This is a genomic window from Microbacterium sp. Z6_144 (genome assembly GCF_057197625.1).
Genome location: NZ_JBXVPT010000001.1, coordinates 2,192,315 through 2,305,672, shown reverse-complemented (window position 1 = coordinate 2,305,672; position 113,358 = coordinate 2,192,315). Strand labels below are relative to the sequence as shown.

General features: G+C 70.7%; 105 protein-coding genes (2 of these 105 only partly in view). 67 read left to right on the top strand and 38 right to left on the bottom strand.

Annotation, left to right across the window (positions count from 1 at the left end; translation table 11 throughout):
- On the bottom strand, positions 1-86 hold the 5' end (the start) of the coding sequence (locus AC2DGY_RS11245) for an SGNH/GDSL hydrolase family protein (protein ID WP_484509772.1). 748 nt of this gene lie to the left of the window's left edge; only the first 86 of its 834 coding nucleotides appear in the window; the start codon lies at positions 84-86; its stop codon lies beyond the left edge, outside the window.
- Positions 87-232: 146 nt separating this feature from the next.
- On the opposite strand from AC2DGY_RS11245, the gene AC2DGY_RS11240 reads away from it, so the two are divergent.
- The 9 genes from AC2DGY_RS11240 to prfA all read left to right on the top strand — a co-directional run bounded on the left by AC2DGY_RS11240 (position 233) and on the right by prfA (position 12,236).
- Entirely contained in the window at positions 233-1,045 is an 813-nt protein-coding gene (locus AC2DGY_RS11240; protein WP_484509771.1) for a transglutaminase-like domain-containing protein, read from the top strand.
- Between the two features lie 242 nt (positions 1,046-1,287).
- The gene (locus AC2DGY_RS11235; RefSeq protein WP_484509770.1) at positions 1,288-2,970 is read left to right on the top strand and encodes an arginine--tRNA ligase; all 1,683 of its coding nucleotides are present in this window, start codon (positions 1,288-1,290) and stop codon (positions 2,968-2,970) included.
- A 2-nt stretch (positions 2,971-2,972) separates the two neighbouring features.
- Complete coding sequence (locus AC2DGY_RS11230) at positions 2,973-3,785, top strand: LmeA family phospholipid-binding protein (protein WP_484509769.1); 813 nt, start codon at positions 2,973-2,975, stop codon at positions 3,783-3,785.
- 187 nt (positions 3,786-3,972) lie between these two features.
- Positions 3,973-5,418, top strand: a complete 1,446-nt coding sequence (gene lysA / locus AC2DGY_RS11225; protein WP_484510011.1) for a diaminopimelate decarboxylase — start codon at positions 3,973-3,975, stop codon at positions 5,416-5,418.
- Complete coding sequence (locus tag AC2DGY_RS11220) at positions 5,415-6,770, top strand: homoserine dehydrogenase (RefSeq protein ID WP_484509768.1); 1,356 nt, start codon at positions 5,415-5,417, stop codon at positions 6,768-6,770. Before lysA ends, AC2DGY_RS11220 begins: the two co-directional genes overlap by 4 nt.
- 1 nt (position 6,771) lies before the next feature.
- Positions 6,772-7,854 (top strand): threonine synthase, encoded by a 1,083-nt coding sequence (gene thrC / locus AC2DGY_RS11215; protein WP_484509767.1) that lies wholly within the window; start codon positions 6,772-6,774, stop codon positions 7,852-7,854.
- A complete protein-coding gene (gene thrB, locus AC2DGY_RS11210) occupies positions 7,851-8,762 on the top strand; it encodes a homoserine kinase (RefSeq protein ID WP_484509766.1) in 912 nt (303 codons plus the stop codon). The genes thrC and thrB overlap by 4 nt, the downstream gene beginning before the upstream one ends.
- A gap of 192 nt (positions 8,763-8,954) precedes the next feature.
- The gene (rho, locus tag AC2DGY_RS11205; RefSeq protein ID WP_484509765.1) at positions 8,955-11,126 is read left to right on the top strand and encodes a transcription termination factor Rho; all 2,172 of its coding nucleotides are present in this window, start codon (positions 8,955-8,957) and stop codon (positions 11,124-11,126) included.
- A gap of 33 nt (positions 11,127-11,159) precedes the next feature.
- Entirely contained in the window at positions 11,160-12,236 is a 1,077-nt protein-coding gene (gene prfA, locus AC2DGY_RS11200) for a peptide chain release factor 1 (protein ID WP_484510010.1), read from the top strand.
- A gap of 105 nt (positions 12,237-12,341) precedes the next feature.
- Here prfA and AC2DGY_RS11195 read toward each other — a convergent pair whose 3' ends face one another.
- From AC2DGY_RS11195 to cysK, 3 genes are all read right to left on the bottom strand, one after another.
- Complete coding sequence (locus AC2DGY_RS11195; protein ID WP_484509764.1) at positions 12,342-13,739, bottom strand: amidase; 1,398 nt, start codon at positions 13,737-13,739, stop codon at positions 12,342-12,344.
- A gap of 63 nt (positions 13,740-13,802) precedes the next feature.
- Positions 13,803-14,372 carry a serine O-acetyltransferase EpsC gene (gene epsC / locus AC2DGY_RS11190; RefSeq protein WP_484509763.1) on the bottom strand — a complete coding sequence of 190 codons (570 nt, stop codon included), beginning with the start codon at positions 14,370-14,372 and terminating at the stop codon, positions 13,803-13,805.
- Positions 14,373-15,311, bottom strand: coding sequence for a cysteine synthase A (cysK, locus tag AC2DGY_RS11185; RefSeq protein ID WP_484509762.1), 939 nt, complete (start codon positions 15,309-15,311; stop codon positions 14,373-14,375).
- Between the two features lie 91 nt (positions 15,312-15,402).
- Between cysK and prmC the strand changes: the two genes are divergently transcribed.
- From prmC to AC2DGY_RS11165, 4 genes are all read left to right on the top strand, one after another.
- Positions 15,403-16,296 (top strand): peptide chain release factor N(5)-glutamine methyltransferase, encoded by an 894-nt coding sequence (gene prmC, locus AC2DGY_RS11180; RefSeq protein ID WP_484509761.1) that lies wholly within the window; start codon positions 15,403-15,405, stop codon positions 16,294-16,296.
- Between the two features lie 116 nt (positions 16,297-16,412).
- Positions 16,413-17,132 carry an L-threonylcarbamoyladenylate synthase gene (locus AC2DGY_RS11175; protein ID WP_484509760.1) on the top strand — a complete coding sequence of 240 codons (720 nt, stop codon included), beginning with the start codon at positions 16,413-16,415 and terminating at the stop codon, positions 17,130-17,132.
- Positions 17,129-18,283 carry an MraY family glycosyltransferase gene (locus AC2DGY_RS11170; protein ID WP_484509759.1) on the top strand — a complete coding sequence of 385 codons (1,155 nt, stop codon included), beginning with the start codon at positions 17,129-17,131 and terminating at the stop codon, positions 18,281-18,283. The genes AC2DGY_RS11175 and AC2DGY_RS11170 overlap by 4 nt, the downstream gene beginning before the upstream one ends.
- Positions 18,280-18,750 (top strand): Cg1360 family ATP-synthase-associated protein, encoded by a 471-nt coding sequence (locus AC2DGY_RS11165; protein WP_484509758.1) that lies wholly within the window; start codon positions 18,280-18,282, stop codon positions 18,748-18,750. The genes AC2DGY_RS11170 and AC2DGY_RS11165 overlap by 4 nt, the downstream gene beginning before the upstream one ends.
- 138 nt (positions 18,751-18,888) lie before the next feature.
- Here the strand turns inward: AC2DGY_RS11165 and AC2DGY_RS11160 are convergent, their stop codons facing one another.
- Positions 18,889-19,020, bottom strand: coding sequence for a hypothetical protein (locus AC2DGY_RS11160; RefSeq protein ID WP_484509757.1), 132 nt, complete (start codon positions 19,018-19,020; stop codon positions 18,889-18,891).
- Here AC2DGY_RS11160 and atpB point away from each other — a divergent pair.
- The 12 genes from atpB (at position 18,992) to AC2DGY_RS11100 (ending at position 31,287) form a co-directional block, all read left to right on the top strand.
- On the top strand, positions 18,992-19,693 hold the full coding sequence (gene atpB / locus AC2DGY_RS11155) for a F0F1 ATP synthase subunit A (protein ID WP_484510009.1): 702 nt from the start codon (positions 18,992-18,994) through the stop codon (positions 19,691-19,693). The genes AC2DGY_RS11160 and atpB overlap by 29 nt on opposite strands.
- Positions 19,694-19,739: 46 nt before the next feature.
- Positions 19,740-19,973, top strand: coding sequence for a F0F1 ATP synthase subunit C (atpE, locus tag AC2DGY_RS11150; protein WP_043360904.1), 234 nt, complete (start codon positions 19,740-19,742; stop codon positions 19,971-19,973).
- 34 nt (positions 19,974-20,007) lie between these two features.
- Positions 20,008-20,616, top strand: a complete 609-nt coding sequence (locus tag AC2DGY_RS11145; RefSeq protein ID WP_484509756.1) for a F0F1 ATP synthase subunit B — start codon at positions 20,008-20,010, stop codon at positions 20,614-20,616.
- Positions 20,616-21,407 (top strand): F0F1 ATP synthase subunit delta, encoded by a 792-nt coding sequence (locus AC2DGY_RS11140; protein ID WP_484509755.1) that lies wholly within the window; start codon positions 20,616-20,618, stop codon positions 21,405-21,407. The genes AC2DGY_RS11145 and AC2DGY_RS11140 overlap by 1 nt, the downstream gene beginning before the upstream one ends.
- Positions 21,408-21,479: 72 nt before the next feature.
- Positions 21,480-23,117 carry a F0F1 ATP synthase subunit alpha gene (gene atpA, locus AC2DGY_RS11135; RefSeq protein WP_484509754.1) on the top strand — a complete coding sequence of 546 codons (1,638 nt, stop codon included), beginning with the start codon at positions 21,480-21,482 and terminating at the stop codon, positions 23,115-23,117.
- Between the two features lie 21 nt (positions 23,118-23,138).
- Complete coding sequence (locus tag AC2DGY_RS11130) at positions 23,139-24,035, top strand: F0F1 ATP synthase subunit gamma (RefSeq protein WP_484509753.1); 897 nt, start codon at positions 23,139-23,141, stop codon at positions 24,033-24,035.
- A gap of 22 nt (positions 24,036-24,057) precedes the next feature.
- Positions 24,058-25,500: a F0F1 ATP synthase subunit beta gene (gene atpD, locus AC2DGY_RS11125; protein WP_484509752.1), complete on the top strand. Its 1,443-nt coding sequence runs from the start codon at positions 24,058-24,060 to the stop codon at positions 25,498-25,500.
- A gap of 1 nt (position 25,501) precedes the next feature.
- Positions 25,502-25,762 carry a F0F1 ATP synthase subunit epsilon gene (locus AC2DGY_RS11120; RefSeq protein ID WP_484509751.1) on the top strand — a complete coding sequence of 87 codons (261 nt, stop codon included), beginning with the start codon at positions 25,502-25,504 and terminating at the stop codon, positions 25,760-25,762.
- 97 nt (positions 25,763-25,859) lie between these two features.
- On the top strand, positions 25,860-26,609 hold the full coding sequence (locus AC2DGY_RS11115; protein WP_484509750.1) for a YaaA family protein: 750 nt from the start codon (positions 25,860-25,862) through the stop codon (positions 26,607-26,609).
- Positions 26,610-26,726: 117 nt separating this feature from the next.
- The gene (locus tag AC2DGY_RS11110; protein ID WP_484509749.1) at positions 26,727-27,461 is read left to right on the top strand and encodes a large exoprotein; all 735 of its coding nucleotides are present in this window, start codon (positions 26,727-26,729) and stop codon (positions 27,459-27,461) included.
- Positions 27,462-27,633: 172 nt separating this feature from the next.
- On the top strand, positions 27,634-28,407 hold the full coding sequence (locus AC2DGY_RS11105) for a PP2C family protein-serine/threonine phosphatase (RefSeq protein ID WP_484509748.1): 774 nt from the start codon (positions 27,634-27,636) through the stop codon (positions 28,405-28,407).
- 93 nt (positions 28,408-28,500) lie between these two features.
- Positions 28,501-31,287 (top strand): FtsK/SpoIIIE domain-containing protein, encoded by a 2,787-nt coding sequence (locus AC2DGY_RS11100; protein ID WP_484509747.1) that lies wholly within the window; start codon positions 28,501-28,503, stop codon positions 31,285-31,287.
- A gap of 113 nt (positions 31,288-31,400) precedes the next feature.
- Here the strand turns inward: AC2DGY_RS11100 and ald are convergent, their stop codons facing one another.
- Positions 31,401-32,516, bottom strand: coding sequence for an alanine dehydrogenase (ald, locus tag AC2DGY_RS11095; RefSeq protein WP_484509746.1), 1,116 nt, complete (start codon positions 32,514-32,516; stop codon positions 31,401-31,403).
- A 37-nt stretch (positions 32,517-32,553) separates the two neighbouring features.
- A complete protein-coding gene (locus AC2DGY_RS11090) occupies positions 32,554-33,537 on the bottom strand; it encodes an asparaginase (RefSeq protein WP_484509745.1) in 984 nt (327 codons plus the stop codon).
- A 61-nt stretch (positions 33,538-33,598) separates the two neighbouring features.
- On the opposite strand from AC2DGY_RS11090, the gene AC2DGY_RS11085 reads away from it, so the two are divergent.
- A complete protein-coding gene (locus tag AC2DGY_RS11085; RefSeq protein WP_484509744.1) occupies positions 33,599-34,066 on the top strand; it encodes an OsmC family protein in 468 nt (155 codons plus the stop codon).
- Positions 34,067-34,186: 120 nt separating this feature from the next.
- Here the strand turns inward: AC2DGY_RS11085 and glpK are convergent, their stop codons facing one another.
- From glpK to AC2DGY_RS11070, 3 genes are all read right to left on the bottom strand, one after another.
- Positions 34,187-35,701: a glycerol kinase GlpK gene (gene glpK, locus AC2DGY_RS11080; protein WP_484509743.1), complete on the bottom strand. Its 1,515-nt coding sequence runs from the start codon at positions 35,699-35,701 to the stop codon at positions 34,187-34,189.
- A gap of 70 nt (positions 35,702-35,771) precedes the next feature.
- Positions 35,772-36,524 (bottom strand): MIP/aquaporin family protein, encoded by a 753-nt coding sequence (locus AC2DGY_RS11075; RefSeq protein WP_484509742.1) that lies wholly within the window; start codon positions 36,522-36,524, stop codon positions 35,772-35,774.
- Between the two features lie 106 nt (positions 36,525-36,630).
- Positions 36,631-38,343, bottom strand: coding sequence for a glycerol-3-phosphate dehydrogenase/oxidase (locus tag AC2DGY_RS11070; protein WP_484509741.1), 1,713 nt, complete (start codon positions 38,341-38,343; stop codon positions 36,631-36,633).
- A 118-nt stretch (positions 38,344-38,461) separates the two neighbouring features.
- On the opposite strand from AC2DGY_RS11070, the gene AC2DGY_RS11065 reads away from it, so the two are divergent.
- On the top strand, positions 38,462-39,430 hold the full coding sequence (locus tag AC2DGY_RS11065) for a sugar-binding transcriptional regulator (protein ID WP_484509740.1): 969 nt from the start codon (positions 38,462-38,464) through the stop codon (positions 39,428-39,430).
- A gap of 8 nt (positions 39,431-39,438) precedes the next feature.
- Here the strand turns inward: AC2DGY_RS11065 and dhaM are convergent, their stop codons facing one another.
- From dhaM to AC2DGY_RS11045, 4 genes are all read right to left on the bottom strand, one after another.
- On the bottom strand, positions 39,439-40,167 hold the full coding sequence (gene dhaM, locus AC2DGY_RS11060; protein ID WP_484509739.1) for a dihydroxyacetone kinase phosphoryl donor subunit DhaM: 729 nt from the start codon (positions 40,165-40,167) through the stop codon (positions 39,439-39,441).
- The gene (dhaL, locus tag AC2DGY_RS11055) at positions 40,164-40,802 is read right to left on the bottom strand and encodes a dihydroxyacetone kinase subunit DhaL (RefSeq protein ID WP_484509738.1); all 639 of its coding nucleotides are present in this window, start codon (positions 40,800-40,802) and stop codon (positions 40,164-40,166) included. The genes dhaM and dhaL overlap by 4 nt, the downstream gene beginning before the upstream one ends.
- Positions 40,803-40,807: 5 nt before the next feature.
- Positions 40,808-41,800 carry a dihydroxyacetone kinase subunit DhaK gene (dhaK, locus tag AC2DGY_RS11050; protein ID WP_484509737.1) on the bottom strand — a complete coding sequence of 331 codons (993 nt, stop codon included), beginning with the start codon at positions 41,798-41,800 and terminating at the stop codon, positions 40,808-40,810.
- Positions 41,801-41,879: 79 nt separating this feature from the next.
- Positions 41,880-42,641 carry a lysophospholipid acyltransferase family protein gene (locus AC2DGY_RS11045; protein ID WP_484509736.1) on the bottom strand — a complete coding sequence of 254 codons (762 nt, stop codon included), beginning with the start codon at positions 42,639-42,641 and terminating at the stop codon, positions 41,880-41,882.
- A 113-nt stretch (positions 42,642-42,754) separates the two neighbouring features.
- On the opposite strand from AC2DGY_RS11045, the gene AC2DGY_RS11040 reads away from it, so the two are divergent.
- On the top strand, positions 42,755-43,696 hold the full coding sequence (locus AC2DGY_RS11040; RefSeq protein ID WP_484509735.1) for an FKBP-type peptidyl-prolyl cis-trans isomerase: 942 nt from the start codon (positions 42,755-42,757) through the stop codon (positions 43,694-43,696).
- Positions 43,697-43,725: 29 nt separating this feature from the next.
- A complete protein-coding gene (dxr, locus tag AC2DGY_RS11035; protein ID WP_484509734.1) occupies positions 43,726-44,811 on the top strand; it encodes a 1-deoxy-D-xylulose-5-phosphate reductoisomerase in 1,086 nt (361 codons plus the stop codon).
- 76 nt (positions 44,812-44,887) lie between these two features.
- On the opposite strand, the gene AC2DGY_RS11030 is transcribed toward dxr, so the two are convergent.
- The 3 genes from AC2DGY_RS11030 to AC2DGY_RS11020 all read right to left on the bottom strand — a co-directional run bounded on the left by AC2DGY_RS11030 (position 44,888) and on the right by AC2DGY_RS11020 (position 48,104).
- Positions 44,888-46,549, bottom strand: a complete 1,662-nt coding sequence (locus tag AC2DGY_RS11030) for a Mur ligase family protein (RefSeq protein WP_484509733.1) — start codon at positions 46,547-46,549, stop codon at positions 44,888-44,890.
- A 144-nt stretch (positions 46,550-46,693) separates the two neighbouring features.
- Positions 46,694-47,398 carry a DUF1775 domain-containing protein gene (locus AC2DGY_RS11025; RefSeq protein ID WP_484509732.1) on the bottom strand — a complete coding sequence of 235 codons (705 nt, stop codon included), beginning with the start codon at positions 47,396-47,398 and terminating at the stop codon, positions 46,694-46,696.
- A 97-nt stretch (positions 47,399-47,495) separates the two neighbouring features.
- Positions 47,496-48,104, bottom strand: coding sequence for a hypothetical protein (locus AC2DGY_RS11020; protein ID WP_484509731.1), 609 nt, complete (start codon positions 48,102-48,104; stop codon positions 47,496-47,498).
- Between the two features lie 73 nt (positions 48,105-48,177).
- Here AC2DGY_RS11020 and AC2DGY_RS11015 point away from each other — a divergent pair, with 73 nt between their 5' ends.
- On the top strand, positions 48,178-49,521 hold the full coding sequence (locus AC2DGY_RS11015; protein ID WP_484509730.1) for a M50 family metallopeptidase: 1,344 nt from the start codon (positions 48,178-48,180) through the stop codon (positions 49,519-49,521).
- 10 nt (positions 49,522-49,531) lie between these two features.
- Here AC2DGY_RS11015 and AC2DGY_RS11010 read toward each other — a convergent pair whose 3' ends face one another.
- Complete coding sequence (locus AC2DGY_RS11010; protein WP_484509729.1) at positions 49,532-51,436, bottom strand: anthranilate synthase family protein; 1,905 nt, start codon at positions 51,434-51,436, stop codon at positions 49,532-49,534.
- 200 nt (positions 51,437-51,636) lie between these two features.
- On the opposite strand from AC2DGY_RS11010, the gene ispG reads away from it, so the two are divergent.
- Positions 51,637-52,767 carry a flavodoxin-dependent (E)-4-hydroxy-3-methylbut-2-enyl-diphosphate synthase gene (gene ispG / locus AC2DGY_RS11005; RefSeq protein ID WP_484510008.1) on the top strand — a complete coding sequence of 377 codons (1,131 nt, stop codon included), beginning with the start codon at positions 51,637-51,639 and terminating at the stop codon, positions 52,765-52,767.
- A gap of 230 nt (positions 52,768-52,997) precedes the next feature.
- Positions 52,998-54,191: a benzoate/H(+) symporter BenE family transporter gene (locus AC2DGY_RS11000; RefSeq protein WP_484509728.1), complete on the top strand. Its 1,194-nt coding sequence runs from the start codon at positions 52,998-53,000 to the stop codon at positions 54,189-54,191.
- A 140-nt stretch (positions 54,192-54,331) separates the two neighbouring features.
- Here AC2DGY_RS11000 and pcp read toward each other — a convergent pair whose 3' ends face one another.
- A complete protein-coding gene (pcp, locus tag AC2DGY_RS10995) occupies positions 54,332-54,967 on the bottom strand; it encodes a pyroglutamyl-peptidase I (RefSeq protein ID WP_484509727.1) in 636 nt (211 codons plus the stop codon).
- A gap of 238 nt (positions 54,968-55,205) precedes the next feature.
- On the opposite strand from pcp, the gene AC2DGY_RS10990 reads away from it, so the two are divergent.
- Complete coding sequence (locus tag AC2DGY_RS10990; RefSeq protein ID WP_484509726.1) at positions 55,206-56,087, top strand: hypothetical protein; 882 nt, start codon at positions 55,206-55,208, stop codon at positions 56,085-56,087.
- A 36-nt stretch (positions 56,088-56,123) separates the two neighbouring features.
- On the top strand, positions 56,124-57,893 hold the full coding sequence (locus AC2DGY_RS10985; RefSeq protein ID WP_484509725.1) for a proline--tRNA ligase: 1,770 nt from the start codon (positions 56,124-56,126) through the stop codon (positions 57,891-57,893).
- Positions 57,894-57,954: 61 nt separating this feature from the next.
- Here the strand turns inward: AC2DGY_RS10985 and AC2DGY_RS10980 are convergent, their stop codons facing one another.
- The gene (locus tag AC2DGY_RS10980) at positions 57,955-60,498 is read right to left on the bottom strand and encodes a hypothetical protein (RefSeq protein WP_484509724.1); all 2,544 of its coding nucleotides are present in this window, start codon (positions 60,496-60,498) and stop codon (positions 57,955-57,957) included.
- Between the two features lie 242 nt (positions 60,499-60,740).
- On the opposite strand from AC2DGY_RS10980, the gene AC2DGY_RS10975 reads away from it, so the two are divergent.
- The 5 genes from AC2DGY_RS10975 (at position 60,741) to rbfA (ending at position 67,585) form a co-directional block, all read left to right on the top strand.
- Positions 60,741-62,582, top strand: coding sequence for a lipase family protein (locus AC2DGY_RS10975; protein WP_484509723.1), 1,842 nt, complete (start codon positions 60,741-60,743; stop codon positions 62,580-62,582).
- 105 nt (positions 62,583-62,687) lie between these two features.
- Positions 62,688-63,674 (top strand): transcription termination factor NusA, encoded by a 987-nt coding sequence (gene nusA, locus AC2DGY_RS10970; protein ID WP_484509722.1) that lies wholly within the window; start codon positions 62,688-62,690, stop codon positions 63,672-63,674.
- A 30-nt stretch (positions 63,675-63,704) separates the two neighbouring features.
- Positions 63,705-63,956 carry a YlxR family protein gene (locus tag AC2DGY_RS10965; protein ID WP_484509721.1) on the top strand — a complete coding sequence of 84 codons (252 nt, stop codon included), beginning with the start codon at positions 63,705-63,707 and terminating at the stop codon, positions 63,954-63,956.
- A 92-nt stretch (positions 63,957-64,048) separates the two neighbouring features.
- Complete coding sequence (infB, locus tag AC2DGY_RS10960) at positions 64,049-66,835, top strand: translation initiation factor IF-2 (RefSeq protein ID WP_484509720.1); 2,787 nt, start codon at positions 64,049-64,051, stop codon at positions 66,833-66,835.
- A 222-nt stretch (positions 66,836-67,057) separates the two neighbouring features.
- On the top strand, positions 67,058-67,585 hold the full coding sequence (rbfA, locus tag AC2DGY_RS10955; RefSeq protein WP_484509719.1) for a 30S ribosome-binding factor RbfA: 528 nt from the start codon (positions 67,058-67,060) through the stop codon (positions 67,583-67,585).
- A gap of 25 nt (positions 67,586-67,610) precedes the next feature.
- Here the strand turns inward: rbfA and AC2DGY_RS10950 are convergent, their stop codons facing one another.
- Entirely contained in the window at positions 67,611-68,477 is an 867-nt protein-coding gene (locus tag AC2DGY_RS10950) for an HhH-GPD family protein (RefSeq protein ID WP_484509718.1), read from the bottom strand.
- A 95-nt stretch (positions 68,478-68,572) separates the two neighbouring features.
- Here AC2DGY_RS10950 and AC2DGY_RS10945 point away from each other — a divergent pair, with 95 nt between their 5' ends.
- From AC2DGY_RS10945 to AC2DGY_RS10925, 5 genes are read left to right on the top strand one after another with little or no spacing between them, the layout of a single operon-like run.
- The gene (locus tag AC2DGY_RS10945) at positions 68,573-69,247 is read left to right on the top strand and encodes a nucleoside/nucleotide kinase family protein (protein WP_484509717.1); all 675 of its coding nucleotides are present in this window, start codon (positions 68,573-68,575) and stop codon (positions 69,245-69,247) included.
- Positions 69,247-70,143 (top strand): tRNA pseudouridine(55) synthase TruB, encoded by an 897-nt coding sequence (truB, locus tag AC2DGY_RS10940; RefSeq protein ID WP_484509716.1) that lies wholly within the window; start codon positions 69,247-69,249, stop codon positions 70,141-70,143. Before AC2DGY_RS10945 ends, truB begins: the two co-directional genes overlap by 1 nt.
- Positions 70,140-70,508 carry a hypothetical protein gene (locus AC2DGY_RS10935; RefSeq protein ID WP_484509715.1) on the top strand — a complete coding sequence of 123 codons (369 nt, stop codon included), beginning with the start codon at positions 70,140-70,142 and terminating at the stop codon, positions 70,506-70,508. Before truB ends, AC2DGY_RS10935 begins: the two co-directional genes overlap by 4 nt.
- Before the next feature lie 44 nt (positions 70,509-70,552).
- Entirely contained in the window at positions 70,553-70,984 is a 432-nt protein-coding gene (locus tag AC2DGY_RS10930) for a hypothetical protein (protein ID WP_484509714.1), read from the top strand.
- Positions 70,981-71,961: a bifunctional riboflavin kinase/FAD synthetase gene (locus AC2DGY_RS10925; RefSeq protein ID WP_484509713.1), complete on the top strand. Its 981-nt coding sequence runs from the start codon at positions 70,981-70,983 to the stop codon at positions 71,959-71,961. Before AC2DGY_RS10930 ends, AC2DGY_RS10925 begins: the two co-directional genes overlap by 4 nt.
- Here AC2DGY_RS10925 and deoC read toward each other — a convergent pair.
- Together deoC and AC2DGY_RS10915 are read right to left on the bottom strand one after the other, a co-directional pair.
- Complete coding sequence (deoC, locus tag AC2DGY_RS10920) at positions 71,955-72,671, bottom strand: deoxyribose-phosphate aldolase (protein ID WP_484509712.1); 717 nt, start codon at positions 72,669-72,671, stop codon at positions 71,955-71,957. The genes AC2DGY_RS10925 and deoC overlap by 7 nt on opposite strands.
- A 9-nt stretch (positions 72,672-72,680) precedes the next feature.
- Positions 72,681-74,042, bottom strand: a complete 1,362-nt coding sequence (locus AC2DGY_RS10915; RefSeq protein ID WP_484509711.1) for an MFS transporter — start codon at positions 74,040-74,042, stop codon at positions 72,681-72,683.
- A 77-nt stretch (positions 74,043-74,119) separates the two neighbouring features.
- Here AC2DGY_RS10915 and AC2DGY_RS10910 point away from each other — a divergent pair, with 77 nt between their 5' ends.
- From AC2DGY_RS10910 to AC2DGY_RS10900, 3 genes are all read left to right on the top strand, one after another.
- On the top strand, positions 74,120-76,516 hold the full coding sequence (locus AC2DGY_RS10910) for a heavy metal translocating P-type ATPase (RefSeq protein ID WP_484509710.1): 2,397 nt from the start codon (positions 74,120-74,122) through the stop codon (positions 76,514-76,516).
- 230 nt (positions 76,517-76,746) lie between these two features.
- Positions 76,747-78,906, top strand: a complete 2,160-nt coding sequence (locus AC2DGY_RS10905; protein ID WP_484509709.1) for a DEAD/DEAH box helicase — start codon at positions 76,747-76,749, stop codon at positions 78,904-78,906.
- Between the two features lie 98 nt (positions 78,907-79,004).
- Complete coding sequence (locus AC2DGY_RS10900; RefSeq protein ID WP_484509708.1) at positions 79,005-80,033, top strand: 6-phosphofructokinase; 1,029 nt, start codon at positions 79,005-79,007, stop codon at positions 80,031-80,033.
- Positions 80,034-80,544: 511 nt separating this feature from the next.
- Here AC2DGY_RS10900 and AC2DGY_RS10895 read toward each other — a convergent pair.
- The 3 genes from AC2DGY_RS10895 to AC2DGY_RS10885 form a co-directional block, all read right to left on the bottom strand.
- Complete coding sequence (locus AC2DGY_RS10895) at positions 80,545-81,057, bottom strand: hypothetical protein (RefSeq protein ID WP_484509707.1); 513 nt, start codon at positions 81,055-81,057, stop codon at positions 80,545-80,547.
- Entirely contained in the window at positions 81,023-81,457 is a 435-nt protein-coding gene (locus AC2DGY_RS10890) for a hypothetical protein (protein ID WP_484509706.1), read from the bottom strand. Before AC2DGY_RS10890 ends, AC2DGY_RS10895 begins: the two co-directional genes overlap by 35 nt.
- A gap of 354 nt (positions 81,458-81,811) precedes the next feature.
- Complete coding sequence (locus AC2DGY_RS10885; RefSeq protein WP_484509705.1) at positions 81,812-83,929, bottom strand: S9 family peptidase; 2,118 nt, start codon at positions 83,927-83,929, stop codon at positions 81,812-81,814.
- A gap of 175 nt (positions 83,930-84,104) precedes the next feature.
- Here AC2DGY_RS10885 and AC2DGY_RS10880 point away from each other — a divergent pair, with 175 nt between their 5' ends.
- From AC2DGY_RS10880 to AC2DGY_RS10865, 4 genes are all read left to right on the top strand, one after another.
- Entirely contained in the window at positions 84,105-85,358 is a 1,254-nt protein-coding gene (locus tag AC2DGY_RS10880) for an anion permease (RefSeq protein WP_484509704.1), read from the top strand.
- Entirely contained in the window at positions 85,355-85,687 is a 333-nt protein-coding gene (locus tag AC2DGY_RS10875; RefSeq protein ID WP_484509703.1) for a peptidase, read from the top strand. Before AC2DGY_RS10880 ends, AC2DGY_RS10875 begins: the two co-directional genes overlap by 4 nt.
- A 29-nt stretch (positions 85,688-85,716) precedes the next feature.
- A complete protein-coding gene (locus AC2DGY_RS10870; RefSeq protein WP_484509702.1) occupies positions 85,717-86,628 on the top strand; it encodes a phosphodiesterase in 912 nt (303 codons plus the stop codon).
- Positions 86,629-86,741: 113 nt separating this feature from the next.
- The gene (locus AC2DGY_RS10865) at positions 86,742-88,214 is read left to right on the top strand and encodes an aspartate ammonia-lyase (protein ID WP_484509701.1); all 1,473 of its coding nucleotides are present in this window, start codon (positions 86,742-86,744) and stop codon (positions 88,212-88,214) included.
- 3 nt (positions 88,215-88,217) lie between these two features.
- On the opposite strand, the gene AC2DGY_RS10860 is transcribed toward AC2DGY_RS10865, so the two are convergent.
- A complete protein-coding gene (locus tag AC2DGY_RS10860; protein WP_484509700.1) occupies positions 88,218-89,081 on the bottom strand; it encodes a fumarylacetoacetate hydrolase family protein in 864 nt (287 codons plus the stop codon).
- A 76-nt stretch (positions 89,082-89,157) separates the two neighbouring features.
- On the opposite strand from AC2DGY_RS10860, the gene AC2DGY_RS10855 reads away from it, so the two are divergent.
- From AC2DGY_RS10855 to AC2DGY_RS10845, 3 genes are all read left to right on the top strand, one after another.
- The gene (locus tag AC2DGY_RS10855) at positions 89,158-90,321 is read left to right on the top strand and encodes a PrsW family intramembrane metalloprotease (RefSeq protein WP_484509699.1); all 1,164 of its coding nucleotides are present in this window, start codon (positions 89,158-89,160) and stop codon (positions 90,319-90,321) included.
- A gap of 165 nt (positions 90,322-90,486) precedes the next feature.
- The gene (locus AC2DGY_RS10850; RefSeq protein ID WP_484509698.1) at positions 90,487-90,852 is read left to right on the top strand and encodes an FKBP-type peptidyl-prolyl cis-trans isomerase; all 366 of its coding nucleotides are present in this window, start codon (positions 90,487-90,489) and stop codon (positions 90,850-90,852) included.
- A 128-nt stretch (positions 90,853-90,980) separates the two neighbouring features.
- On the top strand, positions 90,981-91,547 hold the full coding sequence (locus AC2DGY_RS10845; protein WP_484509697.1) for a YceI family protein: 567 nt from the start codon (positions 90,981-90,983) through the stop codon (positions 91,545-91,547).
- 45 nt (positions 91,548-91,592) lie between these two features.
- Here AC2DGY_RS10845 and AC2DGY_RS10840 read toward each other — a convergent pair whose 3' ends face one another.
- Positions 91,593-92,519: a DMT family transporter gene (locus AC2DGY_RS10840; protein ID WP_484509696.1), complete on the bottom strand. Its 927-nt coding sequence runs from the start codon at positions 92,517-92,519 to the stop codon at positions 91,593-91,595.
- An 88-nt stretch (positions 92,520-92,607) separates the two neighbouring features.
- A complete protein-coding gene (locus AC2DGY_RS10835) occupies positions 92,608-93,939 on the bottom strand; it encodes an MFS transporter (protein WP_484509695.1) in 1,332 nt (443 codons plus the stop codon).
- 191 nt (positions 93,940-94,130) lie between these two features.
- Between AC2DGY_RS10835 and rpsO the strand changes: the two genes are divergently transcribed.
- Both rpsO and AC2DGY_RS10825 read left to right on the top strand, forming a co-directional pair.
- Complete coding sequence (gene rpsO, locus AC2DGY_RS10830) at positions 94,131-94,400, top strand: 30S ribosomal protein S15 (RefSeq protein WP_484509694.1); 270 nt, start codon at positions 94,131-94,133, stop codon at positions 94,398-94,400.
- A gap of 168 nt (positions 94,401-94,568) precedes the next feature.
- Positions 94,569-95,621 carry a DUF2776 family protein gene (locus tag AC2DGY_RS10825; RefSeq protein WP_484509693.1) on the top strand — a complete coding sequence of 351 codons (1,053 nt, stop codon included), beginning with the start codon at positions 94,569-94,571 and terminating at the stop codon, positions 95,619-95,621.
- 120 nt (positions 95,622-95,741) lie between these two features.
- Here AC2DGY_RS10825 and AC2DGY_RS10820 read toward each other — a convergent pair whose 3' ends face one another.
- Complete coding sequence (locus AC2DGY_RS10820; RefSeq protein WP_484509692.1) at positions 95,742-96,770, bottom strand: isopenicillin N synthase family dioxygenase; 1,029 nt, start codon at positions 96,768-96,770, stop codon at positions 95,742-95,744.
- A 50-nt stretch (positions 96,771-96,820) separates the two neighbouring features.
- A complete protein-coding gene (locus tag AC2DGY_RS10815; protein ID WP_484509691.1) occupies positions 96,821-98,005 on the bottom strand; it encodes an acyltransferase family protein in 1,185 nt (394 codons plus the stop codon).
- A gap of 77 nt (positions 98,006-98,082) precedes the next feature.
- On the opposite strand from AC2DGY_RS10815, the gene AC2DGY_RS10810 reads away from it, so the two are divergent.
- The 4 genes from AC2DGY_RS10810 (at position 98,083) to AC2DGY_RS10795 (ending at position 101,720) form a co-directional block, all read left to right on the top strand.
- Positions 98,083-98,967 carry an alpha/beta fold hydrolase gene (locus AC2DGY_RS10810; protein WP_484509690.1) on the top strand — a complete coding sequence of 295 codons (885 nt, stop codon included), beginning with the start codon at positions 98,083-98,085 and terminating at the stop codon, positions 98,965-98,967.
- 107 nt (positions 98,968-99,074) lie between these two features.
- Positions 99,075-100,280: an LLM class flavin-dependent oxidoreductase gene (locus AC2DGY_RS10805; RefSeq protein WP_484510007.1), complete on the top strand. Its 1,206-nt coding sequence runs from the start codon at positions 99,075-99,077 to the stop codon at positions 100,278-100,280.
- A 1-nt stretch (position 100,281) separates the two neighbouring features.
- On the top strand, positions 100,282-100,947 hold the full coding sequence (locus AC2DGY_RS10800; protein WP_484509689.1) for a CE1759 family FMN reductase: 666 nt from the start codon (positions 100,282-100,284) through the stop codon (positions 100,945-100,947).
- A 17-nt stretch (positions 100,948-100,964) separates the two neighbouring features.
- The gene (locus AC2DGY_RS10795; protein ID WP_484510006.1) at positions 100,965-101,720 is read left to right on the top strand and encodes a fructosamine kinase family protein; all 756 of its coding nucleotides are present in this window, start codon (positions 100,965-100,967) and stop codon (positions 101,718-101,720) included.
- Positions 101,721-102,061: 341 nt separating this feature from the next.
- On the opposite strand, the gene AC2DGY_RS10790 is transcribed toward AC2DGY_RS10795, so the two are convergent.
- Complete coding sequence (locus AC2DGY_RS10790) at positions 102,062-102,247, bottom strand: DUF5302 domain-containing protein (RefSeq protein WP_484509688.1); 186 nt, start codon at positions 102,245-102,247, stop codon at positions 102,062-102,064.
- A gap of 27 nt (positions 102,248-102,274) precedes the next feature.
- Positions 102,275-103,495 carry an aggregation-promoting factor C-terminal-like domain-containing protein gene (locus AC2DGY_RS10785; protein ID WP_484509687.1) on the bottom strand — a complete coding sequence of 407 codons (1,221 nt, stop codon included), beginning with the start codon at positions 103,493-103,495 and terminating at the stop codon, positions 102,275-102,277.
- Positions 103,496-103,822: 327 nt separating this feature from the next.
- Between AC2DGY_RS10785 and AC2DGY_RS10780 the strand changes: the two genes are divergently transcribed.
- The 4 genes from AC2DGY_RS10780 to AC2DGY_RS10765 all read left to right on the top strand — a co-directional run bounded on the left by AC2DGY_RS10780 (position 103,823) and on the right by AC2DGY_RS10765 (position 108,925).
- A complete protein-coding gene (locus AC2DGY_RS10780) occupies positions 103,823-106,120 on the top strand; it encodes a polyribonucleotide nucleotidyltransferase (protein WP_484509686.1) in 2,298 nt (765 codons plus the stop codon).
- Between the two features lie 196 nt (positions 106,121-106,316).
- Positions 106,317-107,342: an aldo/keto reductase gene (locus tag AC2DGY_RS10775; protein ID WP_484509685.1), complete on the top strand. Its 1,026-nt coding sequence runs from the start codon at positions 106,317-106,319 to the stop codon at positions 107,340-107,342.
- A gap of 101 nt (positions 107,343-107,443) precedes the next feature.
- Positions 107,444-108,046 (top strand): histidine phosphatase family protein, encoded by a 603-nt coding sequence (locus AC2DGY_RS10770; protein WP_484509684.1) that lies wholly within the window; start codon positions 107,444-107,446, stop codon positions 108,044-108,046.
- Positions 108,047-108,280: 234 nt separating this feature from the next.
- Positions 108,281-108,925, top strand: a complete 645-nt coding sequence (locus tag AC2DGY_RS10765; protein WP_484509683.1) for a GrpB family protein — start codon at positions 108,281-108,283, stop codon at positions 108,923-108,925.
- Here the strand turns inward: AC2DGY_RS10765 and AC2DGY_RS10760 are convergent.
- Positions 108,905-109,372, bottom strand: a complete 468-nt coding sequence (locus AC2DGY_RS10760; protein ID WP_484509682.1) for a GNAT family N-acetyltransferase — start codon at positions 109,370-109,372, stop codon at positions 108,905-108,907. The genes AC2DGY_RS10765 and AC2DGY_RS10760 overlap by 21 nt on opposite strands.
- 31 nt (positions 109,373-109,403) lie before the next feature.
- Between AC2DGY_RS10760 and dapB the strand changes: the two genes are divergently transcribed.
- Together dapB and AC2DGY_RS10750 are read left to right on the top strand one after the other, a co-directional pair.
- Positions 109,404-110,216 carry a 4-hydroxy-tetrahydrodipicolinate reductase gene (gene dapB, locus AC2DGY_RS10755; protein WP_484509681.1) on the top strand — a complete coding sequence of 271 codons (813 nt, stop codon included), beginning with the start codon at positions 109,404-109,406 and terminating at the stop codon, positions 110,214-110,216.
- Positions 110,213-110,668 carry a hypothetical protein gene (locus AC2DGY_RS10750; RefSeq protein ID WP_484509680.1) on the top strand — a complete coding sequence of 152 codons (456 nt, stop codon included), beginning with the start codon at positions 110,213-110,215 and terminating at the stop codon, positions 110,666-110,668. Before dapB ends, AC2DGY_RS10750 begins: the two co-directional genes overlap by 4 nt.
- A 19-nt stretch (positions 110,669-110,687) precedes the next feature.
- Here the strand turns inward: AC2DGY_RS10750 and AC2DGY_RS10745 are convergent, their stop codons facing one another.
- From AC2DGY_RS10745 to AC2DGY_RS10730, 4 genes are all read right to left on the bottom strand, one after another.
- Positions 110,688-111,593 carry a TIGR01777 family oxidoreductase gene (locus AC2DGY_RS10745; protein WP_484509679.1) on the bottom strand — a complete coding sequence of 302 codons (906 nt, stop codon included), beginning with the start codon at positions 111,591-111,593 and terminating at the stop codon, positions 110,688-110,690.
- Positions 111,586-112,011, bottom strand: coding sequence for an OsmC family peroxiredoxin (locus AC2DGY_RS10740; protein WP_484509678.1), 426 nt, complete (start codon positions 112,009-112,011; stop codon positions 111,586-111,588). Before AC2DGY_RS10740 ends, AC2DGY_RS10745 begins: the two co-directional genes overlap by 8 nt.
- 120 nt (positions 112,012-112,131) lie before the next feature.
- Positions 112,132-112,695 carry a DUF4395 domain-containing protein gene (locus AC2DGY_RS10735; RefSeq protein WP_484509677.1) on the bottom strand — a complete coding sequence of 188 codons (564 nt, stop codon included), beginning with the start codon at positions 112,693-112,695 and terminating at the stop codon, positions 112,132-112,134.
- Positions 112,688-113,125 (bottom strand): thioredoxin family protein, encoded by a 438-nt coding sequence (locus AC2DGY_RS10730; protein WP_484509676.1) that lies wholly within the window; start codon positions 113,123-113,125, stop codon positions 112,688-112,690. Before AC2DGY_RS10730 ends, AC2DGY_RS10735 begins: the two co-directional genes overlap by 8 nt.
- Before the next feature lie 105 nt (positions 113,126-113,230).
- On the opposite strand from AC2DGY_RS10730, the gene thyX reads away from it, so the two are divergent.
- Positions 113,231-113,358, top strand: the 5' end (the start) of a protein-coding gene (thyX, locus tag AC2DGY_RS10725) for an FAD-dependent thymidylate synthase (RefSeq protein WP_484509675.1). It continues 616 nt past the right edge of the window; only the first 128 of its 744 coding nucleotides appear in the window; the start codon lies at positions 113,231-113,233; its stop codon lies beyond the right edge, outside the window.

Sequence of the window (113,358 nt, the reverse complement as noted above, 5' to 3'; positions counted from 1 at the left end):
GCGCACACGATGATGACCATCAGCGCGAGGACGACGAAGGGCCATCGGGGCCGCCGGCGTGGTCGGCTCAGCGCGGGCGAGGTCACGCGCAGAGTGTAGATGATCGTGCGCGCTGCCGACACGCCGGATTCGGAACCCGGGGGAATCGTCGAACCTCCGCAGCCTGCAGCCGGGATCGCGGCGGCTCGATCCGCACGATCGGGGGCGGCCGACGGCATGCGAGGATTGCCCGGTGAAGCGCCTCGTCACCGCCGAGCTGGACCTCGAACTCGGCGGCTCCGTCGACCTCGTCCTGCAGATCACGGCCGCTCAGGGCGCACCCGTCGTCACCGAATCACTGACGTTCACGCAGGGTGACCGGCGCCATACGGCGACCGAGATCATCGATGCCGCCGGCAGCCGCCTGCACCGTTTCACGGCGGATGCCGGTCCGCTCGAGGTGCGCTACTCCGCGACGATCGAGGGGTCGTTCCCGGCCGAACTGCCAGGGGAGTTGGACGCGATCACCTATCTGCGCCCGAGTCGGTACTGCCAGTCCGACGAGGTGTTCGGCCAGGCGCGCCGGCAGTTCCGCGGCCTCCACGGGGTCGACCTCGTCGACGCGGTGTCCTCATTCGTCGCATCCGGCGTGACGTACACCCCGGGCGTCAGTCTCGGCACCGACAGTGCCGTCGCGACGCTCGCGAGTGGCCAGGGGGTGTGCCGCGACTACGCCCACGTCGTGATCGCTCTTCTGCGGGCGATGGATGTGCCCGCCCGCTACGCGGCGTGCTACGCCCCGGGCCTCGAGCCCATGGACTTCCATGCAGTGGCCGAGGCGTACCTCGATGGCGCCTGGTACGTCATCGACGCGACGCGCTTGGCCGACCGGCGTTCCCTCGTGCGGATCGCGACCGGACGGGACGCCGCGGACTGCGCATTCCTGAGCTATCACGGCGGGAACGTCGGTCTCGAGCGGATGTACGTCGATGCCCGGCTCGCCGCGGACGGCTCCACCGCGGAGAGGGGCGCCGACGACCACTTGTCGCTCGTCCGGATGGCCTGACCCGTGGCGAAACGGGAGCTCTCCGCGGCGGGGAAGATCTTGTGCTCGTCTTGCGCTTGTCTTGCGCTTTCGTTGCGGGTGCTCTGCCAGCCTGTCGTCATCGGTCGTCACTGACCGAGGGGGAATGGGCGGTCCGCCGTGGGGGACCGGCGGACCGCTCGCCCCACCCGTGTCCGGACTCGCCGCAGGCATCCGATCACGCGCAGGTTCGCCCACCGGCGCGAACGTAGGATGAAGAGGCTATGGATCCCGACGCCCTCTCCTCCGCTCTGCTCGCCGTTGTGACACCGGTCGCGGAGGCTCGACGAGAGGGTTCGACAGCGGGTCTCAGCGCCGCCGACCTTCCTCTGGAGCGTCCGAAGAACCGTGACCACGGAGACTGGGCCTCCAACGCAGCGCTCAAACTCGCCAAGGCGGTCGGGGCCAACCCGCGTGAGCTCGCCGCCGAGATCGCCGAGGCACTCGCCGGGGTCGACGGCATTGCGAGCGTCGAGGTCGCCGGCCCGGGGTTCATCAACATCCGCCTGGATGCGGCGGCGGCGGGAGCCCTCGCGCGCACGATCGTCGAAGCCGGCGCGGCCTTCGGTGCGAACGAGTCCCAGCGCGGGAACACGATCAACCTCGAATTCGTCTCGGCGAACCCCACGGGACCGCTGCACATCGGCCACACGCGGTGGGCGGCGCTGGGGGACTCGATCGCACGCCTCCTCCTCGCTAGCGGCGCGACCCTCGTGCGCGAGTTCTACATCAACGACGCGGGGGCGCAGATGGAGCGGTTCGGTCGCTCCGTCCTGGCTGCGGTGCTCGGGGAGCCCGCGCCCGAGGACGGCTATGCGGGGGAATACATCCAGGTCCTCGCCGACCGCGTGCGTGACACCCCCTTCGCCGGGAAGCCCGGCGGGGTGCTCGAGGCGTCGCCGGAGGAACAACTGGCCTTCGTGACCGAGCGCGCCTACCAGCTGCAGCTGGGCGAGATCCAGGCCTCGCTGGAGGCATTCAACGTGCACTTCGACGTCTGGTTCTCCGAGCGCGTCCTGCACGCAGCACCGGAGAGCGGCGGTCCGAGCCTCGTCGACGAGGCGGTGGAGCGGTTGCGGGCCCAGGGGCACGTCTTCGACGAGGACGGCGCCGTCTGGGTGCGCACGACCGACTTCGGCGACGACAAAGACCGCGTCATCCGCCGCGCCAACGGCGTGTACACGTATTTCGCCGCCGACGCCGCGTACTACCTCAATAAGGGCGACCGCGGATTCGCGCACAAGATCTATCTCCTCGGCGCCGATCACCACGGCTACGTGCACCGCCTGAAGGCGCTCGCCGGTGCCGCCGGCGACGACCCGGACAAGGATGTCGAGGTGCTCATCGGGCAGCTCGTGTCGATCAACGGCGCGCGACTGAGCAAGCGCGCCGGCAACATCATCGAACTCGACGACCTCCGGCAATGGCTCGGCACCGACGCGCTGCGATACTCCCTCGGGCGCTATCCGGCCGACTCACCGCTGACGCTCGACCCCGAGATCCTGCAGAAGCGCACCAACGACAACCCGGTCTTCTACGTCCAGTACGCGCACGCCCGCACTCACAACGTGGCCCGCAACGCCGAGGCGTCGGGCGTGGACCGGTCGGAGTTCGCACCCGAGCTGCTCTCGCACGAGACCGAGTCGGCGCTGCTGGGCGCGCTGCAGGAGTTCCCGCGCACGGTCGCGTTCGCCGCGGAGGTGCGGGAACCGCATCGGGTGGCCCGCTACCTCGAGGAGCTCGCCGGCCTCTACCACCGCTGGTACGACAACTGCCGCGTGATCCCGCTGGGTGACGAGCCCGTCGAGACCCTGCACCGCACCCGCCGGTGGCTCAACGATGCCACCGGCCAGGTGCTGCGCAACGGTCTGGATCTGCTCGGGGTCAGTGCGCCCGAACGGATGTAGCGATGACCGACGACCGCGCCACGCTGCCGTTCGACCTCCAGCCCTCCGAACCGTCTCCGCGTCGGCGGCGCCGCGCGTGGCCGTGGATCGCGACGCTCGCTGTCGTGGTGGCGCTCATCGTCGGCGCGGCGGTGGGGGCCGAGATGCTGGCCCGCGGTGCGGTGCAGGGCGGTGTCCGTCAACTCGTCGTGACGCAGCTCGATCTTCCCGCCGACCAGCCGGTCGACGTGGAGGTGGACGGACTGGTGCTGCCTCAGCTCCTCTCCGGACGACTCAGGGAGATCACCGTCGGGTCACCGGACGTGGCTCTCGGACCGGTCGCGGGTGACGTGGCCGTGACCCTCACCGACGTGCCGGTCTCCGCGGATGCGGCGGCCGGGCCGGGTTCGGCCACGGTGCGCCTGGATGAGCAGCAGCTCCGAGCCCTGCTGAGCACCATCGAGGGATTCCCGGGGGACACGGTGGCCATCTCCGGCCCGACCGTGACCGTCTCCACCGAGCTGTCGCTGTTCGGGGCGGCGATTCCGCTGGGCGTGGCCCTGCAGCCGGGAGCAGCCGACGGCGACCTCACCATGACCCCCGTGGCGTTCCAACTGGGCGGCACCGACGTCACCGCCGACGCCCTCCGCACCCAGTTCGGAGGTCTGGCCGACGCCGTGCTGCGCCAGTGGAGCGTGTGCATCGCCGAGCACCTGCCCGCCGCCCTCACTCTCACCTCGGCCGCCGTGGACAACAGCGCGGTCGTGGCGACGTTCGACATCGACGGCGCCGTGATCATCGACCCCGCGCTCCGCCAGCCCGGCGCATGCCCGTGATCGCGCGGCGTGGATCGGCGGCCGTGCCCGCCCGGGGTGGCCCCTCATCCCCGTGCGTGGCGGGGTACGGGAGCGGCGCGGGTGTCCCGCTAGACTGCAAGCACTGCCCGGCGTGAGCCGTTCCGCCGCGGCTGACGCTGCTCCCGCGGCCGCCCGCATTGCCGCATCCACCCGATTGGTCCTGTCCGTGTCCGCCTCGCCCTCCACGCCACTGGTGCCGGAGTGGCTGCGCGTGCCGGACGACGCGAACGCCGCGGACCCCGCCATCTGGCCTTCCTCCACCCGGCGCGACGACGCCGGAGCCCTGCACATCGGCGGCGTCTCCACTCGGCAGCTGGCTGCCGAGTACGGCACGCCCCTGTACGTCATGGACGAGGACGACGTCCGCGCCCACGCGCGGCGCGCGCTCGCCGCATTCCGCGACGCGGCGGCGCGCCACGGCGCCACCGCCCGCGTCTACTACGCCGGCAAGGCCCTGCTGACCACCGACGTCGCCCGCTGGGTCGCCGAGGAGGGGCTGCGCGTGGATGTGTGCAGCCACGGCGAGCTCGAAGTGGCGCTGGCCTCGGGGATCGAGCCGGGCCTCCTCGGCTTCCACGGCAACAACAAGTCCCCTGCTGCGCTCGAGCGCGCCGTGGACGTGGGCGTCGGAACGGTCATCGTCGACAGCGACATCGAGATCGAACGGCTCTCCGCCGTCGCCGAACGTCGCGGAGCGATCCAGCCGGTCCTCGTGCGGGTGCGGACGGGCGTGCACGCCGAGACCCACGCGTTCCTGGCCACCGCGCACGAAGACCAGAAGTTCGGATTCGCCGTCGAGGACGTGCCCCGCGCCGTCGCGCGCATCCGCGAGCTTCCTGGTCTGAGATTCACCGGCCTGCACGCGCACATCGGGTCGCAGATCTTCGACGCGGACGGCTTCCGCGCCTCGGCCGGACGGCTGGTCGACCTCCACGCCGACCTCCTCGGCGGAGGCGACATTCCGCTCCTCAACCTCGGCGGGGGCTTCGGGATCGCCTACACGTCGGCCGACTCGCCGCGTCCTCTCGAAGAGATCGCGGCGGGGATCGTGGATGCGGTGGCCGACGAGTGCGCCGTGCGCGGCATCCCGCTCCCCGAACTCGCCTTCGAACCAGGGCGGGCGATCGTCGGCCAGGCCGGGATCACCCTGTACGAGGTCGGCACCGTCAAGCCCGTCGCCGTGACCGAGGACCTCCGGCGTCTCTATGTGAGCGTCGACGGCGGGATGAGCGACAACGTGCGTACCGCGCTGTACGGCGCGCAGTACAGCGCACGTCTGGCTTCCCGCACGAGCGACGCCGACCCCGCCCTCGTGCGGGTCGTGGGGCATCACTGCGAGTCGGGCGACATCGTGGTGGACGCCGAATACCTGCCCGGCGACGTCACTCCCGGCGACCTGCTGGCCGTCCCCGCCACCGGCGCGTACTGCTTCTCGCTCGCGAGCACCTACAACTACACCCCGCGTCCCCCGGTCATCGCCGTGCGCGAAGGCCGGGCGCGCGTCCTCGTGCGGCGGGAGACCGTCGCCGACCTCCTCGCCCGCGACACGGGCGCTGGGCACAACGAAGGGAAGAGCATGCCGGTACCGAGCGAGCGGAGCGAGTCGAAGTGACCGAGTACCGCCGTCTGCGTGTGGCTCTCCTGGGCGCCGGCGCCGTGGGATCACAGGTCGCCGCACTGCTGCTCAAGCACAGTGCGGAGCTGGCCGACCGCGCCGGAGCAACCCTGGAGCTCGTCGGCATCGCCGTGCGCGACCTGGACGCGGCCCGCGAGGTCGACCTGCCGCGCGAACTCTTCACCACCGACCCCGAGCCGCTGCTGGTCGGAGCCGACATCGTCATCGAGCTCATGGGCGGCATCGAGCCCGCGCGCACCTACCTCCTGCAGGCGATCAACGCCGGCGCCGACGTGGTCACCGCCAACAAGGCGCTGCTGGCCACGCACGGCCCCGAGATCTTCGAGGCGGCCGACCAGGTGGGCGCCCAGGTGTACTACGAAGCCGCCGCCGCCGGCGCGATCCCGATCATCCGCCCGCTGCGCGACTCGCTCGCCGGCGACCGCGTGCAGCGGATCATGGGCATCGTCAACGGCACGACGAACTACATCCTCGACCGTATGGACGTCGAGGGCGCAGAGTTCGCCGACGTGCTCGCCCAGGCGCAGGCGCTGGGGTACGCGGAGGCCGACCCCACCGCCGATGTCGAAGGCCACGACGCCGCGCAGAAGGCGGCGATCCTGGCCAGCCTCGCCTTCCACACGACCGTCCCGCTGGACACGGTGCACCGTGAGGGCATCACGGGCATCGACAAGAACATCATCGATGCCGCCCGCCACGCCGGTTACGTCGTCAAGCTGCTCGCAGTCTGCGAGCGGCTGCTCGCCGACGACGGCTCGGAGTCGATCTCGGTGCGCGTGTACCCGGCCCTCGTCGACCGTGCCCACCCGCTGGCGAGCGTGCACGGCGCCCACAACGCGGTGTTCGTTCAGGCTGAGGCCGCCGGCAACCTCATGTTCTACGGCGCCGGTGCCGGTGGCGTGCAGACGGCCTCGGCCGTTCTCGGTGACGTCGTCTCTGCCGCACGCCGTCACATCGCCGGCGGAGTGGGGGTCGCCGAGTCCACGCGCGCGAATCTGCCCATCGTCTCGATCGGTCATGTCACGACGCGGTACCAGATCACCCTCGAAGTCGACGACGAGCCGGGCGTGCTCGCCACCATCGCCGGCATCCTCAGTGAGGGACGCGTGTCGATCGCGACCGTCGAGCAGACCGTCATCCCCCGGGCCCGCACCGGGTCCGTCGCCGCTGTCGAATCGACCGCATCCGGCCCTGAAATCCCGATGGCACGTCTGGTCATCGGCACCCACGAAGCACGTGAACAGCACCTGAGCGAGACCGTGACGCGTCTGGCGGAGAGCGGCGTGGTCGAACGCGTCGTCTCGGTGCTGCGCGTGGAAGGAGACTGACATGGCACACGTCTGGCGCGGAGTCCTCCGCGAATACGCCGATCGCCTCGGCGTCACCGACGCCTCCACCATCGTGACCCTGGGCGAAGGCGGCACGCCGCTGCTTCCCGCTCCGGCGCTTTCGCGCCGCACGGGTGCGGACGTATGGGTGAAGTACGAGGGGATGAACCCCACCGGTTCGTTCAAAGACCGCGGCATGACCGTCGCCCTCTCCCGCGCGGTCGAGCACGGTGCGAAGGCGGTCATCTGCGCATCGACGGGCAACACCTCGGCATCCGCGGCGGCGTATGCCGCCCACGCCGGCATCACCGCCGCCGTGCTCGTTCCCGAGGGGAAGATCGCGATGGGCAAGCTGAGCCAGGCCGTCGCCCACAACGGCCGCCTCATCCAGGTGCGGGGCAACTTCGACGACTGCCTCGAGATCGCCCGGGAGCTCGCCGACAACTACGCCGTGCACCTGGTGAATTCGGTCAATCCCGATCGCATCGAAGGCCAGAAGACCGCCGCGTACGAGATCGTCGAGGCGCTGGGGGATGCACCCGACTTCCACTTCATCCCCGTCGGCAATGCCGGCAACTACACCGCGTATTCGCGCGGGTACCGGGAAGAGGCCGCCCGAGGGGTCTCCACGCGCGTGCCGCGCATGTTCGGCTTCCAAGCAGCCGGTAGCGCCCCGCTCGTGCACGGCGAGGTCGTGCGCAACCCCGACACCGTGGCCAGCGCCATCCGCATCGGCAACCCCGCGTCGTGGGAGCTGGCCATCGAGGCCCGCGAGGCCACCGACGGATACTTCGGCGCCATCGACGACGAGCGGATCCTCGCAGCCCAGAAACTCCTGGCCGGCGAGGTCGGCATCTTCGTCGAGCCTGCCTCCGCCATCAGCGTCGCCGGTCTCCTCGACCGGGCGGAGGCCGGCATCGTCCCCGCCGGTGCACGTGTCGTGCTCACGGTCACCGGGCACGGGCTGAAAGACCCGCAGTGGGCTCTCCGCAACGCCGACGGCTCCTCCGTCGAGCCCACGGTGGTGGATGCGGCGACCAGCGAGGTCGCCGCCGTCCTCGAGCTCGCCCCGGCCCGGGCATGACCGCAGGGCGTCGCGTGCAGGTGCGCGTGCCGGCCACCAGCGCGAACCTCGGTCCTGGATTCGACACCCTCGGGCTTGCGCTCAGCGTCTACGACGAACTCGTCGTCACCGAGCTCCCCGGAGACCGGATCGAGGTGGAGGTGACGGGCGAGGGCGCCGCATCCGTTCCCCGCGACGCATCCAACCTCGTCGTGCGCGCCATGGCGCACGCGTACGCCGCCGCCGGCCGGGAGCTTCCCGGCGTGCGGCTGGAAGCGCACAACGTCATTCCGCACGGGCGGGGGATGGGGTCATCCGGAGCGGCCGTCGTCTCGGGTCTGCTCGCGGCGAAGGGGCTCCTGGAGGGCGAGGTGGACTTCGCCCCCGACGCGCTGCTGCGCCTGGCCACCGAGTTGGAGGGGCATCCCGACAACGTCGCCCCGGCCCTCTTCGGCGGGCTCACGATCGCGTGGCTGGATGAGACGGGCGCGCAGCACAAGCAACTCATCGTGCATCGCGGCGTCGCGCCGCTGGTGATGGTACCGGAGTTCACGATGTCGACGAAGGTCGCCCGCAGCCTGCAGCCGCTCCAGGTGCCGCGCGAGGACGCCGTGTTCAACGTGTCGCGTTCGGCCCTCCTCATCGCCGCGCTCACCCAGAGCCCGGAGCTGCTGATGGCCGCCACCGAAGACAAGCTGCATCAGAGCTACCGCGCCCAAGCCATGCCCGAGACCGACCGGCTCGTCCGGGCGCTGCGGGCGGAAAGGTACGCGGCGGTCGTTTCCGGCGCCGGGCCGAGCGTCCTCGTGCTCGCCGACGGGCCCGGTCGCCGCCTGGAGGCGGCCGACCTTGCGGCGTCCCTCGTCGACACCCCGTGGGAGGCCCACATGCTCGCCGTCGACGTCAAGGGTGGTACAGTGAGGGAGTAGCGGGGGGTTCCACGTACCACGTGAATCTGGCCCCCGTCGCAAATCTGCGAAAACCACCGCACGCACCCGCAACCCGCCTCGGCCGCTTCGGCCGGCGAATCGCGGAGCGGAACCCCGAGCTTGTCAAAGGGCCGATGCCTGTTCTCTCCGGTGTCGTGTGCGGTCAATCATCCGTTTCACAAGGGAGCACTCGTGGAGTCCATCTCCGAGATCCAGGGTGTCGACGCGTCGTCTGACGACGCGACGAACACCGAAGACACCGCCGCCGCGGTCGAGACATCGGCTGACGCCGTCGAGGAGGCCACGCCTGCCGGCGAGGCTCCCGCCGCGGATGACGCGCCGGCGGTAGCCGAAGACGCTCCGGTCGAAGAGGCGCCGGTCGAGCCGCAGGCCGCTCCGGCCGTGGACGCCCCCGCCCAGGATGCGCCGGCAGCTGCCGCGCCGGCCCCCGCCGACGCTCCGGCCGCTGACGAGGCTCCGGCACCCGCCGAGGCTCCGGCCGCTGACGAGACGCCGGCACCCGTGGCCGAAAAGCCCGCGCGCACGCCGCGCAAGCGCGCCCCGCGCCGCGCCAAGAGCAGCGACGTGCCCGCCGAGGCCCCCGCGGCCGAAGCCCCCGCCGCCGACGCCGCTCCCGCCGACGCCGTGCCGGCCGAAGCCCCCGCGGCCGACGCCGCGCCTGCCGACGCCGCCCCCGCGGCCGCTGAGGCCCCGGTTGACCCGGCCACCGTCGAGGCACCGCGAGAGGCCCCGGCCGACGCATCCGAGGCCCCGACCGCCGATGCCCCCGTGGCAGCCCCCGCCGACTCCCAGGGCCCTCAGGCCCCGGCCGCCGACGCGCCCGCGGATTCCGCTCAGGCCGAATCGGGTTCCACCGACGCCGAGCAGCCCGAAGACGGCGCCTCCTCGGGTCGCAACCGGAACCGCAACCGGAACCGGAACCGCAACCGCAACGCAGGCGGCTCGAACAGCGACCAGCAGGCGGACAAGCAGCCCGAGCGCCCGCAGCAGGAGCGCCAGCAGCAGGAGCCCCAGCAGCCCGAGCGACAGCAGCGGGAGCGTCAGCAGCCGCAGCAGCCGGCCGCGGAGCTGGACGGCGACCAGGGCAACGGTCGCAACCGTCAGCGCAACAAGCGCCGCGGTCAGACCCCCACCGACGAGTTCGACACCGAGATCAACGACGACGACGTGCTCATCCCCATCGCGGGCATCCTCGACGTCCTCGACAACTACGCGTTCGTCCGCACCACCGGCTACCTTCCGGGCCCGAGTGACGTCTACGTCTCCCTCGGCCAGGTGAAGAAGTACAACCTGCGCAAGGGCGACGCCGTCGTCGGGGCCATCAAGCAGCCGCGCGACAATGAGCAGTCGGGCCGGCAGAAGTACAACGCGCTGGTCAAGGTCGACGCCATCAACGGGCTGTCGGTCGATGACGCCGCCACGCGCGTCGAGTTCGGCGACCTGACGCCGCTGTACCCGCAGGAGCGCCTCCGCCTGGAGACGGCTCCGGAGAAGCTCACGCAGCGGATCATCGACCTCGTCGCCCCGATCGGCAAGGGCCAGCGCGGCCTGATCGTCGCACCGCCGAAGGCCGGCAAGACGATCGTCCTGCAGCAGATCGCCAACGCGATCGCGCAGAACAACCCCGAGGTGCACCTCATGGTCGTCCTCGTCGACGAGCGGCCCGAAGAGGTCACCGACATGCAGCGCACGGTACGCGGCGAGGTCGTCGCCTCGACGTTCGACCGCCCGGCCGAAGACCACACCACGGTCGCCGAGCTCGCGATCGAACGCGCCAAGCGCCTGGTGGAGCTCGGTCGCGACGTGGTCGTGCTGCTGGATTCGATCACCCGCCTGGGCCGCGCCTACAACATCACCGCGCCCACGTCGGGCCGCGTGCTCACCGGTGGGGTCGACGCATCCGCGCTGTACCCGCCCAAGCGCTTCTTCGGCGCCGCGCGCAACATCGAGAACGGCGGGTCTCTCACGATCCTCGCGACCGCTCTCGTGGAGACCGGCTCCAAGATGGACGACGTCATCTTCGAGGAGTTCAAGGGCACCGGCAACAGCGAGCTGCGCCTCAGCCGCCAGCTGGCCGACAAGCGCATCTTCCCCGCGGTGGATGTCAACGCCTCCAGCACGCGGCGCGAGGAGATGCTCCTCTCGCCCGACGAGGTGAAGATCACGTGGAAGCTCCGCCGCGCCCTGGCCGGTCTCGACACCCAGCAGGCGCTGGAGGTCGTCCTCGGCAAGCTCAAGGAGACGCAGTCCAACGTGGAGTTCCTCGTACAGATGCAGAAGTCGATGCCCGCACCGGCGCACGGCGCCGGCGGCGCACACGGGCACGACAACAGCATCCGCTGAGTCGTGGCCGCTGAGCCCGTCGAAGCGTCGGGAATGCTCGAGTCGGTCCGGGGGCTCCTCGAGGAGCACAAGGCCGTCGAGCTCGAACTCAACGACCCTGCGGTCCACGCGGATGCGGGGCGCGCCAAGCGCGTCAACCGGCGGTACGCCGAGCTCAATCGCATCGTCCACGCCTATGAGGCGTGGACGGGAGCGGTGAGCGACCTCGCCGCCGCGCGGGAGCTCGCGAAGGACGACGAGGCGTTCGCCGAAGAGGTGCCGGCTCTCGAAGAGCAGGTCACCGCGACGCAGGAACGGTTGCGCCGCCTCCTGATCCCGCGTGACCCCGACGATGCGCGTGACGTGATCATGGAGATCAAGTCGGGAGAGGGCGGCGCCGAGAGTGCGCTGTTCGCCGCCGACCTCCTGCGGATGTACCTCCAGTACGCGGCATCCCAGGGCTGGAAGACGGAGATGCTGGAGCGCAACGAGTCCGACCTCGGCGGATACAAGGACGTTCAGGTCGCCATCAAGGGCTCCTCGAACGACCCCGCGCAGGGCGTCTGGGCGCACCTGAAGTACGAGGGCGGCGTGCACCGCGTGCAGCGCGTGCCGGCGACCGAGTCGCAGGGCCGCATCCACACCTCCACGACGGGCGTGCTCGTCTTCCCCGAGGTGGATGAGCCCGAAGAGGTGCAGATCGATCCGAACGACCTGAAGATCGACGTCTTCCGCTCATCCGGCCCCGGCGGGCAGTCGGTGAACACGACCGACTCGGCCGTGCGCATCACGCACCTTCCGACCGGCATCGTCGTGTCGATGCAGAACGAGAAGTCGCAGCTGCAGAACCGCGAGGCCGGGATGCGGGTGCTCCGTGCCCGGCTCCTCGCGAAGCAGCAGGAGGAACGGGATGCCGCGGCCTCGGACGCGCGCAAGTCGCAGATCCGCGGCATGGACCGGTCCGAGCGCATCCGGACATACAACTTCCCCGAGAACCGCATCGCCGATCACCGCACCGGCTACAAGGCGTACAACCTCGACCAGGTGCTCGACGGCGCCCTCGGCCCCCTCATCGAGTCGGCCATCTCCGCCGACGAGGAAGCGCGCCTCGCCGCCCTCTCCGCCTCCTGACCCCCCGCTCCCGGGCCGTCGAGTCGCCACAATCCGTCGTGTTTCGCGCGACTTCTCGACGTTTGCTGGCGACTCGACGGGCGGGACGGGCGGGATGCGGCGGGGTTACCAGGCGGGGGGATGCGGGAGGGTGCCGCGCCAGCGTTCGAGCTGGGATGCGGCGGACAGGAGCATCCGCTCCCCACCGGGGCGCCCGACGAGCTGCACGCTCACGGGGTGCCCGGAGGCGTCCTGCATCACCGGCAGGACGAGCGCCGGCAGCCCCGACACGTTGACGAAGCTGCTGTAGGGGGCGTACTGCACCTGCTGCGTGAAACTGCGCTCGGCGTCGGCTGCGTCATGCCATCCCAGCGGACGCGGGGGGAGCGCGAGGGCAGGGGTCAGCACCACGTCATACGGCGCGAACGCCTCGATCGTCGCGCGCTCGAACACTCGCGCGCCGGCGAGGGCGCCGAGCAGCTGTGGCGCCGGGAGCGCACGGCCCTGCCGGACGAGCCATGCCGTGATCGGCTCGACGAGGTCGAGGTCGGCCTCCGTCAGCGGGATGCGCGCGGCGCTCGCCCGCCAGAGCACGCGGAAGAGCGGTCCGTACCCCTCCGGCCGCCACGGCGCATCCTGCACGTCATGGCCGAGATCGGCGAGGGCGGTCGCGGCGACGTCGAACGCCTGCCGGGCCGAGGCATCCAGCGTGATCTCGACGTCGTCGTCCCACGGGGAGACGGTCGTGACGCCGATGCGCAGCGGCGGCGGGTCACTCAGGGTGGCGGGGAGGAACGGCGCCGCGTCGGCCGCGCCGGTGGCGAACGGATAGGGCGCCAGGGCGCACAGGGCGTCGAGCAGGAATGCCGCGTCGGCCACCGTGCGGGCGAGGGGGCCGGTGACTGCGAGGCCGTCGGGGGAGTCCAGCCCCGATCCGATCGGCAGGCGTCCGCGCGACGGCTTCAGCCCGACTACGCCCACGGTGGCCGAGGGGATGCGGATCGACCCGCCGCCGTCCGAGCCCGGCGCACACGGCAGGAGGCCTGCGGCCACGGCGACAGCCGCGCCACCGCTGGATCCGCCCGCGCCGGATGCCGGGTCCCACGGGTCGCGCGCCGGGGGAGCGGTGCGCGGCTCGGTGTAGCCGGTGAGACCGAACTCCGACGTGCTCGTCTTACCGAGGCTCACCGCGCCGGCCGCGTCCAGTGCCGCGGCGAGGGGATCGGATGCGGTGGGCACGAGGTCCACGCGGGCGCGGGAGCCGTAGCGGGTGGGAACGCCCGCCCGGGCCACGAGATCCTTGTCGGCGAGTGGGAGGCCCCACAGCGCCCCCGTCGGCGGCTCGGCCTCCAGCGCGCGGGCGCGCCGCAGCGCTGCATCCGCCGTCACCTCGGCGAACGCGCCCAGGTCTGCGTGCGCGGCGATCCGCTCGAGGAAGTGCGTCGCGACCTCGACCGGGCTGAGGTCGCGGCCGCGCAGCATCCCCGCCAGTTCGATCGCCGAGAAATCATGCAGCGCGGTCATCCCTCGAGCGTAGCCACGGGAGCGATGTCGCCCCGCACCCCCGCCTGCCGGCGAAGGGATGGGTCAGATCGAGTACTCCGGCGCCGTCAGGAGAGCGCGCGTGTCTTCGCCCGCACGCCGCGGACGCGGCGTGGCCGGAACCCCCACCAGCACGGAGTCTGCGGGAGCATCCTTGGTCACGACGGCGTTGGCGCCCACGACGCTGCGGTCGCCGATGGTGACGGACCCGAGGATCTTCGCCCCCGCACCGACGGCGACCCCGTCACCGAGAGTGGGATGGCGCTTGCCCCCCGCGCGCTGGCGGCCCCCGAGGGTCACGCCGTGGTACATCAGGACGTCGTCGCCGATCTCGGCCGTCTCGCCGATGACGACGCCCATGCCGTGGTCGATGAAGAACCGGCGCCCGATGACGGCTCCGGGGTGGATCTCCACCCCGGTCAGCCATCGGGTCACCTGCGAGCCGAGGCGCGCGAGGAAACGGAATCCGCGCCGCCACAGTCGATGGGTGAGCCGGTAGGCCCACACCGCGTGCAACCCGGAGTACAGCAGCAGGAGTTCGAGGGAACCGCGTGCCGCGGGGTCACGGAGCTTGGCCGCGGCGATGTCTTCGCGCAGGCGGGCGACGACGCCCACTCAGTCCTCGCGGAGGTGTTCGTACAGGGCGGTGGACAAGTACCGCTCCCCGAACGACGGGATGATGACGACGATGGTCTTGCCCGCAGCCTCCGGGCGCTTCGCCACCTCGAGCGCGGCCCAGATCGCGGCTCCGCTCGACATGCCGACGAGGATGCCGTCCTTCGTCGCCGTGTCGCGCGCGAGGCGGATGGCGTCGTCGAACTCGACGTCGATGACCTCGTCGATGACATCCCGGTCCAGGATGGCCGGGACGAAGTTCGGACCGATTCCCTGGATCTTGTGCGGACCCGGGTGGCCTTTGGTGAGGATGGGGGAGTCGGCGGGCTCGACCGCGACGACCTTCACGCCGGGCACGCGCTCCTTGAGCACCTGGCCGACGCCGGTGATGGTGCCCCCGGTGCCGATGCCGGCGACGAAGTAGTCGACCGCGCCGTCGGTGTCGCGCAGGATCTCCTCGGCGGTGGTCTTGCGGTGGACCTCGGGATTCGCCTCGTTCTCGAACTGCCGCGCCCAGATCGCGCCCGGGGTCTCGTCGACGATGCGCTTGGCCTCCTCCACCGCGAACGACATGCCCTTCGTCGGGTCGGTGAGGTGCACTTCGGCGCCGAACGCCTTGAGCAGCAGGCGTCGCTCCTTCGACATGGATGCGGGCATCGTGAGGACGACGCGGTATCCACGCGCCGCACCGACCATGGCCAGGGCGATACCGGTGTTGCCGCTCGTGGACTCCACGATCGTGCCGCCCGGCTGTAGGTCGCCGGAGGCTTCTGCAGCATCCACGATGGCGATGCCCAGGCGGTCCTTGACGCTGCCGGCCGGGTTGTAGAACTCCAGCTTCGCGAGGATGGTGGCGCCCGCCCCCTCGGCGACGCGGTTCAGCCGCACGAGCGGGGTGTCGCCGAAGGCGGACGTGATGTCGGAGTGAATGCCGGGCATGGCGTGCCTTTCGCCGTCGGACGGGTCACCCACCAGCCTACCGAGCGACATCGTCGGCGTATGACGGCGGCGCCGTAGGCTGAGAAGACCCATGCCCGAGCCCACCCCCGCACCCGCTCCCGCCGGAAGGCCGCTTTCCGCTCTCGTGCGCGCGGCCACCGAGCGTCTTGCCGCCGCCGGCGTGCCCGATGCCGCCGTGGACGCCGAACTGCTGGCCGCCCACGTGCTCGGCGCCGGCCGGGGCGCCGTTCAGGCCGCCGCCATCCGCGGCGACGGCGTGGATGCGGCGGCCGCGGCCAAGTACGACGAGCTCGTCGAGCGCCGCTCGGCGCGGGTGCCGCTGCAGCACCTCACCGGTCGCGCGCCGTTCCGTCACCTCGAGCTCGCCGTGGGACCGGGCGTGTTCGTCCCTCGGCCCGAGACCGAGATGGTGGCCCAGCTCGCCATCGACGCGCTCGTCTCCGCCGCGGCCCCCGCGCCGGTCGCGGTCGACCTGGGGACGGGGAGCGGGGCCATCGCCCTCGCGATGGCCACAGAGGTGCCCCATGCCCGGGTGTACGCTGCGGAGAACTCCGTCGAGGCCTTCGCCTGGACCACCGAGAACGCGCGGCGCATCGGTGCCGACAACCTCCAGCTGGCGCTCATCGATCTCGAACGGGCGTTCCCCGAACTCGACGGCACGGTCTCGGTGGTCGCCTCCAATCCGCCGTATGTGCCGGATGACGCCATCCCGCGCGACCCCGAGGTGCGCCTCTACGACCCGCCGGCGGCCCTGTACGGGGGCGCGGACGGCCTCGACGTCGTGCGCGTGCTCAGCCGGGTGGGACTGCGGCTCGCCCACCCGGGGGGCGTGATCGTGATCGAGCATGGGGAATGGCAGGGCGCGGCGATCCGCGACATCCTCGCCGCCGACGGATGGCGCGCCGCAGCGACGCATCCCGACCTCACCCGGCGCGACCGTGCCACCACGGCCCTCCGCCCCTGACCGGCCCCCGTCGAGTCGCCAGCATCCGTCGTATCTTCGGCCGAATCCCGGCGTTTGCTGGCGACTCGACGCGGGGATGAGAGACGGGGGAGGGCTCGAACTAGACTGAGCGGGACATGTCACCCGTTTACGACTGCCGTGACGAAGCGCAATTGCTCTCCGGTATGCGCCACGCACGCCAGGCGCTCAGCCGCGGCGAACTCGTCGTCATGCCCACCGACACGGTGTACGGCGTGGCCGCCGACGCGTTCAACGCGCGCGCGGTCGCGGCGCTCCTGGCCGCCAAGGGCCGCGGCCGTCAGCAGCCGCCGCCGGTACTGGTCGCCGGAGTCGGCACACTCCGCGCCCTCGTGGCTGAGGTGCCGGGCCCCGTCGAGCGCCTCGTGGAGGAGTTCTGGCCCGGGGGGCTCACGATGGTCCTCCCGTCGCAGCCTTCCCTGTCCTGGGACCTGGGCGAGACCCGGGGAACGGTCGCGGTGCGGATGCCCGCCCATCACATCGCCCTCGAGCTGCTCGAGGAGACGGGCCCGCTCGCCGTCTCCAGCGCCAATCGCACCGGCGCCCCCGCCGCTGTCACGATCGACGAAGCCCGCGACATGCTCGGCGACTCCGTCGCGGTGTATCTGGACGGCGGCCCGAGCGAAACCGGGATCGCGTCCACGATCGTGGATGCCACCCGCCTGGTCGGAAGCGCCGCCCCCTCCGTGCGGATCCTCCGCGAGGGGGCCGTGCCCCGCGACCGGCTCCGCGACGTGCTCGGCGACCTGCTCGAACCCGACGACTCGGACGCCGACGGGGAACCGGATGCCGCAGCCGGACGGAACGGGTCGGCGTGAAGCAGTACCTCCTCCTGGTGCTGTTCACCGCGGTGGTCACCTTCGTCCTCACGTGGGCCGTGTGGCGCCTGAGCCTGCGGTACAAGCTGTATCCCGGCATCCGGGAGCGCGACGTGCACAAGAACCCCACGCCCCGCCTCGGCGGTGTGGCGATGTTCCTCGGCGTCGCGGCGGCCTTCCTCTTCTCCAGTCAGCAGACGTTCTTCTCGATCATCTGGACCAACCCCGGCCCCGTGCTGGCGGTGCTCGCGGCGACGTTCGTCATCGTGCTCGTCGGCGTGGCCGATGACCTCTGGGACCTGGACTGGATGATCAAGCTGGGCGCGCAGTTCGTCGCCGCCGGCATCATCACGTGGTTCGGGCAGTTGCAGATCCTCTCCCTCCCGATCGGGGGGTTGACGGTGGGCTCGGGGTGGATGAGCTTCACGCTCACGGTGTTCGCGATCGTGATCGTCATGAACGCCGTCAACTTCATCGACGGGCTCGACGGTCTGGTTGCCGGGGTCTGCCTCATCGCCAACGGCGTGTTCTTCGCCTACTCGTACATCCTCGTGCGCGACACCGGCGCCAGCACCTACTTCAACCTGGCCTCGTTCCTCGCCGCCGTCCTGGTCGGGGCCTGCATCGGTTTCCTGCCCTTCAACTGGAGCCCCGCCAAGATCTTCATGGGAGATTCCGGCGCCCTCATGCTCGGCCTTCTGATGGCAAGCTCCGCCGTCGCGATCACGGGGCAGATCGATCCGGCGGTCCTGGACCCCGAGCGGTTCGGCCGTTCCCAGTTGCTGGGTGCCTTCATCCCGATCCTGCTGCCCATCGTGGTGGTCCTGCTGCCCCTGCTCGATTTCGGGCTCGCCGTGATGCGGCGCATGCGCGCGGGGAAATCGCCGTTCTCGCCCGACCGCAAGCACCTCCACCACCGCATGCTCGACATGGGGCACAGCGACCGTGACGCGGTGCTGATCTTCTACGCGTGGACGGCCGTGGTGAGCTTCTCCTTCCTGCTCATGTACCTCGGCACGCAGCAGAGCTGGCCGGGCGACTACCTCATCGGGGTCGGGTTCGGCGTGCTCGGCGTCGTCGCATGCCTGGTTCTGACCTTCCTCCCCTCGCGCCGCCGCGCGCGCCCAGCCCCCATCGAGGAGCCCGCATGACCCCCAGTCCCGTCTCCAGCACCCCGGTGCTCCGCACCGCTCTGACCTGGGGAGGCGTCGTCGCGGGGGCATTGGCCGTCGTCGGCGCGATCCTCGGCTTCGCCGTGGGCGGGGGAGAGGGCGTGGCCAGCGCGCTCGTCGGGGTACTCGTCGGCGCATTCTTCTCCGCGGTCACCGCCGCGAGCATCCTCATCGCCAACCGGTGGTTCGGCGACCCGTTGTACGTGCCGATCTTCTTCGGCATCGTGCTGGGGGGCTGGATCGTGAAACTCGTGCTGTTCATCGTCGCGCTCCTCGTCCTCCGCGACCAGCCGTGGATCGATCCGATCGTGTTCTTCGTCGCCCTGGTCGCGAGCGTCCTCGGGTCGCTGATCGTCGACCTCATCGTCCTCATGCGGATGCGCATCCCCCATGCGAGCGACGTCTCGCTGCCCACCGACCCGGATGCCGGTGACCGCCGCCAGTGAACGGAATCCGAGCGGGCCGTAGTTTGATAGTGTTTACCTGCACCCGCACGCTCTCCCAAGCGCTTTCGGGGCGCCCTCACCGACCATCGTCGCAACGGTCCTCACCGATGCCCCAAAGCTGGAGCCAGCGCTGTTCACTCAAGCTGCGACCCTGATCGCGAACGTCGCGTCCTCCGACGCGGAGTTCCATCCGCCGTCGATCAACGAGTTCTTCCCCGACGCTGTTCTGTTCGAGGGCACGATCTTCGCGATCACGCGGATCAACCTCATCCAGATGCTGGCGACGGCGGTGCTCGTCGTGCTGTTCGTGCTGGGCACGCGCCGCATGAAGCTCGTTCCCGGCCGGTTCCAGAGCATCGTGGAGATGGGTCTGGACTTCGTCCGGGTGAACATCGCGCACGATCTGCTCGGCCGCAAGGACGGCGACCGGTTCCTGCCGATCCTCACCACGATCTTCTTCATGGTGCTGTTCATGAACATCACGGGTGTCATCCCGTTCCTGAACATCGCCGGAACGAGCGTCATCGCCGTCCCGCTGCTGCTCGCGATCGTCGCCTACGTCACGTTCATCTATGCGGGCGTGCGCAAGAGCCCGGGCAACTTCTTCCGGAACTCCCTCATGCCCTCGGGCGTGCCGTGGTTCCTCTACATCATCATCATCCCGCTCGAGTTCCTCTCGACCTTCATCATCCGTCCCGTCACGCTGACGCTGCGACTGCTGATGAACATGATCGTCGGGCACCTGATGCTGGTGCTGTTCTTCGCCGCCACCCAGTTCTTCATCGTGGGTCTCGGCGGCTGGTGGTCGGCTCTCGGCGTGGGCAGCCTCGCCTTCGGCTTCGCCTTCACCCTGTTCGAACTGTTCGTCGCCTTCCTCCAGGCGTACGTCTTCGCGATTCTCACCGCGGTCTACATCCAGCTCGCGGTCGCGGAAGAGCACTGAGCGGCCCGGCGCACGCCGAGCCACCCAACCGAAAGGAAAACACCCCGTGGACGCAACTACGGTTCTCGCCCAGGTCACCGGAAACGTCGCGACGATCGGCTACGGCCTCGCCGCCATCGGCCCGGCCATCGGCGTGGGCATCGTCGTCGGCAAGACGATCGAGGGCGTCGCTCGCCAGCCCGAGCTCGCCGGCCGCCTGCAGGTCCTGATGTTCATCGGTATCGCCTTCACCGAGGCCCTGGCCTTCATCGGTATCGCGACCGGCTTCATCTTCACCTGATCCGGCCGCCACTTACTCAGACAAAGGAGACGGGATGCTGAACGCTCTTGTCGTATTCGCCGCGGACCACGCGGAAGAATCGGCGCCGAGCCCGCTGATTCCGGCCTGGTACGACATCATCTGGTCGGCTGTCTGCTTCGTCGTCATCCTGCTCGCGTTCTGGCGGGTTGTTCTTCCGCGGATGCAGAAGCTGCTGGACGAGCGCGGTGCCGCCATCGAAGGCAACATCGCCAAGGCCGACGAGGCCCAGCGGCAGGCCGAGGCGGCGCTGGAGCAGTACACGGCGCAGCTGGCCGATGCTCGCAAGGAAGCCGGTGAGATCCGTGAGGCCGCCCGCGAGGACGGCAAGAAGATCGTCGCCGAGGCCCGCGAGACGGCGTCGGCCGAGGCCGCCCGCATCACGGCCACCGCGCACACGCAGATCGAAGCCGAGCGCCAGGCGGCGCTGGTGTCGCTGCGCAGCGAGGTCGGCTCGCTGGCGCTCGATCTGGCCGGCAACGTGATCGGCGAGACCCTCTCCGACGACCAGAAGGCCCAGGCGGTCGTCGACCGCTTCCTGGCCGACCTGGAAGCGTCGGAGAACGCGGCATCCTCGAAGCCGGTTGCTGAGCCTGCCGAAGCACAGGGACCGGTGATGTCCTAGTGGGAAGCGCGACCACTCAGGCACTCGAGGTCACGACCGCGGCGCTCGGCGCGGCGCAGGACGTCGACCTCCAGGTCGCCGCCGAGCTGTTCGCTGCGGCGCGCGCCATCGGCGACTCGTCGCAGCTGGGCGGCGCGCTGGCCGATGCGTCGGCCTCGCCGGAGTCCCGTGCGAAGGTGATCGCCGACGTGTTCGGTCCTTCCTTCCGGCCGGTGACCGTGTCGCTGCTGAGCTCGCTGGTCGACCAGCGGTGGTCGCGTGCATCGGATCTCGTTGACGGGATCGAGGAGCTCGCGGTCCGCTCGGCGGCGATCGGGGCGACCGGCTCCGAGGTGGAGGCCGAGCTGTTCTCGTTCTCGCGCACCGTCGCACAGAACCCCGAGCTCGAGCTTGCTCTCGGCAGTCGCCTCGGCGATCCCGCGGCCAAGGGGGCGCTCATCACCTCGCTCCTGGGAGAGCGCGCGAGCGCCGCCACGACGCTCATCATCTCCTCGCTCGTGCAGCAGCCGCGGGAGCGTCGCGTCCGGAGCCTGCTCAACCGGGCCATGTGGCTCGTCGGCGACCAGCGAGGCCGCACCGTGGCGACCGTCGTGTCGGCCACACCGCTGAGTGACACCCAGCGCACCCGCCTCGCCACGGCGCTATCTGCGCGATACGGCGGCGAGGTGTCGCTGAACGTCGTGATCGACCCGTCGGTGGTGGGCGGCCTGCGCGTGCAGATCGCCGACGACGTCATCGACGCGAGCATCTCCACCCGCCTGGCCGGCCTCCGCCAGCGCCTGGCGGGTTAAACTACAAGGCTTTGCCGTCCGCGAGGACCGCACATCTCGGGGCTCCCCGGCCCCACAACACGAAGGAAGACAATGGCAGATATCACGATCAGCCCCGACGTCATCCGTGACGCGCTGAAAGATTTCGTCGCCGCCTACGAGCCCACTGGCGCCGCCGCGACCGAGGTCGGCACCGTTATCGACGCCGCCGACGGCATCGCCCACGTCGAGGGCCTGCCCGGCGTGATGGCCAATGAACTCGTGCGCTTCGGAGACGGCACGCAGGGCCTGGCCCTGAACCTGGACGAGCACGAGATCGGTGTCGTCGTCCTCGGCGAGTTCTCCGGCATCGAGGCCGGCCAGGAAGTCACCCGCACGGGCGAGGTCCTCTCGGTCGCCGTCGGCGACGGCTACCTCGGTCGCGTCGTCGACCCGCTCGGCAACCCGATCGACGGCCTCGGCGAGGTCGTGACCGAGGGTCGCCGCGCGCTCGAGCTGCAGGCGCCCGGCGTCATGTCGCGCAAGAGCGTGCACGAGCCGATGCAGACCGGCATCAAGGCCATCGACGCGATGATCCCCGTCGGCCGTGGTCAGCGTCAGCTGATCATCGGTGACCGCCAGACCGGCAAGACGGCGCTGGCGATCGACACGATCATCAACCAGAAGGCCAACTGGGAATCCGGCGACGTCAACAAGCAGGTTCGCTGCATCTACGTCGCCATCGGCCAGAAGGGCTCCACGATCGCCTCCGTCAAGGGCGCGCTCGAGGACGCAGGGGCCATGGAGTACACGACGATCGTCGCCGCTCCCGCCTCCGACCCCGCCGGCTTCAAGTACCTGGCGCCCTACACCGGCTCCGCCATCGGCCAGCACTGGATGTACCAGGGCAAGCACGTCCTCATCATCTTCGATGACCTCACCAAGCAGGCCGAGGCCTACCGTGCGGTTTCGCTGCTGCTGCGTCGTCCGCCGGGCCGCGAGGCCTACCCGGGCGACGTGTTCTACCTGCACTCCCGTCTGCTGGAGCGGTGCGCGAAGCTGTCCGACGAGCTGGGCGCGGGCTCGATGACCGGTCTTCCGATCATCGAGACCAAGGCCAACGACGTCTCGGCGTACATCCCGACCAACGTCATCTCGATCACCGACGGCCAGATCTTCCTGCAGTCCGACCTGTTCAACGCCAACCAGCGTCCCGCGGTCGACGTCGGCATCTCGGTGTCGCGCGTCGGCGGTGACGCCCAGGTCAAGTCGATCAAGAAGGTTTCCGGCACGCTCAAGCTGGAGCTCGCCCAGTACCGCTCGCTCCAGGCGTTCGCGATGTTCGCGAGCGACTTGGATGCCGCATCCCGTCGTCAGCTGTCCCGTGGCGCACGCCTCACCGAGCTTCTCAAGCAGCCGCAGTACTCGCCGTACCCGGTGGAGGAGCAGGTCGTGTCGATCTGGGCCGGCACCAACGGGAAGCTCGACACCGTCGAGGTCTCCGACGTGCTGCGCTTCGAGCGCGAGCTCCTCGACTACCTGCGCCGCAACTCGACTGTTCTCGACACCCTCCGCGAGACCAACGTCCTCGACGACGACACCGCGGCGGAGCTCGAGAAGCGCGTTGACGCGTTCGTCCTGGAGTTCCAGGCCGGCGAGGGACAGAGCATCGCAGCGCCGGGCACCGAGTCGGCCGATGCCGCCGAGGTGGACGACGTCAACCAGGAGAAGATCGTCAAGGGCCGCCGCTAACAGCGGCGGGGAGACAACACCATGGGCGCACAACTACGGGTCTATAAGCAGAAGATCAACTCTGCTCAGACCACCAAGAAGATCACGAAGGCGATGGAGCTCATCGCGGCTTCGCGCATCCAGAAGGCGATGGCGCGGGTGCGCGCGTCGTCGCCCTTCGCGCGAGCCGTGACGCGCGCCGTCTCGGCGGTCGCGACGCACTCCAACATCGACCACCCGCTGACCACCGAGCGCGCCGACATCCGCCGCTCGGCCGTGGTCATCTTCGCCTCCGACCGCGGACTTGCCGGCGCCTTCAACTCGCAGATCCTCCGCGAGGGTGTGGAGCTGGCCAACCTGCTGCGCTCGCAGGGCAAGGACGTCGCCTTCTACGTGGTCGGCCGCAAGGCGGTGGGGTACTTCCAGTTCCGCCGCCTCGCGACGGCGGCCGAGTGGACCGGTGACACCGACACTCCGCAGTTCCGCACCGCGGAGGAGATCGCCGCGACCCTCATCGACGCCTACAACCGTGGCGGCGGCGAGGGCGGCGTCGACGAGATCCACCTCGTGTACAACCGCTTCGTCAGCATGATGACGCAGAGCCCGGAGTCGGTGCGCCTTCTCCCGCTCGAGGTCGTCGAGGCCGAAGAGCCCACCGGCGCGCAGGTGTACCCGCTGTACGAGTTCGAGCCGGACGCCGAGACGGTGTTGGACGCGCTCTTGCCGGTGTACATCCAGAGCCGCGTCTTCAACGCCCTCCTCCAGTCGTCGGCCGCGAAGCACGCCGCGACCCAGAAGGCGATGAAGTCGGCCAGCGACAACGCCGACAAGCTCATCACCGACTACACCCGCCTGCGCAACAACGCGCGTCAGGCCGAGATCACGCAGCAGATCGCCGAGATCGTCGGCGGCGCCGACGCGCTGGCGTCCGGCAAGTAGACCCAGAGAAAGAGAAGAAGCCATGAGCCTCACCGCCGAGAAGACCGCGGTCGTCGGGCGCGTCGCGCGCGTCACCGGGCCGGTCGTCGACATCGAGTTCCCGCATGATTCCATCCCCGACATCTACAACGCGCTGAAGACGACGATCGTGATCGGCGACGAGTCGACCGAGATCACGCTCGAGGTCGCGCAGCACCTCGGGGACGACCTCGTCCGCGCCATCGCTCTGAGGCCGACGGACGGCATCGTCCGCGGCCAGGAGGTGCGCGACACCGGCGAGCAGATCACCGTTCCCGTCGGTGACGTCACCAAGGGCCGCGTGTTCAACGTGACCGGTGACATCCTCAACGCCGAGCCCGGCGAGAAGATCGAGATCACCGAGCGCTGGCCCATCCACCGCAAGGCGCCGAACTTCGACCAGCTCGAGTCCAAGACCCAGATGTTCGAGACCGGCATCAAGGTCATCGACCTGCTGACGCCCTACGTGCTCGGCGGCAAGATCGGCCTGTTCGGCGGTGCCGGCGTGGGTAAGACCGTGCTCATCCAGGAGATGATCCAGCGCGTCGCGCAGGATCACGGTGGTGTGTCGGTGTTCGCCGGTGTAGGCGAGCGCACCCGTGAGGGCAACGACCTCATCTCCGAGATGGAGGAGGCGGGCGTCTTCGACAAGACGGCGTTGGTGTTCGGCCAGATGGACGAGCCGCCGGGGACGCGTCTTCGTGTCGCCCTGTCGGCGCTGACGATGGCGGAGTACTTCCGCGACGTGCAGAACCAGGACGTTCTGCTCTTCATCGACAACATCTTCCGCTTCACGCAGGCCGGTTCCGAGGTCTCCACGCTGCTGGGCCGCATGCCCTCCGCCGTGGGTTACCAGCCGAACCTGGCCGACGAGATGGGCGTCCTCCAGGAGCGCATCACCTCGACGCGTGGCCACTCGATCACGTCGCTCCAGGCCATCTACGTTCCGGCCGACGACTACACCGACCCGGCGCCGGCGACCACGTTCGCTCACCTCGATGCCACGACCGAGCTCTCCCGCGAGATCGCGTCGAAGGGTCTGTACCCGGCCGTGGACCCGCTGAGCTCCACCAGCCGCATCCTCGACCCGCGCTACATCGGTGAGGACCACTACCGCGTGGCGACCTCGGTGAAGCAGATCCTGCAGAAGAACAAGGAACTGCAGGAGATCATCGCGATCCTCGGTGTCGACGAGCTGAGCGAAGAGGACAAGATCGTCGTGTCCCGTGCACGCCGCATCCAGCAGTTCCTCTCGCAGAACACCTACATGGCGAAGAAGTTCACCGGTGTCGAGGGCTCGACGGTTCCCATCAAGGAGACCATCGAGTCGTTCGACGCCATCGTCAAGGGCGACTACGACCACGTCGCCGAGCAGGCGTTCTTCAACGTCGGCGGCATCGCCGACGTCGAGGCCAAGTGGGCGCAGATCCAGAAGGAGAACGGCTGACATGCCGCTCCAGGTGCACCTCGTCTCGGCCGACGCCGAGGTGTGGACGGGTGAAGCCTCACTCGTGGTGGCCAAGACCGTCGAGGGCGAGATCGGCTTCATGTCCGGTCACGAGCCCGTGCTCGCGATCCTCGCCGAGGGCCAGGTGCGCATCACGCGTGCCGACGGCTCGAAGGTGATCGCGAACGCGCAGGACGGCTTCCTGTCGATGGAGGGCGACGACCTCACGATCGTCGCGGGCAACGCCGCACTCGTTTCCTAGCATCAGTCACCGAGAAACCACATCCCGGACGAGACGCACCGCCGCGCGCGGTGTCTCATCCGGGGTGTGGTTTCTCGCATGGGAGGGGTTGGGGCGGATGCTGATCCTGCTGCCGCCGTCCGAGACGAAGCGCCCGGGCGGGCGCGGGGCCGGTCTCGACCTGGACGCGCTCGCGCTGCCGACGCTGCGCGGACAGCGCGAGCAGGTGGTGGATGCGCTCATCGCGCTGTCGGCCGACGAGGACGAGGCGGCGCGCGTGCTGAAGCTCAGCGCGCGCCGGCGGGGTGAGGTCGCCGTCAACGCCGCCGTGCGGCAGAGCCCGACGCTTCCCGCGGTGGACCGCTACACCGGAGTGCTCTACGACGCGCTCGGGGCGGGAACCCTGGATGCGCCGTCGCGGAGGTGGCTCGGCGAGCACGTCCTCATCCACTCCGCGCCGTTCGGGCCCGTGGCCGCTCTGGATGCCATTCCCGCCTACCGCCTGGCAGCCGGTGCGGCGCTGCCCGGAGTGGCGCCGCTGCGTCGGCATTGGGCCGATGCCGTCACCGCCGCCCTCGCCGAGGCTTCGCCCCGGTTCATCCTGGACCTGCGTTCCGAGGCCTATGTGGCACTGGGCCCGGTTCCCGCCGGTGCCGACGCCGTCTACGTGCGCGTCGTGACCGACACGGGTGACGGCCTCACGCGGGCGCTCAACCACTTCAACAAGCACGCCAAGGGATCCCTCGTGCGCGCGCTGGCCGCCGATCGGCCGCGCATCTCCTCGACCGACGCCTTCCTGCGGTGGGCCGCGGGGTCAGGGCTCCTCCTGCGACCTGGCCGGGCGGGAGAGATCGACCTAGTGGTGTGAGTGCCGTGTTCTGCGGCCACGCGCGTCGCAGCCGTCGGAGAATCCTCCGTTCGCTAGCATGACGAACGCGGGGATCCCCGCGTCGCTCGCGACGTCAAACCCTTCGGAAGGACTTCCGTGTACAACGACACCTCGGGCGGAGCGCTCATCGCGCTGCTCTTCGCCTTCTTCTTCATCTGGCTGATCCTCGTCGCGGCCTACTATGTGGTCTCCTCGATCTTCTTCGCCAAGATCTTCGCGAAGGCGGGCGTGGAGGGCGGCTGGCGCGCATGGGTTCCGGTGTATCGCGAGATGATCTTCGTGAAGCTGGGCGACCTCAATCCCTGGTGGCTTCTCGTGCTCATCGGCGCGGGCTTCGTGCTGAACGTCATCCCGTACCTCGGTCCGATCCTCGGTGGGATCCCCGCCCTCGCCGCGTTCGTGTACGTCATGCTCGCGGCCTACCGCGTGCAGATGAAGCTCGGCAAAGAGGCTGCGTGGCTCATCCTCGCGGTGTTCCTGTGGATCGTGTGGCTCGGCATCATGGCCTTCGACAAGTCGCGCTGGAACACCGCCGTCGCCCCGGCCCCGTGGGCGAACAGCTTCCTGGCCGACACCACCGCGTGGCAGGGCGTGCCGGTGCAGGCAGGTCGCGCCGGATACGCCCCTCCCGCCGCGCCGGGCTACCCGGCTCCGGGCGTCTACCCGCCGCCGCCGGCCGGCTACACCCCGCCGCCCGCCGGCTACCCGGCGCCCGGAGGCCCGGCGTCCCCGCCGCCGGCGGGCCAGACCCCGCCGCCGGCCCCGCAGCAGCCCCCGGCAGCTCCCCCGGCCCCGCCCACGGAGGAGCCGCCGGCTCCGCCGCGCGTCTGAGCGCACGCACTGCAGAGAGCCCCCGCCGTCGGCGGGGGCTCTCTGCGTCCGGATGCGACGTTGCTGAGCCGATGGGGATGGTGCCGCGGGATGACCTCAGCCGTCCATTAGGATGGCAGGACGTCGCACGGGTTCAGCGCGGCGACCGCTCTCGGCAACCGGAGGATGTGGCGTGCCCCAGGTGACGACCAGCACCCGCTCCGTCCGCGTTCAGGACGCCACGATCGAGCTGTCGTGGGCGGAGGTCACCGACACCGGGCGTCGACGCGAGGCCAACCAGGACGCCGTCCTCACCAGTTACCCGCTGTTCGTCGTGGCCGACGGCATGGGCGGGCACGTCGGCGGCGAGATCGCCAGCGCGAGCACGGTCGACCGCCTCCGCGGGATGGTGGACGACGGCACGGTCACCCCGAAGGCCATCGAGAAAGCCCTCGTGCGCGCGGTCAAAGACATCCTGTCGCACCCGGAGACCACCGATGAGGGCACCGGCACCACGCTGACCGGCCTGTTCCTGGACACATCGCAGCATCCGCCGCACTGGGTCACCTTGAACATCGGCGACTCGCGCGTGTACCTCCTGCGAGATGGTGATCTCGTCCAGATCACCACCGATCATTCCGTCGTGCAGGAACTCGTCGCTGCCGGCCGCCTCAGCCCCGAAGAGGCAGAGAACCACCCGTACGGCAACGTCATCACCCGTGCGGTCGGTCCGACCGAGAGCGTGAAGCCGGACTACGTGCGCCTGGACGTCATCGATGGGGACCGCTTCGTGGTCTGCTCCGACGGGCTGACCAAGGAGCTCACCGACTACGGCATCCGGCACTTCCTCGAGGAGAATCCCGACCCCGCCGACGCCGTCGAGGCGATGCTCGCGGCGGCGCTGGAGAACGGCGGACGCGACAACGTCACGATCGTCGTGCTCGACGTGCACCGCGACGCCGGCTGAGAATCCTCCTCCCCAGCCGGGCCGCTCCCGCGGTTGTCCCCTGTCTGGTCCCGCCGGGCCCCGTGACGTCGGGGCGCGCGGTGCACTGAGGTCATGAGCACCGCCGGGTTCGTGTCCCTCTCCGCTTCGCGAGAGAGCGACGCGCCCGCCCTGTCGCTGCCGGCACGACCACCACGGCCCTCCCGCCCGCCCGTGCCGTGGCTGGCCTCCTCCGTTCCCGTCGTCGGTGCGCTCGGTTTCTGGGCCTTCACCGGGTCGGTGTTCGCGCTGTGGTTCGCGCTCCTCGGGCCCGTCATCGCGGTCGCGGGGGTCGCCGACGGGATGCGGACGGCCCGCCGCGAACGTCGCGCGGGTGAGAGGGAGGCGGCCGAGGCCCGAGACCGCGTGGGCGGGGAGGTCGAGGAGCGGCACGCGGCCGAGCGTGCCGCGCTGGCCATGCGCCACCCCGACGTCGCCGGGTATCTCGCGCGGCCGGAGCAGATCTGGCGGGCGGGAGCCGAGCGATCGGGGCGGGTGGCGGTGGGGCGGGGCGCGCTGCCCAGCCGGACCCGCGTGTCGACAGCGGGCACGCACCCCGACGACCTCCGCCTCGCGCAGGCTGCTCGCATCCTGGCCGACGCGCCCGTTCCCGTCGTCCTGGGCAGCGGATGCGCCGTGGTCGGACCCGATGCGCTGGCTCACGCGGTGGTGCGGTCGTTGCTGCTGCAGGTGGCGATGGTGCACCCGCCGGGCGAGGTCGAGATCGAGGCGCTGGAGGAGGGTGAGAGGTGGGTCGAGAACCTCCCGCACGCCGGAAGGCCCGGCGCCCGCCGGGTGGTGTGGGCGCGCCAGGGGGGAGTGCTCCCGGACGCGGACGTCGTGATGCTGTGCACGCGGCCGGGGGAGCCGGTTCCTCCGCGCTGCGGTGTGGTCGTGACCATGACGGGGCCCGGGAGTGCACGCGTGGAGATCGGTGTCGAGGCGCACGAGATCGAGGTCGAGGCGCTGGGCGCCGCCCAGGCGGCGCTGGTCGCACGCGACCTCGCCGAACGGCACGCGGCCGGTAGCTCAGCCGCCGACGATGCCGGGCCCGTGCCGCTGTCGGCTCTCCGGCCTCCGATGCGCGAGCGCTCCCGCGACAGCCTCCCTGTGACGATCGGGGTCGCCACCGGCACGCCGTACGAGGTGGATCTGGTGCGCCACGGCCCCCACGCGGTGGTGACCGGGATGACCGGTGCCGGCAAGAGCGAGCTGCTGGTCACGTGGGTGACCGCACTGTGCGCGCGGTACACGACGGCCGATGTCACCTTCCTCCTCGCCGACTTCAAGGGCGGGACGGCGTTCGAGCCCCTCGCGAGGCTGCCGCACGTGACCGGTGTCATCACCGACCTGGATGCCCGCAGCGCGGGGCGGGCCATCGACAGCCTCCGCGCGGAGATCCGGCACCGGGAGGGCGTGCTGGCCGGGGCGGGGGAGCGAGACGTGGGCGCGGTCGACCTGCCGCGCCTCGTCGTCATCGTGGACGAGTTCGCCGCGCTGCGCGAAGCCCATCCCGACCTGGAGCCGCTCTTCGCCGACCTCGCGGCCCGCGGGCGAGCCCTCGGCATCCACCTCATCCTCGGCACCCAACGCGTCGGGGGCGTCGTGCGCGACGCGCTCCTGGCCAACTGCGGCCTGCGGATCAGCCTGCGCGTGGCCGACCCGTACGACAGCACAGCCATCGTCGGAACGCCCGACGCCGCCTCCCTTCCCGGCGGGCCCGAGGGGCGCGGCCTCGCCGTGATCCGCCGCGGATCCGACACGCGGGCCGCCCGCGTGCGCATCGCCCTGTCCGGTCCCGCCGACGTCAGCGCCGCCGTCGACGGGGCCGGGCTCCTGCCCCGCGCCAGCTGGCTGCCGGAGCTGCCGACGACGATCCCCCTCGACGAGGTGCGGACGCCGCTTCCCGGTATCGTGCTCGGTCTCCGCGACGAGCCCGACCACCAGCGCCAGGAGGCCGCGCTCCTACCCCGGGACGGCCGGGGCCTCCTCGTCGTGGGAGGACCGGCGTCGGGGAAGACCACGTCCCTTCGCACGATTGCGGCGCAGGTGGCCACCGCGCTCTGGGTGGGAGCCGACCCCGAGCACGCCTGGGATGTACTCTCGACGGCTGCGCTTCATCCGCCGGCGCCGGGAACGGCCGTCTTCCTCGACGACCTCGACGCCCTGGCCGGGCGGTTGCCGGACGAGTACGCGAGGGCGGCCGCCGAGGCGGTGGAGCGTCTCATCCGCGATGGGGGGAGGCTGGGAATCCAGGTCTTCGCCGCCGCGCAGCGCCTGACCGGCGTCGCCGGGCGGGTCGCCGACCTCTTCCCGAGCCGACTGGTGCTCGGCACGCCCAGTCGCGCCGAGCATGTGGCGGCCGGTGGGATGGCCGCCGACTACGTGGTGTCGGCGCCTCCGGGACGGGGGGTGATCGAGCGTCGGGTCGTGCAGGTGGCCGTTGCCCCCGACGCGACGGCACCGGGTGCTCCGTCGGCTCTGCCGCTGTGGCATCCGCCCGTGGGGGTCTCCGGTTTCGTCACCCGCCGCGGAACGACACAACCGCTCGAGCGGTGGGAGCGCAGCGGGGTGCGCCTGCGCGCCGTGGACGCCACCGACGATCCCGCCGTACCCGAGCCCGGGGGCCGGGTGCTCCTGGTGGGCGACCCGGAGCAGTGGGCCGTCCGTCCGCGGCTGCTGGAGCGGATGCGGTCGGACTCCGCGCTCGTGATCGACGCGGCCTGCGCGCGCGACGTGCGGCTGCTCACGGGGGATCGCGATCTTCCCCCGTACGCCGCGCCGCACCAGGGCCGCGCGTGGGAGTTCGCGGCGGGGCGGCCACCGCGCCGCGTGGCGGTGACCCCGTCGCCCGGCCCGTAATGGTCGGTGGTGCGCCGCCCGCCGGCCGCCGCCGCCTCTTCTGGGCGCTCAGGAGACACGCCGAGCGGGAGCCCTCAACGGCGTCGGCCGGCCTCCTGAACGGCGAGGCCGGGTCATGCCAGGACATCGCCGCGGGATGCGGCGGGCAGCGCGTGGGCCGCGGCCACCCCCGGGTTCACCACCGCGCCGCCGGCGATGTTCAGCCCGGCTGCCAGGGCGGGGTCGGCGCGCAGCGCCTCCTTCCACCCCCGAGCGGCGATCTGCCGCACGTAGGGGAGGGTCACGTTCGTCAGAGCCGAGGTCGAGGTGTTCGGCACGGCGCCGGGCATGTTGGCGACGCAGTACAACACCGACCCGTGCACCGTGAAGGTGGGATCGGCATGCGTGGTCGGGCGGGTGTCGGCGAAGCATCCGCCCTGATCGACCGCGATGTCCACGAGCACACTTCCCGGACGCATCCGCGACACGGTCTCGTTCGAGACGAGCTTGGGCGCGCGGGCTCCGGGGATGAGGACGGACCCGATGACGAGGTCGGAGTCGACCACCGCGCGCTCGAGGTCGAGGGGGTTGGACGCGGCCGTGCGGATGCGGCCCTGGAAATGATCATCGAGGTAGCGCAGACGCTGGACATTGGTGTCGAACACGGTCACCTGAGCGCCGAGGCCCACAGCGACCACCGTGGCGTTCGCCCCGGCCACGCCCCCGCCGATGACCGTCACCTGCGCCGGCCGCGTGCCGGGGACTCCCGACATGAGGAGGCCCAGTCCCCCCTGGGAGCGCAGCAGCGTGTGTGCGCCCACCATCGGCGCGAGCCGGCCGGCGACCTCGCTCATCGGTGCGAGCAGCGGCAGGCCGCCCCCGGGGAGTTGGACGGTCTCGTACGCGATGGCGGTCACGCCGTCGGCGAGGAGGCGTTCGGTGAGGGGACGATCGGCGGCCAGGTGCAGGTACGTGAAGACGACGAGGTCATCGCGGAAGTACCCGTACTCGCTGGCGATCGGCTCTTTGACCTTGAGCAGCAGCTCCGCCCGCGCCCACACGTCGGCGGCGCTTTCCAGAAGAACCGCGCCGGCCTCCTGGTAGTCGGCATCGCTCATCGCCGACCCCCGGCCGGCGCCGCGCTGGACGAACACGTCGTGCCCGGCTGTGACCAGGTCGTGCACTCCGGAGGGCGTCAGGGCGACCCGGTACTCGTGGTCCTTCACCTCGCTCGGTACGCAGATCCTCATCCGATCCACCTTTCCGCGCAGCCGGGTGGGCCGCGCCTCAGAACGCGGGGCGGATCGCCCCGACGTCCTTCCCGCCGCCGGAGACCGACAGGGGAAGCCTGGCCATCGCATCCGCGACATCCGCGGGGGCGAGGGCTCCCGCGCGTTCGAGGAGGCGCAGCGCGACGGCGGATGCGGCGCGGCCGCTGCCGTCGAGGATCTTCAGCGCGACCGTGGTGCCGTCGGGGGCCACCATGACCATCACGCCTTCGGCCCCGCCCTTGGCGAACACGCCGAGGCGCTCGATGACGACGGTGTCGGGGCGGCCGGGGCCGTCGATCGTCCACGGGTTCTCTCGGACGGCGCGGACGAGGGCGCCCGCGTTGCGGTGCAGGGCGAAGGGTGAGCGCTCGGACGAGGTCCCGACCCGCTGGATGGCCCGGGCAAGCCCCGCCAGTGTCATCGCGTACACCGGTGCGCCGCATCCGTCGATCGCCGTGGCCGTCGTCCTCTCCCCGGTGAGGCGCTCGATGACCTCCCGGATGTGCACCTGCAGCGGGTGGGCGGGATCGAGGTACCCCGCGGTATCCCAGCCGCTCGTGACGCACGTGAGCAGCATGGCGGCGTGCTTTCCGGAGCAGTTCATCCGGATGCGCGCCGGCTGGGCATGGTCGCGGATCATCTCGTCGCGCGTGGCGGTGTCGGAGGGCCAGGCCGGAGGGCAGCCCAGGTCGTCCTCGCCGAGTCCGGCCGCGGCGAGGATCTCGCGCACGACCGCGACGTGCCGATCGGTGCCGGTGTGGCTGGCCGTGGCCAGGCCCAGCATCTGCCCCTCCAGCGGAGCGCCGGCGGTCAGGCAGCCCAGGGCCTGGAACGGCTTCATGCTGGAGCGCGGAAGGATGCTCGCGCTGACGTCGCCGAGTCGTTCGGCGACGGTGCCGTCGGGGGCCAGGACGATCGCGGCACCGGAGTGTCGCGATTCGACGAAGCCGTTGCGCTCGACTGTGGCGAGGTCGACGGATGCGGCGGAGGTCAACGGCACGCTCCCACACTATCCGCGGATGTCGGGGCCGCGGGGCGACTCACGATGGAAGACTGGCCGGATGACGGCTGAGCATTCCTATCGGGTCCACGCCACGTGGACGGGCGACCGCGGCACGGGAACGAGCGGGTACCGCGACTACGACCGGTCCGTCACGATCGGCGTCGAGGGCAAGCCCGATCTCCTCGCGTCCGCCGACAAGCCGTTCCGCGGCGACCCGAGCCGGTGGGACCCCGAGGACCTCCTGGTGGCGGCGCTGGTGGAGTGCCACCTGCTGTCCTACCTCCACGCGTGCACGTCGGCCGGTGTGGTCGTCGTCGGCTACGAGGACGAGGCCACCGGCACGATGGTCGTGGAGGGGATGAGTGGCCGGTTCCTCGAGGTCGTGCTGCATCCCCGCGTCGTGGTTGCCGACGAGTCCATGGTGGAGGCGGCGACCGCGGCCCATCGCGACGCGCACGAGTGGTGTTTCATCGCCAACTCCGTGAACTTCCCGGTGCGCCACGAACCCACCATCACCGTCGCCTGACCGGACCCCCCTCACCGCGGAGACCGCGAGAATCCAGTCCGGGCGCGAGAATCCCGCAGAGAGCGGGATTCTCGCCGGGACAATGGATTCTCGCGGTCTCCGGTGCGGCGGGCGCGCGGGTCAGATGACGTCGGCGTCGACCCAGTCCATCGACTTCGTCACGGCTTTCTTCCACAGCCGCAGCTGACGCTCGCGCTCGTCGGAGTCCATGTTCGGCTCCCAGCGCTTGTCCTCCTGCCAGTTCGCACGCAGGTCGTCCAGGTTGTCCCAGAAACCCACCGCGAGGCCCGCGGCGTACGCGGCGCCGAGGGCGGTGGTCTCCGCCACCACCGGCCGCACCACGGCCACCCCGAGGATGTCGGCCTGGAACTGCATGAGCGCGTCGTTGGCGGTCATGCCGCCGTCGACCTTGAGCTCCGTGAGGTCGACGCCGGAGTCGGCGTTGACCGCCTCCAGCACCTCGCGGGTCTGGAACGCGGTCGCCTCCAGCGCTGCGCGGGCGATGTGGTTCTTGTTGACGTAGCGCGTCATCCCGACGATCGCCCCGCGGGCATCGGCTCGCCAGTACGGCGCGAACAGGCCCGAGAACGCCGGCACGAAGTACACGCCACCGTTGTCCTCGACGGCCTCGGCGAGCTTCTCCACCTCGGGAGCGGAGCTGATGATCCCGAGCTGGTCGCGGAGCCACTGGATGAGCGACCCCGTGACGGCGATCGAGCCCTCCAGTGCGTAGTGCGCCGGCCCGTCGCCGAGCTTGTAGCCGAGGGTCGTCAGCAGACCGTTCTTGGAGTGGACGATCTCCTCACCGGTGTTGAAGATGAGGAAGTTGCCCGTGCCGTAGGTGTTCTTGCTCTCGCCCGGATCGTAGGCCGCCTGCCCGAAGGTGGCCGCCTGCTGGTCGCCGAGGATGCCGGCAACCGGCGTCTCGCGCAGCAGCGACGACGGCTCCGCCTTGCCATATACCTCCGAGGAGGACCGGATCTCCGGCATCATCGAGCGCGGCACGCCGAAGATCTCGAGGATGTCATCGCGCCACTGCAGCGTCTCGAGATCCATGAAGAGGGTGCGGCTGGCATTGGTCACGTCGGTGGCGTGGACGCCCCCCTCGGTGCCGCCGGTGAGGTTCCACAGCACCCACGAGTCGGTCGTCCCGAAGAGGAGATCGCCGGACTCGGCCTTCGCGCGCGCTCCCTCGACGTTCTCGAGGATCCACACGATCTTCGTGCCGGAGAAGTACGTCGCCAGCGGGAGGCCGACGATGTCCTTGAAGCGGTCAGCGCCGCCGTCCTCGGCGAGGCGGTCCACGATCGACTGCGTGCGGGTGTCCTGCCACACGATGGCGTTGTACACCGGCCTGCCCGTGTTCTTGTCCCACACCACCGCGGTCTCGCGCTGGTTGGTGATGCCGATCGCGGCGATGTCGTGGCGGGTCACGTCGGCGCGGCTGAGGGCCAGGCCGATCACTTCCTGCGTGTTGCGCCAGATCTCGGCGGGGTCGTGTTCGACCCACCCCGCCTTCGGGAAGATCTGCTCGTGCTCCTTCTGCCCGATCGAGACGACGGTTCCTTTGCGGTCGAAGATCATCGCGCGGGTTGAGGTGGTGCCCTGATCGATGGCGAGAACGTAGTCGGCCATGGTGTGACTTCCTTGTCTGTGAGTGGTGGCGAGGAAAAGAGGTGGGGCACTGCGGGCGGCGCCCGCGGCCTCAGCCGAGGCCGAGAAGCAGCGGTGCCAGGAGCGCGGCGATCGCGGCTCCGATGAGCGGCCCCACGACCGGCACCCAGGAGTAGGCCCAGTCGCTGGACCCCTTGCCCTTGATGGGGAGGATGGCGTGGGCGATGCGGGGACCGAGGTCGCGCGCCGGGTTGATGGCGTAGCCCGTGGGGCCACCGAGGGATGCGCCGATCCCGACCACGAGCAGTGCGACGGGAACGGCCGACAACGGGCCGAGGGCACCGGGCGTCCCGATCTCGACGTCGCCGTAGTCGGCGAAGGCGAAGATGACGAACAGGAGCACGAAGGTGCCGATGATCTCGGTGGCGAGGTTCCAGCCGTAGGAGCGCATCGCCGGGCCGGTGGAGAAGACTGCGAGCTTCAGTGCCGGGTCGGGCTCCTCGTCGAAATGCTGCTTGTAGGCGACCCACGCGAGAACCGCGCCCAGGAACGCGCCGATCAGCTGCGCCGCGACCGCCACGAGGAACATGAGGCCGTCGATCGTGCCGGCGATGAGCAGCGCCAGCGACACGGCGGGGTTGATCATCGCGCCGGAGTATGCCGAGACGAGCACGCCGGCGAAAACCGCCAGGCCCCAGCCCCAGTTGATCAGCAGCCAGCCGCCGCCGTTGCCCTTGGTTCGGGCGAGGACGACGTTGGCGACCACGCCGGCACCGAGAAGCAGAAGCATCGCGGTGCCGACCAGTTCAGACAGGAAATACAGACCCAGATTGACGTCTTGCATGTCGACATTGACCTTTCAGAGAAGTCCCGCGTGCGCAGCGATGCGCGACTGCGGGGGCCGTGGAATGTCAGGCTAGAGATCGGGTTGCCGGCGGGCGCCGGACGTCTCACATGTGCGCGGTTCCGACCTCCTCGAACTCGACGCGATGCGCGGTGCGCAGGATCTCCACCGTGCGCGCGACCTCATGGTCACGCCGCTCCGCATCCCAGCCGAGGACGTCGGAGACGGCGTCGGCGACTTCACGGAGAGTCTGAGGGGTCATGCCGCCGACGAACGCGATCGAGGTGCGGCGCAGGAGCAGGTCGATGAGATGGACGACCTGCTCGGTCCCGGCCAGGTGCGCCAACTCCTCGCGGTAGTACCCCGGGGCGTGCTCGAGCGCGGCGGCGTCGACGGGGATGGCCGTGAGCACGTCGGCAGCTCGCGTGCCGTAGCGCGTCAGCATCCGGTCGGCCAGCTCCGCGGAGTGCCCCGCGGCGTTCTGCCGGATCCACTGGCGCCGTTCGGCGTCGGTGCGCGGGAAGCCCTCGCCGCCGCCGATCGCGAGACCCACGGTGCTCACGCGGTGCCGACGGCCGAGGGTCTCCATCGTCCGGGTGCTCAGGTGTTCGGCCAGCGCGCGGAACGTGGTCCACTTGCCGCCGACGAGGCTGAGGATGGGGATCCCCTGAAGGGTGTCGTCGACGATGCGGTAGTCGCGCGACACGAAGCCCGGCGCCGTGTCGTCGTGACGGGGCAGCGGGCGGATCCCGGAGAAGGTGTACACGATCTGCGACCGGTCCACGACGATGTCGGGATACACCTGCTTGACGAGGTCGAAGAAGTAGTCGATCTCCTCGTCGGTGGTGACCACGGGTTCGGCCGGGTCGGCGTCGATGTCGGTCGTGCCCACCAGGACCCGTCCCTTGAGGGGGTAGATCAGGACGATCCGCCCGTCCGACGCCTCGAAGAAGATCTCCCGGCCCCTCGTCGCGGCCAAGAGCTCCGGGTGGTCCAGCACGATGTGCGAGCCCTTCGTGCCGCCCATGAACCGGGTCGGCATCCCGAGTGCATCGTTGGTGAGGTCGGTCCACGGGCCGCTGGCGTTGACGACGACCTTGGCCCGGATGGAGAATTCCTCGCCGGTCACCTCGTCGCGCAGCAGCACCGCGCCGCCGGCCATACCCGCGGCTGCGACATAGTTGACCGCCAGTGCGCGGGGGCCGCCGGCTTCACGTCCATCGTGCAGCACGTCCAGCGCGAGGCGCTCGGGGTCCCACATCGAGGCGTCGTAGTAGGTCGCGGTGTACTTGACGTCGGGGTTCATCGCGGGGAACTCCGCGAGCGACTTCTTCCGTCCGTGGAAGCGGTGGCGGGGGACCGTGCCGCCGCCGCGCGAGAACGTGTCGTAGATCATCAGGCCGGTCTTGATCAACAGCGCACCCCGCTCGCGCGGCTTCCCGCGCCCGTGCGTGACGAGCAGGCGGAAGGGCGCCGAGAGGATGCCGGAGAGCGTCTTGAAGATCGGGATCGTGGTCTCCAACGGACGCACGTAGTGCGGCGCGGTCCGCAGCAGCGCATTGCGCTCGGTGACCGCCTCCTGCACGAGCCGGAATTCGCCGTTCTCGAGGTAGCGGATGCCGCCGTGCACCATGTGGCTCGAGGCGGATGAGGCCCCGGAGACGAAGTCGCCACGATCGATGAGAGCGATATCGACCCCCTGCAGGGCCAGATCGCGGAAGGCCGCGATGCCGTTGATGCCTCCGCCCACCACGAGGATGTCGACCTCGCCGCGCTCGCGGAGAGCCTGAACATCGGGGCGGGAGGGGGGAGTCGACATCGAAGACACGGGTCCGACCTTTCGTGTGGTGCGTCCTACCAGGGTGCCCCCCGGTTGAACGTAGTTGCAAGCAGTCTGCACAAACGTGCACACTGGCTCTGACATTCCAGGAGGCGCCATGCCGTCGGCATCCACCCGCGCGCAGGACGCCCTGCGCGCGGCGCAGCTGTACTACCTGCAAGACCTGACGATGGAGGGCATCGCGCGCGAGATGCACGTCTCTAGGTCGTCGGTGTCGCGCCTCCTCTCGTATGCGCGCGAGAGCGGACTCGTGACGATCTCGATCCATTCGCCGCAGGATGCCCGAGACCAGCTGGAGAACCGTCTCGCGCGCCGGTTCGGCGTCACGGCGCATGTGGTGCCGACCCCGGATCGCATCAGTGAGGCCGAGCGGCTCGAGCGCACCGCGCTGTCAGCGGCGCGGATTCTGACGGAGCGGGTGGATTCGTCGATGACGATCGGGATCGCGTGGGGGTCGACGCTGTCGGCGGTCGCGCGGCACCTGCCCGCCAAGCGCACCCACGATTCGCGTGTGGTGCAGATGAACGGCGCCGCGAACGTGCGCACCTCCGGCATCCCCTACGCGGGGGAGATCCTCACGCGGTTCGGCACGGCCTGGTCGGCCTCGGTGCACCAGTTCCCCGTGCCCGCCCTGTTCGACGATCCGCTCACCAAGAGCGCGATGTGGCGTGAGCGGTCGGTGCGGGCGGTGCTGCAGATCCAGGAGCACGCGGGCGTCTTCGTGTTCGGGCTGGGGTCGCCCCACGCGGATGTGCCGTCGCACGTCTACTCGGGCGACTACTTCGACGAGGTCGACCGCCGTTCGATCCAGCGGCACGGCGTGGTGGGCGATTGCGCGACGGTGTTCTACCGCATCGACGGCACATCCGACGGCATCGACCTCAATGAGCGCTCCAGCGGCCCGGACCTCGACGCGGTGCGCCGGATCCCCAACCGGTTCTGCGTCGTGTCGAGCCTGTCCAAGCTCGACAGCCTGCGCGGAGCGCTGGCGGCGGGGATCATCACCGAGCTCGTCGTGGAGGAGTCGCTGGCCCGGCAACTGCTGGAGGTCGCCGCCGCCCCCTGAGCGCTCCGTCAGAGCTCGCCGAAGCCGTCCTCGACCATCGAGCGCAGTTCGTCGACGGCCTCCTGCGCCTGCGGCCCGGTCGCCGCCACCCGCACGCGCGTGCCGGGGCGCACACCGAGCGACATGAGGGCCAGCAGGCTGTTTCCGGCGATGGGCGCCGACCCGGAATCGAGGTCGGACACCGTCACGCGGGCATCGAAACGTCCGGCGGCGCGCACGAACGCGGCGGCCGGACGCGCGTGCAAGCCCGACGGGTTGCGGATGACCGCTTCGAACGACGCCTCATCCACCGTCCCCGCATCGCGGGGCAGGTCGCCGGATGCGGCGGCGACCGGTTCGTCGCCCAGCTGCGTGCGTTTGGCCTCCAGCGCGCCTGCCACCTCGGTGGCGACGTCATCCAACGACCCACCGGCGGCCGCTGCCACCACGGCGGCGACCAGCCCCTCCACGAAAGGGGCGGAACTGAGGACGACCGGAGCCCGGGTCTGCACGAACTCGCGCGCCATCTGCGCGCTGAGGATCGCGGAGCCGAGATCCATCAGCACGAGGACCCCGTCCTCGGATGCGGCGCGGTCGATGGCCGCCGCGATCTCCACGGCGTCGGTGCCGAAGCCCCCGTCGGAGGTGCCGGCGGCCACCTCGATGCGCGGCGGTGCGTCGCCTCCCATCTGCAGTGCCAGGTCGACGCCGGCGGCAGCGAGGGCAGCGCTGTGCGACACGACGACGAGTCCGATCATGCCGCCTGCTCCAGCGCGTCGCGCAGCGCTTCAAGGAGAAGAGTCGCCGATGCCGCGCCCGGGTCCATGTGGCCGGCGCTGCGTTCACCGAGGTAACTGGCGCGACCTTTCCGCGCCACCAGCGGGATGGTGGCGTCACGTCCCTTCTGTGCCGCCTCCACCGCCGCGCGCGCGGCCGTCGCGGCATCGGCGCCGTCGGCGACGGCGGCGTCCCACGCGTCGGCTGCGGGCAGCAGCGCGTCGATCATCGTCTTGTCACCGGGTGCGGCCTTGCCGCGGGCGACGAGCCCTTCCACACCGGCGCGGAGCGCCGCTCCCAGACCGTCGGCGTCGAGGGTCGCACCGGTCCCCGCAGCGGCGCCCAGACGCAGGAAGAACGTGCCGTACAGGGGCCCGCTCGCTCCGCCGACCGTGGAGACCAGCGTCATCCCGACGGTCTTGCCCAAGTCGGCAGGGGTGGACGGTGCATCGGCGGCCAGCTTGCCCACCACCGCGTGCATGCCGCGTGCCATGTTGGAGCCGTGGTCGGCGTCGCCGATCTCGGAGTCCAGAGCGGTCAGCTCGGACTCATGCTCGCTCACGAGTGCGTCGAAGCGTGTCATCCAGTCGCTGAGGACGGCGGTTGTGACGGCCATTCGCCTCACGCCCCCCAGCGCAGCCCGGGGGTGGTGACCGGCGCGTCCCACAGCCGGATCAGCTCATCGTCGGCCTTCACGACGGTCAGAGAGCATCCGGCCATGTCGAGACTCGTGATGTAGTCGCCCACGAGGGAGCGCTGCACCTCGACGCCGGCGTCGGCGAGGAGAGCGGCGACCTCGCCGTACATGAGGTACAACTCGATCAGGGGAGTGCCGCCCAGGCCCGAGAGCATCACGATCGCGGGTCCCGTGGCATCGAGGTCGGCGAGGATCGGTTCCACCAGCATCCGGGCGATCTCCTTCGCCGGCGCCAGCGGCACACGCTCGCGCCCGGGTTCGCCGTGGATGCCGACGCCGATCTCCATCTGGTCGTCGGGCAGCTCGAAGGTGGGCTTTCCGGCAGCCGGCACCGTGCAGCTGGTCAGCGCCACACCCATCGAGCGTCCGCTGGCACTCACCTTCTCCGCCAGCGCGCGCACGGTGTCGAGGTCGGCGCCCTCCTCCGCGGCCGCGCCGACGACCTTCTCCAGGATCACCGTGGTGCCGGTGCCGCGGCGACCGGCCGTCCACGTGGAATCCTGCACCGCGACGTCGTCGGCGACCAGGACGGATTCGACGCGGATCCCCTCGGCGGCGGCGAGTTCGGCGGCCATCTCGAAGTTGAGGACGTCGCCGGTGTAGTTCTTCACGATGTGGAGGACCCCGGCACCGGAGTCGACGCCCTTCGTGGCGGCGAGCACCTGGTCGGGCGTCGGCGACGTGAACACCTCGCCGGCAGCCGCGGCATCCAGCATCCCCCTTCCGACGAAACCGCCGTGCATCGGTTCGTGCCCGGATCCGCCTCCCGAGACCAACGCGACCTTGCCGGGTCGCGGGGGTTCGCCGCGATACACCACGCGGTCCGCGGTGTCCACGCGCAGCTCGGGATGTGCGGCCTGGATGCCCCGGAGGGCCTCGATGAGAACATCGGCGGGTGCATTGATGAGCTTCTTCATGGGTCCCTCCGGGCGCGGCGGTGCGGTCAGGGAGAATCTCCACCTGACCGCGGGGCCTGTCAAGGGCGCGCGGGAGCGGTCAGCGCCGCTCGTGCGGGAGGACCTGACGGATGCGATCGATCGGGCCGGCGGCCGGGACCTCGTTGTAGACGCCGGCCAGCTCCTGCCCCGACAGGGCGTGGATGGCCGCCATGATCTCATCCGTGGCGGCCCTCCTGGCGCGGCCGGACGATGCCGGTCCGTGCGCGGTGAGGTCCAGGGGGGCGCCGAACCGAACGGTGATCCGCTGACGGAGCGTGGGGAAACGCGCGCCCACCGGCATGACGACATCCGTGCCGCTCAGGCCGACCGGGACGACCGGCGCCCCGGTCTGCAGCGCGAGGAAGGCTACCCCGGTGCGGCCCTTGTAGAGGCGTCCGTCGAGGGAGCGCGTACCCTCCGGGTACAGCGCGACGGCGCGGCCGTCCTCGAGCAGCCGTCGCTGCTGGTCGAGGGCGTCCAGCGCCGCCTGGCCCGCCCCCCGCTCGACGGGGATCGCGCCCAGCCCGGAGAAGAACTGTCGCGACGCCCAGGAGTCGAAATAACTCGACTTCGCCAGGAAGTGCACCGGCCGGGGAGCGGCGACGGGGATCGCGATCGAGTCGATGAACGACAGGTGGTTGCTCGCGAAGATCACCGGTCCCGTCCGCGGCACCAGTGCCCGGCCCTCGATGTGGGGCCGGTAGATCGCGCGAGCCAGCGGAGCGACGACCGTCCGCCCGAAGGCGTAGGCCGCACCGCCTCGCGGAAGCGGGTCGCCGTCGGGCGTGGCGGCCGTCGCGGGCGCCTCCTCGGAAGTCACCCGACGAGGCTACCCCGCATTTCATTCCCCCTACGGCATGCCCTGTTCTCAGGCGCCTCGTAGGCGGGATGCGCCAGGATGGACTGTCCCCGACACCCTCGAGAGGTTCGCCCGTGCGCATCCGACCGCTTGCCACCCTGTCACTGGCTGCTGCCGCAGTCGTCGTCCTCGCCGGCTGCTCGGGCGGATCCGCCCCGGAGGCGAGCCCGACCGGGACTCCCGGGGATCTGTGCGCGGCCGCCGCGCCGTCCGGCGCCGCCTCGGACGCGGTGACCGTCGAGGGGGAGTTCGGCTCGACGGCCACCGTGAGCTTCGGGGCGCCGCTGGAGGTCTCCGACGTCGAACGCACGGTGGTGACCGAGGGATCGGGTAAGGAGGTCAGCGCGGGTGACTATGTCTCCTACGCCCTGACCGCGTTCGATGCAGGCACCAGCGAGCAGATCGCGACCGCGGGCTACGAGTCGCCCCTGCAGCCGCAGCAGATCTCGCCGGAAAGCGCGCTCGGACAGGTTCTGGGATGCGCGCCGCAGGGCTCGCGGGTGGTCGCCACCCTTCCCGGCGACGGCGGGCAGAACGCCCCGCAGGTCTACGTGTTCGACGTGCTCGACGTCATCCCGGAGGCGCAGTGGTGCGTCGCGGAGGAGTTCGATGGAAACGCCCCGGCCGTCACCTTCGGCGAGGGCGGCGCACCGGCGATCACCATCCCGGCCACCGATGCGCCCGCGGCGGTCTCCGTCGAGGTGCTCGAGGAAGGCGACGGCGACGTCGTCGAACCCGGGAGTGCGGTCGACGTGAACTACACCGGCGTCAAGTGGTCGGACGGATCCACCTTCGACTCCAGCTGGGATCGCGGGGAGAGCGAGACTTTCACCACCGATGGCGTGGTCGACGGTTTCCGCGTCGCGCTGGAGGGCCAGCAGGTCGGCTCGACGGTGCTGGTCGCGATGCCGGCGACGTGCGCGTACGGCGAGAGGGCGTCGTCGCAGCATGAGCTGGCCGGCGAGGCTCTCGTATTCGTGGTGAACATCATCGCGAGCGAGAACGCCGGACAGTGACGCGGGGGCGCCGTCGGTAGGCTGACCGGATGCGGCGCGTCCTCGTTCTCGGATCGACCGGCTCGATCGGCACCCAGGCCCTGGAGGTCATCCAGGGCCACCCCGATCGGTTCGAGGTCGTCGGCCTCGCCGTCGGCAGCGACCGCGAAGGGATGCGTGCGCAGGCCGAGCTGTTCCATGTGGAGCACACCGCCGTCGGCGCGGCCGAGGCCGAACAGCTGGTCCGCGACGTCGAGGCCGACGTCGTGCTCAACGGCATCACCGGCTCCGTCGGTCTCGGGCCGACCCTCGCGGCGCTGGAGGCCGGGCGCACCCTCGCCCTGGCGAACAAGGAGTCGCTGATCGTCGGCGGCGATCTCGTCACGGCCCTGGCGCGACCGGGTCAGATCGTGCCGGTCGACTCCGAGCACTCCGCGATCGCCCAGGCCCTGCGGGCCGGGGAACACGGGGAGGTGCGCCGCCTCGTGCTCACCGCATCCGGGGGGCCCTTCCGAGGCCGGACGCGCGCGGAGCTGGCCGACGTCACCCCGGCAGCCGCGCTCGCCCACCCGACCTGGACGATGGGACGCGTCGTCACGACGAACTCGGCGACCCTCGTCAACAAGGGGCTGGAGGTGATCGAGGCGCACCTCCTGTTCGACGTGCCCTACGACCGGATCGACGTGGTCGTGCACCCGCAGTCGATCGTGCACTCCATGGTCGAGTTCGTCGACGGCTCCACGATCGCCCAGGCGTCGCCGCCGGACATGCGCCTTCCCATCTCGCTCGGACTCGACTGGCCGCACCGCATCGCGGGCGTGGGGAGCCCGCTGGACTGGAGCGCCCCGTCGTCGTGGACCTTCGAGCCGCTCGACGAGGACGCCTTCCCCGCCGTGGCGCTGGCCAAGCAGGTCGGCCGCCTCGGCGGCACCTACCCGGCGGTCTTCAACGCCGCCAACGAGCAGGCCGTGGACGCGTTCCACGAGGGACGTCTGGCGTTCCTCGGCATCCTCGACACCGTCCGGGAGGTGGTCGAGGCGCACGAGGCGCCGGGGGAGCTCACCCGCGAGTCCCTCGCCGAGGCCGAATCCTGGGCGCGCGCGGCGGCGGACCGGGCCATCTCCGCCGCATCCTGACGCCGAGAAACGGCAATCCGGACGAGAAAGGGCGCGCGGCGTGCCGTTTCGCCCGTTTCGTCGTTTCTCGGTGGGGTTAGGGCGCGGGGTAGGGGCGCTCGGGGTCGGAGGACGGGGTCTCATCCGGCGGGTAGGGGACCGGCCACGCGGGGTCGGGGACGGGCCATCCGGCAGCACGCAGCGCACGACGCGCGAGCTCGCGGGCCGAATACGGCGTGCGCCGCCCGCGGATGTCGCGGTAGTCCTGGTGGCCGGGCCCTGCCCACAGGATCGCGTCGCCGTCGCCCACGAGCGCCACCGACTCCACGATGGCGCGCTCCGGGGGCGAGTACTCGTGGATCTCGGCGTCGGGACGGGCCCGCCGCGCGCCCTCCAGGAGGGTCGCGCGGATGGAATCCGGATCTTCGAACCGCGGGTGGTGGTCGGTCAGCACGAGGATGTCGCTGCCCTCCACGGCCGTCCGACCCATGTCGTGGCGTTTGGTGGCATCGCGGTCGCCATCGGCGCCGAACAGCATGACCACCTTGCCGGGGGTGACGCGGCGGACAGCGGTGAGGGTTTTCTCGAAGGCGTCGGGGGAGTGGCCGAAGTCGACGTACACCGCGGGGCCGCGATCCCCGGAGACCCGCTGCGTGCGACCGGGGAGGAAGGCCGCGATCCGTCCCCCGTCCAGCGCCGCGACCAGGGCGTCCCACGCGTACCCGGCCTCGAGCAGCATGACGATCGCGAGCCCGGCGTTGGATGCCATGTGCCGGCCGATGACCGGTACGACCGTCGTGAGGGATTGCCCCGCCGGCCCGGAGAGGGTGAACTCGGTTCCGTCCTGCCGCTCCTCGCGGATCTCCACGACCCAGTCGGCCGCCGACGCGGCGTCGGGGTCGGCGGCGATGACGGGCGTCGCCACCGTCACGACGGGGATCCCGGCTCGGGCGACGACCTCGGCTCCGGGCGCGGAATCGAGCGACACGACGCCGCGGCGCGCGCGGTCGGGCTGGAACAGCGGGAGCTTCGCCTCGAAGTACTCCCGCATGTCGGCGTAGTCGTCGAGGTGATCGTGGGAGAGGTTCGTGAACGCCGCGACGTCGAACACCAGCCCGTCCACGCGGTGCCGGCTGAGTGCCTGCGCGCTCACCTCGACGGCGACCGCCTCGACGCCGCGCTCGCGCATGAGCGCCAGCAGCGCGTGGAATTCGGATGCCTCGGGCGTGGTCAGCCGCGAGACGATGACCTCGCCGGCGATGTGACGCTCCGCTGTCGAGGACAGACCGGTCACCACCCCCAGCTGCCCGAGGATCCCCTCGAGCAGGTGCGAGACGCTCGTCTTGCCGTTCGTGCCGGTCGTGCCCAGCAGGAGCGGCAGGTCGTCGTCGGCCCCGGTGCCGTACACCCAGGCCGAGAGCTGACCCAGGAGAGCGCGGGGGTTGTCCACGACGACCAGCGCGACACCTGCGTCTGCGGCCAGACGCGCGCCGTCCTCATCGGTGATGATCGCGACGGCGCCGGCCGCTACGGCCTCGCGCGCGAGCTCGGCGCCGTGGCGGTTCACCCCGCGAAGGGCGACGAAGGCCTCGCCGGAGCGGAGGTCTGCGGTGGCGAGGGTGATACCCGACACCGTCACGCCCGCGGTGTCGCCACGCACCTCGGCCCCGAAACGGCGGGCGAGGTCGTCGAGCGTGCGCACGGGCGGCCGCTGGGGTCGCAGAACGGGCGGGAGATTAGTGGGGGCGTCGGTGGGCATGGCGCTCCCATCCTCTCACCCGCCGCGGGGAGTCCCCCGATCCCGGCTCGCGCGGGTCTGCGGTCGCGGCCCACGGACGGCGCGGGCCCACGGACTTAGGGGGACCCGGTGCGCCGCCGCCGCGCGACGACGCACCGGGATCGGTCACGCGCGGCGCCGGTTCAGCGCCACCACCGCGACCACGAGGGCGGCCGAGCCGAGGGCGAGGCCGCCGGCACCCAGCCACAGCGCGGCGGTCGCCGCCGAACCAGGGGCCGCGGGCGCGGAGGCGGCATCCTCGGACGCCCCGGCCGAATCCGGGTTCGGGGCGCCGTGACCGTGCGTCGCCTCTTCGTCGACCGCCGTGACGGCGACGGCCGGGGCGGGCGATTCCGGCTCCTCCTCGCCCTCGACGGTCTCCTCGGTCCACGCGGTCGAGCCGGTCGTGCACTCCTGGATCACCGGGAATGCGACGACCGACCCGGCCAGTTCTGCGGAGAAGCGCGCATCGAGGCTGACTTCGCCCTTGATTCCCGACTCGATCGGTTCGGTTGCCGTGTAGACGACGCGGCTGACGGTGCCGTTGTCGGCGACGTCGCGGTGGATCGACCATCCCGCCGACGAAACCGGCACCACGCTGGTGACTCCGTCCGGGATGTCGACGGCCAGCGCGGTGGTCGGGAAGTCTTCGCAACCGTGGCTGAACGAGAACGTCAGCGTCGTGGTGCCTTCCGCGGGTGAGGTGTCCGGCGTGACGTGGATGTGCGCGACGGCGGCCAGGGGCGATCCGACGACGAGGGCGGCCCCGGCGAGCGCGCCGAGGATGACGCGCGCGCGGCGGCGCGCCGGGATGACGGTGGTAGGGGACATGACTCTCTCTTCGCAGTGTGGGTGGGCCGCCGGGCGCGCGGGGCGGGCGCGCGCAGGCACGCGCCCGCACGGGCAGCATCGAGCGTGCCCGTGCGCCTCAGGCGGCGAGGGTGGGGAGGAACCCGTGCGACGGCGGTCCGCGGCGCGACACCGAGGCCGCGCGAGGGCGCGGACGCACGAGCGGCGCGCTGTCGCACAGGGCGCGCACCGGGCGGGGAACCGAGATCGTCGGGATCTTCGGCGTCGAGGGCGGCAGGAACCGGGGGAGCCGGCGCGCGATGGCGCGTACGGCCTGCTCCCCCCGGGTGAGAGCGAGGATCGTGACGAGGGCGGCACCCGTATGCGCCGCGGTCATCGCCGCGCTGCCGGGACCGCCGGGAAGTGCCGCCACCGCCGACTCGCCGACCACGACAGCGCTGCCGTGGACATGCGGGGCGGCGGCGTCCCACCGGCCCAGATCGCCGATCGTGGCGAAGGCGGCGTGGAAGAGGAGCTGGCTGAATCCCACGGCGAGCGCGGTGCGCCACGGCGCCGTGCGGGCGCCGGCGAGCGCTGTCGCCCCGGGGATGGCGAGCGCCGCGACCACCGCGCAGAACAGCGGGCTGGGTGCCCCGCCTCCGGCGAGGGAGTGGGCTGCCGCGGCGATGACGGTCGCGAGCACGGCGAACGCGGAACCCCGCAGCGCCCTGGCCGACCGTGTGCTCACGGCTCCAGGCTAGGTGCCCGGCGCGAGAAGCTCCACGGCCAACTCAAAGGCGCGCCGGGGTACCGTGAACGGCGTGACGGTTCTGCTGTTCGTGCTCGGTGTCGTGCTGCTCGTCGTCGGGCTCGCGGTGTCGATCGCGCTGCACGAGATCGGCCATCTCGTTCCCGCCAAGCGCTTCGGCGTCCGGGTCGGCCAGTACATGATCGGCTTCGGTCCGACGCTGTGGTCTCGGCGTTTCGGTGAGACCGAGTACGGCGTGAAGGCGATCCCGCTCGGTGGCTACATCTCGATGGCGGGCATGTACCCGCCGTCCCCCCGTGAGCGCGAGGCCGCGTTGGCCGGAGAGCAGTCGGGCAGAGCCGGCGGCGGATTCTTCGCGACGATGGTGCAGGATGCGCGCGCCGCCAACGACGAGACGCTCACCGGCGACGACGACCGGCGCGCGTTCTACCGCCTGCCGGTGTGGAAACGCGTCGTGATCATGCTCGGCGGGCCGGTCATGAACCTCGTCCTGGCGGTCGTGCTGTTCGCCGTGCTCTTCAGCGGCTTCGGGATCGCCACGGCGACGACGACGATCGCCTCCGTGAGCGAATGCGTCATCCCCGCCGACGCCGACCGCACCGATTGCGGGCCGTCCGACCCGGCGGCCCCCGCCGCCGAGGCCGGCATCCTGCCCGGGGACGTCGTGCTGTCCGTGGACGGGACGGACGTCTCCACGTTCGACGAGCTGTCCGCGATCATCCAGGACCACCCCGGCGACCCGCTCGGCGTGGTGCTCGAGCGCGACGGCCAGGAGCAGTCGCTCACGGTGACGCCGCTGCGCACCGACCGGGAGGTCGTCGGCGAGGACGGCCGGGCGGTCATCGGCCCCGACGGCGAGGCCCGGATGCGCGAGGTCGGCTTCATCGGTGTCGGCCCGCAGGTCAGCCGCGTCACGCAGCCGCTGTGGGCCGGTCCGCAGGCGGCAGTCGAGAACGTCGGAGCCGTCGCCGGCATCATGACTCAGCTGCCGGTGCGCGTGTGGGACACCGCCGTCGACCTCTTCACCGGTCAGGAGCGCGACCCGAACGGCCCGCTCAGCGTCGTGGGGGCAGGGCGCCTGGCCGGCGAGGTCGCCGCGACCGATGCGCCGGTCCTCGATCGCGTCGCGAGTCTCATCGGACTCGTCGCATCGCTGAACATCGCGCTGTTCGTCTTCAACCTCATCCCGCTGCTGCCGCTGGACGGCGGGCACGTCGTCGTCGCGCTGTGGGACGGCCTCAAGCGCGCGTGGGCGAAGCTGTTCCGCCGCCCGCCGCCGCGACCGGTGGATGCGACCAAGCTCGTGCCGGTCACGTTCGTGGTCGTCGTGCTGCTGATCGGGATGGGGGGCATCCTGATCCTCGCCGACCTGTTCAACCCGGTGTCGCTGTTCTGATCCGCGCAGGTCAGGACAGGGCGTGGGTGAGGAGGCGCTCGAGCGTGCGCATGCCGTCGCGCGACAGGATCGACTCCAGGTGGCCCTGCACCGAGGCGTAGCCGGGTCCGCGCAACGCGTAGACGTCGCCGGCGGAACCGGCGGCGACCTCGGCGTCTCCTACCCGGGTCGTTCCCGCGGGAACGCGGGCGGTGAACGTGTTGTAGAACCCGATCGAGGCCGATTCGCCGAACACGTCGACGCTCAGCTGGAGACCCTGGTGAGGCCGGTCCAGAGGCGCCAGGCCGATCCCGAGCGAACCGGCGAGGATCTGGTGGCTCAGGCACACCGCCAGAAGCGGGGCCCCCGACGAGCGACGCCGCGCCACGACCTCGCGCATGCGCTGCATCCGCGGGCTGTCCGGGTCGCGCGGGTCGCCGGGACCGGGGCCGGACACGACCACACCGGCCGCATCCAGCTGCGCATCGGTGACCTCCGACCACGGCGTGATGGTGACGTCGAACCCGAGGTGACGCAGCTGATGGGCGAGCATGGTCGTGAAGCGGTCCTCCGCGTCGACGACGAGGGCGTCCCGGCCGGCGAACGGGCCCGCCGGTGCGGTGTCCTGCGGCTGCAGCCAGAACGCCGCGAGGCGGGCGTTGCGTGAGGCGAGAAGCTCGGCGATGGCCGGATCGTCGGCCAGGGCGGGGTGTCCGCCGGCCGGAGCGTCGGGATCGGGAGCCGGAGCATCCCGCGGGATCGCCCCGATCGCGCCGAGCACGCCGGCAGCTTTCCCGTGGGTCTCGCTGACCTCGCCGTACGGGTCGGAGTGGCGCACGAGCGTCGCGCCCACCGGCACCCGCAGGCGCCCGTCGACGAGGTACGCGGTGCGGATGAGGATCGGAGCGTCCAGATCGTGCGTCGCGCCTCCCTCGTCACCCGTCGACGGGTCGGCGGGTGTGAACAGCGCGGCCACCCCGGAGTAATAGCCGCGGGGCGTGGTCTCGTGCCGGGCGATGACCGTGCACGCGTTCTGCATGGGGGAGCCGGTCACCGTCGGGGCGAACATCGTCTCGCGCAGGATGTCGCGCGGGTCGAGGCGACTGCGACCGCGCAGCATGTACTCGGTGTGGGTGAGGCGCGACATCTCCTTCAGATGCGGACCGGTGATGCGCCCGCCGTCCGAGCACACCGCCGACATCATCTTCAGTTCCTCATCCACGACCATGAAGAGCTCCTCGGTCTCCTTGGTCGACTCGAGGAACTCCGTCAGGGTCTCGGCCGTCGCACCACCGGGTGGGTGGCGGAAGGTGCCGGAGATGGGGTTCATCGTGACGACCCCACCCCGTGCGCTCACGTGCGCCTCGGGGCTCGCGCCCACCGCGATGTGGCCGTCGGTCACGACCGCGAAGGTCCAGTACGCACCACGCTCGTGCTCGAGCAGCGCGCGGAACCAGGTCAGCGCCGCCACGCGGGGGTCGGTGTCAACGGTCGCGGTGAAATCCCGCCGGATGACGAAGTTGGCGCCCTCGCCGCGGCCGATCTCCTCGGCGATCACGCGGCGGACGATGCCGGCGTACTCCTCGTCGCCCTGGTCGAAGCCGGGATCCCCGAGCGGCACCGGCGCCGAGGGGAGCGCGGCGATGACCGCGTCGCGGGGGAGCGCGTCATGCCGGTCCACGACGAGACAGCGCAGCGGAGCGCCGTCGTCGTGGCTGACGAAGCCGCGCTCGCGCACCTGCCGGAACGGCACGAGCGCGAGGACCTCGCGGGCCCGGCCCGCGGCATCCGTCAGGGGGATGTCGGCGAGGAGCGCGACGTCGACGACGTCGCCGGTGAGCACTTCGACGGTGGATGCGTCGCGGGCGAGCAGCGCGAAGGGCGCGGTGCCCTCGGCGAGGTCGCGGAGGATCTGGGGGATGTCGGGCCGGGTCATCGTCGATCTTTCGTCGGAGGGGCGACCGTCCAACGAAGAAGACCGCCCCGGGGGAGCGGTCTGTTACGCGAACACACCGCCTAGACGGTGAGCCACCAGCTGAGGTTCGCGGACATGGGCCGAATTTATCACACCACCGCATCGAGCCCCCTTGCAGGAGCGCGGCGTAGGCTAAACGGGTGCCAGCAGTCAACATCGGAATGCCGCGGATTCCCGAGGTGCTCGCGCCCCGACGCAAGAGCCGCCAGATCCGGGTCGGCAAGGTGCTGGTGGGCGGAGATGCTCCCGTCAGCGTGCAGTCGATGACCACGACACCGACGACGAACATCAACGCCACCCTTCAGCAGATCGCCGAGCTGACCGCGTCCGGGTGTGAGATCGTGCGGGTAGCAGTGCCCAGCGCGGACGACGCCGAGGCGCTGCCGATCATCGCGAAGAAGAGTCAGATCCCCGTGATCGCTGACATCCACTTCCAGCCGAAATACGTCTTCCAGGCGATCGACGCCGGATGCGCCGCCGTCCGGGTCAACCCCGGCAACATCCGCCAGTTCGACGACAAGGTGGGGGAGATCGCCGCCGCCGCCAAGGCCGCGGGGGTGTCCCTGCGCATCGGCGTGAACGCCGGATCCCTCGACAAGCGCCTCCTCGAGAAGTACGGCAAGGCCACGCCCGAGGCGCTCGCCGAAAGCGCCCGGTGGGAGGCGTCGCTGTTCGAGGAGCACGACTTCCACGACTTCAAGATCTCCGTCAAGCACAACGACCCGGTCATCATGGTCAAGGCCTACCGGCTCCTCGCCGCCATGGGCGACTGGCCGCTGCACCTGGGCGTGACCGAGGCCGGCCCCGCCTTCCAGGGCACGATCAAGAGCGCGACCGCCTTCGGCATCCTGCTGTCCGAGGGCATCGGCGACACCATCCGTGTCTCGCTGTCGGCCCCGCCGGCCGAAGAGGTCAAGGTCGGCCACCAGATCCTGCAGTCGCTGAACCTCCGCGAGCGCAAGCTCGAGATCGTGTCGTGCCCCTCCTGCGGCCGGGCTCAGGTCGACGTCTACACGCTCGCCGACAACGTGACCGAGGGTCTCAAGGACATGACCGTGCCGCTGCGCGTCGCCGTCATGGGCTGCGTCGTGAACGGACCGGGAGAGGCCCGCGAGGCCGACCTCGGCGTCGCATCCGGAAACGGCAAGGGTCAGATCTTTGTGAAGGGCCAGGTCATCAAGACTGTCCCCGAATCTGAGATCGTCGCGACGCTCATCGAGGAAGCCAACCGCCTCGCCGATGAGATGGGCCCCGACGCCCGCATCGGCACCGCGCAGGTCGTCACCGTCTGACCCGTGGGCGGTGCGCCCCAGGGGGTTCACGCGCGGGCACAGCTGCGGAGATCTTCGGCGACGCGCCGGGGTGCGGGTGGATGTGGCGGGGTGTCGCCGCCCGGATCCGCCGTTGTGCGCCCGCGGACGTTGCCATGGCGGGGGTGTGCGGTCGGGAGTCGGGCAGGGCCCGGGGCGGCCACGGGTTGGCAGGTGGCATCGAGGCGGGTGCCGGCGCATCCACTACCGTCATGAATCTCATGACCGACTCCACGATCGCACCCGCGCCGCTTTCCCGGCCGATCATCGCGGGCGCCGTCACCGCCCTGGTCGGGACGACGAGCACCTTCGCGGTCGTCCTGACGGGTCTGGATGCGGTGGGCGCGACCCCGGCGCAGGCCGCCAGCGGCCTGATGGTGCTGTGCGTGACCATGGGGGTCGCCTCGATCCTCCTCGCGTGGCGCTCCCGCATGCCGGTCACGGCGTCGTGGTCGACGCCGGGGGCGGCGGTGCTGGCAGCCACCGGCGCCGTCGAGGGCGGGTGGCCCGCCGCGGTGGGCGCGTTCCTCGTCACCGCGGGCCTCATCCTGCTCACGGCTCTGTGGCCGCAGTTGGGCCGGCTCATCGCCCGCATCCCCCCGTCCATCGCGCAGGCGATGCTCGCCGGGGTGCTGCTGCCCCTGTGCCTGGCGCCGGTCGGCGGACTCGTCGCCAACCCGTGGGGCGTGGCGCCGGTGCTGGTCACGTGGCTCGTCTGCGTCCGCCTCGTGCCGCGGTGGGCCGTGCCGCTGTCCTTCGTCGCGGCCGCCGTGGTCGTCGGCATCCACGTCGCAGCGACCGGGGCGAGCGTGCCCCCGGGCGATCTGGTGCCCCGCATCGAGCTGACCGCGCCGACCCTCACCGGGGGAGCGGTGGTGGGGCTTGCGCTTCCGCTGTTCCTCGTGACGATGGCGTCGCAGAACGTTCCGGGCGTGGCGATCATGCGCAGCTATGGATACACCGTCCCGTGGCGCGGAGCGATGCTCGTGACCGGAGTGGGGACGGCCCTGGGTGCGCCGGCGGGCGCTCACGCCATCAACCTCGCGGCGATCAGCGCGGCGCTCGCGGCCGCGCCGGAAGCCGACCCCGACCCGAAGCGCCGGTGGGTGGCGGGTGTGTCCACGGGGGCGACCGCCATCGTGCTCGGCGCACTGTCTGCCGCCCTCGTGGCGCTCGTCGTCGTGGCGCCGGAGGCGGTGGTCCCGGCGGTAGCCGGTGTCGCGCTGTTCGCGACCTTCGGGTCGGCGGTGCAGCAGGCCATCGACGACCCGGGGGAGCGGCTGCCGGCGGTCGTGACGTTCCTCGTCGCTGCATCCGGTGTGGCGATCGGCGGAGTCAGTGCCGCGTTCTGGGCGCTCGTGGCGGGGCTGGTGGTGCGGGCCGTGCTGCATGCCGGACGCCGCTGAGGCTCCTCGGTGCGGCTTCGCCCGGCCGGTCCTCCTCTCCCGGCGCTTCGCTGCGCAAAACTCAGGAGATTCGGGCGTTGCGGCGGTGTTCCGGGGGCCGCGCCCGGCGTGTCTCCTGAGTTTTGAACGGCCCGGGCGGGTCAGGAGAGGGCGCCGCCGCGGAGCGGGGCGTCGTCCCGCACATCCAGCGCCGTGCGTAGTGCGACCTCGACGGCCCGGACGAGGTCGCCCATGGCCAGCGACGGCGCACCGGCGGGCCCCACACCATCAGCCCAGGGCAGGTGGAGGAAACCGGCCCGGGCGGGCGTCCCCGCGGTGGCGTGCAGCACGGTGTACATCACGGCGTTGCAGACGAACGTCCCCGCGGTGTGCGAGGCGGATGCGGGGATCCCGGCCGCGGCGATGGCCGCCGTGATCGCCTTGACCGGGACCGTCGCGAAGTACGCCGCCGGTCCATCCGCGACGACCGGGTCATCCAACGGCTGGACGCCGTCGTTGTCGGGGATGCGGGCGTCGGCGAGGTTGATCGCGACGCGCTCGGGCGTCACGGCCGCGCGGCCCCCGGCAAGGCCCGTCGCGATGACGAGGTCGGGAGAGTGCTGGTCCAAGAGCTCACGCATCCGCGCGGTCGCGCCGGCGAACGCCACGGGCAAGACGTCGGTGATGAGAACCTCCGGCCCGCGCCACCGATCCGCGACCACATGCACGGCTTCCCCGGACGGGTTGGATGCGTCGCCGCCGAAGGGCTCGAATCCGGTCAGCAGTACGGTCGCCACCCCTCCAGCCTAAAGAACGTGAGTGGACCGTTATAGGCGGCGATCCGCTGAGTACCGGCGGCACCCCTATCCTCCGAGTATGTTTCGGCGCGCGCCCCGGGTGGGGGCCACACTCTCCTTCGTCGTCGTTGTTCTGGCCCTGGCGGCCTGCGCGCCCGCGCCCGATCGAACGCCGACGCCCTCGCCGGATGTGAGCACTCCGGCTGCGGCGACACCCACGCCCAGCATCGCGCCGTCTGTGGCGTTCGAGGGCGACTGCGCTCGCGTTCTCACCCCCGAGGAGCTCGAGGCCACTGCGGGGGCCGGGCTGACGCTCTTCGACGACTCTTCGTCCTTGCTCTCGACCCCCCCGGCGCTCTCGGCGAATCTTGGCGGAGTGATGTGCAGCTGGTACACCGACAGTGGCAACTACGTGGGTGTGAGCGTGCTCGACTCGGCCGTGGTTTCGAGGGAATTAGTGGGTCGGTACAGCACCATGCAGTGTGGCGGTACGACCGGCTCGTGCGAGATGGGCCGCGTCGTCGGCGGCGCATGGATAGGCGTGAGCGTGGTACCCATGCTCGACGATCCCTGGCGGGAGATGTCGGACGAGGAGGCTTTGCGCGAAACCGATCGCCTCGAGGCGGTCATCCAAACTGTGGCGGCGAAGGCGACTCCGAGCATGGCTGTCGCCAGGGCGCGTGACGCCGAGTGGTGGAGCATTCCGGACTGCGAGGATGTGCGCGGGGTGGTCGAGACCGCAGTGGGCGAGCCCATGACTGCCGGATTCCCCGGCGATTCGGTGCCGGCCGGCCTTGCATGGGAAGTCCTCGTTGACGCGGGAGCGGCGGAATGGTGCTCCTCGTACCGCACGACTGCGTACTCGTCGACCATCGCCGAGGTCTACCCCCAGCCGGGCGCGGGAGCGCCGAGCGAGCGGACGCTGCAGGGTCAGGATGTGCAGGAGGTTGAGGTCGAGGGCGCCGATGCCGCCTGGATGCAGGTGGATCCCCAGCATCCCAGCGATGTGGCGCTCGCCGCCGTCTCAGGGCCGAATCGCCTCACCATCCGGTTCGCAACGGGCGGCGACCCCGCGCGAGTGCTCGAACTCGCCCCCCGGCTGCTCGCTGAGCTCGGCTGAATGTCCACCACGCCCCCGCACCTAGACTGAATCCTCGTGGTCACCCGTCTGTCGCACTTCTTCCTCCGCACGCTCCGTGAAGACCCCGCCGATGCCGAAGTCACGAGCCATCGCCTCCTCGTGCGTGCCGGCTACATCCGCCGCAGCGCGCCGGGCATCTTCGCGTGGCTCCCGCTGGGCCTGAGGGTCAAGGCCAAGATCGAGGCGATCATCCGCGAGGAGATGGCCGCCGTCGGCGCCTACGAGGTTCACTTCCCGGCGCTCCTGCCGCGCGAACCGTACGAGGCGTCGGGCCGGTGGGAGTCGTACGGCGACGGCATCTTCCGGCTGCAGGACCGTAAGGGTGCGGACTACCTGCTCGCCCCCACGCACGAGGAGATGTTCACGCTCCTGGTGAAGGACCTGTACTCGTCCTACAAAGACCTGCCGCTGACGCTGTACCAGATCCAGGACAAGTACCGCGATGAGGCGCGCCCCCGCGCGGGACTCCTCCGCGGACGCGAGTTCACGATGAAGGACGCGTACTCGTTCGACTACACCGACGAGGGCCAGGATGCGTCGTACCAGGCCCAGCGCGATGCCTACGAGCGCATCTTCCAGCGACTGGGGCTCGAGTACGTCATCGTCAACGCCGACAACGGTCTCATGGGAGGCGCGCGCAGCGAGGAGTTCCTGCATCCCACCGCCGTCGGGGAAGACACGTTCGTCCGCTCCGCCGGCGGTTACGCCGCCAACGTCGAGGCGTTCACGACCCTCGTGCCCGAGCCGATCCCGTTCGACGGGCTGCCCGAACCGGTGATCTTCGACTCGCCGAACACCCCCACGATCCAGACGCTCGTCGACCACTCCAACGCGGTCCTCGACCCTCCGGCCGCCGGCGGGGAGTGGACCGCCGCGCACACCCTGAAGAACGTCGTCCTGGCGCTGAAGCACCTGGACGGCACGCGCGAACTCGTGGTCGTGGGCCTGCCGGGCGATCGCGACGTCGATGACAAGCGCGTCGAGGTGGCCTTCGCGCCAGCCGAGGTCGAGCAGGCCACCGAGGCGGACTTCGAGCGGAACCCCTTCCTGGTGAAGGGCTACATCGGCCCGTGGTCGCCCACGGGGCCGGTGCTGGGCGAGGAATCCGCCACCGGCATTCGCTACCTGCTCGACCCGCGCGTCGTCGACGGCACCAGCTGGATCACCGGCGCGAACATCGACCAGAAGCACGTGCACTCGCTCGTCGCCGGCCGCGACTTCACCGCGGACGGATTCATCGAGGTCGCAACCGTCCGCGCCGGCGATCCCGCCCCTGACGGCTCCGGGCCCGTGGAACTGGCGCGCGGCATGGAGATCGGTCACGTCTTCCAGCTCGGCCGGTTCTTCGCCGAGACGCTGGGACTGAAGGTGCTCGACGAGAACGGCAAGCTCGTCACGGTCACGATGGGTTCGTACGGCATCGGCGTGACCCGCATCCTCGCGATCATCGCCGAACTCAACAACGACGAGAAGGGCCTCATCTGGCCCGCATCGGTCGCGCCGTTCGACGTGCATGTCGTCGCGACGGGCCGGGATGCGGCGGCCTTCGAGCTCGCCGAGACTCTCAGCGCCGACCTGGAAGCGGCGGGGCTCGACGTGCTCTTCGACGACCGGCCGAAGGTGTCACCCGGCGTGAAGTTCGGCGACGCCGAGCTGGTCGGCGTCCCGCGCATCGTCATCGTCGGCCGCGGTGCCGCCGCGGGCGAGGTGGAGCTGTGGGATCGCCGCACCGGCGAGCGCGAGGTCGTCCCCGCCGCCGACGCCGTCGCTCGTCTCACCGCCTGACACGCACACGCGACGCGGGTCCCGTCCATCACGGACGGGACCCGCGTTCGGTTAACCCGGGTCAGGACCGCGTCACCGCGGGCCTCCGCCGGATGCGCGCCGCCGCGAGAACACCGCCGACGGCGACCAGAAGCGCCCCCACCGCGGCCGCGGCGAGCGCCAGGGCACCGTCGCCGCCGGTGGATGCGAGGTCACCGGCGGACGCGCGGTCACCCGTGGCCGGAGCGGTGATCGGCGCGGCGGAAGCGGGCGGCCCCGGCGCCGTCGGTGACGCCCCGGGTACGGCGGCCGCAGCGATCGCGAACGACACCGGCACCGGATCGGACGAGCGCTCGCCGAGGGACTGCGCCAACACCAGGGCATGCTGACCGGGGCTGAGGCCTGCGGTCACCTCGATCTCCCAGGTGCCGTCGCCCGCCACCGTCGTCGTCGCCCCGCCCAGGTCGGCAGCGGCTGCCATGGCGACGCCGGGGGCGTCCTGAGCCGGTGCAAGACGCACCTCGGCGCCGGGGAAGCCGACGCCGGCGAGCCGGACGGACGCGACGTCGGCCGCGAGGGTGCCCGCGGGCGCCGTGGTGACCGCGAACCCGCTGAGGTCGGCGCGCTCCGTCAGCCACTCGTCCGCCGTCGTGGGGCGGTCGATGATCCGGGTCTCACCGATGCAGCCGTGCCACCCGTTGCGGGCTGCGTCATCGACCCAGTCCGCGCCGAGGATCCACGCCATCCCGTCCTGGTGGGCCATCCCCACGGTGTCGGTGGCGTTGCGCAGCACCGGCGCCCCGTCCACGTACATCGTGGTCGTCCGAGCCTCCGGGTCGTTGACGACGGCGACGTGCGCCCACGAGTCCACCATGATCTCGCCCGACCAGTTCGTCCTGTCGCTCAGCGGCGTGGCCGACGCGTCGCTGGTGGCGGCGGGGATGCTGGTGAACTGGAACTCGCGCAGGTTCGAGATGCCCACCGCCGTGGGGGAGGCGGTGAAGTCCCACTGCGACCACGGCACACCGGGCACCTCCGACCGGTTTCCCGTGCGGGTGACGAACTTCGACCACGCGTTGGCGGCGGCATCCCAGTCGGCATCCATCTTCACGAAGGTCTCGATCGTGTAGCCGCGGGTGAGGTCGGCGTCGTTGATCGGTGCGTCGGGGGCCGTCGTGAGGTAGTTGAATCGCGAGCCCGAGGAGTTGTCGAAGCACGCCGCGGCGCCGTCGGAGGAGAACCCGTGGACGTCGTCGGTCTCGATGGTGACGTCCTCCCACACGGCGCCGACGGCTCCGGTGGCGGCCGGGTCGGCCCGGGTCAGGTCGTTGTCGCCGGCGATGTCCTCCACCACGGTGTCGGCATCCACGACGCCCTCGAGCCCGTTGAACCGCCAGTGCGCGAGGGTGCCTTCCGCCTGGGCGAAGTCGAGTTCGTTCCCCGGCTGTTCGGTCGTGACCGGGTCGGGGCCGTCGAAGCCCTCGAGCAGCAATTCGCGCGCGGTGGCCAGGAGGGGCGGCTCATCGGGAGTGCCCGCCGCGAACGTCGGGTCGAATCCCGCGAACCGCTCGGCGAAGTCGATGTCGATGGTGTACTGCTGGTGCGGACCCTCCAGGAGGGGCTGGTCGTAGGCGGTGAGGGCCTCCCGCGGCTTGGACACGACCCACGGCGAAGCGGTCAGTAGCCCGATTCGGTTGTTCGTGAGGTCGAACTCGAAGAGGCCGAGGTAGCCGTTTCCGCCCTCGTAGGCCATCTGATAGTCCATGAGCACCTGGGTGACCTCGTGGCCGAAGTCGTTCGTCTTGGTAAGGCGCGTCGCCCCGTGGAAGTGGCCGTTGAGCGTCAGAAAGACCTGATCGTTGCCCCGGATGAGCCGATCCCACATCCGCTGGCTCTCCTCGGTCTCCAGCGGCGTCGACTGGTCGGTCGCGACGTTCACCAGGGCGTGGGTGGTGAGGATGACCGGCACCGCCGGGTGCGCATCGATCACGCCCTGCGCCCACGCGAGCGTCGCGTCCGAGGCCCGCCACGCCACCGCGAGGACCAGGAACTGCTGACCCTCCGCCTCGAACAGGTGGTACTGGCTCATGCCGGTGGCATCCGACCCCTGGTACGTGCTCCGGGCCGCACGGCGGTCGGGGCCGAACCACCGCAGGAACGGCTCGTGGGCCAGGTCGAGCTGCGTGTCCTCCACGCCCTCGTCGAGCACGTCGTGGTTGCCGGGCAGGATCGAGTACGACAGCGGAGACTGGTCGAGCGTGCGCATCGCCCGGTCGGCGGCCTCCCACTCAGCTGCCGTGCCCGCCCGGTCGACGACGTCGCCGAGGTGCGCGGCGAAAGGGATCCGCAGCTGCGCTGAGTGCTCCGCCAGCCACTCCGTCTGCACCGCGAACGGGTCCGTGCCGTATCGAGGAACGAACTGGTCGGACGAATAACGCGAATAGAACTGGGTGTCGGGCAGTACCGCGAGGGTGAACCGCGACGCGAGGTCCTCATCGGGTGGCGCGGTGCCCGCCGACGCGGCCGGGCCCGCGGAAAGGACGGCAGCGGCCGCGATGGCGGCGGCCACCCAGCCGCCGACCGCACGGCGGTACCGACGAGGGGCGAGGGGAGAGCGTGGGGGCACGCGGCAACTCCTGTTCTGTCGAGTGCGCGCCCGGTGCGCGCACTCGACCGAGAGTGGAGCGGCCGGGTGTCCGCCGCGTGTCGCCGAGGCGACGCCCGGGTGTCCACGTGAGCAAACGTCACCGCCGCGCACTTCCGCCGACCCGATGGCGGGCTGACACCGGGGTCCGCACGGGCCGCGACCGGCGATGTGGGCTGACCACCGGCCAGCGCCCGGCAGGGCGCCCGATTACCATGGGGCGGATGCCCACCACTCGGCGCCTGTCCGCGCGCTGGAGCGCTCTGCCCGCTCTCCTCGGACGCGCCCCCGCTCGCGTCCTGCTCGTGGTCGGCATCGCCCTCGTGGTGCTCGGCGTACTCATCGTGACGCGACCGCTCACCTCGCTCGTGCTGCTGGGGATCTATGTCGCCCTGAGCGTTATCGCGACAGGGCTGGTCGAGCTGTTCTCCCGCCATCGCTCGCCCCGGTGGTGGACGCGGCCGTTCGCCCTCGCCTGGATCGCGGGGGGTGTGCTCGTGCTGATCTGGCTCGGGCGGAGCCTGGATCTGCTGCCGTCGGTGCTCGCGGTCTTCCTCATCGTGGGCGGACTGGCGTCGGTGGGGGATGCGGTGGCACGTGGCCGCGCGAGTCAGCGGGTGCTGGCCGCCGCCTCCGGCGCCGCCCAGATCGCCTTCGGGGTGCTCTCGCTCACCTGGCCCGATGTGACCGTGCTGGTCGTCGCGCTCGTCTTCGGCGTGCGCACGGTGGCCTTCGGGGTGACCTTGATCGTCCGGGCCGTACGCGGCATACGCGCGGCCGGTCGTGAACGGCGCCCGGAGCCGGTCGTCCCGCCGGATCGCCGTCGCGTGCGTCGCGCGGAAGCGTGGGCCGCGGCGGGCCGGTATGCGCTGGCTGTCCTTCTCGTCGCCTCGGCGACCGGGGGGTGGTGGCTCGACGACTGGCTCGCCGAGGGGGCACCGGTCGTGGACGCCTTCTACGACCCGCCCGACCGGCTCCCGCCCGGGCACGGACGACTCATCCGCTGGGACGACTATCTCGGGCGGGCGCCGCAGGGCGGGGAAGTCAGCCGCATCCTGTACACGACGCGCGACGCGGTCAGCCGGCCGGCGGTGGCCAGCGGCCTCGTGATCGTGCCGAACGATCCGCCGCCGGGTCCGCGCCCCGTCATCGTGTGGAACCACGGCACGACGGGGGTCGCGCAGGGATGCGCGCCGAGTCTGCGCGATGCGTCGGCCACGCGCTGGTCCATCCCCGCGCTGGAGGAGGCGCTCGCCGCAGGCTGGGTGGTCGTCGCCTCGGACTACTCCGGACAGGGCGCACCCGGCGCCTTCCCCTACCTGATCGGCAAGGGGGAGGGGAGATCGTCCCTGGATGCCGTGCTGGCAGCCGGTGAGCTGCCCGATCTCACCCTCTCTCCCGACACCGTGGTGTGGGGCCATTCGCAAGGCGGGCACGCGGCGCTGTGGACCACCCAGCTGGCCCCGGAGTACACCCCCGGAGTCGACGTGCTGGGAACCGCCGCGATCGCGCCGGTGGCGGATCCCGCGGCGCTGGCGGACGAGCTGCTGCGGTCGGACGCGAACGCGATCCTGTCGGTGCTCATCTCCTGGGTCTTGGTGCCCTACGCCGAGACGTATGCCGATGTGCACCTGGATGATTACGTCGCCGCCGGCGCGCGCGCCATCGTGCGCGAGATGACGCAGCGGTGCCCCACCGAGCCCGGCGTGGTCGTCTCCGTGCTGGCTGCCCTCGGCGTGTCCGAGGACCGGCCGCTGTACACCGCGGACCTCACCGCCGGGGCGCTCGGACGGCGCCTGGCGGAGAACGCCGTCACCGGGCCCACCGGCTCGCCCATCCTCGTCGCGTGGGGCCAGGAGGATGAGGTCATCCCGACCACCCTCCAGGAGCGCTACGTGAGCGGGCTGTGCGAGCAGGGTCAGCAGGTGCGCTGGCGCGCCTACCGCGACTACACCCACCTTCGCCCGATCCTTCCTGGGTCGCGGTTCCTCCCGGTCCTCTTCCAGTGGACCGAGGGGCTCTTCGAGCGCTCTCCGCAACTGCTGGATGACTGCGGCCGGAGGTGAGCGGCACAGCGCTCTCGCAGGCGCCGGGCGACTGCATCCGGTAACGTTGTGGGGTTGTCGGCGCGTTCTCGCACCGACGAGAGCTGAATAACGGAGGGCCCCACGGTGGACATCGATCTTGGACTGCTGAAGACGATCGAGCGTGAGAAGGAGATCCCCTTCGACGAGCTTGCGCGCATCATCGAACAGGCCATCCTCACCGCGTACGGCAAGCACACCTCGCCCACCGGAGCCGTGCCCGAGGGCGCCAGGGCGGAAGTGGACCGCAAGACCGGCCACGTCGGGGTCTTCACCCCGGTCATCGACGAAGAGGGCGCCGTCATCGGCGAGGAGGAGCAGACCCCCGAGGACTTCGGCCGGATCGCCGCGTTCGCTGCCAAGCAGGTCATCAGCCAGCGTCTGCGCGATATCGCCGACGACGCCGTGCTGGGTGAGTTCCGCGGCAAGGAGGGCGACATCGTCGCCGGCGTCGTCCAGCAGGGCCCGAACCCGCGCATGGTGCACGTCGACCTCGGAACCGTCGAGGCGATCCTGCCCCCCGAGGAGCAGGTGCCGGGGGAGACCTACGCGCACGGCTCGCGGCTGCGCGTGTACGTCACCTCAGTCTCGCGCGGGACGAAGGGACCGTCGATCACGGTCTCACGCACGCACCCGGGCCTGGTGCGCAAGCTCTTCGCGCTAGAGGTGCCCGAGATCGCCTCCGGCCTGGTCGAGATCGTCGCCCTGGCGCGGGAGGCGGGGCACCGTACGAAGCTGGCCGTCAAGGCCAACGACCCGACCATCAACGCCAAGGGTGCGTGCATCGGCGAACTGGGTCGCCGCGTCCGTGCGGTCACCGAGGAGCTCGGTGGGGAGAAGATCGACATCGTCGACTACGACCCCGAACTCGCGCCGTTCGTCGCCAACGCGCTGTCGCCGGCGAAGGTGACGTCCAGCTTCGTCCTGGACCCCGCCACGAAGGCCGTCCGTGCGCTCGTGCCCGACTATCAGCTGTCCCTCGCCATCGGCAAGGAGGGCCAGAACGCGCGACTCGCCGCCAAGCTGACCGGCGCGAAGATCGATATTCAGCCCGACAGCATCCTCGAGGACTGACGGATCGAGGCCACAGGCCCGAGGTGTAGAATGGATCAGGTACGAACGTGCGTCGGTTGCCGCACGCGCGCACCCCGGTCCACGCTCCTTCGGGTCGTGGCCGTCGATTCGGTCCTCGTTCGCGACGACCGGGCGGCGATGCCGGGGCGGGGCGCGTGGGTGCATCAGACGGATGCGTGCGTGGATAACGCCTTGCGGCGCCGCGCCTTCGTCCGCGCATTACGTGTGTCGGGCCCTCTCGACACGCAGACCTTCGAAATGACCCTCCAGCGAAACGGCTGAACGGCTATGGACACAAAGTGAACGGCTCGAAATGAGACCCGTCCGCACGTAACGGTCTGCCCTGTCCGGGGTAGGCCCCCGACAGGAGAATTGTGGCAAAACCACGCGTACACGAAATTGCTTCCGAGCTCGGCGTCGACAGTAAAGTCGCCCTCGCGAAGCTGAAGGAGCTCGGCGAATTCGTCAAGAGCCCTTCATCCACCATCGAGCCCCCGGTGGCCCGCAAGCTCCGGGCCGCGCTCTCGGCGGACGGCGTCGCGCCGGCTGCCGCTGCCGCACCCGGTGGCCCGGCGCGCTCCGCGGGCAAGCCTGGGCCGTCCCGCCCGGCCGCGCCCGCGCGCCCCTCGGCACCCGTTCCCAGCGCACCGGCACCGGCAGCGCCCGCTGCGGCGACGCCCGCTCCGGCAGCCCCTGCTCCGGCCGCGCCCGCCACACCGGCGGCATCCGCACCCGCAGCTCCGACGCCGGAGTCGGCTGCGCCCGCTCCCTCCGCTGCACCCTCTAGTGGACCCCGGCCCGGTCCGGCGGCACCTCAGCCGCCGCGTCCCGGCGGCGCTCCGCGTCCGGGTAACAACCCGTTCTCGTCGGCGCAGGGCATGGGCCAGCGTCCCACCGGTCCGCGTCCGGGTAACAACCCCTTCTCCTCTCAGCAGGGCATGGGCCAGCGCCCGTCGCCCGGCAACATCCCGCGTCCGCAGGCTCCGCGTCCCGGCGCGCCTCGTCCCGGTGCTCCGCGCCCCGGTGGTGCGGGTCGTCCCGGTGGCGCCGGCCGTCCCGGCGCTCCCTTCCAGCAGCGTCCCGGCGGTCCCGGTCGTCCGGGCGGCGCCGGTGGCGGTGCAGGCGGCGGTTTCGCTGGTCGTCCCGCCGGCGGTGGCGGATTCGCCGGTCGTCCCGGTGGCGGCGGTGGCCGCGGCCGTGGTCCCGGCGGTGGTACCGCTGGTGCGTTCGGTAAGGGCGGCGGCAAGTCCAAGCAGCGCAAGTCGCGTCGGGCGAAGCGGCAAGAGTTCGAGATGCGGTCGGCGCCTGTCGTCGGCGGCGTCAACGTCACCAAGGGCAACGGCGAGATCATCCGCATGCGCCGTGGCGCATCGATCTCGGACTTCGCCGACAAGATCGAGGCGCTGACCGGCTACACGGTTCAGCCCGGCACGCTCGTCACCATCCTGTTCAACCTGGGTGAGATGGCCACAGCCACCGAGTCGCTGGATGAGGCCACCTTCGAGGTGCTCGGCGGGGAGCTGGGTTACCACATCCAGATGGTCTCGCCCGAGGACGAGGACAAGGAGCTCCTGGAGGGCTTCGGTCTCGACCTCGCCGCAGAACTCGAGGCCGAGAGCGAAGACGACCTCGAGATCCGCCCGCCGGTCGTGACCGTCATGGGTCACGTCGACCACGGTAAGACCCGACTGCTCGACGCCATCCGCCAGACCAACGTGGTCGCGGGCGAGGCCGGCGGCATCACGCAGCACATCGGTGCGTACCAGGTCTGGACCGAGCACGAAGGCATCGAGCGCGCGATCACCTTCATCGACACACCGGGTCACGAGGCGTTCACCGCCATGCGTGCCCGTGGTGCGCAGGTGACCGACCTCGCGATCCTGGTGGTCGCGGCCGACGACGGCATCATGCCGCAGACGGTCGAGGCTCTCAACCACGCCCAGGCGGCGAACGTGCCGATCGTGGTCGCGGTGAACAAGATCGACAAGGACGACGCGAACCCCGCCAAGGTGCGCCAGCAGCTGACCGAATACGGTCTCGTCGCCGAGGAGTACGGCGGCGACGTGATGTTCGTCGACGTGTCGGCGCGTAACAACATCGGTATCCAGGAACTTCTGGATGCGGTGCTGCTAACCGCCGACGCCGGACTCGACCTCACGGCCAACCCGAACAAGGCAGCCCGTGGAGTGGCGATCGAAGCGAAGCTCGACAAGGGTCGCGGTTCGGTGGCGACGGTGCTCATCCAATCCGGAACGCTGCACGTCGGCGATGCGATCGTCGCCGGCACGGCCTATGGCCGCGTCCGTGCGATGACCGACGAGAACGGCGATGCCGTGCTCGAAGCCGCCCCGTCGCGCCCCGTGCAGGTGCAGGGTCTGAACTCGGTGCCGCGTGCCGGCGACACGTTCATCGTGACCGAGGAAGACCGACTGGCCCGTCAGATCGCTGAGAAGCGTGAGGCCGCCGAGCGCAACGCCGCTCTGGCCAAGGCGCGCAAGCGCATCTCGCTCGAGGACTTCACCCGCGCTCTCGAAGAGGGCAAGGTCGAATCTCTCAACCTCATCATCAAGGGCGACGTGTCCGGTGCCGTCGAGGCGCTGGAGGAGTCGCTCCTCAAGATCGAGGTCGACGACAGCGTGCAGCTGCGGATCATCCACCGCGGCGTCGGTGCGATCACGGAGTCGGACATCAACCTCGCCACGATCGATAACGCGATCGTGATCGGGTTCAACGTCCGCCCCGACACGAAGGCGCGCGAGCGTGCCGCCCGCGAGGGTGTGGACGTCCGGTTCTACTCGGTCATCTACAACGCGATCGACGACGTCGAGCAGTCGCTCAAGGGCCTGCTCAAGCCGGAGTTCGAAGAGGTGCAGTCGGGTGTCGCCGAGATCCGCGAGGTGTTCCGCTCCTCGAAGTTCGGCAACATCGCCGGTGTCATCGTGCGGTCGGGAACGATCACGCGAAACGCCAAGGCGCGTGTCATCCGCGACGGTGTCGTGATCGCCGATGGCCTGGCCATCGAGTCGCTGCGCCGGTTCAAGGACGACGTCACCGAGGTGCGCACGGACTTCGAGGCCGGTATCGGACTCGGTAGGTTCAACGACATCCAGATCGGTGACGAGATCGAGACGACCGAAATGATCGAGAAGCCGCGAGGCTGATCCCAGAGAGGCCCCGGGCTGCGGCTCGGGGCCTCTTCGGTTTCCGACCGGGCCGGGTCCGGCCACTGCTCCGGGGTTGAGGATCGGATGTCCCGCCTCCGCGAGAGAGGGGCCCCTACCCCGATCGCTCCGGCGGAACATCCGAGTCCTCCCCGGGCGCAGAAATCACCCACAGCGAACGTGGCACGAAACACCATCACGGTGTGAGAGAGAGTAGAAGACATGGCATCCGAACGACAGGCACGAGTCGCCGACCGCATCCGCGTGGTGCTCGCCGAGCGGCTCGAGAAGGGGCTGCGCGACCCGCGCCTCGGCTTCGTCACGATCACCGACGTCAAGGTGACGGGCGACCTCCAGCACGCCTCCGTGTTCTACACCGTGATGGGCGATGAGGCGTTGCGCGCCGACACGGCCGCAGCCCTGAAGTCCGCGACGGGGATGCTGCGCTCCGAGGTGGGCAAGCATCTCAACACCCGGCTGACGCCCTCGCTGGAGTTCTTCCTCGACGCCATACCCGAGAACGCCGACCACATCGCTGCCCTCCTCCGCGAGGCCCGCGAGCGGGACGAGGCCGTCGCGGCCCTGGCTGCCAGCGGCAACTACGCCGGGGACGCCGACCCGTACGTCAAGCCCAAGGATCAGGCGTCAGACCCGGACGAGGCGGATGAGGACGACGAGTCCGATGACGACGCCGAGGCGGACGACACCGGCGCGGGCGACGAAGCGGCGGCGGTCGACGACGACCGCTGACCGGAGGGCCGGGGCTTCCCGGTCGTCACCGGGGGAGGCGCAGGAGGTCTTCTGAGGCCTCCGCGAGCCCGTCCGCGATGAGCGAGTCGATCGCCCGGTCGCGCTGCTGCGCGTCGGGCCACTCCCTGAGCACGTCGTCGAGGCGGAGCGGCGACGGCGCCGCATCCCGCAGCGACTTGAGCACCGCGCCGCGCGCGTGTCGGTCGCTGCCCACGTAACGGGCCTGCCGGCGCCGTCGATCTTCGGAAGGCGGGTAGCCCGCTGCGCGCCACGCGCATGCCGGCGCGATCGGGCAGGCATCGCAGCGCGGTGACCGTGCCGTGCAGATCGTGGCTCCGAGCTCCATCGCCGCTGCGTTGACGACCGCCGATTCGGCGACGTCGTCGGGCAGCAGCCCGCTCATGCGGGCGAGGTCCCGGCGCGAGGGCGGGCCGGGCTGAGCGCGGCCGTCCAGAGCCCGCGCGAGCACACGGCGCGTGTTGGTGTCGACGACCGGATGCCGGTCGCCATAGGCGAAGACCGCCACGGCCCGCGCGGTGTAGTCCCCGATGCCCGAAAGAGCCAGGAGCGTGTCGACGTCGCGGGGCACGATCCCGTCGTGGCGGTCGCGGATCTCCACCGCCGCTCGGTGCAACCACAGCGCGCGGCGGGGATACCCCAGGTTCGCCCACTGGCGCACCGCCTCGGCCGGCGGGTCCTCGGCAAGTGCGCTGGGCGTCGGCCATCGTGTCAGCCAGGCCTCCAGCTGCGGGATGACGCGGGCCACGGGTGTCTGCTGCAGCATGAACTCGCTCACCAACGTGCCCCACGGTCCGAATCCCGGCCGTCGCCACGGCAGGTCACGCGCCGCGCCCGCGTACCAACGGGCGAGCGGGGCGGTGAGATCCTGCACCCGATCAGCCTAGGTCGCGGTCAGACCCCGGGTGCGGCGTGCGCCGGCGCCGATGCGCGGCGCTCACCGGCGGAGCGGCCCCGTACGCTGGGAGGGTGCGGCTTCCCACCACCCCGGCGATCGCCCTCCTGCGCGGACTACGCGATGAGGTGCGTCAGCACTATCCTGCCGGGCGGGTCATCGTCGCCGTGGACGGGGTCGACGGTGCGGGCAAGACCGTCCTCGCAGATTCTCTCGCCGAGGTGTTCGCCGAAGACGGGGGAGCGGTCTTCCGCGCGTCCATCGACGGATTCCACCGTCCGCGCAGCGACCGGTACGCACGCGGTCGCACCTCGCCCGAGGGGTACTACCGAGACTCCTTCGATTATGCGACCTTCCGCCGCGTCCTCATCGACCCGTTCCGCACCGGTGGCAGCACCGGCTTCCAGCTGTCGGCGTTCGACGTCGCCCGCGACATCCCGGTGGAATCGGACTGGGTCACCGCCCCCCGCGACGCCGTCCTGATCATCGACGGTGTCTTCCTGCACCGCCCCGAGCTGCGCGGACTGTGGGACTGGTCGGTGTGGCTCGAGGTGCCCTTCCCGGTGGCCTTCGCCCGGATGGCGCTGCGCGATGGGAGCGACCCCGACCCGGAGGCCCCCGCGAACGCCCCCTACCGGAGGGGCCAGGAACTGTATCTACGTGAGGCCGATCCTCGAAGAGCAGCGTCGGCGACCGTGGAGAACTCCGACCTCGCCGCACCCGTGCGGATCTTCGGGGACTTCTGCTGATGGCATCGAGCGGATTCCTCCTCGTCGACAAACCCGCGGGGATCACCAGTCACGATGTGGTCGCGCGAGCCCGGCGGGCACTGGGCACGCGGAAGGTCGGGCACGCCGGAACGCTCGACCCGATGGCGACCGGGCTCCTCGTGCTGGGCGTGGAGGGCGCCACCCGTCTGCTCACTTTCGTCGTGGGGGCCGACAAGACCTATGCCGCGACGATCCGGCTCGGTGAGAGCACCGACAGTGACGACGCCGACGGCGCCACGCTGGCACGGGCGGATGCTGCCGCCGTCGCCGCCGTGGACGACTCCGCCATCGCGCACGGTATCGCCACCCTCACCGGTCGGATCTCCCAGGTCCCCAGCCGCGTGTCGGCGATCAAGGTGGGCGGCAGACGCGCGTACGACCTCGCCCGTGACGGCATCGACGTGGAACTGGCCGCCCGCGCCGTGACGGTGTCGCGCTTCGACGTGCGCGCCGTGCGCCGCGCTCCCGACCACATCGACCTCGACGTCGTCGTGGACTGCTCCAGCGGCACCTACATCCGCGCGCTGGCCCGCGACCTGGGCGCGACGCTCGGAGTCGGCGGTCATCTCACCGCGCTCCGGCGCGAACGCGTCGGTCCCTTCCTCCTCGCCCACGCGACCGACCTGGAGTCCCTGGACCCCGACCGGATGCTGTCGCCGGCCGAGGCGGCCACGGCGGTCCTCGGCTCCATGCCGGTGAGCGTCGACGAGGCCCGTGACCTTCGCCACGGCAAACGCCTCCCCGGCGCCGCCGACCGCCTGCCCGGTCCGCGGGCGGCGGCTCTCGGCCCCGACGGCGCACTCGTGGGCATCGTCGAGCCGCGCGGTGCGGACGTGAAGAGCGCCATGAACATGCCCGAGGAACCGCGCCCATGATCCTGTGGTTCACCCTGGTGCAGGTCGTCGTCGCGTGCGCGGCCGGCGTGATCGCCGTGGTCGCGGGCCTGGCCGGCCGCCGGCCCGGGGATGTCACCGTGGGCGGGCTCGCGCTCGTGGAGGTTCTGCTCATCGGGCAGATCGTCACGGCCGTCGTCGCACCCTTCGCCGGTAATCTCCCCACGGGAAGCCTCCTCGAATTCTGGGTCTACCTCGTCTCGGCCGCCCTCCTCCCGCCGGTCGGTGTCGCGTGGGCGCTGGTCGAGCGGAGCCGCTGGAGCACGGTCATCCTCGGTGTCGCGGCCCTCGCCGTGGCCGTGATGGTGTGGCGCATGCAGGTGATCTGGACCATCCAGGTGGCGTGAGCGCGACCGGAGAGCCCGGTGGTGCGGCCTAGGATTGACAGGTCATGGCAACTCGCACACCTCGCCGGATGACCGGCATCGGCAGGGTCCTCGTGATCGTCTACCTGGTCATGGCGCTCGCGGCCACCGGCCGCTCGTTCGTTCAGATCGTGGAGCGCTTCGACGAGGCGCCGCTGGCGTACACCCTGTCGGCCGTCAGCGCGGCCGTCTACATCCTCGCGACCCTGGCGCTCATGTTCGCCGGGCGGCGCCCCTGGTATGCGGTGGCGTGGGCGGCGATCGTCTTCGAACTCGCCGGCGTGCTCGTCGTGGGAACCCTCAGTCTCCTGCTGCCCGAGCTCTTCCAGGACCCCACCGTGTGGTCGCTGTACGGCAACGGGTACCTCTTCGTTCCGCTCATCCTCCCCTTCCTCGGGCTGTGGTGGCTCGCCGCGCACCGTGCTCCGGCGCCCGCTCCGGTGGCGGTGGCGTCGTGATCGTCTTCCGCGATCCGGCTGAGATCCCCGCCGGCTTCGGCCCGTCGGTCGTCGCCATCGGCAAGTTCGACGGCGTGCACGCCGGGCACCGCGCGGTGATCGACCGGGCCCGGGTGGACGCCGCGACCGGCGCGCGCGTGGTCGCCGTCACCTTCGATCGCAACCCGCTGCGGCTGCTACGACCCGAGCAGAGCCCTGCCGACCTCATCGGCGTGCACCAGAAGCTCGACCTCCTCGAGCGCGCCGGCGTCGACGCGACGCTGCTGCTCACCTTCGACGAGGCGCTGGCCGAGCTGACCGCGGAGGAATTCGTCCGCCATGTGCTGGTCCGGGCGCTGGGCGTGCGCACGGTACTCGTGGGCCAGGACTTCCGCTTCGGTCGCGGCGGCGCGGGTGACCCCGACCTCCTCCGCGAGATGGCGCGCGAGTACGGCTTCGTCGTCGACGTCGTCGACGACGTCCGCGCCATCGACGACGATCGTCGCGTGTCCTCGACGTGGATCCGCGAACTCCTCGGCCATGGCGACGTCGAGCGGGCGGCGAAACTCCTGGGACGCGCGCCGTCGGTGTGGGGCGAGGTCGTGCACGGGCTCAAGCGGGGGCGCGAGCTGGGCTACCCCACCGCCAACCTGTCGCCCGAACTGGAAGGGTTCGTTCCCGCCGACGGGGTGTACGCCGGCTGGCTGATCGATGAGAGGTCGCAGGCGGGGCTCCGGCCCGGCACCCGGTACGCCGCAGCCATCAGCGTCGGGGTCAATCCGACCTTCGGCGACGTGCCCGTGCGCCAGGTGGAGGCCTACGTCCTCGACGAGACCGACCTGGACCTCTACGGTCACCGCGTCGAGGTGAGGTTCGTCGCCCGCATCCGCGGAATGGTCGCGTTCGAGGGCATCGACGCGCTCAAGGACCAGATGGCGGACGACGTCGATCGGGTGCGCAGCGTCCTCAGCGAGTCGCAGGAACGCAGCGGTCAGTAGGACGAGTCATCGCGCGCGCCCGTCGCACCCGTGCCGGTCTCGATGGCCCGCAGTTCTCCCAGGATGGTCGCGCTCGCGCTGGTGCCCAATCGGGTCGCCCCCGCCTCGAGCATGGCCAGCGCGGTGTCGAGGCCCCGCACGCCCCCGGACGCCTTCACCTGCACGTCGGGCCCGACACTGGCGCGCATGAGCCGCACGTGCTCCACGCTCGCCCCGCCCCCGCCGAACCCGGTCGAGGTCTTCACGAACGCCGCTCCGCCGGCCTCGGCCAGCCGGCTGCCGCGGGCGATCTGCTCGTCGTCGAGGTACGAGGTCTCCAGGATCACCTTCGTGACGCGTCCGGCCGCCGCATCCACCACCGCCTGGATGTCGGCCACGACCTCGGCGTCGAACCGCGACCGCAGGTACCCGATGTTCACGACCATGTCGACTTCGCTCGCGCCATCGGCGAGGGCCTGGGTCGCTTCGGCCACCTTCGCGGCGGTCGACGTGGTGCCGTGCGGGAACCCGATGACCGTGCCGACGGCCACCCCGGTCCCATCCAATCGGCGCACGGCGTGCGAGATGTCGGAGGGGCGTACGCAGACGCTGAACACCCCCCACTCGGCAGCGACGTCGAGGTCGGCATCGACCTGTGCGCGGGTGAGTTCGGGCTTGAGGATGGCGTGGTCGATCGTCGCGGCGAGCTCGCGTTCGGTGATGCGGGACATGCCTCCAGCCTAGGCGCGGACCCGATTGCGGATTCCGAGGAACGACACCACGCCGCCGGCAGCGAGGAGCGTCGCTGTGACGATCGCCGCGCGATGGAACCCCGCGAGGTCCAGCGACCCGCCGACGATCGTGGACAGCAGGGCGATCACGATGAGCCCGGCCACGCGCGAGACCGCGTTGTTGACCGCTGAGGCGATGCCCGAGCGGCTCGCATCGATGGAGCCGAGGACCGTCGCCGTGAGAGGCGCCACGGTCAGGGTGAGCCCGATCCCGAACATCAGCACGCTCGGCAGTACCTGCCACCAGTAGGAGAAGTCCTCCGACACGCTCAGGAGCAGGAGCGCCCCCGCGGCCATGACCAGCGGCCCGGCCGTCATGAACGCGCGGGAACCCCGCCGCCCGGCTAGGGCGCCGACGCGAGAGCTGAATGCGATCATCAGGACGGTGACGGGAAGGGTTGCCAAGCCGGCGAGCGTCGCGGGGAGACCGGCGCCCTGCTGGAGGTACACACCCAGGACGAACCCGTTCAGCGACAGCGCGGCGTACACGAACCCGGTCGCGAGGTTGCCTGTCCAGAAGTTCCGCACGCGGAAGAGGCTCAGCGGCATCATCGGCTGCCGGGCGAACCGCTGGCGCACGAGGAAACCCGCGAACGACGCCAGTCCGACCGTCATCGTGCCCCAGATCAGGGGGGAGGCCCACCCCAGGGTCGGCTGCTCGATGAGCGCGAAGACGCTCGCTCCCAGCCCGATGGTGCACAGCGCTGCCCCCAGGAGGTCGACCGTGGCGCCGGGGCGGCGGGAATCGCGGTGGCCGAGGCGCACCATGAGCCAGAGGGTGACGGCCAGTGGCGCGACGTTGATGAGGAACACGAGGCGCCACGACAGCAGGTCGACGAAGAGCCCGCCGAGAACCGGGCCGGCGATCATGGCGCCGGTGGTCGCAGCCGTCCAGATGCCGATCGCGCGTGCCTGCGCGGCATCCCGGAAGTTCGCCGTGATCAGCGCCAGCGAACTCGGCACCAGGAGCGCGCCGGCCACGCCCTGGAGGGCTCGGGCGGCGATGAGGAACTCGGGGGTGGCTGCCGCGGCGACCGCGATCGAGGTGACACCGAATCCGATCACGCCGATGGTGAGCACCCGGAGCCGGCCGAGGACGTCGCTCAGCGAGCCGGCCACCAGGATGAGTGCGCCGAGGGTGACGAGGTAGGCGTCCACGACCCACTGCTGGGTGGTGAGCCCCCCGCCCAGGTCTTCCTGGATGGCCGGAAGAGCGACCGTGACGACGGTTCCGTCCAGGAAGGAGACGAACGACCCGAGGATGGCGATCCACAGGACCAGCCGCTGGTCCCGGGTCATCGGCTCCGTCATGGCACCACCCTACGACCGGATGCCGACTGGCTCGAAATACCCCAGGGGGGTATTCTGTTGTCGAGGCAGGAGGCAGAATGTCGACGCACACGGAGCACGCGGCAGCGGGGGAGGCACGCCGTGAGGCGACCCTCGACATCACGGGGATGACCTGCGCGAGCTGCGTCACGCGCGTGGAGAAGCGGCTGCGGGCAGTGGATGGCGTGGAGGCGACGGTCAATCTGGCCACCGAGTCGGCGCGCGTGAGCTTCCCCGACGACGTCGACAGCGCGCGGCTCGTGCGGGCGGTGCGGGAGGCCGGCTACGACGCCCGCGTCCGCACCCGGACCCCCGTTCGCCGCCGCGAGGCGCCCGCGGGTGGCGCGGGCCACGATCGGGATTCCCACGATCACGCCGGTCAGGATCACGCGGGTCACGACTCGGCCGGCCACGATCACGCCGGTCACGACTCGGCCGGTCACGATCACGCCGGTCACGACTCGGCTGCAGGGGGTCATGACCACGACGTGGAAGATCGCCTCGGCACCGCCACTCTCCGGACGCGCCTGCTGGTCTCCCTCGCGCTGGCGCTGCCCGTCGTCGCCCTCGGCATGGTCCCTGCGTGGCAGTTCCCGGGGTGGCAGTGGGTGTCGCTCGTCCTGACGGCGCCGATCGTGCTGTGGGGCGGCTGGCCGTTCCACCGGGCCACCATTGCCAACGCCCGCCATGGCGCGGCGACGATGGACACCCTGATCACGCTCGGAACGTTCGCGGCCTTCCTCTGGAGCGTGTGGGCGCTGTTCTTCGGGTCGGCCGGGCGGATCGGCATCCAGCACGAGGTCGTCCTGTTCGGGCCCGTGCACGACGCCACCGCGCTGGTGTATTTCGAAGTCGCCGCGGCCGTGACGGTGTTCCTGCTGCTCGGGCGCTTCATCGAGCAGCGGTCCAAGCGCCGCGCCGGTTCGGCGCTGCGCGCCCTGCTCGACCTCGGTGCGCGCGACGTGGAGCTCGAAAGCGGCGCGAGCATCCCTGTCGAGCAGCTCCGGGTGGAGGACAGGTTCGTGGTCCGCCCCGGCGGCACGATCGCTGCCGACGGCGTGGTCGTGGCCGGCTCGGCCGCCGTGGACGAGAGCATGCTCACGGGCGAATCCGTCCCCTCGGAGGTGACCACCGGTGCGACCGTGACCGGTGGCACCATCGCCGTCGACGGACGCCTCGTCGTGCGCGCGACCTCCGTCGGCGAAGACACGCGACTGGCGCACATCGCGCGCCTGGTCGAACAGGCCCAGACCGGCAAGAGCCGCGTGCAGCGCCTCGCCGATCGTGTGTCGGCGGTGTTCGTCCCCGTCGTCATCGGCTTGGCCGTCCTGACCCTGGTGGGCTGGATGGTGGCGGGCGCATCCCCGGCAGCCGGCTTCACCGCCGCGGTAGCCGTCCTGATCATCGCGTGCCCCTGCGCCCTGGGACTGGCGACCCCGATCGCAATCCTCGTCGGCACCGGGCGCGGCGCGCAGCTGGGCGTACTGATCACGGGCCCCGAGGCTCTCGAGTCCGCCCAGCGCATCGACACGATCGTCCTCGACAAGACCGGCACGCTCACGACCGGCCGCATGACCCTGATCGACGTCATCGCCGAGCCCGGCGACGACCTCGAGGCGCGCCGCGTGGCGGCCGCGCTCGAGCGTCGCTCGGAGCATCCCGTCGCCCAGGCGGTCGCCTCGGCCTCGGCCGCCGATGCGGACGTGGACGACTTCCGCTCCGCCGCCGGCGCCGGCGTCACCGGTCTGGTCGACGGCCGTGCGGCATTCGCGGGGCGTGTCGGATTCGCCCGTGACCTGGGTGCCGACCTCCCGGCCGACCTGGATGCCGCGGTCCGTGAAGGGGAGGAGCGGGGCACCGTCGTCGTCACCGGCTGGGCCGACGACGCCGGGACGCTCCGCGCACGAGCCGTCTTCATCGTCGCCGACGCCCTGCGTCCAGAAAGTGCCGAGACGGTCCGGGGACTCCGGGACGCCGGGCTGGACGTGCAGTTGCTCACGGGCGACAACCCCCGCGTCGCCGCCGCCGTCGCGGGCGAGCTGGGCATCGCGTCGGTGTCGGCCGGTGCGACGCCGGAGGAGAAGGTCGCGGTGCTCGAGCGCCTGCGCGCCGAGGGGCGCACGGTGGCGATGGTCGGCGACGGTGTCAACGACGCGGCGGCCCTTGCCACGGCAGACCTGGGCATCGCGATGGGCGGGGGCACCGACGCGGCCATGCACGCGAGCGATGTCACCCTCATCCGCAGCGACCCGCGTGGAATCCTGACCGCGGTCCGCCTCAGCCGGAGGACCATGCGAGTCATCCGGGAGAATCTGTTCTGGGCGTTCGCGTACAACGTCGCAGCGCTCCCCCTGGCGGCTCTGGGCCTGCTGAACCCCATGATCGCGGGGGCGGCGATGGCGTTCTCGAGCGTCTTCGTGGTGCTCAACAGCCTCCGGCTGCGACGCGCCCGCTGACGCCGGCATCCGGCGCCTCGCCGCACTCGGACGCTGAGTATGCGCTCGAAGCGCTAGACTATATGGCGGAGCCCCACGGCCCGACGACGCAGCCCGCTGAAGCGGGCGCATGCGACCGGGTGGGGGAACCGCCCCGCGGGAGTCACGGCTCGCGCCGCCCCCCGGGACCGCAGACCCACCGGATCAGCCGTCGATGACGTCGAGAACCGGATGACACGCTCAGGAGGAGCATGCCGACCACGGCGACCGCCGCTTCCGGCTCTGGCCAGAAGCGCAGGAAGTCCTCGTCCGCCCGCCGCGACGACGAGGCCCCTCTCATCCCGATCCTCGCGCGCAAGGTGCGCGAGGTCGAGGCGAAGGCTCAGCGCGGCAAGCTCGGCCCCACCAACCGGGTGAAATTCCAGGTGATCGCCTTCCTCGTCCGCGAGGAGCGCGCACGGGTGAAGGCTGATACCGAGCTGACCGATGCGACCCGCGCCGAGCTGCTGAAGCGCCTCGACGGCGTCGCCACGATCCTCGCCAAGACGGCTGCGCGCGACACGTCGCTCATCCAGCTGCTCGAGGGCGACCAGGCGGCCTCGCCTGTCGCCCGGCGGATGCGTCGTGACTGGCTCCTGGAGTCGGGAGCAGAGCTGCCCCCCGATGAGCTCATCATCACCGACGTGGCACCCCCCACGGCCCAGGTCGTCCCGGCCGCGCTGGCCGAACGCCAGGTCTTCCCCGCGGCGGTCGAAGCGCGCAAGATGGCCCATCCGTTCCTCGCGCCCGATCTGACGGCGCGGCCCGCGCAGACGACGCCCCGGCGCCGCTTGGACGGCTGGGAACTCATGGGACCCCTCTACAAGGCGTTCGAGACGGGCGCCGGCGGTTCGGCCGCATCCATGGACCTTCCCGAGGTTCCCGAGTACGACCGCCTCTCGCCCAAGGGCCTGGACGTCATGCCGCACCAGTCGCGGTTCCTCGAAGCCGTCCGCGAGGGACACCGGACGTTCCTCCTGGCCGACGAGCCGGGCCTCGGCAAGACGGCCGAGTCGGTGCTGGCGGCATCCGTCGCCGACGCCTACCCGCTGCTGGCGGTCGTTCCGAACGTGGTGAAGATGAACTGGGCGCGCGAGGTGCACCGATGGACCCCGCAGCGCCGCGCCACGGTGATCACGGGCGACGGCGAGGACATGGACGCCTTCGCGGACGTGTTCATCGTCAACTACGAGATCCTCGACCGGCACCTGTCGTGGCTCAGCTCGATCGGCCTGAAGGGCATGGTCGTCGACGAGGCGCACTTCATCAAGAACCTCACATCGCAGCGCTCGCAGAACGTGCTGGCTCTGGCGACCCGCATCCGCGAGCAGGTGCGTGACCCGCTCCTGCTTGCGCTGACGGGAACACCGCTCATCAACGATGTCGAGGACTTCGACGCCATCTGGCGCTTCCTCGGCTGGACGAACGGGGAGAAGCCCGGACCGGACCTGATGGAGAAGCTCGACTCGACGGGGCTCACCCCCGCTGACAAGGCGTTCTATCCGCAGGCGCGCGACGCGGTCATCTCGATGGGCATCGTGCGCCGCAAGAAGAAGGACGTCGCCGCCGACCTGCCCGACAAGCTCGTCGCCGACCTGCCCGTCGAGCTCGACGACGAGGAGGGTCGCTCGATCCGACGCGCCGAGCGCGAGCTCGCCGACCGGCTCGCGGCCAAGTACCGCCGTATCGTCGACGCCCGCGGAGACAGGGGTCTGCCTGCGGGCGAGATCGATCACGACATCGTGCGCCTGGTCGCGCAGAACGAGCTCGACGAGTCCAAGGCCGCAGGGTCGGGGTCGGAGAACGTGTTCACGATGGTCCGCCGCATCGGCAAGGCCAAGGCGCACCTGGCCGCCGACTACACCGTGCAGCTGCAGCGCTCGGTGGGCAAGGTGGTGTTCTTCGCCAAGCACATCGACGTCATGGATGCTGCGGAAGCCCACTTCGCGGCATCCGGGGTGCGCACGGTCTCCCTCCGCGGCGACCAGTCCACGCCCGCGCGTCAGGCCGCCATCGACGCGTTCAACAACGACCCCGGCGTGGGGATCGCGGTGTGCTCCCTCACCGCGGCCGGCGTCGGCGTGAACATGCAGGCCGCCTCCAACGTCGTGCTCGCCGAGCTCAGCTGGACCGCCGCCGAGCAGACGCAGGCCATCGACCGCGTGCACCGCATCGGCCAGGACGAGCCGGTCACCGCATGGCGGATCATCGCTGCGCACACGATCGACACGAAGATCGCCGAGCTCATCGACTCCAAGCAGGGGCTCGCCCTGCGGGCGCTCGACGGCGTGGCGATGGACGCGACCTCGAGCGACTCGGTGCAGCTCAGCGCCCTCACCCACCTGCTGCGGCAGGCTCTCGGGGGCGACTGACGCTCGCCGGGGCGTATGGCAGGTCTGCATGACACCGCGCTAGGGTCGGGGTGGCAGCGTCGCCGGCCCCTTCATCCGACACAGCGAGGACCACAGCTATGAAGATCGGCATCCTGACGAGCGGCGGGGACTGCCCCGGCTTGAACGCCGTCATCCGCGGCGCGGTGCTCAAGGGCACGACGACGTACGACATCGAATTCGTCGGCATCCGCGATGGATGGCGCGGCGTCGTCGACGCGGACTTCTTCCCGCTGACCCGCCATGAGGTGAAGGGCCTGTCCAAAGTGGGCGGCACCATCCTCGGCACCAGCCGGACCAACCCCTATGAGGGACCGCGCGGGGGAGCGGAGAACATCGCCAAGACCCTGTACGGCCACCGCATCGACGGCGTCGTCGCGATCGGCGGCGAAGGCACCCTCGCCGCGGCTGACCGGTTGTCCAAGGACGGCATCAACGTGCTGGGCGTGCCCAAGACGATCGACAACGACCTCCGCGCCACCGACTACTCGTTCGGTTTCGACACGGCCGTGAACATCGCCACGGACGCGATGGACCGCCTCCGCACCACCGGCGACTCGCACCAGCGCTGCATGGTCGCCGAGGTCATGGGCCGCCACGTCGGCTGGATCGCCCTGCATGCGGGCATCGCCGCCGGTGCTCACGTCATCTGCATCCCCGAGGTCCCCATGTCGATCGAGGAGATCTGCGCGCAGGTCTCGCGCGCCCACGACCGCGGCCGCGCGCCGCTGGTGGTCGTGTCGGAGGGGTTCACGCTGAAGGGCATGGATCACGCGTACAGCGACAAGGGCCTGGATGCGTTCAACCGCCCGCGCCTGGGCGGGATCAGCGAGATCCTTGCGCCGGAGATCGAGCGGATCACGGGCATCGAGACCCGCTCCACGGTGCTCGGCCACATCCAGCGCGGCGGCTCGCCGTCGGCCTTCGACCGTGTGCTCGCCACGCGCCTGGGCCTGCACGCCGCTGATGCCCTCATGGACGAGGACTGGGGGCAGATGGTCGCGATGCGCGGCACCGACATCGTCCGCGTGCCGTTCGCCGACGCTCTGGGCGAACTCAACTCCGTTCCGTACTACCGCTACGAGGAAGCCGCCGCTCTCTTCGGCTGACCCGCCTTCCGCGGTCCTGCCGTGCGCGGTCGCGCCTGCCCAACCCGCCGTGCGTGCGCCCACCCTGCCTGCAGTCCGGTGCCCGGTCGCTGCATGTCTCAGCCTCAGCGATCCATGTCTCAGCTTCTGCAAGCCAGAGGCGTCGCATTTGCCGGAATTGAGACACGGGTGGGCGCCGGTGGGGTGGGCGGGGGGCGACCGGGAGAGGAGCAGGGCGAGGCGGCAGGGCGAGGAGCAGGGCGAGGCGGCAGGGCGAGGAGGCAGGGGGGCCGCGCCATCCCGCCCGCCTTGCGCGATCGCGCCCTCTGCAGTCCTGTGCCTGGTCCCTGCATGTCTCAGCCTCAGCGATCCATGTCTCAGCTTCTGCAAGCCGGAGGCGTCGCATTTGCCGGAATTGAGACACGGGCGGGCGCCGGTGGGGTGGGTGGGGGGCTACCGGGAGAGGGCAGGATGAGGAGGCAGGGCGAGGAGGCAGGGAGAGGGGACGGGCGAGGCGGCAGGACCACGCGGGTCAGTGGGGGCCGCGCCATCCCGCCCGCTCCAGGGCCTCGCGCACGAGTGTCACGGCGCCGCGTCCGTCCCCCCGCATGTGGTGTGTGAGGATGCGGACATGGTCCCAGCCCTCGCGGCGGATCGCCGCCCACCTGTCGGCATCCCTGGCGAACTGGCGATCGTCCTCCGCGTGCACTCTGCCGTCGTACTCGGGTCCCACCCGCCACCGCGGATAAGCAAGGTCCAGCTCAGCCACCGCTCGACCATGCGCGTCGCGGAGCACCCAGTTGATCTCGGGTTCGGGAAGGCCGGCACGTACCAGCAGGAGGCGGAGCGAGGTTTCTCTCGGCGATCGCGGACCAACGCGTACCTCGGCGAGCGCGCGGGTCAGCACGCCGCGGCGCACATCGCCCATCGCGGCCACCTCCTCCCGGAGCTCTCCGACGGTGGCCAGGGGCCGGTCGCCGGAGACGAGGAAGTCCGCGGCTGCGATGAGGTCATCCAGCCGCCAGAGAGTGCCGGTCTGCCGCATGCCCGCACCGGATGCTCCACGGGCCACCCCCGTGCATCGACGAGGCAGGCGTCGTCGCGCATTGCAGGCGGTGCGCCCGCACCCCCGCCACGCGCGGCGGATAGGCAGGTCGGTGTGTCGCGACGTGCACGGCGGGGCGGTACGGATAGCCCGGCGCCGGTAGGCCGAGGAGAACGAGCGCCGTCTCGTGGCTGAAGAACTGGCCGCGGGTCAGGCGCGGCGCATACTCGTCGCACCGCCCGACCAGTTCCACCGGCGGGGGGCCGGATGCTCGCACGCCGGGGTAGGGCGCGCGGAGGTCGACGCGACGTAGGGAGTGCGGAGAGGCGCCGAGGTGAACCGCCTCCCGCACGCTGAAGGTCGGGGGGAGGGATTCGGGGAGGGCGCGGCGTCTCGGCACGCCCGTCAGCCTTCCGCTCGACGCGCTTCGTTCCACCCCTCCACGCGCTACCGGGGGATAACCCCACCGCCCGCCCCACATGGGGAGGACACCTCATGTCTCACCATCCGCAAGGTCTGGCCCCCACCTCTCCACGCGCTACCGGGGGATAACCCCACCGCCCGCCCCACTTGGGAGGACAGCCCATGTCTCACCATCCGCAAGGTCTGCCCCCTCGCCTTGCAGAAGGTGAGACACGCACGGCGGAAAGTGAGACACGCACGGCGGATAGTGAGACACGCGCCATGGAGGCGGCGGAGGGAGGGGCGCAGGGGCAGAGGGAAAGGGCGGAGGGGGACGGGGAGGGGCGCGGGGTCAGTCGTCGGCGAGGGCGAGCACGTCCAGGAGCCACGCGAGCTCGAAGGCGCGCTCGCGCCAGGCGTTGTACCGGCCGCTCACTCCGCCGTGGCCGGCGACCATCTCGCACTTCAGCAGCGCATCGGCTCCCACCTCGCGGAGGCGCGCGACCCACTTGGCCGGCTCGACGTAGAGGACCCGCGTGTCGTTGAGAGACGTGACGGCCAGGATGCGGGGGTACCGCACCCCCTCGCGGACGTTCTCGTACGGCGAGTACGACTTCATGTACGCGTAGACGTCGGGGTCGTGCAGGGGATCGCCCCACTCGTCCCATTCGATGACCGTGAGCGGCAGCGACGGGTCGAGGATCGTCGTCAGCGCGTCCACGAACGGCACGTCGGCCAGGATTCCGGCGAACAGCTCGGGAGCGAGGTTGGCGACGGCGCCCATCAGCAGGCCGCCCGCGCTCCCGCCCTCGGCGACCATCCGGTCCGCGGTGGTGTAGCCGGCGTCGATGAGGTGGCGGGCGCAGTCGACGAAGTCGGTGAACGTATTGCGCTTGGACTGCAGCTTGCCGTCCTCGTACCACTGGCGGCCGAGCTCCCCGCCGCCGCGCACGTGCGCCACGGCGAAGATCACGCCGCGGTCCAGCTCCGACAGTCGTGCCACCGAGAATCCCGGGTCGATCGAGTGCTCGTACGAGCCGTAGCCGTACAGGTGCACGGGGCGGGGCGCCGCCCCCGCCTCGCCGAAGGACCGCTTCCACACGACCGAGATCGGCACCTGTGTGCCGTCCTGCGCCGTCGCCCACACGCGCGCCTGCGCGTAGTCGTCGGGGTCGTAGCCGCCGAGCACGGGCTGGCGCTTGCGCAGCAGCAGCTCACCCGTGGCGATCGCGTAGTCATAGACGGTCCCCGGCGTCACGAACGACCCGTACCCGAGACGCAGCAGCGGCGGGGCCCACTCGGGATTCCCCGCGGTGCCCACGCTGTACAGGGGCTCGCCGAACTCGAGTTCGTCCAGCGACCCGTCGGCGTAATCCAGGAGCGCCACCCGGGCGATGCCCTCCCGGCGGTAGGCGGTGACGCCCCAGTCGCGGAACGTGTCGATGTCGAGCAGACGCCGTCCCGGCTCGTGCGCGAGCACCACCGAGCGCTCACCCTGGGGGTCGGATGCGGCGACGCGGACCAGCTCGAAGTCCAACGCGCCGTCGTTGTGCAGGACGTACAGCACGTCCTCGCCGTCGACGATGGCATGGGATGCGGAATACTCCACGCCCTCGCGGCGAGGCCAGATCACGCGCGGCTCGGCGCGCAGATCCTCGGCATCGACGAGCCACTCCTCGCTGGTGATGGAGGACCCGACCTCGATCACGAGGTATCGGTCGCTGCGCGTGAAACCGGCGCCCACCCAGTAGCGCTCGTCCGGCTCCGTGAACAGCTTCAGGTCGTCGGCCACGGCGGTGCCGATTTCGTGCACCCAGACGGTGTCGGGCCGCCACGCGTCATCCATGGTCGTGTAGACGATGAACCGGCCGTCGGGGGAGAAGCTCGCGCCGGCGAACGTTCCCGGGATCTCGTCGGAGAGGTTGTCGCCCGTGGTCAGGTCGCGGACCCGCAGCGTGTACCTCTCGTCTCCGGCCGCGTCGACGCCGTACAGCATCCGGTCGCCGTCGGCGGAGACTTCGAAGCTCCCCAGCGAGAAGAAGTCGTGGCCCTCCGCCTCGACGTTGCCGTCGAGCAGGATCTGTTCGCCGGGGACGGCGACGCCGGGGGAGAGGTCGGGCGGCGTCCAGTCATCGGGTGCGGAGATCGGAGCCCGGCATTGGATGCCGTACTCGCTGCCCTCTGCGGTGCGGCCGTAATACCACCAGTGCCCGCGACGGGTCGGCACCGACAGGTCGGTCTCGAGGGTGCGGCCCTTGATCTCCGCGAAGATCCGTTCGCGGAGGCTCTGCAGGTCGGCGGTGCGCGCCGCCGTGAAGGCGTTCTCGGCCTCGAGGTGAGCGATCACCGCGGGGTCGTCCTTCTCCCGCAGCCACTCGTACGGGTCGTCGAACGTGTCGCCGTGGTGGGTGCGGGCCACCGGCTTGCGGTCCGCCTGCGGCGCGGTCGGGGGTGCTGCGGTGTCGGTCACGCTTCCACGCTAGTGGAGTGTGACGGGAGGGAGCCGGGGAGGCAAGTTTGACCCGGGCAGGCGAGGGTGTCAGGATTCTGCGGTGCCCGGTGAACGGGACACGACTCGACGGTGAACTGTTCGTTCGTCACACGGCCGCCCCGGCGGCCACCCATCCCCTCACGGAAAGCGAACGGTGGAGACCGCAACTCTCGTCATCGTGCTGGTCATTGTGCTGGCGCTGTTCTTCGACTTCACCAACGGATTCCACGACACCGCGAACGCGATGGCCACCCCCATCGCGACGGGCGCCCTCAAGCCCCGGGTCGCGGTGCTACTGGCGGCCGTGCTGAACCTCGTCGGAGCGTTCCTGTCCACCGAGGTGGCCAGGACCATCTCCGGCGGGATCGTGCGGGAGGACCAGATATCCGCCGCCATCTTCCCCGCGATCATCTTCGCCGGGCTGATCGGCGCCATCACGTGGAACATGCTCACGTGGCTGCTGGGGCTTCCTTCCAGCTCCTCGCACGCCCTGTTCGGCGGACTCATCGGCGCCACGCTGGTGGGGGTGGGTGCCATGGCCATCGACTTCGGGGTCGTGATGTCCAAGGTCATCCTCCCGGCGGTGATCGCCCCCCTGACAGCCGGCATCATCGCCTTCACGGTGACCAAGATCGCCTATGCCGTCACGCGCAGGTACGACTCCAGGCCCGATGGGCGCGACGGGTTCCGCTGGGGGCAGATCTTCACCTCCAGCCTCGTGGCGTTGGCGCACGGCACCAACGACGCGCAGAAGACCATGGGCGTCATCACGCTCGCCTTGATCACGGTCGGGTGGCAGTCGGCCGATCGGCACGAGCCGCAGTTGTGGGTGGTCGTGGCGTGCGCGGTCACGATCGCCCTGGGCACGTACATGGGCGGATGGCGCATCATCCGCACGCTCGGGAAGGGCCTCACCGACGTCAAGCCTGCGCAGGGCTTCGCGGCGGAGACCTCGACCGCGTCGACGATCCTCGCCTCCAGCGCCCTCGGGTTCGCCCTGTCGACCACGCAGGTGGCGTCCGGCTCGGTGATCGGCTCCGGACTGGGGCGACGCGGTTCGGTCGTCCGCTGGCGCACCGTCGGCCGGATCATGGTGGGGTGGCTGCTCACCCTGCCGGCAGCCGGCGGCGTGGGGGCGCTCGCGGCCCTGCTGGTCGTGTGGCTCGGACCGTGGGGAATCGCCCTGGACGCGGTTCTCGCCGTCGTCGTGGTGCTGGGCATGTTCTGGCGTTCCCGCCGCAACCAGGTCACCTCTGCCAACGCGATGAGCGAAGTGGCCGGCTCCGGCCGCGCGGTGAAGGTCACGCGCAACCCGCCGCCCACCCGCCGTCAGCGCCGGCTCGCCGACGCGGACAGCGCCGCCGCATCCCGCCACTCCTCCGACACCGACGAGGGGACGCGCCCGTGATCGCGATCGACTGGCTCGCATTCGTCCAGGTGTTCGTCGTGGCGCTCGTGGGCGCGCTGATCGTCGTGAGCTTCTACGCCCTGGGGCTGCGGATGCTGGTACGGGCCGGGCGAGTGCCCGTCGTGGCGCCGGCGGAGTTCACGGACGCGATCGCCGTCGTCACCGAGAAGCAGCGCCGCCGCGCGGCGAAGGCGGCGGCCAAGGCCGCGAGGAAGAGCCCGCTCAGCGCCACCCAGAAGCGGATCGCGCTGGCCGCGGCATACGGATGCTTCGTCGTGTGCGGGCTCGCCGTGCTGGGCGGCATCCTCCTCATCGTCCTCGGACGCTGAGGGTCGGCGGCCCGCTCTAGGGTGGAGCCATGGTCGCAGCGGTCCGATTCGGTCAGCATCCCCCCGCCCGCCGGGTGATCGTGCACGTCAGTGACACGCATCTGCTCGCCGGCGGCCGGCAGCTTGGCGGTCGCTACGACACGGTCGCGAACCTCACGCGCACCCTGGAGTCCGTCGAGGCGCTCGGCCTCCGCCCCGACGCGATCGTGTTCACCGGCGACCTCACCGACCTCGGCGAGCCCGAGGCCTACCGCACCCTGCGCGCGACCGTCGACCCCGTCGCCGCGCGCCTGGGTGCGCCGGTGATCTGGGTCGCGGGAAACCACGATGAGCGGCCCGCGATGCGCCAAGACCTTCTCGGGCTCGCACCCACGGAGGAGCCGGTCACGGGCACCTGGGACCTCGGCGGCCTGCGCCTGGTCGCGCTGGACAGCACGGTTCCCGGGTGGCATCACGGAGACCTCGACGCCGCACAGCTGGCGTGGCTGCGGGAAGTCCTCGCGGAGCCCGCCCCCCTCGGCACGATCCTCGCCCTCCACCACCCCCCGCTTCCCACGCACATCCCCTTGTTCGACATCCTCGAGCTGCGCGACCAGGACGGACTCGCCGCCGCGATCGCGGGGAGCGACGTGCGCCTCATCCTCGCCGGCCACCTGCACTACTCCACGAGCGGCACCTTCGCGGGGGTCCCCGTGAGCGTGTCCGCGGCGACCTGCTACACGATGGATCTCGCGCGTCCGGCCGTCGAGGTCAACGGCATGGATGCCGGGCAGTCCTTCCACCTCGTCCACGTGTACGACGACACCGTCACGTCGGCGGTGGTCCCCGTGGTCGATGCCGAGCCGTCGGGATACTTCACCGCGGCATGGGTCGAGGAGATGGCGCAGCTGACCGCCGAGCAGCGCCTCGAGGCGTTCTCGCGCAAGCGCCCGACGACCTGACCCGGGCGACCGAGGAGCGGGGCGGCAACACGCGGCAGGCAGGGCGCACCGCGGGGCTGGGCGGTACGCTCGAAGCACCCCGGACCGCCGTGAACGACCCACAAGGACATCACATGCCTCTGGACGAACCGACGCGTACGCGTCTCGAGACCGATTCGCTCGGTTCCCTGGAGATCCCCGCGGATGCCTATTGGGGCATCCACACGGCGCGGGCGCTGGAGAACTTCCCGATCTCCAAACGTCCCATCTCGGTCTACCCGAACCTGGTCTGCGCGCTGGCGATGGTGAAGCAGGCTTCGGCCCGCGCCAACTGCGAGATCGGCGTCCTCGACGCCGACAAGGCGGAGCTGATCGACGCGGCCGCGCAGCGGGTGATCGACGGAGAGTTCCACGAGCAGTTCGTCGTGGGCGTCATCCAGGGCGGTGCCGGCACGTCGACGAACATGAACGCCAACGAGGTGATCACCAACGTCGCGCTGGAGATCGCCGGCCGCGAGAAAGGCGACTACGGGTTCCTGTCGCCGATCGATCACACCAACCGCAGCCAGTCCACCAATGACGTGTACCCGACCGCGGTGAAAGTCGGGTTGTCGTTGACGCTGCGGAGCCTCCTGGCCGAGCTGGCGCTCCTGCGGCAGGCGTTCCTGGACAAGGCGGTGCAGTTCCACGACGTGCTGAAGGTCGGCCGCACGCAGCTGCAGGATGCCGTGCCGATGACCCTGGGCCAGGAGTTCAACGGCTTCGCCACGACGCTGGGCGAGGATTACAACCGGCTCACCGAGAACGCGTACCTGTTGTCGGAGATCAACATGGGTGCCACGGCGATCGGAACCGGGATCACGACGCATTCCGGCTACGGCCGCTCCGTGCTCCGCCACCTGCGCGAGAACACCGGCCTTGACCTGGAGACGGCGACCGATCTGGTGGAATCGACCAGCGACACCGGCGCCTTCATGTCGTTCTCCTCGTCGCTCAAGCGCAACGCCATCAAGATGTCGAAGATCTGCAACGACCTTCGCCTCCTTTCCAGCGGCCCGCAGGCCGGATTCGGCGAGATCAACCTCCCCCCGCGGCAGGCCGGTTCGAGCATCATGCCGGGGAAGGTGAATCCGGTCATCCCGGAGGTCGTCAACCAGGTCGCCTTCGCCGTGGCCGGTGCTGATCTGACGGTGACGATGGCCGCGGAGGGCGGTCAGCTGCAGTTGAACGCCTTCGAGCCGGTGATCGCGCATTCGATCTTCCAGTCGATGACGTGGATGCAGCAGGCGATGTGGACGCTGCGGGTCAACTGCGTCGAGGGCATCACCGTGAACCGCGAGCGGCTGGGGGCCATGGTCGGGGCGTCGGTGGGCGTCGTCACCGCGCTGACCCCGTTCATCGGCTACGCCGCCTCCGCGGCGCTGGCCAAGACCGCCCTGCTCACCGGTCGGAGCGTCGCCGATCTCGTCGTGGAAGCCGGCCTCATGTCGCGCGTCGAGGTCACCAAGCAGCTCTCCCCGAAGCGCCTGTCCGGGCTGGAAGCGATCACCGAGGCGATCACCGTCATCCACGCCGCGGAGAACGTGGTCGCACCGCCCGAGGGCTGAACCTCACTCCACGATGCGGCAGTGCGTCGTGAGTTCGCCGATCCCGTCGACACCGACGGTGACGGTGGACCGATCGCGCAGGAAGATCTGCGGGTCACGCGAATAGCCGGCCCCGCCGGGGCTTCCCGTGGAGATGAGGGTGCCGGGGAGCAGCGTGACGGAACGGGAGAGGTGGGAGATGAGCAGCGCCACCGACCGCACCATCTGACCCGTCGAGGCGTCCTGCACGAGGTGCCCGTCCACGACCGTCCAGATGTGGAGGTCCTGCGGGTCGGGGATCTCGTCCGCCGTCACCACGAACGGCCCGGTCGGGGTGAACCCGTCGAAGGACTTGCAGCGCGACCACTGCGCCTCCGAGAACTGGATGTCGCGGGCGGTGATGTCGTTCACCACCGTGTAGCCCCACACGTGGTCCAGCGCGTCGTCGACGCTGACGTCCTTGGCGGGCCGGCCGATGATCACGCCCAGTTCGGCCTCGTAGTCGACGGACTGGCTGAGCGTGCGGGGCCAGGAGGTGGTCGCGTCGTGACCGGTGAGCGAGTTGGGCCAGAGGACGAAGACCGTCGGGGTCGCGTCGGTCTTCAGTCCCAGCTCGCCCGAGTGCGCCGCGTAGTTCAGGCCGATGGCGAGGATCACCGGCGGGGTCAGCAGCGCCGAGGCGAAGGTCGGATCGGCCAGCGGCTCCCACGTCGCCTCGTCCTGCGCGTCCCGCACCCGCGCGAGCAGCTCGTCGCCACCGGCGACGAGGTCGTCGAGTGTCGAGGGGGCCCCGGGGAAGAACTCGTCGACGAAGGCGGTCCGACCGTCGCGGACGAGCACGAGGCGGGGCGAGCCCGACGACGGGGGGACCACATGGGCGAAACGCATGCTTCCACGCTACCGGGCGATTCGGTGCCGCCCGTGCCGTCGCGGGAGGGGCGCGCGGCGCCCCTAGGCTGGGCCCATGTCGCACCCCTCGCCGCTGTCTCAACCCCACCCTGGCGTCGGAGCGCTGATCCCGCCCGCGCCCGCGGCACCGGTCCCGCAGAGTGCGCCCGGCCGGGGCCGCGGCACCGGAGCCGCGCTCATCTGGGTGGGCGGCGTCCTCGCTCTCCTGCTGCTGGTTCTCGTGTGGTACTTCCTGCGCTTCCTCGGCCCCGGAGCATCCCTGGTCGGCATCCTGCTGGCGATCGTCCCGTTCGTGGGGGTGTGGCTGGCGGTGCGGATCGTCGACCGCTGGGAGCCCGAGCCGCGCGGCCTGGTCGTGTTCGCGATCGCGTGGGGCGCGATCGCGTCCGTCGCCATCGCCCTGGGCGTCGACCTGGTCCTGGCGGTGATGTTCGGCTCCGGCAGTCCCGTGCTCTCCGCCGTGGTGCAGGCGCCCGTCGTCGAGGAGATCGCCAAGGGGCTCGGCGTGTTCCTCATCTACGTCAGCGCGCGCCGGGCGTTCAACGGGCCGGTGGACGGGATCGTGTACGGAGCCCTTGTGGGCGCGGGCTTCGCCTTCACCGAGAACATCCAGTACTTCGCCGTGAGCCTCCTCGAGGGCGGGATCGGCGACGTGACGGTGACGTTCTTCCTGCGGGCCGTGCTCTCACCGTTCGCGCACGTGATGTTCACCGCCATGACCGGTTTCGCCCTGGGGCTGGCGGCTCGACGGGGGTTGGGCGTCGGGGGTGCGCTCCGCTACGGATCGGTCGGGCTGATCGCCGCGATCGCACTGCACGCCCTGTGGAACGGGTCGGCTGTGCTCGCCGATTTCTTCGGCCTGTACTTCACCCTCCAGGTGCCCCTGTTCGTCCTCTTCCTGCTGGGTATCGTGCTCCTTCGCCGCGAGGAGGCCCGCCTCACCCGCGCGCGGCTGGGTGAGTATGCTGCGGCGGGATGGTTCACGCCGCAGGAGGTCGACATGCTCGCGACCGCGCCGGGCCGCCGTGCGGGGCTGAACTGGGCCCGGACGCTGCGCGGGGACCGGCGCGAGCTCATGCGCACATTCATCGCGGATGCCACGGCCCTCGCTGCCGCCCGCGAGCGCGCCCTCACCGGGCGCGACCCGAACGCCGCCGATGCCGAGCGGCAGCTCCTGCGGCGTACGGCCGAGGCGCGAGGAGCGCTGTTCGCCCCGTAGCCTCCCGCGCCGGGAGAGGTCGCAGCAAGACTCAGCGCTCGGTGCCGCGGCGATGCCTGCGTGTCTACCGAGCGCTGAGTTGGCCTGCACTCAGGATCCTCCGCCTCGTCCGAGCCTGTCAAGAGGGGTCGCGCGCACTCCGGCGAGGCATGCTTGGATGAGAGCATGACCGATCGCACCAAGCCCGAATTCGACGCGCCCCAGGGGCCGGCTCCCACCGACCTCCTCATCCGTGACCTCATCGTCGGTGACGGACCCGAGGCCAAGCCCGGCGACACCGTGACCGTGCACTACGCCGGCGTGGAGTACGACTCCGGCGAGGAGTTCGACTCGTCGTGGGGGCGCGGGGAGAGCATCCAGTTCCCGCTGCGCGGCCTCATCCAGGGCTGGCAGGACGGCATCCCCGGCATGAAGGTCGGCGGACGCCGGGAGCTCATCATCCCGCCGCACCTGGCCTACGGCCCGGCCGGAGGACACTTCCTCGGCGGGAAGACCCTCATCTTCATCATCGACCTCCTCGCCGTCGGCTGACGGCGCAGAGCCGAGCACCCGGGACCCCAGGGGTCCTGGGTGCTCTTCTTTTCCCGAGCCCGGAATACATGCGTATGAATGCAGGTTGGGGCTGGGGCTTGATCCATTTGCATCCGACGAGGAGACACATGACCGACACGACAGTAACGACCGACATCCCCGGCTACCGGGCGGGCACCTGGGTGCTCGACCCCGCGCACAGCGAGGTGACTTTCACCGTTCGCCACATGATGATCTCGAAGGTCCGCGGCACCTTCGGCATGAAGAGTGCCACCCTGATCGCGCCGGAGAACCCGCTCGACGCACGCGTCGAGGCGTCGGTGGACGTGGCCTCGCTCGACACGAAGGAGGCCGGCCGGGACCAGCACCTGCGCTCGGCCGACTTCTTCGACGTCGAGAACCATCCCACGATGGAGTTCCGCTCGACGGGTGTGCGCCTCGAGGGCGGTGACTTCCTCGTCGACGGCGACCTGACCATCCGGGGCGTCACGAAGCCCGTGACCTTCTCGTTCGAGTTCGGCGGCTTCGGCACGGACCCCATGATGGGTACCTACAAGGCGGGCGCCAGCGCGAAGGCCGTCATCAACCGCGAGGACTTCGGGTTGACGTGGAACGCCGCGATGGAGACCGGCGGGGTGCTCGTCGGCAAGGAGGTCACCATGGAACTCGAGCTTGAGGGCACGCTCCAGGTCTGATCGCGAATGAAGCGGCGGATGCTCCGGCATCCGCCGCTTCGTCGTTCACGCGGGTGTGCGGGGCCTGAGGCGGATCCGCTCCTGGACGAGGAGGATCCCCAGCAGCACGATCGCCGCGCCTGCCGGCTCGTTCCAGCTGAGCGTCTCGCCCAGGACCGCGATGCCGAGGATCACCCCCACCACCGGTGTGATGTAGGTGACGGTGGACGATCGGGTCGGCCCCCACGCGGCCAGGATGTTCTGGTTCCAGATGTACGCCAGCCCGGTGCCGAGGCACCCCAGCAGGACGACGCTGGCCAGCACCCACGGGTCCCACCGCATCGGCTCGAGGAAGACCAGCGGCGACAGGACGAGCATGACGGCCGCGGCGATGCCGATGTACCCGGTGACGATGGCGATGCCGGACAGGCCGGTGTTCCCGAGGAAGCGCCGCATGTACGCGAGGCTGAAGCCGTAGCAGGCGGTGGCGACGAGTAGCGCCAGTTGCGCGAGGAGGCTGTCGCCGAGTTCGAACGTGGCGCCCGGGGCGATGATGACGACGACGCCGGCCACACCCACCGCGATGCCCACGAGCTGTCCGGCGCGCAGGCGCTCGACCCGGAACACCGCCCACGCGAGCACCGCGGTCATGATCGGCGTCGTCGCGTTGAAGATGCTCGCGAGGCTGGAGGTGACGTGCTGCTGGGCCCACGCGAAGAGCAGGTAGGGCAGGATGCAGAACGTCACGGCCACCACGCCCAGGTGTGCCCAGATCAGCGGCGAGCGAGGCAGGCGCTCCCGGCGGATGAGCACGATCGCGACCAGGGCGACGGCACCGAAGACCAGCCGCCACCACGCGACCTGGGCGAAGTTCATGCCGGTCAGGGCGACGGCGATGAACAGGAAGCTCGACCCCCAGACGATGCCGGTGAGGACGAATTGCACGCCCACGGCAAGCGGCGTGGGCGTACGGACGGGGCGGGGAGAGGTCACCCGCCGACGATAGTGCCGGCGGTGGACACGGGCGCGCGGTGGCGGATACGTCGTCCGAAATCCTTCGGCATACGGCGCTCGCGCGCGGTCAGGGTTCCGGATGCCCCGCGTCGTACCGGCGGAACCGGGGGTTGAGCCGGACGAGGACGCTGACGAGGGCGAGGATGACCAGGCCGCCGAGCAGCGGCGGGAACCACAGGGTCGTCAGCGTCGCGAGGGTGCCGGCGTACAGCGCTCCCAGACGGGGCCCGCCGGTGACGACGACGATGAACACGCCTTGGAGGCGTCCGCGGATGTTGTCGGGGACGGCCGCCTGCAGCATCGTGGAGCGGAAGATCGAGCTGATGTTGTCGGCGGCTCCCGCGAGGACGAGCGCCCCCATCCCGGCGATGATCAGGGCGACGTTGGCGGAGCCGTCGCTCACCTCGGGCGGGGCGAACGCACCGGACGCTGCGGCGGCGAGGATGACCCCGAACACGAGCATGGCGACGCCATACACGAGGATGGCCCGCTCGATCCCGAGCCCCTGGCGCTGCACCTGGCCGATCCGTCCGGAGAACAGACTCGAGAGGAGGACGCCGACCGCGACGGCGGACGTGAGCGCTCCGGTGGTGACCGCCCCGCCCCCCAGCAGCACGGCCCCGATCGCCGGGAACAACGCGACAGGGTGCCCGAACGTCATCGCCACGATGTCGAGGAGGAACTGCAGGCGGATGTTGGATGCGCGACGCAGAAACCGCCATCCGTCTTTCAGCGACTGCAGCCCGGCCGCGACGGCGTCGCCCTCCGGAGCGATCCGGGGGAGCGTCCACAGCCCGAGGAAGAGCCCGAGCATGAGGATGACATCGATGGTGTACGTCCAGGCGTACCCGGTGAACGCCACCAGGATGCCGGCGAGGGCCGGTCCGCCCATGGTCATCGCGCCAGTGGCGATGCCTTGGAGCGCCGCAGCGGAGGGCAGGAGGTCGCGCGTGATGAGGCGGGGGACGATCGCGGCGCGGGTGGCCATGACGACCGAGTTGGCGGCGGAGTTCACGACGCTCAGCAGATACAGCCACCCCACCGTCTCACCGCCTGTCCACGCGAGCGCGGCGAGCACCACGGTGGAGGCGAAGGTCACCGTGGCCGCCAGCAGGGCGACGAGACGGCGGTCGAACGCGTCTGCCAGCATCCCGCCGTACAGGCCGGCCACGATCATCGGTGCGAGCCCGGCGACCGCGATCATCGACACCGCGAAGGTGTCGCCGGTCAGCTCGTAGACGTGCAGCATGACAGCCACCACGGTGAGCTGACCGCCGAGCCCTGCCAGCGCCGAGCCCGCCCACAGGCGGGCGAACGCGGGAGTGCGCAGGGGCCGGAGGTCGATGAGGTGCTCGCGGCGAAGCCGGCGGGAACGAGCGGATCCCTCGTCCCCGCTCACGGGACGCGCGAGCGGACGGAATCGGGATGCCGGCGCATCCGTTCAGGCTATCGGGGGAGGCGAGGGCGGGTGCGCCGCCGCATCCGTTCGCTGGTAGACTTTCCCGGTTGCCGTTGGATCGGCCGCGGATAAACAGAGCTCACGCATCAGGCGTCGGGCGCCGCGCAACAAGCAGGAAGGGGATCCCATCTATGCCACTCGAATCTGATGCTAAGAAGGCGATCATCGACGAGTACGCGACGCACCCCGGTGACACCGGATCCCCCGAGGTGCAGGTCGCGATGCTGACGCAGCGCATCAAGGACCTCACAGAGCACCTGAAGGAGCACAAGCACGACCACCACTCGCGTCGTGGTCTGTTCCTGATGGTCGGTCAGCGCCGTCGTCTGCTCGGCTACCTCCAGGACATCGACATCGCGCGTTACCGCCGACTGATCGAACGTCTGGGACTCCGCCGCTAAGGCATCGCCTCCCGGCGTATATCGCACTTCTTCGAGGGCCGTCCCAGGTGTGGGGCGGCCCTCGTTTTGCGTTCGGCGGCACACTTGTGAATGCCCGGAGACGCGGATACGTTGTGGATGCCGGGGGAATTCGGGCGACGTCCTTCGGCTCATGAGGAGGCGCTCCGCATGAATTACGGGATCAGCATCCTCTTCCGCGCCATTCCTCTGCTGATGGGCGCCGTCTGCCTGGGGTTCGGGCTGTACGTCCTCAGCGGCGGCAGCGACGCGGGTCATTTCGTCGCAGGGCACGTGCTGACCGCGTTGACGGCCATCTGCATCGCACTGTTCACCACGGCGGCGATGATCATCCGTCAATTGACGAACACCTTCGCGCCGGCGTGGAAGGTCGTTCTCCCCGCGGTGGGCTACGGGGTCGCCCTCGCCACAGCCGCCTGGGGTCTCTGGCTCCGATCGGACGCGACGTCTGCTCAATCGTTCGTCGCCGGTCACGTCGTGTTCGGGGTCGGGCTGGTTGCCGCCTGCGTGTCGACCGTCGGTGCCGCATCCAGCGCGTTCACGCTGATCCCGCGGAACGCCGCGGGCAGTCGCAGCGACGGCGCGCCCGCGGAGGCCTACAGCAGGTCGGCGGCCTGGGCGCTACTCAGCGTGCCCGTCGCAGCGACGTTCATCGCCGGAGCCTGGGCGGTGGTGCTGCTGGCAGGTGGGGCGCAGGCTGATCACTATGTCGCCGGGCACGTGCTGCTCGGACTGACCGCGATCTGCTCGAGTCTGATCGCGCTGGTGGGCACCGTCGTGCGACAGGTGCGCAATCAGTTCGACGAACCGGAGCGCTGGTCGTGGTCGATCTGGGTGCTGGTCATGGGAACCGGCACCATCGTGTGGGGGCTGTTCGTACTGTTCGGCTCGAACCGCCCGGAGCGGATCGCACCTGGCTGCATCCTGCTCGGGCTCGGCTTGATCTGCTTCAGCATCATCTCGAAGGTCTGGCTGCTCGCCTCGGTATGGCGCCGCGACTTCCCGCTGGCCAACAGAGTGCCGATCATCCCGATCATGACCTGTCTGACCTGCCTCTTCTTCGCGGCGTTCCTGGCGGAGGCGGCCACGACCGACCCGAACTTCTTCGTTCCCGCCCGCGTCCTCACAGGGCTCGGGGCGGTCTGCTTCACGCTGTTCTCCATCGTCTCGATCCTCGAGGCGGGCACCTCGAAGGACTCCTGACCCCGCTCTGGCCTCGTCCCGTGGCCCTGTCGCCCCGTCGCCGAGGCTGCAGCCGAACCCGAACGAGGCCCGCTCGCAGTCTCGCGGTCGAGACGGAGCGCGGGGGAGAGTGCGCGAGCGTCAGGAAGACGCGGATGAGGCGGCGCGGGCGGCGACGAGGTCGGGGTGGTGGATGGCCGCCACGTCGGGGTGTGCCCGCAGGCGCGACTTCAGCGCGTTCTCGCCGTAGGTCGCGTGGATGCGGTTCGACGGGTCATCCGTCACACCCCGCGCCTCGGCGGCGAGCTCGGCGGGGAGCTGGATGATGGGCAGCGTCGCATCCAGCGCCGGGTTGAAGAAGAACGGCACCGAGATGCGCTCGTCGGGGTAGCGCGGCGAGATGACGCGATGGTTCGTGGCCGTGAGGTAGCCCTGCGTCGCGTACTCGAGGAGTTCGCCGATGTTCACCACGAATGCGCCGGGCACCGGCGGAGCATCCACCCATTCCCCATCCCGCTGCACCTGCAACCCGCCCTTGCCCGGCTCGACCCACAGGAGCGTGAGCACGCCGGAGTCCTTGTGCGCTCCCACCCCCTGCTGCGGGGTCGGGTCCTCCTTGCCCGGGTATCGCACGATCTTGATGAGGGTGGAGGGCTCGCCGAAGTGCCGGTCGAAGTACGACTCCTCGGCTCCCAAGGACAGCGCCCATGCGCGCAGGAGCTTTCGCGCCACCCCGGTGAGGTGGTCGTGCCACTCGGTCACGACCTCCCGCAGCTCGGGCTGAGCGGCCGGCCACAGGTTGGGGCCGATCAGCCGGGCGTAGTCGGGGGCGTCGGGTTCGGCGACGGCCTCACGCTCCGGGCCGATGTCGATCTGCTCGCGCCAGTCCACCTTGCCCTGCGTGCGCTCGCCGCCGACACGCGTGTAGCCGCGGAAATGCGGGCTCTGCACGTTCTCGATCGCGAGCTTGTCTGCCTCGGGGAGGGCGAAGAAGTCCTTGGCGCCCTGCAGCAGACGGGCCTCGAGCTCCGGCGTCACGCCCGTGCCGACGAGATAGAAGAACCCGACGTCATGGGTCGCGGCGCGGAGCTCCTCGCGGAAGCGCTGGGCGGCGTCGGGACCCTGGTCCAGAAGCGACAGATCGAGGACGGGAAGGTTCAGGTCGGACATGCCCCGAGGCTAGATCTCCGTGCGCCGTGGCGCACGAATGTTGCCCCGCGTTACCGGCCGGTCGGTCCGGGATCCGCCGGGAGCGGGCGAGGATCTTCCCGCGGCCGGCGTGACCCGGTGGGGTCGTCCCGGTGGCCTTCCCGCGTCGCCAGCGCGGGATCTGCGAACAGCCAGCCCGGCCGGGGCTCCACCAGGGGCCGGAACACCCTGCGCACCGGGCTCGTCGCCAGTCCCAACGCGACGAGGACGCTGGCGACGATCACGATCGGCAGCCACAGCCACGTCGGCTCGAGGTCGCGCAGCACACCCGACTCGCGGAAGGGATACAGCACGAACGAGTGCAGAAGGTAGACGTACATGGTGTACCTGCCGAAGTGCGTCCACCACGTCTGCCGTCGTGGCAGGAGGGTGAAGAACGCCGTGCACAAGATGACGGCGACCGCGATCAGCAGCAGACGCACGCCGCCACCCCACCACTGCGGCCCGACGAGAACGGAGTATGCGTCGTCGTAGAACAGCCACGTCCGGAGGTCGACACCGCGCCAGAGGTCCACGAAGAACCAGCTGACGAGAGCTCCGATGACGAAGGCTGCGATCGATGCCGCGACGACCCACCACGGGCGCCGTCCGAGCAGGCGGAACCGCTCGACGATGTCGTGCTCGCGCAGCCACCAGCCCAGCGTGAAGAAAGGCAGCAGTCCGAGGGTGCGGGTGAGTGCGAACGTGGAGTCGACGTTGGGGAGGTAGCCCACACCGATGGAGATCACGACCGTCCACAGCAGCGGCCAGCGCAGGAGCGCGAGGTACGGCAGCACGAGGCGGAAGATGCCGAGCGCGAGGAGGAACCACAGCGTCCATGAGGGCTGGGTGAGGTTGGGGTTCGCCTGACCCTCGACGAACCACTTCGTCATCGTCCACAGGGCTTCGAAGATGACATACGGCACCACGATGTCGGTCAGGATGCGCGCCATCTGCAGCCGGGTGGGTGTTCCGGACTTCGAGAAGTACCCCGAGATGATCGCGAAGGCCGGTATATGGAAGGCGTACACGAGGAGATAGAGCGCGAGAGCGACATCGGAGTCGTAGGTCAGTCGTTGTGTCGCGTGGCCGAGGACGACGAGCACGATGCACGCGAAGCGGGCGTTGTCCCAGAACGGAACGCGTCGCCGCGGGCGCGCCGTGGTCGCGGTGCCGGTGGGGGATGCCGGGTCGGCGGGGGTGGAGGCGTCGCTCATGTCCGCGCCACACTATCTCGGCCGGTCACCGCGCCGACCCCCCTTGCACGGAGGGCGAGGGGATAATGTACCGCCAGATGACCACCCTCGACGATGCATCCCGTCGCGACCGCGCGCTGTCGGACCTCGACTGGCGCGTGCTGCCCGTGGGGGCGGAGAGCGACGTGTTCGCCGCACCCAGCGGTCCGCTCGCGCGCGTGGCCATGGGGTCCGGGGAACGCGGCCGGGTCGTACTCGTTCCCGGGGCGACCGGGTCCAAGGAAGACTTCACCCTGATGCTGCCGCTGCTGGCCGACGCGGGGTACCGGGCGGAAGCGTTCGATCTCGCCGGGCAATACGAGTCGTACCGGGCTGGTCCCGAACGTCTTGATCCACCGCGTGCACATTACGACTACGACCTCTTCGTCAACGACCTGGTCGCGGTGCTCGAAGGTGGGGCGGCGCCCGCACACGTCGTGGGCTACTCCTTCGCCGGCCTCGTCGCGGAGGTGGCCCTTTCGCGGCGTGGCGACCTCTTCGCCTCCCTCACGCTTCTGTCGACGCCGCCGGCGACGGGAAACGTCTTTCGCGGGATCAAGCGCATCGGACGGCTCAGTGCACTGACATCCGGTCGGGGAGGGGCGACGCTGATGCTCTGGGGCATCCGCAACAACCTCAACGGCGTGCCGCCGCGACGCCTGGCGTTCGTGCGGGAGCGGTTCGCGCTGACCCGACGCGAGAGCGTCGATGACATCGTCGGCCTGATGATGCGCATGCCCGACGTCGCGTCGGACGTGCGCAATGCCGGCGTTCCCGTCCTTTCCGCGGTCGGTTCGCACGACCTCTGGCCCACTGCCCAGCACCGCGCCTACGCCCGGCGCATCGGTGCACGCTCGGCCGTGTACGACACGGGGCACAGTCCGTGCGAGACCGCACCGCACCAGGTGGTCCGCGACCTGGTGGACCTGTTCGCCACCGCGTGAGCGGGAATAACCTCGGGAACGACGCGTTACACGGGATATATTCACGCGCATATAATCCGAGCGTGGAAGACACGGGAGAAGACGTGAACGAGAAGACCTGGCCGGGCATGCAGTTCGGCATCATGACGGTGAGCGACATCACGGAAGACCCCACGACGGGGCGGACTCCCAGCGAGGCGGAGCGGATCCAGGCGACCCTGACGATCGCCAAGCACGCGGAGGAGGTGGGCCTCGACGTCTTCGCGCTGGGGGAGCACCACAACCCGCCGTTCTGGTCGTCCTCGCCCACGACCACGCTGGCCTACATCGCGGCGCAGACCGACCGCCTCATCCTCACCACCTCCACGACGCTGATCACCACGAACGACCCGGTGAAGATCGCCGAGGACTTCGCGATGCTGCAGCACGTGTCCGGCGGCCGCGTCGACCTCATGCTCGGCCGTGGGAACACCGGCCCCGTCTACCCCTGGTTCGGCAAGGACATCCGCCAGGGCCTGCCCCTCACCATCGAGAACTACGACCTGCTGCACCGCCTGTGGCGTGAGGACGTCGTGGACTGGGAGGGGAAGTTCCGCACGCCGCTGCAGGGCTTCACCTCCACCCCGCGGCCGCTGGACGGCGTGCCGCCGTTCGTGTGGCACGGCTCCATCCGCACCCCCGAGATCGCCGAGCAGGCCGCGTACTACGGCAACGGATTCTTCGCCAACAACATCTTCTGGCCCAAGGAGCACTACCAGCGCCTGATCACGCTGTATCGCGAGCGGTTCGCGCACTACGAGCACGGGACGCCGGAGCAGGCGATCGTCGGGCTCGGCGGGCAGGTGTTCATGCGCGCCCACTCGCAGGATGCCGTGCGCGAGTTCCGCCCGTACTTCGACAACGCTCCGGTGTACGGCCACGGCCCCAGCCTCGAGGACTTCACGGAGATGACGCCGCTGACCGTGGGTTCGCCCCAGCAGGTCATCGATCGCTACGCCGGCATGCGTGACGCGTTCGGGGACTACCAGCGCCAGCTGTTCCTTCTCGATCACGCCGGCCTTCCGTTGAAGACGGTGCTGGAGCAGCTCGACATCCTCGGCGGCGAGGTCGTGCCCGTCCTCCGCAGGGAGCTGGCGCAGAACCGGCCGGCGACGGTACCGGATGCTCCCACCCACGCCAACCTGGTCGCCGCCGCCTACGGCGAGGGCGCGCCCCGGGAGGCGCGCCCGAAGGCCAACCGGGGCGACAACCTCACCGACGGATCCCCGTACCGCGACACCGCCGCATCCGCCGGCAGCGCGTTCGGCGCCGCGGCAGCCCGGACGGGGGCCTGACATGGCCGTCCGTCGCATCGCCGTGGTGACAGCCGGCTTGTCGAACCCCTCATCGACGCGCATGCTGGCCGATCGGCTGGCCGCCGCCTCCGTCGCGGCTCTGCGCGCGACGTCCACGCCGTCCGACCCTGACGGGATCGATGCCGAGGTGGACGTGTTCGAGCTGCGGGACTATGCGCACGACATCGTCAACAACCTCCTGACGGGCTTCGCCCCGCCGGCGCTGGAGTCGATGATCAACGCCGTGGTGTCGGCCGACGCGATCATCGCGGTCACGCCGATCTTCTCCACCAGCTATTCGGGGCTGTTCAAGTCGTTCGTCGACCTCCTCGACCCCGACGCGTTGACCGGGGTGCCGGTCCTGCTCGGGGCGAACGCCGGAACGGCGCGGCACTCGCTCGCGATCGATTACGCACTGCGTCCGCTGTTCACCTATCTGCACGCGAACCCGGTGCCCACCGGGGTGTTCGCGGCCTCGAGCGACTGGGGGGCCGCCGCCGACCAGGTCGCTCCGCTCGGGGTGCGGGTGGAGCGGGCCGCACGGGAACTGGCCGCAGCCGTGTCCACCCGCGAGGCGGCGCACGGCGACGACCCGTACGACCCGTCGTCCTACCTCGGTGAGGGGCGCTCGTTCGGCCACCTTCTCGGCGGGCTCGCGGGGGAGTAGCCGGGCGCGTGCAGCGGATCGTCAAGGAGCGCGCCGACGCGCCGGCGGGATTCTTCGAAGCCGAGGCGGCGGGGCTGGAGTGGCTCGCCGCCGCCGGTGGGGTGCCGGTGGCGCGCGTGCTGGAGGTGTCGCCCGGGCGCATCGTCCTGGAGCGCGTGGCCGATGGGCGACCCGATGCCGCAGCGGCCGCGGCCTTCGGCCGCGCGCTCGCCGACACCCACAGCGCAGGAGCCGACGGGTTCGGCGCACCACCGCCGGGATGGGCAGGGCCCACGTTCATCGGTCGCCGTCGCCAGCCCTGCGAGCCCACCTCCACGTGGGGGTCGTTCTACGCCGCACAGCGGGTGCTGCCGTTCCTCCCGCCGGCCGTCGAGGCCGGGAATCTCACCGCGGTCGAAGCGGGGCTCGTCGCGGACGCCTGCGCGGCCATCGCCGACGGGGCGTTCGACGACGGGGATCCGCCCGCGCGGCTGCACGGCGACCTGTGGGCCGGCAACGTCCTCTGGAGTCCTGACGGCGTGGTCCTCATCGACCCGGCCGCCCACGGCGGGCACCGGGAAACGGATCTGGCGATGCTCGCCCTGTTCGGGTGCCCGTTCCTCGACGTGGTTCGCGACGCGTACCACGCGCGCTCGCCGCTGCGGGCGGGCTGGCGTGACCGCATCCCGCTGCATCAGCTGCATCCCCTCGCCGTGCACGCCGCCGGGCACGGGAGGTCCTATGGCCGCGCGCTGGCCGACGCCGCGGGTCGCACCCTCGACCTGATCCGCTGATCCGTCGGCACGCGCCGGGACGGATGCTGCGGCCTGGTTGCGCGCGGATGCCCCGCGGATCCGGTTCAAAACTCAGGAGATCCGTGGCTGCGGTGGCCGCGGGGGCGGGTCTGTGCGGCGTGTCTCCTGAATTTTGAACAGGTGAGTTTCGACCGCCGACGACGAGCCGTCAGGTGGGAGCTGGTTCAGGCGGGACATCCTGCCGTGGCTGTGGCGCCTTGATGCGCGGACGCACGGCCGGCGATGGGCACGTCGCCACACACCACGACTACGTGCAGCTTCCCGGAGGCGGCGCGCGCGGCCGCATCCGCAGCCTCTGAACGCCGCCTCCGGGGCTGCGGTCAGCCGCTCTTGCGGCGGAACTCGCGCTTCATGTTGGCCGCCCCGTGCGCACCGTGCACGGGCGAGTCGCCGTCGAGGTGGGCCTCGCCGCTGCGGCTCGCCGCGTTCTTCTTGTCGAGCGCTTCACGGAACTTGCGCTTCATCTCATCGGATGCGGCGCCCTCTGGTTTGCCGTCGGTGCTCATGGTCCCAGCCTAGGCGCGGGGCTCGGGTCAGTACCACCCGGTGTGCTGGGAGTGCTCCCAGGCCCCGCACGGGGCCCCGTATCGGGCCTTGATGTACGCCAGCCCCCAGGAGATCTGCGTCGCCGCGCTGGTGCGCCAGTCGGGGCCGGCCGAGGCCATCTTCGCCCCCGGAAGCGCCTGAGGGATCCCGTAGGCGCCGCTGGAGCGGTTGAGGGCTTCCACGCGCCAGCCCGATTCGCGGTTCCACAGCGAAACGAGGCACCCGAACTGATCTTCGCCCCATCCGTAGCGGCCGATCGCACCGCGCGCGTGCGCCTGTGCCTGGCTGGGGGACATGACCACGCCTGCTCCGGGTGCCGGGGCGGGTGCCGGTGCCGGAGCCGGGGCCGGGGCCGGTGCGGGCGGGGCAGGTGCGGGCGGGGCAGGTGCGGGGGCAGGTGCGGCTGCCGGTGGGGGAGTGTGCGGTGCCGGGCCACCCGCGGCGGGTATCGCCGGCGCGGGCGCGGTCACGCCGCCGCCCGCAGCGCCACCGGGGGCGGCGGCATCCGCAGCGGCTCGCTCCGCGAGATGCGCCTGTCTCTCGCGGGTCACGGTCGTCCCGCGAGCGGCCGCCAGGCGCGCGTACGCGGCGTCGAGCGCACTCTGGGCGGCGGCGACGGCTGCGGTCTCTGCATCCGCCTCCCCGCGTGCCGCCGCGGCGGCGACCTCAGCCTCGGCGGCGAGCTGTTCGTGCTCCCGCGCTGCTGCGCCGGCCTGCTCCCGCAGGGCGGCGACGACGGACGCCGCCGATCGCGCGGCGTAGGCCGAACGCGCCGAGGCCTCCGTCACGCGCTCGAGGACGCCGAGGCGTCGGAGGAGCGACTCGGGGTCGGACGTGGTGAGCAGCTGTGCGAGGACGAGGCCGTCCGACGCCGACCGGTAAAGGCTCGCGGCCACGGTGCCGAATTGCTCCCGCCTCCGGATGAGCTCGCTCTCGGCGTGTGTCGTCTGCGACTCCAGCGCCTCCGCGCGCGCGGCCGCTGCATCCGCGTCCGCGCGGGAGAGCGTCGCGACGGTGGTCGCGTTGAGTGCGCGCACCGAGGCGGATGCGGCCGAGGACTCCACCGCCATGATTTCCGCCCTCAGGTCGGCGACGGTCGCGGGTCTCGCCGGCTGAGTCGCGGCGGATGCGGGGAGGCCCGACAGCCCGAGGGCGAGGACGAGGGCGCACGCCGCACCGCTGTGACGGATGTGACGTACGAGGCCCATGAGGTCACCGTAGAGGAGAAGCGGGCACGCCGCACCAGGGATTCCGGCGCCCCCTCTCAGGCGGTGGGAGGGTGCGGCTGATACGCTGGTGGGGGTTGCCGATTCCGGCACCCGCTCAATTCCATATGAGCTGCGGAGCAGGCCGGCAGACGCTGGTCCCCTGTGGTGGATCCCCATCCGTATCGGATGGTGGTCGTCTACTGGTGGCCAGATGCCCGGTACCGCGCCGACTTGTCGTCGCGCGCCCTTCTGCCTGTTCCTGCTCCTTCGTATGTTCGCTCGCGGCCCACATGGGGTGGCGAGCCTAAACAAAGAAGGAGGGACCTCTTGGAAGGTCCAGAAATCACCGCCGCCGAGGCCGTTCTCGATAACGGCCGTTTCGGCACCCGCACCGTCCGGTTCGAGACCGGTCGCCTCGCCCAGCAGGCGCAGGGCGCTGTCGCCGCCTACCTCGACGAGGAGACGATGCTCCTCTCGGCCACCAGCGCCGGAAAGCACCCGCGTGAAGGCTTCGACTTCTTCCCGCTGACCGTCGACGTCGAAGAGCGCTCGTACGCCGCGGGCAAGATCCCCGGCTCGTTCTTCCGCCGTGAGGGCCGGCCCTCCACCGAGGCCATCCTCGTGTGCCGCCTGATCGACCGGCCGCTGCGTCCGTCCTTCGTCGAAGGCCTCCGCAACGAGGTCCAGATCGTCGTGACGATCCTCTCGATCGCGCCGGGCGAGTTCTACGACGCCCTCGCCATCAACGCCGCGTCCCTCTCGACGCAGATCTCAGGTCTGCCGTTCTCGGGTCCGATCGCCGGTGTGCGCCTCGCGCTCATGCCCGGTTCCGGCGACAACGCCGACCAGTGGATCGCCTTCCCGACCGTCTCGCAGCTCGAGGACGCCGTCTTCGACCTCATCGTCGCCGGCCGTGTCATCACCGATGCCGACGGCAACGAGGATGTCGCGATCATGATGGTGGAGGCCGAAGCCACCGAAGGCAGCTGGAACCTCATCAAGGCCGGCGCGACCAAGCCCAACGAGCAGGTCGTCGCTGAGGGCCTCGAGGCCTCGAAGCCCTTCATCAAGCAGCTCGTCGCGGCGCAGAACGTCGTCGCGAACACGGCGGCCAAGCCGATCAAGGAGTTCCCGGTCTTCCTGCCGTACAGCCAGCAGACCTACGACTTCGTCGCCGGGCGCGCCTACGACAAGCTCGTGCCGATCTACCAGATCGCCGACAAGATCGAGCGGCAGAACGCCGACGACGAGCTGAAGGAGGCCGTCCGGGCCGAACTTCTCGCCGCCGTCGAGGCGGGGGAGCTGCCCGCCGTGGCGACGCTGGAGTTCTCAGCGGCCTACAAGTCGGTCACCAAGGTGATCGTCCGTGGGCGCATCCTCGCCGAGGGCGTGCGTATGGACGGTCGTGGTCTGGCGGACATCCGTCCGCTCGATGCCGAGGTGCAGGTCATCCCGCGCGTCCACGGTTCCGCGATCTTCCAGCGCGGCGAGACCCAGATCCTGGGTGTCACCACGCTGAACATGCTCAAGATGGAGCAGCAGATCGATTCGCTGTCGCCGGTGACGCGCAAGCGCTACATGCACCACTACAACTTCCCGCCGTACTCGACCGGTGAGACCGGTCGTGTGGGAAGCCCGAAGCGTCGCGAGATCGGCCACGGCTTCCTCGCCGAGCGCGCTCTCGTTCCCGTGCTGCCGAGCCGCGACGAGTTCCCGTACGCGATCCGTCAGGTCTCCGAAGCTCTCGGGTCCAACGGGTCGACGTCGATGGGCTCCGTCTGCGCATCGACCCTGTCGCTCCTGAACGCGGGTGTGCCGCTGCGCGCACCCGTCGCCGGTATCGCCATGGGCCTGGTGACCGACCAGGTCGACGGCCAGACGCGCTACGCCGCGCTGACCGACATCCTCGGCGCCGAAGACGCCCTCGGTGACATGGACTTCAAGGTCGCCGGCACGAGCGAATTCGTCACCGCGATCCAGCTCGACACGAAGCTCGACGGCATCCCGTCGTCGGTCCTCACCGCCGCGCTGCAGCAGGCCCACGAGGCCCGCCTGACGATCCTCGGCGTCCTCAACGCCGCGATCGACGCTCCGGACGAGATGGCTCCCACGGCGCCGCGCGTCATCAGCGTGCAGATCCCGGTCGACAAGATCGGCGAGCTCATCGGCCCCAAGGGCAAGACGATCAACGCCATCCAGGACGCCACCGGCGCCGACATCTCCATCGAGGAGGACGGCACCGTCTACATCGGCGCGACCGATGGTCCCGCCGCCGAGGCGGCGCGTGCCCAGGTGAACGCGATCGCCAACCCCTCCAACCCGGAGATCGGCGAGCAGTTCCTCGGCACGGTCGTCAAGATCGCGACGTTCGGCGCGTTCATCTCGCTGGTGCCCGGCAAGGACGGCCTGCTGCACGTCAGCGAGGTTCGCAAGCTCGCCGGTGGCAAGCGTGTGGAGAACGTCGAAGACGTGCTCAACGTCGGTCAGAAGCTGCTCGTGCGCATCACCAAGATCGACGACCGCGGCAAGCTGTCGCTCGAGCCGGTCGTCGAAGAGGCCGCCGAGGTCGAGGCTCCGGCCGATGCTCCGGCCGAGGCCGCTGTGGAGGCGCCCGCCGAGGTCTGAGTTCCTCGCAAAGACGATGCCCGCCCCGCTTCCGCGGGGCGGGCATCGTCTTTGGCGAAAGCGTTACGGAATATTTACCGCCATGCCGTCGCAATCGCCCGGAGCGTCGGAGGCAGGCCATACCCTCGTACTACGCGCCGGGGCGCGCGGTTCACCACTGGATCCGCGCTCGCCGGCCTCAGCTGGGGAGTGCACCATGTCGGGCTCGAGCGTCGGTCAACCGGCCTCCGCGAGTCTGCGTTCGCACGTTCCGGCGCATCCGTCGGCACCCATCCCCGTGCAGGGCCCCGCGCTCGGCGAGGGTGTGCGCGTGCCGCTGGGGGAGTCGGGGCTCGATGTCTTCCCGCTCGCGCTGGGCGGGGCCGAGTTCGGGTGGAACGTCGACGTCGACGACAGCCACAGCATCCTGGACACGTACGCCGCACTCGGCGGCAACCTGCTGCACACCGCCGACAGCTTCTCCGCCGGGCGCAGCGAGTACATCATCGGGCAGTGGATGCGTTCGCGCGGAACGCGCGGTGACATGGTCGTCGCCGTCCGCGTCGGTCGTCACCCCGACAATCCCGGGCTCGGGTCGGTCAACCTGGTGCGCGCGGTGGAGGCGTCCCTGACGCGTCTGGACATCGAACGCATCGATGTGCTCTACCTGGATGCGAAGTCGGGTGAGTCGGTGCCGCTGGAAGACACCCTGGCTACCGCGGAGTGGCTCGTGGAAGCCGGCAAGGTCCACACGGTCGGGGCCTACGGATACACCGCCGCCCAACTCGTCGAGGCCCGCATCCTCGCGGCGGCGGGCTACCCCCGCATCACCGTGCTCGACGTCCCGTACAACGTGCTGCGCCGTGACGAGTTCGACGGCGACCTCCGCCTGGTCGCCGGCGCGCAGGGGATGGCCGTCACGCCCTCGCACGCGCTCGAGCACGGCTTCCTCGCCGGGGTGCAGCGGCGCCGCCCGCGCGATGTGCGTTCGGTTCGAGGCGCGCAGATGGCCGCCAGCCTCACGCGGCGCGGCAGTCGCACCCTGCGGGCGCTGGACGGCGTGGCCGAGGAGTTGAGCGTCCCGGTCGCCGCAGTGGCCATCGCGTGGTTGCTCGCGCAGCGCATCGTCACGGCGCCCATCGTCAACGCCTTCACGCGCGAGCACGTGGAAGAACTCGTGCAGGGCGTGGGCATCCGGCTGAGCCGGGCTCACCTCTCCGACATCGCTCGCGCCGCTGCCTGAGCGCACCGCCGGGATGCGTCTCACACCGTCATCCGCCACCGCCCCTGACGTAGGGTGGAGACGTGCCCCGGGCACGCCCACCGACGACGAAGCGAGCTGACGTGACGCACTACATCTACCTCGTGCGCCATGGTGAGCATCTGGATGCCGAGCACGGCCTGGCAGACGGTCCGCTGTCGCCGCGAGGGCTTCGCCAGGCGGCCGCCGTCGCCGATCGCCTCTCCGGGGTTCCCCTGGATGCGGTCTGGCATTCACCCCTCCAGCGCGCCGAGCAGACCGCGGTCGCCTTCGCCGAGCGGCTGCCCGCTGTGACCCCGACCCCGTCGGCGCTGCTGTTCGACTGCATCCCCACCGGAATGACCGACGAGACGCCGGCCGCCTACGAACCCTTCTTCGGTGCCGTCACCGAGGCTGAGATCGAGGCGGGGGGCGCCCAGATGGCCGATGCGACGACGGAGTTCCTCGCTCGCCGATCCGGTGACGTGCATGAGCTGCTGATCACGCACAACTTCGTCATCGCCTGGTTCGTGCGGGAGGTGCTGCAGGCACCTCATTGGCGCTGGATGACGCTGAACCAGGCGCACTGCGGGTTGACGGTCATCGCCCAGAAGCCCGGACGCCCCTGGACGCTGCTGGCGCACAACGATCTCGCCCACCTCCCGTTCGAGCTTCGGACCGGACTCCCCGAGCCCAGCCCCGTCTGAGCCCGCCACGCCGTCGAGGGCCCGTACCGCCGAAGCGCCTGCCGCGAAATCCACAACGGCGGAGATCGTCGGTGACACGCCGTCGCCCGGCGTGCACCACCGGCGTGCCGCGCACCATCCCCGCAGTTGTGCGCGGGGAGCTGCGTCGGCGGGGCCCCGACGCCCGGACGCGGAGCGGCGCCGGCGTGGCCACGGGGCGCGGGCCGGTACGCACGGGGCACGTAGGCTTTCGCGATGGCCACGACCGACAACCCCGCGGAACTCTCCGATCACGATCCCGCCTGGATCGGGAGGGCGGGAGACCGCCTGGCCGCGATCCGCGGCGTACTGGCGGGACTGGACGGTGCGGATGAGGCGGACTACGACCACATCGGTTCCACCGCGGTGCCGGGGCTCGTGGCCAAGCCCTTCCTGGATCTGCAGCTTCGCATCCTGCCCCTGCCGTCCGAGGACGCTCTCGGCGAGCGGCTGAACCGCATCGGCTTCGTCCGCGCGAGGGGGTCCCGGCCGGACTCGCCCGGCGTCGATCGCGACATCCCCCGCGGCGACGAGGCGGTGACCGAGGACGTGTGGGAGAAGCGACTCTTCGTCGGTGACGACGGATCGACGATTCTGCACATCCGCCGGACCGACTCCCCGTGGGGCCGGTACACCGTCTGGTTCCGCGACTGGCTGCGCGCCGACGGCGCCGCGCGGGAGCGGTACGCGCAGGTCAAGCGCGCGCTGTCCGCCGAGAACGCCGGTAAAGCCGACTACGACGACTACACGCGCGCGAAGACGGCGTTCTTCGACGAGGTCCAGGATGCCTTCGTGCGGTGGGCGAGGCCGGTGGACCAGTCATCCTCGGGCGCCGGTGCGTCAGACCAGCACCTTCCGTAACCACACGGTCGCGTTGGCATTGTCGTTATACGGCTCGATCGGCACGTAGCCGGACCGCGCGTACAGGCTGCCGGCGGCATCCAGGGTGTGATGCGTGTCCAGCACCATGTCGGTGCCGCCTGACTCGATCGCGCGCCGTTCGAGGTCTTCCAGCAGCATCCGCCCCCAGCCTCGGCCGCGGCCCGCATCGCACACGTAGAGGTGCTTGACCTCGAAGCGGGTGCCGAGCGGACCGTCGGCGAGCCGCCGGATGCCCGCGCAGCCGACGGGCTCCTCGCCGTCGTAGAGAACGAGGAAGACGCCGTCGGGTTCCCGGAACGACTCGGGGGAGGGGAACGTGACGCGGTACTGGCCCCCGGGGAAGATCGAGGCGCGCAGTGCGAAGTACTCCTCCAGCAGCGCGTGGGCATCGGGAGAGTCGACGCCCACCGGACGGATCGTAACCATGCTCCGAGGGTAGGACACCTAGGCTGGGGGCATGACGACGCGCGTGGCCATCGTGGGCGGGACCGGCAAGCTCGGCCGAGTCATCCGGGCGGTCGTCGATGACGAGCCCGGCTTCGAGGTGACGGCCGTCCTCACGTCCACGTCGGCTCTGGGTGAGATGGATGGCGCCGACCTCGTCGTGGATGCGTCCTCGCCGGCGATCTCGATCGACGTGGTGCGCGCGGCGGTGGAACGGGGGATCAACGTGCTCGTGGGCACCTCGGGGTGGTCGAACGAGCGCATCGCTCTCATCCGTCCCCTCGTGGAGGCCGCAGGCACCGGCGCCCTGTTCATCCCGAACTTCTCGCTGGGGTCGGTGGTGGGAAGCGTCCTGGCCGCGGTCGCTGCCCCGCTGTTCCCCTCGATCGAGATCATCGAGGCCCACCGGGAGACCAAGGTCGATTCCCCCAGCGGCACGGCGGTGCGCACCGCGGAGATGATCGGAGCCGCGCGGGCCGAGGTGGGGCCCGTCGAATCGCCCCACGTCGATCAGCGCGCCCGCGGGCAGCAGGTCGCCAGCGTGCCCGTCCACTCCCTCCGCCGGCCGGGTGTAATCGCGCGGCAGGAGGTCGTCCTGTCCGGGCCCGGCGAATCGCTCACGATCGTCCACGACACCGTCGACCCGGCCCTCGCCTACGCGCCCGGTATCCGGATCGCCCTGGCCGCGGCGCGAGAGGCGCGCGGCGTCACCGTGGGTCTTGACAGCTTCATCGACCTCGGCGTGCGCACGAAAGCGCCCCGCGAGGGCGCTCCGGTGGCCGAGGATGCGGTGCCCGGCCAGGTCGCCCGCTCGACGAACGTATGACCGCCCGCATCGGCGTCGCCCTGATGGCGGCGGTCCTGCTGCTGTACATCGTCCTCGTCGGTCAGCGCGCGTGGCTCCTGCTGGCCAGCGGTGACGCGGTCGGCGTCGCCCTGGGTGTCGCGCTCATCGTGCTTCCCCTGCTGGCGGCGTGGGCGCTGGGCCGCGAGCTGTGGTTCGGCTGGCGGGCCGACCGGCTGGGGCGCCGCCTCGAGCGCGACGGGGATCTCCCCGAAGACACCGTCGCGGTGCGCCCGAGCGGTCGCGTGGTGCGAGAGGACGGCGATGCGGTCTTCCCGCACTACCGCGCCGGAGTGGAGCAGAACCCCGACGACTGGCGTTCCTGGTATCGGCTCGGACTGGCCTACGACGCCGCATCCGATCGGCGTCGCGCCCGTGAGGCCATCCGCCGCGCCATCCGCCTCGAGGGGACCGAACGCCGGCGCACCGGCTGATGCCCGCGGTGCGGGGGGATCACGCCGCGCGCGGCACCACGGCGTCGATGACCGACTCCACGGTCGGGTGCCGGAACGTGAACCCCGTCCGCTCGAGCACCTCGGGGACGACGTGCGCGTCGGAGGTGAGGATCGCCTCCGTCGCGTCCCGGCCGAGCACCAGACGCACGGCCCAGGCGGGCGCCCGCAGAAGGTAGGGGCGATTCATCCGCAGGGCGAGCGCGAAGCCGAGGTCGTTCGCCGTGGCGCGCGCGGGTCCGGTGAGGTTCACGGGACCGGTGATCTTCTCGTCCAGGACACGGCGGATGCCGCGCACCTCGTCCTCGAGCGAGATCCAGGGCCAGACCTGCGTTCCCCGTCCGATCGGACCTGACAGCCCGAGCCGGGTGAGCAGCAGGAGCGGCTTGAGCACCCCGTCGGGGTGCACGAGAGGGGCCGTCCGCAGGAGCGTGACGCGTGCGTGGGGGCCGGCCGCGCGGGCAGCCCCCTCCCACTCGCCGCACAGGTCGGCGAGGAACCCGTCCCCCCGCAGCGACTGCTCGGTCAGCCGCTCGCCCGGCGCCGAGCCGTAGTACCCCACCGCCGACGCGCTGAGGAAGGCCGGGGCATCCGCGCCCAGCGCCCTGATCGCGGTGGCGAGGGTGCGGGTGGGGGTGATGCGCGACCACAGGAGCGTGCTCTTGTACGCCGGCGTCCAGGGGAACCGGCCTATCGTGGCACCGTTGAGCCCGATGACTGCGTCCGCGCCGGCAAGCACGTCGGGGTTCAGGGGCTCGGGCCCGGTGAGCCATTCGACCTCACCGGGTGCCGACGCCGGGCGACGCACGAGGGTGGTGACCTCCACGCCGTCGGACCGCAGGCTGTCGACGAGGGCGCTTCCGATGAGCCCGGAAGCGCCCGCGACGACGATGCGGGTGTCAGGCAAGCGTTGCCTCGAGGGTGATCTCGATGCCCGCGAGGGCCTGCGAGACGGGGCAGTTGGCCTTCGCGTCTGCGGCGATGCGCTCGAAGGTCTCGGCGTCGATGCCCGGGACCACGGCGTTGACGTTCAGGTGGCTCCCGGTGATTCCGGTGCCCGGCTTGAACGTCACGGATGCGGTGGCATCGACCGACACGGGGGGCGTGCCGTTCTCGGCCAGGGCGTTCGAGAGCGCCATGCTGAAGCACGCCGAGTGGGCCGCGGCGAGCAGTTCCTCCGGCGTCGTGACGGATGCGGAGCCCTCGCTGCGCGCCTTCCAGTTGACGTCGAACGTCCCCGTACCGGAAGTGGCGAGGGACACCTGTCCGGAGCCCTCGAAGAGGCTCCCTTTCCAGGCGGTGCTGGCTTCGCTCGTGACGGTCATGGAATACCTCCAGGGTCGACGGTGGCGCCGCGTCGGCGGCGTCGGTGCGAGCCTAATCGGCTCCCGCAGGCGACGGGATGTCTCGACAGCGACGGGTGCGCGTGGTAGCCGCGAGCGTGCTCAGGCAGCGGCCGGGCGGCTACGACCGAGGATGCCCGCGCGCTGCAGAAGCAGGTACAGCTGGCAGCCCAGGCACAGCCCGAAGGCGGCGTTGAGGAACGCGGCCACGAACGCCATCGCGGCGGCGATCGGCAGCGCCCACGGCACGCCGGCCAGATGCAGCACGAGGCCCACGCCCGTCACGAAGAGGCCCACCCCCTGCGCGAAGCGCGGCGGACGCGGGTCTTCGAGGTCGCTCGGCGGGCGCAGCCGTGGTTGGACGGCCCGCCGGTACAGCACGCCCCACGGCGCGGTGCGGGGCGACACGACGCCCCACAGGAACAGCAGCGCGATCACGAGAACGAGCAGGAAGCCCGGGTCGAGGATGCGTGCCGAGAGAGGGGCAACGGCCACGGACCATGCCCCGCTGACGAAAGCGAAGTCTCCCGTGAGCTGCTCCGGCGCCCGGGCGGTGGAGATGCCCGTCAGCGCCGGAACGAGCGCGACGGCGAGCAGGACAGCGGTGATCGCGGCGCCGAAACGCGGCCCGCGCGGATCGATCCGGCGTGATTCGGCATCAGGCACGGGCGGCCTCCGTGGTCAGGCGGGCGAGTTCGAGTTCGAGCATGTCGCGGCCGGGAACGCCGCCGATCCGCGACTGCACGGCGCCGTGGCGGTCGAGGATGAGCGTCGTCGGGGTCTGCAGGACGTGGAAGTGCTTGGCGATGTCGGGGCGGTGCGTGAGGTCCACATCGAGGTGGCGCACCCCGTCGTGGCCCGCCGCGACCGACGACAGCATGCGGTGCACCCCCGGGCAGCGGGAGCACATGTCGGTGCTGAACTGCAGCAGCGTCGCGCTCTCCCCGAGTCCGTCGGCGCCCAGACGCTCGGGCTGGACGATCTCGTGGGGGATGTGCCGGCGGACCCGCCCCGCGCGGTGGCGGAGCGCGAGCCCGCCCACGACGGTCGCGGCCAGAAGGACCGAGAGCGCGAGGGTGGCATCGAGGATCGTCATCAGGACCCAGGCTAGCGCCGGGGGGCTCGGGGTGGGGCCGCCATTTTCGATATGACGCGGCGGGCGTAACGATCGGCGGTCGGCCGCTCGCAGTAGGGTGGCACGGTGACCGACCCCGACATCCGCCCCGAGATCGAATTCCGCAGTGACGTCACCGTCGAACTGGTGCGAGCCAGCGCGTCGGACGCCGATGTGCTCTTCGCCGCCCGCGTGTCCACGCAGGGGGAGCAGAC

What these genes read in the sequence shown, in the direction of transcription:
- rpsO (WP_484509694.1), top strand. Translation starts at nt 94,131, where the DNA reads ATGCCACTCGAATCTGATGCTAAGAAGGCGATCATCGACGAGTACGCG.
- AC2DGY_RS11070 (WP_484509741.1), bottom strand. Translation starts at nt 38,343, where the DNA reads ATGTCGACTCCCCCCTCCCGCCCCGATGTTCAGGCTCTCCGCGAGCGC.
- rbfA (WP_484509719.1), top strand. Translation starts at nt 67,058, where the DNA reads ATGGCATCCGAACGACAGGCACGAGTCGCCGACCGCATCCGCGTGGTG.
- truB (WP_484509716.1), top strand. Translation starts at nt 69,247, where the DNA reads ATGGCATCGAGCGGATTCCTCCTCGTCGACAAACCCGCGGGGATCACC.
- AC2DGY_RS10825 (WP_484509693.1), top strand. Translation starts at nt 94,569, where the DNA reads ATGAATTACGGGATCAGCATCCTCTTCCGCGCCATTCCTCTGCTGATG.
- glpK (WP_484509743.1), bottom strand. Translation starts at nt 35,701, where the DNA reads ATGGCCGACTACGTTCTCGCCATCGATCAGGGCACCACCTCAACCCGC.
- AC2DGY_RS11085 (WP_484509744.1), top strand. Translation starts at nt 33,599, where the DNA reads ATGACGGCTGAGCATTCCTATCGGGTCCACGCCACGTGGACGGGCGAC.
- prmC (WP_484509761.1), top strand. Translation starts at nt 15,403, where the DNA reads ATGCCCGAGCCCACCCCCGCACCCGCTCCCGCCGGAAGGCCGCTTTCC.
- AC2DGY_RS10750 (WP_484509680.1), top strand. Translation starts at nt 110,213, where the DNA reads ATGACCGCCCGCATCGGCGTCGCCCTGATGGCGGCGGTCCTGCTGCTG.
- AC2DGY_RS11075 (WP_484509742.1), bottom strand. Translation starts at nt 36,524, where the DNA reads ATGCAAGACGTCAATCTGGGTCTGTATTTCCTGTCTGAACTGGTCGGC.
- AC2DGY_RS11120 (WP_484509751.1), top strand. Translation starts at nt 25,502, where the DNA reads ATGCCGCTCCAGGTGCACCTCGTCTCGGCCGACGCCGAGGTGTGGACG.
- AC2DGY_RS11100 (WP_484509747.1), top strand. Translation starts at nt 28,501, where the DNA reads ATGAGCACCGCCGGGTTCGTGTCCCTCTCCGCTTCGCGAGAGAGCGAC.
- AC2DGY_RS10730 (WP_484509676.1), bottom strand. Translation starts at nt 113,125, where the DNA reads ATGACGATCCTCGATGCCACCCTCGCGCTCTCGGTCCTTCTGGCCGCG.
- AC2DGY_RS10810 (WP_484509690.1), top strand. Translation starts at nt 98,083, where the DNA reads ATGACCACCCTCGACGATGCATCCCGTCGCGACCGCGCGCTGTCGGAC.
- AC2DGY_RS10785 (WP_484509687.1), bottom strand. Translation starts at nt 103,495, where the DNA reads ATGGGCCTCGTACGTCACATCCGTCACAGCGGTGCGGCGTGCGCCCTC.
- AC2DGY_RS10845 (WP_484509697.1), top strand. Translation starts at nt 90,981, where the DNA reads ATGACCGACACGACAGTAACGACCGACATCCCCGGCTACCGGGCGGGC.
- AC2DGY_RS10800 (WP_484509689.1), top strand. Translation starts at nt 100,282, where the DNA reads ATGGCCGTCCGTCGCATCGCCGTGGTGACAGCCGGCTTGTCGAACCCC.
- thrB (WP_484509766.1), top strand. Translation starts at nt 7,851, where the DNA reads ATGACCGCAGGGCGTCGCGTGCAGGTGCGCGTGCCGGCCACCAGCGCG.
- AC2DGY_RS10930 (WP_484509714.1), top strand. Translation starts at nt 70,553, where the DNA reads ATGGCAACTCGCACACCTCGCCGGATGACCGGCATCGGCAGGGTCCTC.
- AC2DGY_RS10855 (WP_484509699.1), top strand. Translation starts at nt 89,158, where the DNA reads ATGTCGCACCCCTCGCCGCTGTCTCAACCCCACCCTGGCGTCGGAGCG.
- AC2DGY_RS10820 (WP_484509692.1), bottom strand. Translation starts at nt 96,770, where the DNA reads ATGTCCGACCTGAACCTTCCCGTCCTCGATCTGTCGCTTCTGGACCAG.
- atpA (WP_484509754.1), top strand. Translation starts at nt 21,480, where the DNA reads ATGGCAGATATCACGATCAGCCCCGACGTCATCCGTGACGCGCTGAAA.
- ald (WP_484509746.1), bottom strand. Translation starts at nt 32,516, where the DNA reads ATGAGGATCTGCGTACCGAGCGAGGTGAAGGACCACGAGTACCGGGTC.
- AC2DGY_RS11160 (WP_484509757.1), bottom strand. Translation starts at nt 19,020, where the DNA reads ATGAGGTTGATCCGCGTGATCGCGAAGATCGTGCCCTCGAACAGAACA.
- AC2DGY_RS11025 (WP_484509732.1), bottom strand. Translation starts at nt 47,398, where the DNA reads ATGTCCCCTACCACCGTCATCCCGGCGCGCCGCCGCGCGCGCGTCATC.
- ispG (WP_484510008.1), top strand. Translation starts at nt 51,637, where the DNA reads ATGCCGCGGATTCCCGAGGTGCTCGCGCCCCGACGCAAGAGCCGCCAG.
- AC2DGY_RS10765 (WP_484509683.1), top strand. Translation starts at nt 108,281, where the DNA reads ATGGCCACGACCGACAACCCCGCGGAACTCTCCGATCACGATCCCGCC.
- AC2DGY_RS11235 (WP_484509770.1), top strand. Translation starts at nt 1,288, where the DNA reads ATGGATCCCGACGCCCTCTCCTCCGCTCTGCTCGCCGTTGTGACACCG.
- AC2DGY_RS10975 (WP_484509723.1), top strand. Translation starts at nt 60,741, where the DNA reads ATGCCCACCACTCGGCGCCTGTCCGCGCGCTGGAGCGCTCTGCCCGCT.
- dhaK (WP_484509737.1), bottom strand. Translation starts at nt 41,800, where the DNA reads ATGAAGAAGCTCATCAATGCACCCGCCGATGTTCTCATCGAGGCCCTC.
- AC2DGY_RS11065 (WP_484509740.1), top strand. Translation starts at nt 38,462, where the DNA reads ATGCCGTCGGCATCCACCCGCGCGCAGGACGCCCTGCGCGCGGCGCAG.
- AC2DGY_RS10760 (WP_484509682.1), bottom strand. Translation starts at nt 109,372, where the DNA reads ATGGTTACGATCCGTCCGGTGGGCGTCGACTCTCCCGATGCCCACGCG.
- atpD (WP_484509752.1), top strand. Translation starts at nt 24,058, where the DNA reads ATGAGCCTCACCGCCGAGAAGACCGCGGTCGTCGGGCGCGTCGCGCGC.
- dhaL (WP_484509738.1), bottom strand. Translation starts at nt 40,802, where the DNA reads ATGGCCGTCACAACCGCCGTCCTCAGCGACTGGATGACACGCTTCGAC.
- AC2DGY_RS10895 (WP_484509707.1), bottom strand. Translation starts at nt 81,057, where the DNA reads ATGCGGCAGACCGGCACTCTCTGGCGGCTGGATGACCTCATCGCAGCC.
- AC2DGY_RS10815 (WP_484509691.1), bottom strand. Translation starts at nt 98,005, where the DNA reads ATGAGCGACGCCTCCACCCCCGCCGACCCGGCATCCCCCACCGGCACC.
- dapB (WP_484509681.1), top strand. Translation starts at nt 109,404, where the DNA reads ATGACGACGCGCGTGGCCATCGTGGGCGGGACCGGCAAGCTCGGCCGA.
- thrC (WP_484509767.1), top strand. Translation starts at nt 6,772, where the DNA reads ATGGCACACGTCTGGCGCGGAGTCCTCCGCGAATACGCCGATCGCCTC.
- AC2DGY_RS10805 (WP_484510007.1), top strand. Translation starts at nt 99,075, where the DNA reads ATGCAGTTCGGCATCATGACGGTGAGCGACATCACGGAAGACCCCACG.
- AC2DGY_RS10790 (WP_484509688.1), bottom strand. Translation starts at nt 102,247, where the DNA reads ATGAGCACCGACGGCAAACCAGAGGGCGCCGCATCCGATGAGATGAAG.
- AC2DGY_RS11230 (WP_484509769.1), top strand. Translation starts at nt 2,973, where the DNA reads ATGACCGACGACCGCGCCACGCTGCCGTTCGACCTCCAGCCCTCCGAA.
- AC2DGY_RS10850 (WP_484509698.1), top strand. Translation starts at nt 90,487, where the DNA reads ATGACCGATCGCACCAAGCCCGAATTCGACGCGCCCCAGGGGCCGGCT.
- cysK (WP_484509762.1), bottom strand. Translation starts at nt 15,311, where the DNA reads ATGCCCGGCATTCACTCCGACATCACGTCCGCCTTCGGCGACACCCCG.
- AC2DGY_RS10935 (WP_484509715.1), top strand. Translation starts at nt 70,140, where the DNA reads ATGATCCTGTGGTTCACCCTGGTGCAGGTCGTCGTCGCGTGCGCGGCC.
- AC2DGY_RS10740 (WP_484509678.1), bottom strand. Translation starts at nt 112,011, where the DNA reads ATGACCGTCACGAGCGAAGCCAGCACCGCCTGGAAAGGGAGCCTCTTC.
- AC2DGY_RS11115 (WP_484509750.1), top strand. Translation starts at nt 25,860, where the DNA reads ATGCTGATCCTGCTGCCGCCGTCCGAGACGAAGCGCCCGGGCGGGCGC.
- prfA (WP_484510010.1), top strand. Translation starts at nt 11,160, where the DNA reads ATGCTCGAGTCGGTCCGGGGGCTCCTCGAGGAGCACAAGGCCGTCGAG.
- deoC (WP_484509712.1), bottom strand. Translation starts at nt 72,671, where the DNA reads ATGTCCCGCATCACCGAACGCGAGCTCGCCGCGACGATCGACCACGCC.
- AC2DGY_RS11130 (WP_484509753.1), top strand. Translation starts at nt 23,139, where the DNA reads ATGGGCGCACAACTACGGGTCTATAAGCAGAAGATCAACTCTGCTCAG.
- dhaM (WP_484509739.1), bottom strand. Translation starts at nt 40,167, where the DNA reads ATGATCGGACTCGTCGTCGTGTCGCACAGCGCTGCCCTCGCTGCCGCC.
- AC2DGY_RS11175 (WP_484509760.1), top strand. Translation starts at nt 16,413, where the DNA reads ATGTCACCCGTTTACGACTGCCGTGACGAAGCGCAATTGCTCTCCGGT.
- AC2DGY_RS10900 (WP_484509708.1), top strand. Translation starts at nt 79,005, where the DNA reads ATGAAGATCGGCATCCTGACGAGCGGCGGGGACTGCCCCGGCTTGAAC.
- AC2DGY_RS11165 (WP_484509758.1), top strand. Translation starts at nt 18,280, where the DNA reads ATGACCCCCAGTCCCGTCTCCAGCACCCCGGTGCTCCGCACCGCTCTG.
- AC2DGY_RS10915 (WP_484509711.1), bottom strand. Translation starts at nt 74,042, where the DNA reads ATGACGGAGCCGATGACCCGGGACCAGCGGCTGGTCCTGTGGATCGCC.
- AC2DGY_RS10775 (WP_484509685.1), top strand. Translation starts at nt 106,317, where the DNA reads ATGTCGGGCTCGAGCGTCGGTCAACCGGCCTCCGCGAGTCTGCGTTCG.
- AC2DGY_RS11010 (WP_484509729.1), bottom strand. Translation starts at nt 51,436, where the DNA reads ATGACCCGGCCCGACATCCCCCAGATCCTCCGCGACCTCGCCGAGGGC.
- AC2DGY_RS10910 (WP_484509710.1), top strand. Translation starts at nt 74,120, where the DNA reads ATGTCGACGCACACGGAGCACGCGGCAGCGGGGGAGGCACGCCGTGAG.
- AC2DGY_RS10870 (WP_484509702.1), top strand. Translation starts at nt 85,717, where the DNA reads ATGGTCGCAGCGGTCCGATTCGGTCAGCATCCCCCCGCCCGCCGGGTG.
- AC2DGY_RS10860 (WP_484509700.1), bottom strand. Translation starts at nt 89,081, where the DNA reads ATGCGTTTCGCCCATGTGGTCCCCCCGTCGTCGGGCTCGCCCCGCCTC.
- AC2DGY_RS10905 (WP_484509709.1), top strand. Translation starts at nt 76,747, where the DNA reads ATGCCGACCACGGCGACCGCCGCTTCCGGCTCTGGCCAGAAGCGCAGG.
- AC2DGY_RS11030 (WP_484509733.1), bottom strand. Translation starts at nt 46,549, where the DNA reads ATGCCCACCGACGCCCCCACTAATCTCCCGCCCGTTCTGCGACCCCAG.
- AC2DGY_RS10965 (WP_484509721.1), top strand. Translation starts at nt 63,705, where the DNA reads ATGGATCAGGTACGAACGTGCGTCGGTTGCCGCACGCGCGCACCCCGG.
- AC2DGY_RS11000 (WP_484509728.1), top strand. Translation starts at nt 52,998, where the DNA reads ATGAATCTCATGACCGACTCCACGATCGCACCCGCGCCGCTTTCCCGG.
- AC2DGY_RS11145 (WP_484509756.1), top strand. Translation starts at nt 20,008, where the DNA reads ATGCTGAACGCTCTTGTCGTATTCGCCGCGGACCACGCGGAAGAATCG.
- AC2DGY_RS11195 (WP_484509764.1), bottom strand. Translation starts at nt 13,739, where the DNA reads ATGACCGCGCTGCATGATTTCTCGGCGATCGAACTGGCGGGGATGCTG.
- dxr (WP_484509734.1), top strand. Translation starts at nt 43,726, where the DNA reads ATGCGGCGCGTCCTCGTTCTCGGATCGACCGGCTCGATCGGCACCCAG.
- AC2DGY_RS10865 (WP_484509701.1), top strand. Translation starts at nt 86,742, where the DNA reads ATGCCTCTGGACGAACCGACGCGTACGCGTCTCGAGACCGATTCGCTC.